This is a genomic window from Flavivirga aquatica (assembly GCF_001747085.1).
GTDB lineage: Bacteria > Bacteroidota > Bacteroidia > Flavobacteriales > Flavobacteriaceae > Algibacter_C > Algibacter_C aquatica.
Map to the genome: position 1 here is coordinate 1 of NZ_MDJD01000014.1, position 115,343 is coordinate 115,343.

Genomic DNA, 115,343 nt, shown 5'->3' on the forward strand with positions numbered 1-115,343 from the left:
TTGGACCAATTAAGTTCAATCCAATATTTCTGACTTTATTGATTATTTTCTTGGCTTTGAATAAAGAACTGCTGAACAAAATGTTTCCTGAAAAAGAATTGGCGGAAAATAATGCGGAAAACATAAAACTGATTAAACATTACGAGCAAAAATTCGAATCGAAAACCGAATCGGAATTGAAAAAAATTGCGGACGAAAAAAGCGGATACGTGAACGAGGCGAAAATAGCTTCGAAAAACATTTTACGGAATAAATACGTGCTGTAACACCGTGTATAATTAATGGCTAGTTCTCGCCTACTTACGAAAATCCTCGCGGATTTTCTATTCGGTTTTAATTTGCTAAATTAGGTGCGTAAACACGCCACTAATCATACACCATAACGTTGTGGTGCATTTGAGAAAACCGAAATTATGACAAGAGACGAAGCCCAAGATGCGTGGGAAAGAATAGTTGAAATTGGATTTTCTAATTATGAAAAATTGACTCGTGAACAGCGAGTTTGGTTTAACGTTGAACCTTTGACAACTGGCGGATTATGGGATCATTATATGAATTATGGTGCGGACAAAAACGCAGATACAATTGCGGATTTAGAATATCTGAATTTTAATTCGGTAGCGAATCAATTACGTGAATTCAATAAAACCTTTTTGCCAAATGGTATTCCCGAAGGACCAGACGCTCGACAAGAGGAATTTGACAAGTATGATGAAGACGAATTTGAAGATTACATTGAGGAAATGGACAATAAATTTTGGGAAGTATCAGACAAATTGGAAAACGCTCTAATGGAACATATAAATAACAGCGGAATTGGAAAATAAAACGCTGTGAATAAAGTAATAATCATTTTAATAACCTTTTTTGCAGTTAACTGTAGTCAAACCAAACAGAATAAAATGACTGAATCCAAAAGCAAATTTGACACAGAAAAATTGACAGAATTTGCGATTAGTAAAATAACGGAATTTGCTAAAGAACATCCAAATGAAACATTTTATGGATTCTCAATTGACGCAAGCCTGTTATGCTTGAATTCGGAAGAAGAATTTCAAAAAACATTAAAATACTACCGTGAAAAATTTGGCGGATATGAAACAGAAGAACAGATTACGGACTTAAGACAGAATACTGGAGACTGGGAATACCAAGGATTTGCGGAATTTGATAAAAATTCAGGATTTGATATGGAGGAATATAACGAACACTATCACGAAGATGAACAATTTCAACTGACTTCTGATTACGCAAAATCAATGGATTTAGTTGTTGAGAATTTGAAAAAAAGTGGAGTTTTTGATTTGTTAAAAAAGACCGATGATTTTTATGCAAACCAAGTTGAACATAATTATTAACTGAATAAAAAAACGACACCACAACAATGGCTATAAGTAATTGCTTGGTCTCGCCTACTTCTGAAAATCCTCGCGGATTTTCAGTTTGGTGTGTACTTGCAAAGTTAAGAGCTAAACCACGCAACTACTCATAGCCGAGACCGTTGTAAGTAATTGTACTAAATGAAAAAAATCACTCACTTTATATATTTGACTTTAATTGGATTACTTTTATTTGGGTTCATCATAAAAAAAACTGACTGCCCCAAAATTGAAATCGTAGAAGCTGAAGAAGATTCAGAAATAGTTGTTCATTGGACTTTAGGTGTAGATTATTCTAAATTAACAGAAATAAAAGATAATGACTTAAACAAGTTCGTTAAAAAGATTGAACAAATCGTATCTACTAACAACTGGAATGAATTCATTAATAATTGTGCTCCTGACCATTATGAAATCCAATTTGAGGAATTAGATTTTTCTAAAAGTAGATATATTTTAAATAACTTAATGGTCTACTCCACATATAAGAAAAATTTAAAAATAATAAACCAACTACCTGAAATCGATAGCCAAGATGAATTCTATTCATTAAATTCTATTAAAAAAATGAGTATAATCGGAATCAATGAAGATGATAAATATGAAGGAATAATTTCTCTTTGTGGTTATTTAGAACTTAAAGATAATAACATAAAAGCTGTTAATATTTGGGTTACTAAACGTAATGGAAAATATGAAATTACAGGTGCTGTTGGGTAAAAAACTACTTACAACACGGTGTATAAAACATAGCTAATAAATGCTTAACCTAAGGTTTCTGTATATTTAGAATGTCCGCCAAATTTTTAATTTAGCTTTAAAAAAGAGAAAAATTAAAAACAAAATATAAAAATTCGGCTCTGTGTTAATCCGAAAAACTAGTGTCTTTTTACACGCTACATTTCATACACAAGACCGTCAGACTGTCTAATAACTTATCCTATTTTCTTAGGTAAATATTTCGTTTTTTCGTATCTTAATGTTATGAAATTCATCCTAGGAAAAGACCGAAAACAGACCTGCCTTTTTCCTGTTTCTCTTGAAGATTCCATCGAACAAGAAAATAGCGTGAGGTCAATAGATCAATTTGTAGATTCACTTGACTTGAGCGAACTTGGTTTTCGTTCAGTTTTTACAGAAAATGGACCGCCTGCTTACAATCCATCTGTCTTACTAAAACTATACAATAGCATACTACTCATAATACAAGAATGGTAGCGCCTTTTACCTTATCGCTCAAGACCAACCCGTGAAAAGCAAGCCCCATAAGGCGGTTTGACTGATATGCCTAACATCCCAGTCGAGAGACCAATTCTCATTTTCTTTTTCTTTGTGTGAGTCCTTCTTGATTTTCTTTATCAAGCTCGTTCCTGAAAAAAAATGAGCCTCTCATCTCAATTACAGTTTGTTGCTCATAATCTATTTTACTAAATTGTTTCCCGAAGCAACGCAGGACACACTACGTTGCACAACACTATATATAGCAAATAGGGCAATTAGTGTTTAATCAAAAGGTCTGTGTCTATTTGCAAAGTCGCCAAATCTTTTGATTTGGTATTAAAAGAGAAAAATTAAAACAAAATAAAAAGATTTGGCTTGTGGTTAAACCGAAAATAATCGCTTATTTTCTGCCCAACTTGCCATATATTTAACGTTACCTACAATTATGAAACCTCATTTAATTATTATCGTAATAGCTTCTATTTTTAGCAGTTGCAACAAATTTGAGCATAAGCTTTATGATAAAATTGATATTGCGCAAAAAAATGCGATCGAAAAAAATTCACCTGTAATATTTGACTTAAATGATGTTACCGATTTCGAATGGATTAAAATGCTTCATATAACAGGAAATGAAAGTATGCCAATCCATAACTTCGAAATTGAACCAACACTAGGTAGACAAACTAAAGATTTAAAAACTTGGAAAAACAGGTTCTACTTTTTAAACTCAAAGAATGAGGTAATAGTAAAAGATATTGACTATCAACACTACCCTTCTTACAGTATTGAATTTTGCCTAAAAGACTCAATTAAAAATATTGGTTATCAATGGTTGAGTAAAGACGAATGTAAGTTTACATTAGTTCCGAATACCAAAAAAGCAGGAACAGGTATGGTTTTTTTATTCCCCGTATGCAATACTAAATTTGACAAGGATAATTTTGGCATATTTCGTAAACAAGACATTAAACTATCGATACCTAAAAATGTAGATTCTGACTTTAAAATATTTCTAAACTTTTTTAATAAAGATTCTACTTTTCAAATAAGTCGAGTAAAATTTCCATTAAAAATAAAAGACCTTAATGAGGATTTTGAACTCAGAGAAAGAACAATAAATAAAGAAGAGTATTATTTAAAAAAGTTTGATTTTAACGAAATCAATAAATTAGAGGTATTTAATGAGTATAAACAGAGAATCAGTATAAACGAAAATAATGTGCTGATTGAAATAAATGGAATTGAAAACGGAATCGCTTGTGAATTTTACTTCAAAAAAATAAACAACAAATGGAAATTAGTAAGTTGGATAGACCAATCAACATAAAAGTCGAGTAGGTAAAGGGGAATCTCACCCCTAAACCTCTCACAGAACCGTACGTGATAGTCTCCCATCATACGGCTCTTCTTAACAAGTCAAGTCAAGGTGTAAATCCATATTGCCAATGTACAAACATATTTGGGTACTGCTTAGCAGTTTCCTGTAACCATTTGTAAGCTGCAAACCAATGTTTACGCCTAAATCTCCGATATTTGTTGCGTACCCATTTTGCAAGTCGCTTATTCAGGAAACGGAACACATAATGTAATTCACTCATTCTAACTTTACCGTAATAATGAATCCAACCCCGTACTTTATCTGCTACAATGCCTGCCAAATCTAACAGGCGTAAGTGAACCATACGATGGAGTTTCATCTTAAACAAGGTTTGATTGATACGTTTCTGACTCGTACGACTAATAGATGGTGTAAAACCCAAATGAAAATTACCAAAGTAACCCTTTACCATTCGTGGCTTAAATGTAAATCCTAGAAAATCGAATGTTACATAATGAACCTTAAATGGGGGATGCTTCTTTTGGTTGCGTTTGCAATAAACGATATTGCTTTTACCCGATTTTATCTCCAATTTACATTGGAATAATCGAGCTTTTACCGCTTCCAAAGTCCGCAGGGCTTGTTTGAAATTATCGCAATGAATAATAATATCATCTGCATAACGCTCAAACTTTACTTCGGGATGGTGCGTTTCTATCCAACTATCAAAAACTATATGCAGGAAGATGTTTGCCAGTAATGGACTGATTACTCCTCCCTGTGGGGTGCCTTTGATTCGTGGATGTATTGTGCCATCTTTCTTCTGGACTGATGCTTCCAACCAACGTTTTACATACAAGTGAATGTGCTTCTTCTTGGTAAAATGACCTAATGCCTGAAGCATCAATGTGTGGTCTATATCATCAAAAAAACTCTTGATGTCCAAATCAATTGCCCAATCCATCTCCATACAGTTTTTCCTGCATTGTTTAATGGCATGATGCGATGATTTACCTGGACGATAACCAAAGGAATTTTTACTAAATTGTTTATCCACAATCTGTTCTAATTCCTCTCGAATTACCATTTGAGCCGTTCGGTCTTGCACCGTTGGAATACCTAGCTTCCTTATACGACCATCTGTTTTGGGTATCTCTACCTCGCGTACAGGTTTTGGAAAATAACTACCACTTGCCAATCTATTCCATACAGGATACAAATATTTAATAGGGCGTGATTGCACTTCTCTAATTGATAAATCATCAACTCCTGATCCGCCTTTGTTACTGCGTACCTTTTTAAAGGCTTCCATTACCTGTCGCTTTGATATCGGTTGCGACTTTTGTTTCTCCTTGAAAATCATCCTAAAAAAAAAATCTTAGTTGTAATACAAATTAAAACTGTTAAGTCAGCCCCTTCGCTCCATATCCATTACAAATACTTCTTCACTACTACGGGCTAATCCGCCACTAAATAATAGTATCGCTACTTTCTTCCTTGCCCTTCGGGGTTATGGAATTTTTGCACTATTATTTAGCTTCTCCTGTTCCGTAATTGAGCCATCTAGTAAACCTCCTGCCCTCTTTATGCCGATTGCCACTTGACCAATACATAGGTTACTCCCGTCAAGTTCTCTCTCGCAAGACCGCCCATCCCTCGATTTTGACAATACTAAAGTTGTTTACGACACTTCTACAAGGGTTAAATCTCTTCTCTTTCAGCTTCTTTACTCCCACCATAGCATACTACTCATAATACAAGAATGGTAGCGCCTTTTACCTTATCGCTCAAGACCAACCCGTGAAAAGCAAGCCCCATAAGGCCGTTTGACTGATATGCCTAACATCCCAGTCGAGAGACCAATTCTCATTTTCTTTTTCTTTGCGTGAGTCCTTCTTGATTTTCTTTATCAAGCTCGTTCCTGAAAAAAAATGAGCCTCTCATCTCAATTACAGTTTGTTGCTCATAATCTATTTTACTAAATTGTTTCCCGAAGCAACGCAGGACACACAACTATGCCCAACAAAGACGTGTATAATTAATGGCTGGTTCTCGCCTACTTACGAAAATCCTCGCGGATTTTCTATTCGGTTTTTATTTGCTAACTTTAGTGCTTAAAACACGCAACTAATCATACACAACATCGTTAGCTACAATACCCACTCTGCTGGAAAAAATCATACGGATTTCTAAAATCAAAAAAACATCTGACTGACCTTAAATACGGCAAATTAAACTCAAAAAAACTGACCTAAGCAAAACGCAACCAATACGCACAACGGATTTTAAAAACGATAAAAGCTTTCTAAAATTTAAGTCGGATTAAAAAGCAACAATCTCAAAACTGAATTTCAGTGCGGATAAAAAATAAAAGTACTGTAGCTAATAACTAAGCATATAGCGTGCCGATAGGCCAATGCTATATGTCTTGTTGACTGATCCGTTACTTAAATAAGGGGGAAAACGTTTTCTTGAAAGTATTTATTAAAGCAGAAATCACATAAGGAGTACTAAGAGCAACTTAGTTAAGACATTAAAACGTGTATTTTATAAACTATTTTTATTCACAATCTTCTTTAAGTCAGTATTTTAGTCTAATTATTTGAATTTAGTCCATAGTTATCCTGTATGAGCACATGGTCATAGCCTTAATTTTTATATTTCTGTATTTTACGTGTTGCTATTTTTTTGTAATCAAATGGCGGTCCACGACTATCAAAAGTTAGTAAGGTGATTAAAATCCCTTTTTTACAATGTCTACAACGTCGATGTAACGAGGTCTCTTGATGAGTTAATACAGCTGTCGTTTCTAGATCTTTATCTAATAATTGGAGTTGTAGTCTTGGTAATTTTTCCTTTTTCCAGCTGCTACTTAAAAATCCGTAATGCCGAATTCTTGTAAATCCTTTAGGTAGAATATGATTTTGAAAACGTTTAATAAAGTTCTGTGTAGATAAGGTTTGTGTTGTTTTCTCACCTTGATTACGGTAATTTTTTAAACTAAATGTTACGGTTCTATTAGTGGTATCTATGTTTAATATTCTATGATTACTAATCGCTATTTTATGTGTGTAGCGTCCTAAATATTCAATAACATGTTCAGGTTTACCAAAAGGAGCTTTGGCATAAACCACCCATTTCTTAGAAAATAATTTATCATACAATGCCTGCGGAATTCCAGGGAGTTGCTTTCTTAGTTTAGAGACAAAAAGGCCTCTGAACTTTTTACTTAAAGCCTTCACACTAAAAAGAAAATGGTCTTTGCCTTTTGCCTTTTTCCAATACCCTGATTTAGTAACACCTCCTTTGGACACAATGCAATGCAGGTGAGGATGTAGACTTAAATTTTGTCCCCAAGTATGTAAGACGGCAATCATACCCATTTTTGCTCCTAAGTGCTTGGGATTCTTAGCAAAACAGCAAAGCGTCTGCCAAACAGAATCAAATAAAATATTATAGAGCGTTTTTGCATCTGCAAGTGCTATGCTATTAAGATGATCTGGTAAGGTAAAAACTACATGAAAATAAGGAACAGGCAATAACTCTTGTCTTCTTGCAGCTATCCATTGCTGTTGTTTATGACCTTGACAGGTTGGGCAATGTCTATTTCTACATGAATTAAATTGAAGCTGTAGTTTTCCACAAGTTCTACACCAATCTAAATGTCCGCCAAGGGCTTGGGTTCTGCATTTTCTAATAGCATGTAGTGCCCTTAAATGCCAACTCGTATTGGCTAAGTCTTTTAGGTCTAATACTTCTAGATTTAGCACCTCTGCAACCGTATGTTTAGCAAGCATTATTTAGAAAACAAGGTATCTAAAGGACTGAACTTTATAGAGCTCCCAGTATGGGCAACATGCAGATAGATTATCGTGGTTTCTATATGTGCATGCCCTAAAAGTTCTTTTAAACTCATGATATTCAAACCTGCTTCTAGTAAATGGGTGGCATAACTATGACGTAAGGTATGGGCTGTAAACTTCTTTTGGGTATTTACTTTTGAGCGGCTTTCTTTTATAAGCCATTGGATGGCTCTAACCGTAATAGGCTGCGCGGTACCAGCTTTTGTAACTTGGTTGTTAAAAAGATAGCGTATTGGTTTTTCTGTTTCTAAGTAAAGCTTGAGACCTCTAATAAGATGCTTGCTTAAGGGGAGGTAACGGTCTGTTTTTCCTTTTTGCTTCTTTATAAATACTGTTTTTCGTTCAAAATCGACATCAGATTGTAATAAATTGCAGAGTTCATAGCTTCGGAGTCCGCAGCCATATAACAGTCCAAGGATCAAGCGATGTTTTAAGAATTTTGGTGCTTTTAATAACGCTAGGGTTTATTGCTTATTAAGTACTATGGGAAGATCTTTTTGTCTGCGAATTTGGGGGAGTTGGATCCGTTTTTGTTCCATGCCCATAACCTTGTATCCTGCACGTAAACCAAAAATAGTATGTTTAAAAAAACTTTCTGAGGGTGTTTTATGATGGTTTTGGCAATGAAAAAGGTAGTCGTTTATAGCTTCTATACCCAATAACTCTGGACTTGTATTACTATGAATGGATAAATGAGATAAGCAGCGTAAATAATTAGTTAACGTACTTGTTGATTTACCGTTTATGGAGAAACTTAGGGTGAGTTTCTCAACTAATATTGCGAATTTTGGAACACGAACTAAAGCCGTTTCTAGGATCGTCTTTTGTTTTTTTTTGATACATAATTTTTAAATTTTTATTTAGTACCTAAATTTAAACTATTTTTATATGCACTGGTTAGCTTCAGAGGCACGAGGATTAGTTCAACACGGTATAAAAATAATTGCTGTTTTAGGCTTAAACAAAGGTAGTTGCTCTTTTGCTACGTCTGATTTTCCTTCGGAAAATCCTCGCTCACAAACCCGCAACTATTCTTATACTAACCGTTGTAACACATTTTGACCCGTCCTGAATAAAGGCTACATAATTTCAAACATTATGTAGCCTTTATTCAGGACGGGTCAGAATTGAGAATAACGCAAGTGATATTCGACTTTCGACTTTGATGAGAATAATCAGAGAAAGATTAGGCGGAAGTCTGAAATTATCGATGGATATTTAAGACACTATCCTGTAAAATGTGTAAATAAAATTTATCGAGGGTTTGGCTTTTTTTTAAAGTTGAACCCTTTTTTCAAATATAGTTAAAAACTGATTTAAAATAATGCCCCAATTATGAATAGGCTAGTAGTTTCTCTGAGGGCTAAAAAAGTGGATTTCATAACCGCTTGATCTTAACCGACGATTTTTAAGCAATTTAAAAACGGCTCAGAACTTACAAGTTTTTTAGAACAGCTTAACAAGCGTGGTATCGAGAAGATACTTGAAGGCGAGTTAGATGCCCATTTAGATTATGAAAAGCATCAAAAAAGTAAAGCCAATAATTTACAAGTGGAGTTTTGACTACATCATCACTAAAAAAACAATGTTAAGAGCCAGTGCAAATGTTGGGTTTATATTATAGGGTATAATTTGAAAAGAATATGGAATATTATTAAAGAAAATAATACTATAATTTTTGAAAATTAAAAGACTTTTATTGATTTTATGGAGTCACTTTTTAAATCTTTACTCTTAATTATTCGATCTAAATCAAAAAAAACAATAACCAAGTAATATCTTACATAAAAAATTGTAATTTAGCACAAATATTTAAAATAGCAGTAAGTTATTAGGACAGACTGCTGTTGTGTGCAATTTGAGAAACTCATTACCTAGTATTGGGTATTTTAGATTGTCAGAAATTTTATTACTTATAAAAAACTATTAATCAATAATTTTATTAACAATGAAAAAACTAACCATTCTCTTTACACTTTTAATCTTTTTTGGATGTTCAAAGGATGATTCTAATACAAACGAAAACCCTAATAATCAATTAGACCCAGAAGTTGCCGAAAATGTTGTCACCATTTTAGACGATAACTCTAACCTCACAAGTTCTGCATCTGAATTAAACAATGGCATTTATAATATTGATTTCACAAGTGAAGTACCAGAAATAAATATTAACGACATAATTGTTGGAAATGAAAGAGAAGGATTTTTAAGAAAGGTTGTTTCAGTAAGTTCTAACGGGAATAGTTTGTCTATGCAAACTACACAAGCAACTATAGATGATTTGTTTAATAATGTTTCAATACAATTTAATACAAATATTTCGGAAAGTTCAAGAATGTCAAATCCTGTTAGTAAAAGAACACAAGTTAATTATTTGCGACAAGGCATAAGTTTTAATGAAAATGGTTTAGGCTATGATTTTTCAAATACTGTTTTGTATGATGATGGAAATGCAACGTTTACCATAACTAATGGTAATGCAATATTTGACCCTAATTTTAGTTTCAATGCAGACTACTCATCTCTTGGTGGTTTAGAGTTTTTAGAGTTCAAAGCTCATAATGCTAACCTAAAAATAAACTGCGATTTTAATGTAACTGTGGCTGATAGTTTAAACTTACCTGAATTTTCAGAAATATTGGTTGATTACGATAAATACTTAACTTTTCCTGTGGCGGGTGTTCCTGTTGTAGTAGTTATTAATACGCAATTAGTTGCAGAACTAAATGCTAGCATTGATACCAATGTGACTTGGATTTCTAGTTGGACAAATACATTTGGTGTTACTACAGGAGTTAAATATGAAAACGATAATTGGACTAGGAATTTTGATTTAACTTCTGATTTAGAAGTTAATTCTATGGATTTTGGAGGACAGGTTAATATTGCACAAAACCTTAGCATAACACCAAGAGTAAGTTTAAAATTTTATGGTGTTATTGGACCGTATTGCCAACCAGAACTAACAGAAGATTTTAATTTTAATGTTACTTTACCTTCTTTAGATTGGGATGCTGAATTAAAAGCAGGATTAAATTTAACAACAGGTGTTGATATCACAGTTTTTGGAAATACACTTGCTGACTTTTCATCAACAGACAGTTATGAAGAGTCTATTTGGAATGCACCAACTTCATTGACGATTGAATCGGGTAATAATCAAACTGCAAACCAAAGACAACTTCTAGATAAACCTTTAAAAGTAAAGGTTACAGATGCTTTAGATAATCCAATGCCCTTTGTACCTGTTTATTTTTCTGTATCAGCAGGTACTGGAAGTTTAAATAAGGAATCAGCTATTACTGATGAAAATGGCTTTGCTCAAGTTTTCTGGACACTTGGAGATAATACTGATTCTCAATCAGTCGAGTCTACTGTAAAAAAAGCTGATGGAACAAATATTAAAAGCACAGTAATATTTAATGCAAATTCGGAAGAAAATCAGACAGCTCTTATAGGAACTTGGTAAATCATTTATGATTTTAGTGGAAGTCAATTTCCACCTGCAAGTCCATTAAATGTTACATTTTTTAATGACTTTACTATGAATATTGAGAATTTAGGGTCAATAGATGGTTGTACTGATAATGGCACTTACTCTTTTGATGGCACAAATCCTTTCGTTTACATATACTTATCAATGAGATGAGACATTACCTTTAGGGGTAACAAAATGGCAGTTATGGGTTTTACAGGAACAATGAATTCTGAAAATAATTTTCTGGTAATTTAGATCTTTTTTACCACCAGAAGATACTATTAATTGTTACCGCTACAATAAGTAACTAAAAACTACACACAACACCGGTAACCGTTGCACAACCCTCTAAAAAAGCTCACTAAAACTTATATTTACTTGATTTTAAAAACTTTTATTTTTTGTGAATTTATAATTCCACCTATAATTAAGAGTTATTAAAATCAAGTATATGAGGTCTCATTTGGAATTTAGACTACTTTGAATGGCATTGAGAACTCCTGCAACACTTTTAGGACTGCTTTTTATAAATTTTAAGTATTTCTTTAAATTATAAAGCTGCATGCACTTATTGGCTTGTTTTAAACCCAAGGTATTCACTTTTCTCATCCCTAAAAATTGAGTGAGTGTACCAAAAAAACAGGCTCTACAGTACTTTGTCGCTTAGCTTTCATGTAACTTCCTTTTTTGCTGTTTACTCTAGCTATATTACGCTCGTACTTAGGACGATAATAGATGATATTAAACTTCTTCTCTTGTGCAGATTTCCCTAAACACTTACTACGTATTGGACAAGCCATACAAACCTTTTTTAAAGCCCGGTATTCCTTCTTTTTTGTATTGTTCTTCTTCTCATAAAATACCTTGGTAAAAGGGATTACTTTTCCCTGTGGGCAAATATAACAATCTTCACCACTCAATCCCAATGTTACCGACTCTCCATATTAAGTATCTAAGCAATAGCTAACACTGACAATTATAAGCCTTTTAGTTTACTATATTTTGGGTATTTTTAAAACGCATTTTCTTTGTTCCATTCGATGGATGAGAAAATTTCTTAGATTTGAATAAAGAAACTAAACATAACACGCAGTATAAATAATAACTCTTATGGGTTTCACTATTTACTGCTATCGTTAGCAAACATTAAATACAACTGATGAAACACCTAATTATAATATTTTTTTACATATAGCGTTTGTTTTTCACAAATAGAAAAAACCTACGAATCTCTTGAGGAAGCTTTAAAAACACCAAATAAAGTGTCTCTATTAAGGTTAAAAGGAATTGATAATCTTTCTGAAAAAATAAGTGAATTCAAAAATTTACGTAAGCTAGATTTAAATTTCAATAGCCTGACAGAACCTCCAAGATCAATTGGAAAATTAGACAATTTGACTTCAATACATCTAGCTTATAATAAATTAAAAATATTACCAGACTCTTTTGGAAATCTTAAAAACTTAAAGCTTCTTGTCATAAACGATAATAAATTAATAAAACTTCCAGATTCATTCGGGAATCTTAATGAATTAGAATCTTTACCGGAATCCATCGGAAATCTCAAAAACTTAACTCTTTTTTCTCTAACTAATAATAAGCTTATACAAATCCCTGAGACAATAGGATGACTTGATCGTTTGGAAAAGCTTCTTTTATTTAATAATCAACTAACCGAATTACCCTATTCTATAGGGAATCTAAAAAAATTAAAAGAGTTACATATAGGCAGAAATTCAATAGAAAGCCTTCCAGAGTCAATTGGAAAGTTAGAAAATTTAACCGATTTGAATATATATGACAATCCGCAACTAACTGAACTACCTAAATCTATAGTCAATCTAAAAAACTTAAAATATATCCATATTAATCGTAATCAATTAAAAAAATCCCAAATTGAGATTTTATTATCTAAACTACCAAATTGTGAAATCCTGTATTATGGAGAATAATGATTTGCTAATCCAAGTAGACGGGAGTTTCCCTTGCCTTTTGGAATACTTACTCCTAAGATTGGTGATAGTATGTAGCTATGGTCATGGATTCATTCCTGAGAGTATGGTCACTCGGTGTTCTCTGATATAATCACAGAGTTCCGTGGTTTTCATACCATCGATACCACTTGATCCTTTATTTTTAAGCACATCTCGTGCTGCTTTATCTAGGCTTCCTGAGGCTAATACTTTTGCAATCATAGGTATTAATAATTTGTAATCTCCTGTTGGTTTAAGAAAAGGCTTGCTTTGCATCCTAGTCGAATTCCAACCTAATTTAATGTTCGGTCCTTCCCTACTCGTGAGACCTCTATGCTTTTCAAAGCTCATTTCCCATAGGTAATATGACTTCTGCTGACTTCTCTACATAACCAACTCGTGGTTGTAAAGATCTCCCCAGGTAATGGCATCTTCTTTCTCTCAATAACTACCTATCTACATATTTACCTTTTTTCTTTCTCGTGGGGAGTTACAATGATGTGCTTGCTTACCCAAGTAAATATGCCTCTGTATACGGTTTCTGTTCGTCAGTACCGAGTTTTGTAGTCTCGCTTCCTTCAAATGTAACCTCACGGTTACCACCCTTGCGACTTACTAATGCTTCAAGACTTTACTCCTGCGTATAAGTGACTTGCACCCTATAGATTAATTTTTTACCTTTTAGTAAAAAAGATGTCCCATGCTGGACACACACAAGGAGTAAAAAACATAGGGCATCTCTGCAAACTCGAAAGGTCAATGAATAATACTAAGTCCACCAAATATAAAATTTGGCGTTTAAGACAAAAAAGATAAAAGTAAAATATTATATTTGGCTAAGTACCATTACGAAACGAAAGTGGTTTTTAACTATCCTACGCTTCTTACACTAGGCATTGTAAACAATTACTCCGAAATCAAATTCTATTCAAAAGATATGATTAAACAAAATTATTAGTAAAGGTGTAATAATTTTTAAATTCAACCACTAACCTTAAAAATGTTTTTTGAGCAACGATTTTTACACATCATCAATTTTACCTTATTCTGGAATAATTATAAAAATTTGCAGAGCTTACACTGATTCTCAAGAAGATTTTGAGGATTATTATCAGGAAGTCTGTCTGCAAATATGGAGAAGCAAAGATAAGTTTCGTGGCGATTCTAAATGGTCAACTTGGGTTTATAGATTATCGTTAAATATCTGTTTAACTCTAATGAAGAAAAAGAGAAAAACGCATCAATATTATAGTACTGATAATATTGTACAAAATGAATTTACTGACGACAAAACTATATTTTCAGACGAAAATTTAAATTTATTGTATGAGGCTATAAAACAACTATCTGAAGTTGACAGAGCTGTTATTTTACTCTATTTAGAAGAAAAACCAAATAAGATAATAGCGGAAATAATCGGAACTACACCTAATAATATTGGTGTAAGAATTAGCAGGATTAAAGAACGATTAAAAAAAATATTAAATGAAAAAATCAATTGAATCCATCTGGAAAAATGGCTTTTTAGACAAAGAAACTATACTATTACCAAAACTAAATAATCTCTCCAGCCAAAAATCTATTCATATTATAGACAAATTTAAAAGACGATTTAAAATTAACATAAATGCACTTATTGTATTTTCATTTATCATACTTGTAATTTCATTCATAGTTAAAATTCAAATTATGGGTATACTTATATTTATTCTTTTAAATATCGTTGCAATTATTAACAAAAAACTTCTTAAGAGCTTAAAAAAAATTGATAAGAACGTAAGTAGCTATTGGTACCTAAAATCTTTTGATACATGGATGCAAGCACAAATTGCTTTTAACATGAAAATGTCTCGATATATTTATCCTTATGTTACTATTGCTTTGAGTTCTGGATTTTGGTACTCTAGCTCTTTCCAAAAAGCTTTAGATGACTTATTTGGAGGTTATAACCCTTACATCATATATGGAATACCTATTTATTGGGTAATTGTAACACTATGTATTGTAATATTATCAACCATTTTTGGTGCTAGAATTTATAAATGGGATTTGAATTTAGTTTACGGGAGTACATTAAAAAAATTAGATGAATTAATTAAGGATATGGAAACTTTAAGAACTCAATAAATAAAAAAGTGTAATATTATTTCATTTTGAACACTAATCAAAAAAAAGATAAAATCATGAGCATTAAAGAAACTATAGAATTTTTTAAAAATTTATTAAAAGAGACAAGTACTAAAAATGAAATAAAGGTCTATCAAAGCTTTATTTCAATTCTACTTGATTTGGGAAATAAAGACTTAACAGAAGGACAAATATCAAGGATAGAGGAAAAAATTAAAACTATGAATCTGAAATCGAGTCCAAAAAATAAGAGAAAGTATTTTAACAAAAAACTTACCGTTTTTAAACAATTCCTAAAAGATGAGTTTTCATTAATTATAAAAGGCTATTATACTTCATTAGGAGTAAGTCTTGGTATGGTACTGGGAATGTGTTTTGGAGTAATAATTGGTGTCATTACTGGTGCATTTGGAAATTCAGTAAGATTAGCTTTATGGTCCGCATTAGGTATGATAATCGGCCTAACGATAGGATTAATAATTGGTCGTAACAAGGACATAGCATCCGAAAAACTAAATAGAATATTAAAATAGAAACAAATTAATAAAATAACTATTTGCAACATTAATAATCGTTGCAAAATCCTCTAAAAAACTCATAAAAACTGGTGTTTACGTGATTTTAAAGGCTTTTTTTTGTGAATTTATAACTACACCTATAATTAAGAGTTATTAAAATCAAGTATATGGGGTCTCATTTGGAGATTTATACTACTTTGGATGGCATTTAGAACTCCTACTACACTTTTAGGGTTGTTCTTTATAAATTATAAGCCTTTTGGTATACTATATTTTGGGTGTTTTTTAAAACACCGTTTCTTTGTTCCATTGGATGGATGAGAAAATTTCTTAGATTTGAACAAAGAAACTAAACATAATACGCACTATAAATAATATCTCCCTAAGGTAAGATACTATTTACATAACTATTGCTCTCTGTAAGAGAAAAAAGAATAAAGTCAAAAAATCTAGCTTCTAAATACACTTAATTTAAAACTAAAAATGATTTACCCAATAAAGAATAACGAAAGGATTATAACAGGCTTAAAGAATATTTGTATCATACTAAGCGGAAATATAACAATAGAAAAAGATGGCATTATTACATCTGTCCCTTCAAAAAGTTTTTTCTTTTTTGATACCCCTTTTGAGATTATTGCAGCATCACCTTATATTGAAGGATTTGTCACTAAACTTGATGTTAACTTTTTGAATACATTTTCTGATTTAGAGAAAATTTTAGAGAAAATTGACACTTATTTTGATTTTAAAAAAATCAAAAATTTAGAAAGCAAGAAAAATAAAATAAAATCCATTCTAGATTCAGAAAGTAATCTTCGTTTAAAAGAGAGTTATTTACATATTTTGTGGAGTGAATTACTTGATGATTATATATTTAGTCAGAAAGAACAATCAACTATTGAGCAATTTTCTGAACTGATAGAACAAAACATACAACAGAACTATTGCGCAGGAACCTATGCAGAAATGTTAGGAATTCCCCTAAAATCGTTAATTAAAGAGGTTAAAAAAAGTGAGAATAAAACTCCGTGTAATTTTATTACTGAAAAAGTAATTGAAAAAGCAAAGTATAAGTTACTACATACAACAGATACAAGTCAAATGATAGCTTACCACCTTGGTTTTGAAGACCCTTATTATTTTATTAAATATTTTAAAAAGAATACAGAACTTACACCAACACAATTCAGAAAACAGTTTAGCTATAAAAATTAAACGGGAATTTTTTCCATCTTTTTATTTTTTTTTCCATTTCTAAAACTAAAAATTTGATACAACTTTGCAGTATTAAAATAAATAATTAGAAATTTAAAAGATGAATTTATCACAAATACTTTCCGAGAAAAAAGCGGGAGCTGCACAAAATATTCCTGCTGAAAAATGGGCTATTATGGAAAATAGCACGAACATTTTAAAAGAAGCCAAACTGAGTTTAAATGCCGTAAAAACAGGTGATATATTGCCAGTTTTTAACCTACCTAATGCAAATAATACCAATATTAAACTTGAAGACTTTAATAATGAGTATTTAGTAATTTCTTTTTACAGAGGTGGTTGGTGTCCTTATTGTAATATAGAATTAAGAGCACTTCAAAACATACTTCCTGAATTAAAAAAACTAAATGCTGAATTAATTGCTATTTCTCCTGAAACACCTGATAATTCATTAACTACTACTGAAAAAAATGAACTATCATTTAATGTGTTAAGTGATATCGATAACAAGTATGCTAAGTCTTTGGGATTAGTTTTCCAAATGCCAGAAGACTTAAGAGCTTTGTATCATTCTTTCAATCTTAATGTAGATGCTCATAATGGTAATAAAGATTATGAATTACCGATGCCAGCCACCTATATTATCAATAGACAAAAGGAAATTATTTACAGCTTTGTACCAGAAGACTATACAGAAAGATTAGAACCAGAGGTTGTTTTAGAAATTATCAAAAAACAATCTATATCTGCATAATTATCTATTAATAATTAAAATGAAAAACTTAAAAAATAAAAAAGCAATAATTACAGGTGGTAGCAAAGGTATAGGTAAAGCCATTGCAATAGCCTTAGCCAAAGAAGGAATAGACATAGCTATAACGGGTAGAAATATAAAAAACCTAAAAGAAACTGTTTCTGAATTACAAACATATGGTGTAAATGCCATTTATGAAGTTTTTGACATAAGCAACTATGAAGATGTTAAAAAAGGGATGAATGCTATTATGAACAGTCTAGGTACTGTAAATATTTTAGTAAACAATGCAGGAATTGCTGCTTTTGGCTCATTTAATGAAATGGATATAAGTGAATGGTCGCAAATTATCCAAACAAACCTTATGGGAATGTATTATGCAATTAAAGAAATTTTACCACATCTCATATCTATAAATGAAGGTGACATCATTAATATATCTTCTACAGCGGGATTAAACGGTAATGCAAATACTTCAGCATATTCTGCATCTAAATTTGCCGTAATAGGCATGTCAGAGTCCTTAATGAAAGAAGTACGTAAAAACAATATTAGAGTTAGCACATTAACACCAAGTACAATCGTGTCTGATATGTCAATCGATCTGGGTATAGCAAATAAAGAATCTCACGATAGCGTATTACAACCAGAGGACTTTGCACAATTGATTGTAGCTGGGTTAAAACTTCCTAGAAGAGCCATGCTTAAAGATGCATCTTTATGGTCTACTAATCCTTAAATTAAAAAATAGTTTTATATCTATAAATTAAAAAATGAAAAACCATATCATATTTTCACTTGTATTCACTTTAATTTCTTGTAATACTACAATTAAAAAACAAGCCTTAAAGAATCTAGAGCAACCAATTGGAACGTTAGAAATAGTAGCAGAGATGGATATCAACCCAGGCAATGTTGCTGTTTCAAATGAAGGCAGAATATTTAGTAGTATTCATCCTATTAGAGCAAAAAAATTGCAACTTGTTGAAATCACTAGTAAAAATACATATGTTCCTTTTCCTAATAAGCAGATACAGTCTACAGCAGAAACCAAATCTGATGACAAATTAGACGCTCCTTTAGGAATATTATTCGACAATCAAAATCGTCTTTGGGTTGTTGACGCTGGTTTAAATATTGGTAAAACCAGGTTATTTGCATACAATATTGATACTAAAAAAGAATTATTCCATTTTGACATCCCTAAGGAATTAGCTCCAAATACAAGTTTTGTGCAAGATGTTGCTGTAGACGAGAAAAATGGCTTTGCATATTTAGCCGATTTTGGGAATCCAGGAATTATTGTTGTTGATATCAACAACAATAATTTTAGAAAAATCATAGATCTACCAAGCATGCAAGCTGAAGATATTGATATGGTAATAGACAATAAAGTTCAATACTTCATGGGAAACCCTGCAAGAATAGGTTTAAACCCAATAACACTTTCTGCAGATAGAGAAACTTTATACTTTGGCGCCATGAGTGGCACAAAATGGTATCATTTACCAACACAACCAATTCGTAGTGGAAAAGAAGATTCTGAAATAACTAAACTAATTTCTGTTCTAGGAAAAAAACCTATTTCTGATGGTGTTGCTACTGATGATGTTGCAAATCATTATTTCACCAATATTCAAAATAACAGTATTGATATCCTTTCAAAAACTGGAATATTAAGTACATTAAAAAAAGATAAACTTCTGGATTGGCCTGATAATGTTCGTATTTATAAGGATTGGCTATACATAGCAGTCAATCAATTACATAAATCGCCTGCATTTACTGGAGAAAAAGACATATCGGAGGCTCCTTTTCGAATTCTGAGATTAAAATATCGTTAAAACAGCCCGTAGAGAGTCGAGTGAGCCAGGGAAATTTCACTCTTAACTTTTCACTGAACCGTACGTGAATAACATCTTGATTCATACGGCTCTTATTATGTATCACTGTCTCCAGATCACAATACCATTAATAATTTTAGAAAGAATAATACAAAAACCATCAAAAAAGTGTGTTATGTAACGGTAAAAACAGTACGTAACTTCAACTTCGGGCTCATTGGTGTTAGTTTGATTGCAGAAGACAGCACTAAGTACTAGAGCACAGAATAGCAAGAAGAATAATTTTAATCAGAAGAAAACACAACATGACTTAGATTACATCGATAACAAGCTCAAGTAGTATAATAAGTTGCTTGAACAGAGTGAGAGTAAAAACTAAAAAGAGAACATTAAGGAAAATATTGATAAAAACCAAGGTTGAAGAAACCACTATGAAAAACTTAATAAAGAGCTAAAAGAATCTGGAGAACCACAGATATTACCTCAGATCCAGATAGCAAGCATTTTATAGTACGCAATAACATTACATAAGTTACTTACTGTGTGTAGTCACCGTAGATAAAAAAACAATATTCCTTTGACTATCTGGTTACCAATAAAAATGACTCCAAGGCAATGAGACAAATGCTCTTAAGAGCTAAAACTATTATAGGAACAAGCACTTTTACAGTACTCTACGATAAAGGATATCATATGGGTAGCGAATTTAAAAAACCGCTAATCAACTACTAGGTATAGAAACACTAGTTGCTGTTCTAGGCATAGGCAGGGCTTCACAGGCGCCCGATCTAAACTACAACTCAGAACTTTTTAAATATAATCAAGAAAACGACACTTATACTTGTCCGCAAAAAAACACTCTTAAAAGCAATAATAATAATAATAATAATAACACTCTTAAAAGCAATGGTAGTACATATAAAGGGCGTAACTATCGATTTAAACAATATAAAACAAACAAATGTAAATCCTGTCCATTTAGAGCATTATGTACAATCTCTAAAATAAATGGAAAAGTAATACAACGAAGCGAGTTCCAAAAATATATAGAAGATAATACAAAAAAGTTTTACATAACCCTCAAACTTATAAAAAAAGACAAACTATTGTTGAACATCCTTATGGTACTATTAAACGTCAGTGGAGCTTTAACCACCTCATCACTAAAAAACTAAGCAAAGAGCTAGTGCAGATATAGGCTTTATATTTATAGCATATAACTTGAAAAGAATACGGAATATTATTAAAAAAATAATATTTTTAAAAATTAAAAAGCTTTATTCATTTTATGGAGTCATTCTTAAAATTTTTACTCTTATATTATTCGATCAAAATCAAAAAATCATATCTAAGCACTACCTTACATAAAAAAACTGTAGTTTAGTACAAATATTAAAAATTGCAGTAGATTATTAGACAGACTGACGTTGTGTTTCATACAGAACAATGAATTGTACTGAAAACAATACTTTTATAAAAAAACATTTGAAATAAATTATGACCTTAAGGATAACAATAGTTTTCACACTTACATTATTATTTTCTAGTGTTTTCGCTCAAGAAAAAAATAATTATAAAACAGAAACTTCAATTCATTATTACGACACAAATATAATGAAGGGTGATAATTATATGCAACAGATGTGTGTAGTTGACTTTTATTATCCAACAGATATTAAGAATTTTCCAACAATAGTGTGGTTTCATGGAGGTGGTTTAACTGGCGGAAAGCGTGAAATACCAGAATACATTAAAAACAAAGGAGTTGCAATTGTTGGTGTTGAGTATAGGTTGTCACCAAATGTAAAAAGTTCAGATTGTATTAAGGATGCAGCAGCAGCAACAGCTTGGACATTTAAAAATATTGAAAAATATGGTGGTAACCCTTCCCTGATATTTGTTTCAGGAATGTCAGCAGGTGGATACCTCACTTATATGATAGGGTTAAATAAAAAATATTTAGGAGTTCATGGTATTGATGCAAATAAAATTGCTGGATTAATTCCATTTTCTGGACATACCATAACACATTTTACTGTACGTAAAGAAAGAGGAATTCCAAGAAAACAGCCAATTATAGATGAGATGGCTCCATTATTTTATGTAAGAGCAGATGCACCACCACTATTAATTCTTACAGGAGATAGAGAACTTGAGATGTTAGGTAGATATGAAGAGAATGCATATATGATGAGAATGATGAAGGTTACTGGTCATAAGCGTGTTCGAATTTATGAATTAAATGGCTCCAATCACGGACAAATGATGTACCCTGCTTTACCTCTTTTACTAAGAGAAGTAAAAACTTTAACTAAAGAAATTATGTTAGAATAAGTATTTAACACTGTTTGGATTTGATAGTTAGAAAATCAAGAAAACACAATCGAGTAAGTCAGGGGAATTTCACCACTAGCTTTTCACGAGACCATACGTGAACCTCTCTATTCATACGGCTCTTTTTGTGGAGTTTCGAGACAGTTGCAAGGCATTATCTAATATCTAAAATTTCGTAACTTACTATTATGGAATTACAAAAGCATCCCACTTTAACTGATAGTGTAGATACCGATGCTGCTTGATTAAAAAAGATGGGCAGTATAGGTTTGGCTATAAAAAACATCATGTTACAGATTAATGAAGGATTAGTTTTATGGGTACTCACCACAAAGGCAAGTACTAATGAAGTAGCTAGGAAAAGATATAGGGAGCATTAAAAAATGCATATCCAAAACCTTATGGAGGCTATGCCATATAGTTTATATCTAAGTCCATAGAGATTGCGCTCAATTGCAAAAATTAAGAGAAACTAAGCCTAAAAAACAGGTCTATAAACTCAAAAAACAATAAAGGCTGTTTAAAACAGTCTCTTTCATAATTCTGATAAGAGCAACATTGATTAATAGCTCTAGCTCTACAATATACTAAACAGTAAAATTATTCTATCCTGTTCCCTTGAGTAATAAATGAGATACCTTGCGTACCCTGCATTGAACTCATAACCCCTTCAAATAACGGTTCAGGGCAATCTTTAGGTGTTTTCCATTCAAATAAGAAGTTGGAACCTGTGCCTCCTTCAATATCTGACTGTGCTATTACTATATCAAGAGTTTCCATGGGAGAAACGTAGATTGGGAAATCAAAATAGGTTCTAATATTTGCCCCCTCAGTATTAAAATAATCTGTTTTTAATAGGTATATGGTATCTTTTTCACTCATATTCCGCATGCTAATCATACCGGTGAGGTTGTATTTTTGTTTTTGTGTAAAGCTGTATATCTGAGAATAAACAGAAAGATATGTTTTTCCATGAACCAGCTCTTCTAATTGAGTAATATCAATCTTTCTTTTGGACCAGTTCTCTTCTTGTATTTCAATTTCTGGCTTCTCTTTACATCCTAATAAAAGTATAACTAAAAGAATAAATATGTATTTCATAACTTATTATTATCATCAAGGGTTTGGCTGAGCTTTATTAATATGAAAATTCCATAAAACTTTCAAAGTGATTACTAAGGTAATAAAAGCAGAATGTATTTTAATACAAAATACAAATTTATAGCTCTAACAACTCTCTTATTTTGCCATTATAAACTTATCCATGTTCAATTATTTTTACATCAAAATCAGTTATCTTTAAACAAAAAAAATTTAATTATTTATTCAATTCTTATCTATGAACCTTATAAATTCAGAAGAAGACCCAGAATATATTAGTCTTCAAACAGAAATGGTGTGGTTACAACAACATATAAAAGAAACCAACCAGCGTGTTATCATTCTTTTTGAAGGTAGGGATACAGCTGGAAAAGGAGGAGCTATAATGCGTTTCATAAGATTTTTGAACCCTCGCCTTTTTAAAGTTGTGGCTCTATCCAAACCTACAGAAATTGAGTCTGAACAGTGGTATTTTCAGCGTTATATTGAACATTTACCAGGACCGGGTCAAATAGTACTGTTTGATAGAAGCTGGTACAACAGGGCAGTTGTTGAGCCTGTAATGGGCTTTTGCTCAAAAGAACAACATGAGTTATTCAACAAGCAGGTAATCCAATTAGAATCAATGCTAATTGAAGATGGAATACACATGTTTAAATTCTGGTTTTCTATAAATGCACAAGAGCAAAAAAAGAGGTTAGATGACCGCATACACAACCCATTAAAGCAATGGAAATTAAGCAGTGTTGATGCAGAAGCACAATCAAAGTGGGAACAATTTACAAAGTATAAAGAAAAAATGTTTCAAAATACTAGTACTCAAAATTCACCATGGATTATTATCAATGGAAATGAAAGGGAAATAGCTCGTAAAGAAGCCATGCGTTGTGTAATTGATAAATTAGATTATAATAAAAAAGGAGACACAGGCATAAGGCTATCTCCAAACAAGGATATTGCTAAATATCTTTTTTAAGATAATACTTCGTCAACTCTACTTATTATAATTTCCCAATTAAATAAAAATTCATAACAATGATTTCAATACTCTTGTTAAGCCCATCAAATCCAGTAATCTTAAAATTTGCCTTGATAGCTTTAATCATAATAACCATAGGTGTAGTATTGCGTTATTTCCAACAACCATATATCATTGCATATATTATTGCAGGTATTCTTTTGGGAAAGCATGGGTTTCATGTAATCACAGATGAAGTTCTAATTCATCAGATGGGAGAATATGGGTTAATTCTCCTGTTGTTTTTTATAGGAATGGAAATCAGTTTACCTAATCTCTTGAAAATATGGAAAATACCTGCCTTTGGAACATTACTCCAAGTGATTCTTAGTATTATTGTTGTAGCTATACTTGGGCTATTTTTTAACTGGCAATGGAATAGAATAATAATTATTGGATTTGTAATAAGCTTTAGTAGTTCAGCAGTAGTTATCAAAGTACTGCAAGATAATCTAGAAAATCAGACCAAACTAGGGCAAAGTGTTATTAGTATATTGATAATGCAGGATATAATTTTCATTCCCATTTTGCTAATCACGAACTATCTTGGAGGAAACAGTCCCTCAACTAAAGAAGTTGTTTTGCAATTGATAGGTGGGGCTTTAATAGTATTGTGCATACTTTGGGTGCTAAAGAAAAAGGAATTTACGCTACCGTACAGTTCACAAATAACAAAAGACCATGAGATACAGGTCTTTCTTGCTTTTATAGCTTGTTTTGGTTTCGCGGCATTAACAACTATTTTTGGTTTATCTGCTGCTCTTGGTGCTTTTGTAGGAGGTTTAGTTTTTCATGCAGCAAAATCTTCAAAATGGATTCATGAAAGCCTGCATTCTTTTCGTGTAATTTTTGTTGCATTATTTTTTATTTCTATTGGTATGATGATTGACATACAATTTCTGGTATCTAATTATAAAATAATCATTACACTTCTTTTAGCAGTATTAATTACTAATCATCTTATAAATGCTTCTATTATTCATTATTTTGGTCGTAATTGGAAAGACAGTTTATATGGGGGAGCACTATTAGCTCAAATAGGAGAATTAAGTTTTGTTGTTTCTTTAAGTGCCTACCAAATAAATGTTATTTCAGAGTTTAGTTATCAACTAACAGTTATAATTATTTCTTTGACCTTATTAATAAGTCCCTTCTGGATATTGGGAACAAAAAGATTTCTAAAATTGAATAAAAAATAAGTTTAATTTATACTAAATCGGCTGAAATTAAATTATTAAATTAGTGGTTATTAACCTATAAACTTTTTTACAATAAAACACATACTACTCATAGGGAATATTGATGGAAACTCTATTCCAATATTAAGATACACAGCCAGGTTATGTAAAGATTTAGGCTTACAATTTCATGTTTTAAAAATTGAAGAGAAGGACGACCCTATTTTTATTTCATCTCCCAATTACCACAATAGATTGGAACTAGGGCTAAGCTCGCAAATTATTCCAAATAAAAAAAAACTAGAGTCTTTTGTGTTAAAGAATACTAATGATATCATTGAATCTTCTTGGATTTCTACAAAAATAGTACGTGGAAAGATCAAACAAAGTTTAGATAATTTTATTAATGATCAGAAAATTGATTTAATCATAACTCGACAGACTATCTTTAAAAGATTTAGTACTTACCGTAATGATATTTTTAAACAAATATTGTTAAATATTTCTGACCTCCCTACACTGCTTATACCAGAAAACAATTCTTACGAACCTATTTGTAAATTTGCATATCTAACAGATTTTAAACAAGATGATTTCATCAATATAAAATGGTTGAAAAATAGTTTTCCAAATTCCTTAATAGAAGTGCTTCACTTTTCAAGAAATTTTAAAGAAACCCCAGAGCAAAACCGATGGATTAAATATTTAAACAATGAAATATCAGATACAAATATAAAATTCCGCCATAAGGATTTAACAATTGATGAATTTGTAGAACAAGAATCTTCTAATACTCAACCAGATTATAACTGTTTGGTTTTAACTACTCATAAAAGAAACTTTTGGCAAAAAATGACAGACCCTAGTACTACTTTAGGATTTCTAAATGAAGTAGAAACCCCTACTCTAGTATTTAAATATACTTCTAACAAACTAAATATTGTAAAGTAAATGAAAGAAAAACTACTTGATAATTTAGAGCATGTATTAACCTTTGTTGGTATATTATTGCTAACTTTTTTAATTTCCTTTTTGGTCAATAAATTTTTTAAGCGCCAAATAAGGAAATCTACTGAAGTAATGAATACAGACCCAACAAATTATCAATTTCTAAGACATTTAGTTATTGCTTTAATTTACATAGTTGGTACTAGTATAGCTATATATACCATGCCAAAACTAAGGCTTTTAGCAACCTCTCTTTTAGCAGGGGCAGGAGTCTTAGCTGTAGCTGTAGGTTTTGCTTCTCAACATGCACTTAGTAATATTATTAGTGGAATATTTATTGTCATATTCAAACCTTTTAGAATAAATGACCGACTTAATGTTGGAGGCAGAATGGGTATGGTAGAAGATATTAGTCTTAGGCATACTGTTATAAGAGATTTTGAAAATAGAAGAATCATAATTCCAAATTCAATTATAAGTCAAGAAATTATAACCAATTCTGATTATGGTGATGATAAAATATGTAAATGGATTGACATTGGTATTAGTTATGATTCAGATATTGAACTAGCAAAATCTATCATAAAAAGTGAAATTTTAAACCATCCTCTACATATTGATCCCAGAACTGAAGCTAAAAAAAATAATGGAGAAGAATTAGCTCCTGTGAAAGTAGTACAATTAGCTGAATCCTCTGTTATTTTAAGAGGTTGGGCTTGGGCTAAAGACTCAGCCGACTCCTTTAAAATGGGTTGTGATTTATTTGAAAGCATTAAATTAAGATTTGACAAAGAAGGTATAGAAATTCCATTTCCTCATAAAACAATCGTTCATAAAGAAAGAGTAACGACCAAAAAGTAAATCTGTATGAACAAACAAAAGAAAAAAATAGGTCTCGCCCCTGGTTCAATAGTGTTTACTGGAAACAGAAAAGTTGATAAAGTCGTTATCCATCATTTGGAATATGACTCCAATAATTTAACAGAAAGAGTAATAGACAGCCACTCAAAATCAACTTTAACTAAATCTGAAGATACCATAGTTGATTGGTATGATGTTAGGGGAATGCATGATACAGAATTAATAGGTCTCTTTGGAAATACATTTGATATTCACCCTTTAATATTAGAGGCTGTTGTTGACATTAATCAAAGGCCAAAGTTTGAAGAATACCCAAAAGGGAATTTTATTTTACTTCGCTCTTTAAAGTTTGATTCTGTAAAATTAGAGATTAAAAGAGAGCATGTCGCCATTTATTTTAACAAAGGATTCATAGCTACTTTTCAGGAAACAGAAAGTGATTTATTTGAATCTGTTAGAAAACGTATTAACTCTGATAGGTCTCGTATAAAAATGAGAGGTGCCGATTATCTTGCCTATGCTCTAATGGATGAAACTGTGGATAATTACTATATAGCTCTAGAAAGTATAGAGTCTCATATTGAAGAGTTAGAAGACAAGATGATGGAGAGTGTTGATAGTGGTAATAAAAATAAAATTCATCATTTGAAAAAAGAATTATTGGCTTTACGCAAGTCCATATTACCCCTTAGAGAAGCAATAACAAATTTTTATAAAACTGAAAGCCTTTTTGTTGAGGAAGGTAGTCGTGTTTTTATTAGGAATTTATATGAAAACACTATTCAAATAATGGATACTGTGGAATCATATAGAGATTTACTAAATGGTTTGCAAGACCTTTTCATTTCAGAGGTTAGTTATAAAATGAACAAAGTAATGCAGCTGCTTACCATCATCTCTGTTATATTTATCCCTTTGACATTTCTGGCTGGCATATACGGAATGAATTTTGAAAATATTCCTGAATTAAAGTATAAATACTCTTATTTCATTCTTTGGGGAGTAATGATTTTAATATTTATTGTTATGATTTATTATTTCAAGAAAAAGAAATGGTTATAACTTTCTTATGTCGAATGAAAAAAGTAAGCACAATTACCAATACACAACAACCTTATTTTAAACATATTAGAGTCAAATTACTAAAAAAAAAGATATACATATAGAGACATCATCGACTTTTGATATTATATAGAGCCTAAAAACAGACAAAAGAAATAATGACACCTATATTATTTGCAATGGTTTTAAAAAAACAATACATATACCAATATTACTAAATTGATTAACAATGGTCCTTAAAACTGTATTCCGATAATAGATAATTATGAAGAAATAAATCTTTTAACTAATGAGATAAATAACAAATTCAATATAGATATTTGAATAACTTCAGAAGAAAAACCCAAATTTGAATTTTATACATCTCGTTTAAAAATAGGGTAAAAGAATATTATGCCATTCTATAACAAGTTAAAAATTGTCCTTCTTTAGACAGTTTAAATATTGGCGGCTGATTCCCAATAAAAAAGTTCATTGACTTTTGATTTTGATTATCAATACATGGTCGATAAAATCATAAATTGAACTAACCTGTGATGAAGAAGGTATCGATATGCCTAATATATTTATTGAATTTGGAAGTTTACTGTTGGTGAAAGCAGTAAGGCCATTTTACGAAGTATTATATCAAAAACAACAAAACGACAGAGAAAAATGGAACATGATAAATTCATAATTCATTACTATACTTCCTGATACATGGTAATAAATAAATGTTTTGTAATGCTGCCAATATACGAAGGAATAGTTCTTATGTACGTGTGTTATTAGGTGGTTTAACTTGAGATAGTGATGATTACTAAATAGTGAACAACAAAAAGATTAACAAACTATCCATCTTTTTAATATCCAAGTATTAGATAAAAAATATAATCTAATAGTAAATGCTCTCCTTAAAAAGTGTAGATAGTACTTGGTTTAAATTGCATCCCTCTAAATCTATATCACTCAACAAATTATTGAAATTATAGATACCTAAGATTCATCAATTTGTTTATTTTACCAATCAAACGTTTTAATAATCAGACATAAATGTTTAAGAAATTTTTAAGAAATGAGAAATAGGGGTACAACGTAATTTTTGAGTCAACGTAAATAAATCAATGAGTAACATAATGAAAAAAATTATAGTTTTATTTACTTTTCTAAGTATAAACATGTATGGTCAGGATTTAACCTCCCCTATCCCAGTTGACCAAAGCATTAAAAAAGGAGTATTACCTAACGGACTTACGTATTATATAAAGAGTACAGATGTTGTTAAAGACGCGGCTAGCTATTATATTATTCAAAACGTGGGTTCTATTTTAGAAAATGATGACCAACAAGGATTAGCTCATTTTTTGGAACATATGGCTTTTAATGGAACGGAGAATTTTAAAGGCAAAGGTATTTTAAATACATTCCAGGAAAAAGGGCTAGTATTTGGAAGAGATATCAATGCATATACTAACTTTGATGAAACTGTTTATAACATTGATAATGTTCCAACAACTCCTGAACTCATAGATAAAGGTCTTTTGGTTCTTCATGATTGGTGTAATTATTTGTTATTGACCGATGAAGAAATAGATGCCGAAAGAGGTGTGATTAAAGAAGAATGGAGAACGCGTCAAAACGGACAAGTGCGTTTGTTTCAAACTTCGTTTCCTATTATATTCAATCATTCAAAATATTCTAAAAGATCACCTATTGGATTAATGGATATTGTAGAGAATTTTGAGTATAAGGCACTACGTGATTTCTATCATGATTGGTATAGAACTGACTTACAAGCAATAGCCATAGTAGGTGATGTTGATGTCAATAAAATTGAAGAAAAAATAAAAGCATTATTCTCCAAAATACCAGCTGTCGAGAACCCAAGAGAGCGTTTTATTGTAGAAATTCCAGAAAGTGAAGAAATGCTATATAGTTTAGGAATGGATAAAGAAATTTCTACGGCTAGTATAAGCTTTGGTATTCGCCATAAAAAATCATTAAAAAATGAAACCATATCAGATTTAAAAACAGCTTTGTTAGAATATATGTCCATTGGTATGTTATCAAATAGAATAAACGAGGAATCTCGTAAGCCAAATACTTTATTTTTAAATGCAAGGATTGGATATCAATCATATTCTAGAGTAAATAACATTTTTAATGTAACTATTTCCCCTAAGCCAAATCAACAAGAAGAAGCTTTTAGAGCTGTTTTAACCGAAATATTTAGAGCTGTAAAGTTTGGGTTTACACCCTCGGAAATTGAGAGAACCAAAAAGATTTATTCTAATAGTTATGAAACACAAATAGCTAAAAAGGGTGATAAAAAACATGGAGCTATTATTAACACTATTAAAGATAATTATCTATCTAATAAGACGATTGCTGATATAGAAAAAGAATATGAAATAGCAAAACAACTATTTGCTTCATTTACATCACAAGATTTTCATAATACTATAAAAAGATTATACTCAAAAAATAACAGATTCGTAAATGTTACAGGAGTTGAAGGAAAAAACAATCTTACTGAAGAAGCGGCTAAAAGTATTTTGAATACTATTGAAAATGATGATAACCTTGTAGCGTATACCGAGGCTTTTGATGGTAAAACACTAATTTCTGGTTTAACCATTAAAGAGGGGAGTATTGTTAAAACTGAAAAAAATACTGATTTAGGTTCAACAACTTATATTCTAAGCAATGGCATTAAAGTACATTACAAATTTGTTGATAAGCAGAAAAATACGGTAACGTTTAATGCTATTAGTTATGGAGGAAATTCGTTAGTGAGTGATGAAGACTTACCATCTGCTAACTTATTAGGTAACATCGTACAAATGTCTGGTTTAGGACATTATTCTGCAACAGAATTACCAAAAGTTTTAGCTGGTAAAACAGCTTCTATGTCTCCAAAATTGGGAGAAACTACAGAAAGTTTAAATGGATCTTCTACAACCAAAGATGTAGAAACCATGTTGCAATTAGCACATTTGTACTTTGAAAAACCACGCTTTGACGAAGAAGCATATCAAGTACTTCAAGGTGGTATCAATAATTATATCATTAGAAGAAGTAAAGATATTAGTGAGCAAATAAAGGATGGTATTACTACTACTTTATTTGGAAATGATAATTCTAGAAAGCGCATTTTTAATCAAGATTTTGCTAATGATATTTCTTTTGATAAAATGAAATCTGTGTATTTAAGCAGATTTGCTAATCCTGCAGATTTCGAATATTATATTATAGGAGATGTTAAAGCAAAACAATTAGAGCCATTATTATCTAAATATATTGCAAGCTTACCAACAACTTCAGATAAAGAAACATTTAAAGATGTTTCCCAGGAGTGGGTTAGTAATAAGATAGATAAAGATGTTTTTCTTAAAATGGAAGACCCTACAACCAATATAAATATAGCTTTCAAGGTTAAAAACAATTATTCTGTTAAAAATCAATTTGTAACCAGTGCTACAGGAGCTATTATGCAATTAAGGCTAACCGAAACGCTTAGAGAAGAAGAAGGTGGTGTATATAGCCCAAGTGCCAAAGCATATTTATATAAGGAACCAAAAACATTATCATACCTATCGGTAAAATTTGACTGCAACCCAGATTTGGCAGAAAAACTAATTAATATAGTACATAGCGAATTATCGAAACTAGCAAAAGGAGAAATAAATCAAGAAGATTTAAATAAAACGCTAAATAGCTATAAAAAATCTAGAGAACAGTCTAAAAGTAATAATAGTTATGATATGACACTGTTAACAACATTTTATAGAGACGGCTATAATATGAATGACCCAAAAAACTTTGAAGATATTGTAAATAGTATTACTACAAAAGATATTCAAGTTCTAGCAAAAAAGTTACAACAAAAAGGTAAAGCTTTTGAAATTGTTTTTAAACCTGCAAAAATTGAATAATAATTAAAAACGCCTTTTTTTTCTACATTTTGTTTTTGTGCAAAATAATTTGAGTTAGTCAGTCAATATTTTATTAAAAAAAGGCAGAAAAGGGTTATATAACAATAACCCTTTTTTAAAATAAAAATCTATTCTTACTTTTAGTAACTTCAACACACACGTTTGTACAAATATTAACCCCTGCAAAATGATCTGCTTCTACAAAAAACTTTCAGATACTGAATATGAATTAATTGCCTCTGCTACAATAAAAAACAACTGGCATCTTTATTCGCAATCAATTCCTGAAGGAGGTCATATCACTTTTGAGTAAAAAATTAAGACCTTATACTATTTACGGATTTAAACCACGCATAAAAGCTTCTAAATAATAATGATTACCTACAATTGATTTAATTATACACAAGACAAACGCTACATCAACTGAAACATTAATAATTAAAGATTGGTTTAAAATATAATCTTATACAAGAATTTAAAGCCCTTAAAATAAATTAATCATACTAAAATATTTTTTTTGACCTTATAAGGAGCAAAATTAATGGGTTTTTATCAAATGCTTTTCTAATTTTTTTATAAGCCAACCCCATTTGATTTTCCACTGTTTTAATAGAAATACCTAAGATTTGTGCAATCTCTTTATACTTATAACCTTGCATCTTATTCATTTTAAGTATTTTTTTACATTTTGGCGGCAAGGTCTCAATGGCAACATTCATTTTTTTAATTCTTAAATCAATTATACGATTGTCTTCCTTTATTCTTTCTCTAAGGGCATTCTCATAAATAGTATCTAAGAGTTTGTTAGCTTTTTTTTCATGTTTTCTACTATCTATAAAAAGGTTATACACCATTGAATACAAATAGCCTTTTGGATTTTTAATGTCATTAAGTTTAGCCCTTCCATTCCATAAATTCACAAATACCTGTTGCACAATATCTTCAGCTAACATTTTATCATTAGTATAGGTAATTATATAAGCAACAAGCCTTTCATAAAACAATTCGAACAAATACTTAAATGCCGTCTTATCCCCTTTCCTTAAAAAATTAATGGCATCTTTTTCATTCATAAAAACTAGAAGTTTCACAAAGGTTAAAAAAATATTATTTTTTTTTGGGGGTTTTTTTTAAAAAAAAAGTCATTTTATTAAAATATTAGAGAAAAAACATAAAATTACCTGCTTACTATATAGATTATGAAATATTTAATACCAAAAATTTTAAATCATACAATCACTGATAACGAGGTCAAGGAACTTCAAAAGTGGCTAGAAGATTCTCAAAATAAAATAACTCTAGAAAACTACATTAGAGATAACTATGATATAAATCTAAGTCAGTCTAAAACCAATATTAATGAAGCTTTTGAGCTTGTAATTGAAAGAATAGAAGCAGCTAATACTCCTATAAAAAGAATACCTATTTACAAAAGAAGCGTATATAAATATGCTGCAGCCATACTAATTTTTCTATGCTGTAGTATTTATTTTTTGACTACTAATAACCAAAAAAATATTGAAACCCCTTCAGTGGTTAAAACAAATATTATAGAGACAGGGACTAGCAGAGCTATACTTACCTTAGACAATGGAATAGATATAGCATTGGAAAGTGGAAAAAATTACATTAATGGTAATGCCACAAGTAATGGTGAATCACTTGTATATTTAAATGGTAATGATTCTAAAACAGAAATAACTTATAACTATATAACAATTCCAAGAGGAGGAGAATATTATGTACAATTGTCTGACGGCACTAAAGTGTGGTTAAATTCAGAATCTAAACTAAAATACCCAACCAATTTTGTTAAGGGAAAAGTAAGACAAGTTGAGCTGTTGCATGGAGAAGCCTATTTTGAAGTGTCTCCCAGTATAAAAAATAATGGCGACAAGTTTAGTGTTCTGCACAACTTGCAAGAAATTGAGGTACTAGGTACAAAGTTTAACATAAGAGCTTATAATGATGAGACTAACATTTTAACCACGCTTGTAGAAGGAAAAGTAAAAGTATCCACCAAAGTGAATTCTAAAATTTTAAAACCGAATGAACAATCAATTGTTCACTCAAAAACAAAAGATATTTCAATTTTAGAAGCAAATGTTAAACAAGAAATAGCTTGGGTTAAGGGTGATTTTATCTTTAACAAATTACCATTAAAAACCATCATGAAGACTTTAGAAAGATGGTATGATGTAAATGTAGTGTTTGAAAATAAAAAGTTAGAAAATGAAAAATTTATTGGAGAATTAAGTAAATACCAAAGTTTAGAAGAAATTTTAAATCTAATAAAACAAACCGAAATAATAAAAGATTATGAAATTACAGATAAAACGATAATAATAAATTAAGAAGGGCCAAAGGAAAAGCAACATCTCACCGCTAACTTTTCCAGTAAACCCTCTTTTGATAATTATTAATCAATTAACAATTAATTAACTAATACATGCAAATTTATGGAACTAAAATTAACTATTTGTTCTTTTTTATTAAGAAGAAAGAAAATTTTATCAATAATGATGAGAACATTTGTATTTCTATTTTGTACATCAATGCTAGGTTTATCTCCCAGCCACGTATTGTCGCAAAATTCAAAAATTACGATAGAAGAAGATAAGGTTGTATCTGCAGATGATGTTTTTAATATTATCAGTAACCAAACCGATTACCGGTTTATTTACCATGAAGATATGTTTAAAAACTACCCAATGGTAAACCTTAGTAAAGGTACTTTTAGAACAAAAACACTATTAAAAAAAACGTTATCTTTAGGTGGCTATCACTTTTCTTTGGTTGGAAAAGAAACTATTCAACTCTCTGATCCTAATAGATCGATGCGTTCTGAAGATCAGCAAATGATACAAGGAATAATAACCGATAAAGATGGTTTACCTCTTGCTGGAGCCAGTGTAACTATTAATAACAGTGATGGCGTTGTTATAAAAGGGGCATCTACAGACTTTGATGGAAAGTACCAAATTCAAGCGGGTACATTTGAGCTATTAATTATCTCTTACATAGGCTACAAAACAAAGAATGTTCCTGTAGAAGGTAGCACAACCATTAATATTGTACTAGAAGAAGACACAAATATTTTAGATGAAATAGTGCTTAATACTGGATATGAAAAAATATCGAAAGAAAGAGCTACTGGGTCTTTTGAAAATATAAATGAAAAGACACTAGGAATAAAAACTGCTCAAAATGTTTTTAGCAAAATAGAAGGTGAGGTAGCTGGTGTGCTTTTCGATGAGGCACCAGATGGAACACAAAGCGCAGTTGTTCGAGGTATAAGTACAATAAATTCTGATACCGAACCACTAATCGTAATAGATGGTTTTCCTGTAGAACAGGGCTTGCAAACTATTAATCCAAATGATGTGGAAAGTATTACCATTCTCAAAGATGCAGCCGCAGCTTCAATTTGGGGTATTAGAGCAGCTAATGGAGTTATAGTAGTTGTGACTAAGAAAGGTACTAAGAATACAAAAACAAATGTAACTTATTCTTCTAATTTCTCAATAACTTCTCAACTAGACCTTCATGAGCAGCGTTATGCTTCTACTTCAAGTTTTTTAGAGTTTGAAAAGCATATTGCAGACAACGCATGGGAAACCTTGCCCAATGCATTTAATTCCTCTAATATAAGTAAAGGGTTAAATACATACCTTCAACTAAATGCTGGTTTAATTTCTGAAGATGATGCTAATACTATTATTAATGGATTAAGAAATATTGATAGTAGACAACAATTTGAAGATTTGTTCATCTCTAATGAAACATGGATGCAACATAACTTAGGTCTTAGCGGTGGTGGACAAAGTAGTAGTTATCAAGTTTCTTTAGCCTATAACCAAAATAGAAATATAGGTTCGTTTAATAATGCTAACAGAGATCAAATTATCGCGAATATTAGAAATCAAATTGACCTTTCGCCTAAGCTTAGTTTTACAGGTGGTATTAATTATTCGCATACAAGAAATAAACCAAATGGATTAAATTTAAATGATGCTCAAAGCTTAGATCAATACCAAAATATAATTGATGAGAATGGAAATTACTTAGCACAACCTAGAGAGTTTTATGAAGAGTTTAAAGAAGATCGCAGTGTAGAAAATGGATATCCTTATAATTGGGACTATAATTTATTACAAGAATTAGAAAATAAAAATAATAGAGACACAAATTCGCAAATAAGACTACAAGGTGTACTTAATTATGCTATAACAGATTATTTAGCCATAGAAGGAAGATACCAGTATGAAAGAGGACATATAAAAACAAAAAATTTGTTTAACGAAAATACATTTATCGTTAGAAACCTTGTAAACACTTTTACTACAAGAAATGTTACTGGCGATATAGTAAGTGCTATTCCAGCTGGTAATATAGTTGATTTTAATAATGAAACAAGTCAATCTCAATCGGGAAGATTACAATTAAATTACAACCAGTCCTTTACAGATAACTTACATAATATTAACGCTATAGCTGGTTACGAGGCAAGGAAAGTACAATCTAATTCGCAAGGAAATAGATTATACGCTTATGACGACCAATCTTTAGATTTTGCTACAAATATAAATTATGCCGATTTATTTCCAACCGTACTCTTTTTTGGTCAAAGGAGCATACCAAATAATCAAAACATTACTGATGTAGAAAATAGATTTATCTCTTATTATGGAAATTTCTCTTACGACTATGATAAAAGATATGCTTTAACAGGAAGTATTCGTTTAGATGATGCTAACCTTTTTGGAGCAAGTGATGAGTATAAAAATACTCCATTATTCTCTGTTGGAGGTAAATGGTCTATACATAACGAAAACTTCTTTAACAGTAACGTTATAAATAACCTAGCATTAAGAGCTACTTATGGTAGTAACGGAAACGTTAATAACGAGACCAGTCCTAATGTACAATTAACAGTAGATAGTGATTTCAATACAGGTAACCCATTTGCCTATATATCTAATGTAAAAAATCCTGAGCTAAGACTTGAAAGAGTCTTCGTTACAAATGTAGGTTTAGATTTTGGGCTATTTGATAACCGTATTTCTGGAAGCATTGAATATTATGAAAGAAAAAGTCAAGAGTTACTATCTAACGTTATTTTTCCTTCAATACTTGGTTTTAATTCGGCATTAATTAACGCAGGTGAAATGGTAAATAAAGGTCTAGATATATCAATTAGAGGAGACGTAGTAAAAACTAAATCGTTTAATTACAGCACTACACTAAACTTAAGCTTTAATGAAAATGAAGTTACTAAAGTTGATATACCAGACGATAGACCTTTTACATATACTGTAAGTAGAACTCCATTAATAAATACGCCACTTCGTTATTTGTATAGTTATCAATACCAAGGGTTAAATAATGAAGGAGATCCTTTATTCTTAAACGAAAATGGAGATTTAGAGAATGATGTTATTGATAATGTTGACGCACTTAAATATGAGGGTACCACATTGCCAAAATTTTATGGTAGCTGGATTAATCAATTTACATACAAAGACTTTAGCTTAAGAGTACTAACAACTTTTAAATTTGGTCATGTGTTTAGAAACCCAGATTTCTTAGATTATTCTCAGTTACCATCTAGATTTGGTGGAAATCATTTTATCCATGATGAATTTGAGAACAGATGGCAAAACCCAGGGGATGAAACCAGCACAAATATCCCAAGAATTCCTACATCTAGAGCTGATGCCTCTCAAGATATGTATTTCAATTATTATAGATATGGCAGTCAAAATATTGATGATGCTTCTCATATTAGATTAAGAGAGGTAATTTTATCTTATCAGTTGAATCAAAAAATAGCAAACAAGATTGGGCTAAACGGGTTAAGCATAAATCTACAAGGTAGAAACCTAGGCCTAATTAATTTCAATAAGTGGGGTGTAGATCCTGAGGGTTTAATTGATACACAAAACGGACCTACATTTTTTACACAGAGACCTACGTTCACCATTGGAGTAAATGCTAACTTTTAAAAAAAATTAAAATGAAAAATTATTTATATATACTATGCCTTGCATTTTTAGTGTTCGCTTGTGATAGAGAAGAATACTTAGACCTACAACCAAAAGGTCAAATAATTCCTAGTAAAATAAGTGATTACAGACTTTTATTAGATCAAACATTGGATTTAGGAGGTGTTTCTTCTGGATTAATAGAAACATTTTCTAATACCGAAATGGCCAGTGATGATGTAATGATTACTGATAATCTATCTAATTCTTACTCAGAAGGGACTCCTGATACAAATATTTATACTTGGAATGATAATATTTTTACACCAGACCAAGAAGATGGCGATTGGCAATCGTTATATAGTCAAATATATACAGCCAATATTGTTCTAGAGGAAATTCTAAACGCCACAAATGGAACACTAGAAGAAAAACTAGCTTTAAAAGCAGAAGCACATGCGCATAGAGCGTTTTCGTATTTTATTTTGGTAAATTTATATGGTATTCATTACAACTCCACATCTGCTTCAACTGATTTAGGTGTACCATTAAGACTAGGAACAGAATTAGCAGGTATTGAATTTTCCCGAGCTACAATTGAAGAAGTTTATAATCTAATACTTGACGATTTAAATGAGGCTCTAGACAATTTACCAGATACTCCTGAATTGGTACATCGCCCATCCAAGGCTGGTACATACAGCTTATTAGCCAGGGTTTACCTTTATATGGGCAATTTCCAGAAAGCTTGGGAAGCTTCAAATAACGCATTACTGTTATCAAATACATTAGCAGATTATAATACATATCCTGATTGGTTCTTTCCTGATATTATGAACCCAGGTAATTTACCTCAAACAGATCCTGAGATTATTTGGCATAAGGCAAGTAATTCTACATATGCATTTAGAATAGCTTCTGATGATTATTTAAGTTTGCTAGAGCCAAACGATCAACGAAGAAGACGATTTGCGAACCCATTTCTTTTCGGACTTGGAGGATCAGAGAGTATTTATACTCTAGGTTCTGTGAGAAATTTTAAAGAGCTTGGTCCTTCTGTTCCAGAGATGCTCCTTACAAGAGCAGAGTGTAATGCAAGATTAGGCAATTTACCTGAAGCATTAAACGATGTAAATACATTGCTAAAAATGAGAATGGATACAGGTACTTTTATACCCATTACAGGTACAGATCAAGATGAAGTATTGAATTTGGTCAAAAAAGAACGAAGGTTAGAATTAATAATGAAGGGACACCGTTTCTTTGACTTAAAGAGATATAATGTATATGATACTCCTAAAGTAAATCTTACTCACGTATATAATGGAACAACATATACCTTAAATGCAAATAGCCCAAATTGGGCATTACCAATTGCTGCAAAATACATATTGCAAAACCCTGAGATTGGGGAAAATATTCGAGAATAGAAAACTCTTTTGAGCAAAAAAATAGAAAGCTAAATGTACATTTAGCTTTCTATAAATATTATAATTTATACATTCAAAATTTATGAAAAAGTTATTTTTTTTAGTACTTGGACTTGTAATGTCGGTAAGTGCTTGCAAAAAAAAAGAAGAAAGTAAACCTTTAAATACGTGCCAAATTGAAATCCATACAGATGGTAAAGAAAATGGAGTCTTGACCATTCTCCCATATCAACGCGTTCAAAATAAGGAAGAGCATAATAAGCTAACCATTAAAGATTCTATAAAAGAAAACATTACTAAAATTGAAATTGATACTGTACAAGCCTTAAGAAAAGTTATATTAAAAATTGGAAATAACAGCTATAATACTGAGTTGTTTACAGGTGTTGGAAAATTTAAGTTATCTATAAAAAATAATAGTCTTAAAGTTGAAGGTCCTGCTAGTCACAACGAGTTTATGGCAATAAAAGAAGAATTGAGAGTCCCAGAAATTGAAAAATTAAGATATAAAAAAGAGCGTTCTGCCGAAGAAAAAAACCTTATCGCAAACTTTCCTGATAAACTAATTAAGACCATTAAAAAATATCCCACTAATTCTGGTCTAGCGCAAATAGCCTATAGTCAATTTTGGAATGCCGATGCGAGTAAGTTGGATGAAGTAATCTCTAGTTTTAAGAATAGTTTAAAAAATAATTATTTCATACAACCTTTGGTTGAAAGAAGAAAAAACATAGATTTAGTAGCTGTTGGTAAAACAGCACCTCTATTTACACTTAAAACTCCTGAAGGGAAAAATATATCAATAACAGACTTCAGAGGAAAATATGTATTAATTGATTTTTGGGCGTATTGGTGTATTCCCTGTATTGCTGGTTTTCCAGAGCTAAAAGAAATTAGAGCATCTTATAGTGAAGAAAAACTAAAAATGATAAGTATTAGCACAGATAAAAATTATGATAAGTGGATTGAGGCCGTTGAGAAACACAAATTACCATGGGAACAGGTAATAGACGATGCTAGTTTAAAAGTAGACATTAGCACTAAATATTCAGTGATAGCTATTCCTCATTTAGTATTAATATCTCCAGAAGGTAAAATTATTTACAAGCATAAATACAAAGATAACTTAACAGAAGAACTTAAAAAATACTTAAATAAATGAAAAAAACATTAATTCTAGCTGTAAGTCTAGATACATGTTGGATAAGAAATAGTATTAATTTATAGAAGAAAAAAATATAATAACCCAAGGTAAGATGTAACAATGCTTTTAACATTTTATTAATAGTGGTAATTCTATGTTTAAAAGTCATACAACTAAATCAAATAATTATTATATGAAAAAAATATTTACATTATTGGCTATAGGCGTGTTAAACCTATCATTTTGTCAAGGTGTTTCCTTCGAAAAAACCTCATTTAAAGAAGCTCTACAAAAGGCAAAAAAAGAAAACAAAATATTATTCATGGATTGTTATACAACCTGGTGTGGACCTTGTAAATGGATGACCAAAGAAATTTTTCCGCTAAAAGAAGTTGGTGATTTTTTTAATGAAAATTTCATTAATATAAAAATTGATATGGAAAAAGGTGAAGGGATTGCCCTGAATAGTAAATATGAAATAACTGCCTATCCTTCTTTACTCTTTATAGATAGTGAAGGTAAAGAAATTCATAAACTTGTTGGAGGTAAATATGCTCCAGATTTAATTGAAGGTGCGAAGGCCGCCATAAACCCAAACACAAGAATAGATAGACTTAAAGAAGAATACAACAACGGAAACAAAAACTATGATTTCTTGGTGATTTATTTAAAAGCTTTAAAAGCAGAAAATAATACTAAAAACATGGCTATTGTGGCAAAAGAGATAATTGAGCAGTCGTCCATCGAAAAATTTATGACTAAAGATTTATTCTTTATAATAGACGCAGCCAATTTTTCTTATGGTACTGAGGAATTCAACTATTTGCTAAATAATAAAGAAAAAGTAAAGACTCTTACTAAAGAATATGATTATGGTATGGTTTATTTTAGACCAATTTCTGCTCATTTAAAGAAGTACGCAAAAGAATGCAAAAGCATAGAAGCTCTTCACCTAGAAATTGAAAATAGTAATGTCTTATTTGATATGAGCAAGTTTGGAAATATTAAGAAGAGCTTGAATTATGAATTTTATATTGCTAATAATCAATTACAAACATGGTACGACAATAAGTTAAAAGATGCAGAAGCTTTAAAAGGTGAAAAACAATACATATATATGTATAATGGCATTTGTGATGAAATTTTAAGAACACCAAAGTTAGCTACATCAAATGAAATTGTAGATGATTTTATTACAATTGCTCAAAATTTAGCTGCAAATAGAGAATACGGAATTATTATGGGTAATCTAATGCTAGCTAAACTTTATTTATACAAAAAGGATAAGAAAAAAGCACAGACAGGCTTTGATATTTTCTTCGAAGAAAACAAAAAAGCTGGAGGTAATAATGACTATCTTTTATTGAGAAATCTTAGAAAAGCAATAGAAAACCTATAATATAAAGTAGTGCTTTTGAAATAATAAAAGCTAAAATAGCATGTTTATAAGTTAAGGGCAAGCATAAAGCTTGCCCTTTTCTATACTCTGCTAGATAGCTAAAATTAAATTTATAAAAACTTGACCGTACAGATGCTTACTTTAAGATGATTCGTCTTAGATCTCTATTAATTATATGAGACCAAACCAGTTTAGCAAAACATAATACACAAAGAGTAGTCAGTGCCTAGTATACTTTAATCGTCAAGAATATATGCTGTCCAAAAAATTAAAAGCTCTAACTTAAGCAAATATTTCTCGTAATTTTCCTTTGGAAACATCCCAATTATTTACCAGAATGTTTCTTTTAAGGCTAATTTCCGAACGCTTTCCTTATACTGTTATTCTACTCAATAAACATTTAAAAAAATTTGAATTGCTACAAGATTTTCTTGAAAAGAAAATAACCGAAAATGTGCTGTTTGACTACATGTTTGACGTCTTTAATTAAATAATAATTTTTTGCAATGACGAAAGTCAAATCGTTTTTAAAGTTCTCTAAAAGTTTGAACAAAAAAGTGTTCACCTAATTGCATACCTATTTAATGATTTTAATTGCTTTTATTTGGAATCAAATAAAATGCACAAAAAAAACACTGATAATCAAACAATTAACAGTGTTTTAATTTTACCTAAATTAGGTTTGTCGGGATGACAGGATTTGAACCTGCGACCACACGCCCCCCAGCCGTGTACGCTAACCGGACTGCGCCACATCCCGAATTAACATTATTATTTTTAGCAAATAAAAATAATAACAATTATTAAATATAAAAGCTATTTTTAATAAAAAAGCCCAGTCCTAATAGAACCGAGCTCATTAATTGTTTATAGCTTTTTTAAGCTTCTTTAGCCGCTAAATAACGTTCAGCATCTAAAGCTGCCATACATCCAGTTCCTGCTGCTGTAACAGCTTGCCTATAAACATGATCTGCTGCATCACCAGATACAAATACACCATCTATATTTGTTTTAGATGTTCCAGGTACATTAATTATATATCCTGTTTCATCTAAATCTAAAAATCCTTTAAATAAATCTGTATTAGGTTTATGTCCAATAGCTGCAAAAAATCCAGTTACGGGAATTTCTTGTTTTTCATTTGTTTTATTATTAAAAACACGAACGCCTGTTACTACTTGTCCATCACCTAAAACTTCATCAGTTTCAGTATTAAAAAGTATTTCAATATTCTCAGTTTTTTGAACTCTAGCTGCCATGATTTTTGATGCTCTAAACTCATCACGTCTTACTAACATCGTTACTTTTTTACAAAGTTTAGAAAGGTAATGTGCTTCTTCACAAGCAGAATCCCCAGCTCCTACAATAACAACATCTTGATTTCTATAAAAGAAACCATCGCATACTGCACATGCAGAAACACCACCTCCTAGCTTTAAATATTTTTGCTCGGACTCTAATCCTAAATATTTGGCTGATGCTCCTGTAGATATTATTACAGTATCACAATGAATTTCTTTGGTATCATTAACCCATACTTTATGAATATCTCCAGAGAAATCTACCTTAGTAACCCATCCATCACGTACATCTGTTTCAAAACGTTCTGCTTGTTTTTGTAATTCTATCATCATTTCTGGTCCCGTGATACCATCTGGATAACCAGGAAAATTCTCAACTTCATTAGTTGTTGTTAATTGCCCTCCAGGTTGTGTTCCTTGATATAATACTGGATTCATATTTGCTCTGGCTGCATATATCGCTGCAGTATAGCCTGCAGGTCCAGAACCTATTATTAAACATTTTACTTTTTCTATTGTATCGGACATAATTTATTATCTTTTTATCAAAGCAAAAGTAGAATTTTTACTGTAAAACTTACATATAAGTTATCAACAGTTTTTATGAATTCATAAGCATAAGCTATAACTTTTTAAATATAAAGAGTAATCTTATTTACCTATTGAATTTACTGCAATAAAAAGCTGTTTTTTTCCTCTATATTTAAAAAATATAATTCTAAAAATAATCATAAAAAAACCTGCAAAGATAACTTAGCAGGTTTAATACTTTTAATCAAAACTGTCTACCAATTATTTTAGGAAGACTTGTAACTTTAGTTCTTATTGAACTTGTGTTTTTGCTCTATTATCTTCAATTTCTGCAGCTTCTTTTAGTGCATTATATAGCTTAGTATTTACTGCACTTGATTTTTGTTGCTCTACTCTATTTGCTGCTGCTTGGTAATTATCTAATTTTACAGCTGGTGTAATTTTAGTTACTTGTATCATATAAACACCATTAGCTCCATCTATCAGTTTAGAAGTTTCATTTTCACTTAATCCAAATGCAGCTCCAACAACTAGTGGCTCTCTTCCTGCTCCAGAAATAGTTGGACTCTTCATGTTAATTGCACTTGCAGCTCTTACAGTTGTATTTTCTGCTGCTGCTAAATCTTCTAATGTTGTTGCTGAAACTCTTTTTCTAATTATTTCTGCCTTCTTTTCCTTTCTAAGAATAGGAAGTACTTTAGCCGTAGCATCTTCAACAGACTGAAGCCCTGCTTCATGTTTTGCTACTAATTGTGCTATAACATAACCTCCAGGTATATTAAAACGTTTAACATCTCCTATTTCAGCGTCTTCTTCAAAAGCCCAACGTACTATTGGTCTTTGATTACCTACTCCAGGTATATTTTCATCTAAAACTTTTATACCGTTTACAGGTCTTACAACATAATTACTTTCTTTTGAAACAGCTTCAAAATCGCCTTTACCTGCATTAATTTCAAAGTTAGAAGCATCTCTAAACACTTTATCACTTGTAGCTTCCGATGGTTCAATTTTTCTTGCAATAGTTCCAACTTGAACAGCTTTCTTTTTGTCTTTTTGCCCCTCTATTTCAATAATATGAAACCCGAAAATTGTTTTTACAACTCCTAAGTCTCCTACTTGTCCTTCAAATTCAAAATCATTGAATTCAGGTACCATTGTATTGTATCCGTGCCAATCATAACGACCTTCTTTTTCAACACTTCCTTTATCTGAAGAAAATTCTTTTACTAACTCAGAGAATTTTGTACGATCAGATTTAATTACAGTTAAGATACTATCCGCTGTAATTTTTGCTTCTGCCTCTGTTTGCGTTACTTCTTGATCTGCACTTTGGGCTCCTTTGAATGGTAATAATATGTGTCTTACTTTTGCCGAATCAGGAATTTGCTTAACAGCAACTATTTTTGATATTTTGAAAAAACCATTATCCTTATAAGGTCCGTAAACGTCACCTTCATTTAAATTATAAATGGTATCTGCTGCTACTGCAGGTAAGCTAGACTTAAAAACAAAACGCTCATCAAATTTAACACTAGATGAAGCTATTAAATTAATATACTCTTCATTATTCTTAACTTTTGAAAAAGCTTCTATAGGATCTTTTCTTCCATTCTCATCAACTTGTCTTCCATTTATGTATCCTTGAAGTTCTGCTTTAATAGCATTTTCATCTTCTACAGATGCAACTTCTTTAAATTCTATAAATTTAATATCTCTAGAAGCATCAACTTTGTATTGATTTTTGTTTTCTTTAATATAGTTTGAAATATCAGATTTAGACACTTCAACTAAACTATCTGCTATAGATGAATATGATACTTGTACAAATTTAATATCAACTTTATTTCCTTCTAATTTATGCTCTAATTCTCCTTCAGATAAAGTACCCGTTAAACCAGCTTTTACTAAATTAAAATAATTTTGATTTAAAGCATTTGAAGCTACTTGTTTTTCATAATTCACCCAACTCTCAAAACCTGCAGGAGATGTTTCTTTTAAGTTTGCGATATATTCGTTTAGTTTATTTTCATCAAAAATTCCAGCTTCATTTAAAAACTCAGGACTTGTTGCTAAAGAGGTTTTCAATAAATCTCTCATCTGGTCTTTTTCTACAGAAATACCCAACTTTTCATATTGCGATTCCATAACAGCTTGTCTTACTTCTTGCTCCCAAACACTATTCATTACTTGTGTATTAGTAGCATTAGATCCTGCTTGTCTTTGAGCTGCCTCTACCTTTAATAAAAAGTCTTCACGAGTGATATCTTTACCATTAATAGTAGCAACAATATTTTGCGATTTTGAAGTAAGTGCATCACTATTTTTAAATAAGTCTGCTAATACAAAAGCAAATAATGCCAATGCTATAATTAATATCAAGAATAGTGAACGTTGCCTTATCTTATTTAAAACTGCCATTGTAAAATTAAATTTTTTAGTATCCCTTTATTGAGATTTACTTGTTATATTGTTTATTAAATGTAATCTATTTCATAGAAATATCGTGCGCGAAAATACCATTTTCTATTTAATAATAAAAGTAGAACTATGTATTTTAATCTTCTTCTAATACTTTCAGTTCGACCAAATCAATTTTAGTATTTGATACTTCTAAAATAGTAAACTGAAAGGTATCTATTTGCACAACATCATTTTGCATTGGAATCTCTTCTGTATAATTCACAATTAACCCTCCTAATGTTTCATAATTCTCATTCTCCGGAAGGTTTATTTTATAAGTTTCATTAATATAATCTACTTCCAATCGGGCTGAAAATCTATAAGTTATATCGCTCAATTTTTCCTCAGTCAAATCTACAGAATCATGCTCATCTTCAATCTCTCCAAATAACTCTTCAACGATATCTTCGACAGTCATAATTCCTGATGTTCCTCCATATTCATCTAACACTACTGCTATACTTTTTCTTTTTTTAGTAAGTACGTTAAGTACATCTTTAATAAGTACTGTTTCTGGAACAAATTCAACAGGAAGCATCATAGACTTTATGCTTTTAGGTTTTTTAAATAGCTCAAATGAGTGTACATAACCCAAAATATCATCAATACTTTCTTTGTATACTAATATTTTAGTACATCCTGTTTCTGTAAAACGTGTATTTAATAATTTTATTGAGTCATTAATTTCTACTGCTATAATTTCTGTACGAGGTACCATAACTTCTCGTGCTTTTACTTCAGAAAATTCTAAAGCATTTTGAAAAATTTGTATTTCTGTATCTACCTCATCGCTTTCTTCAACAGATTCCATTTGTTCACTTATATAGTTACCTAATTCGACTTTAGTAAATGCTAGTTGAATTTGATCTCCTTCAGTTTTAAAAAATATTTTGAGTACAAAATCTGAAATCCAAATTACAAAATTTGAAATATAAGTAAATAATATATAGAATATATACGCAGGAATTGCCAATGCTTTAATTAAGGTATTGGAATATATTTGAAAAAACACTTTGGGTAAAAACTCTGCAGTAATTAAAATTATAAATGTAGATATTGCCGTTTGGGATAGTAGGCTTAAATCTGTAAGCATATAATTTAAAAAACTGTTTGCCGTTGGTAATAGTGTTTGAAACCAATTCATCAACAAATCTCCCATAAAAAAACCATAAATAACCAAAGCTATATTATTACCTATAAGCATAGTTGTTATAAACTTTGATGGTTTAGATGTTAACTTTCTTAATGCTTTAGCTACAATACTATCTTGTTTTTTTTCAATTTCTATATGAATTTTATTTGAAGATATATAAGCGATCTCCATTCCTGAAAAAAAAGCTGAAAGCATTAAAGATGCAATTATAATAATTACATATATGCTCATCTTTTAATTCGAATTATTTTTATTCTGGAACTTTTTACTAAATTTTCTTCTAAAGAAAAACATGAAAATAGCTGTAGCAGCAAGCAATATTGAAGGATAAGCAATAATTCCTTCATTTGTATATCTAGCAATTGCATCGTATATAAACAAAGCTGCAAATACTAAATAAGCATATTGAAAAATCTTAGAATATTTCATCTTTTATATTTGTTGTTTTTGAAATACAACATACTAATTAATCTTTAGCCCCTCTTTTCTTAGGTTAAATTGAAGTAACGAATATTTCAAAAAATTATTTCCTAGTAGGTAAAGATACTTAAAATTGCTAAAGAAATATATTATAGAATCTCGTTTTATATAAATGTGAATTTAAAAGAAACCTTTTGAATTACTCTTCAAGTGTTATAATCCCTGTAACTTCTAATACTTCTGCATTTGTGAATTTAGAATTGGAATCAAAACCATTACCTTTTATAAGGTCTTGTTCTGTTTTGAATTCCACTGGTTTATTAGTATATAACCATTCTTTTTTTTGATCATAGAATAATTGATCTGTTTTTAACACTCTACCATCATGTGTTGTAATAACTACATTATCTTGTAAATCTATTAAATCTGTATTGCTATAAACTATACCATAATCTGCAACTACTGTACTTTTTTTATTTTCATCATCAAACACGTATAATGTTACACCATCTACAAATTCCATAAATGGAAAATCTCTGTTAGAATAATCAAGCCTTTTAGCACTTAACAAATTAGCTTTTACTCTACCAGAATCTGTATATTTTAAATTTATATTATAGTCTACTCCTATAGGTTCATTTTCAGATATACCTATTTTTTGAACCTGTTTAAAACTATCATTACATGAAAAAAACATAGTCACAGTAATTACTGTGACTATGTTTAATATATTATATACTCTTCTTTTTTTCATTAAATACTTGGCACTTTTACAGATGACCCTATCCAACAACCAATTGTTATGGTCTGTCCTGAATTACCTGAACTGAATATTTCAGATTTTTGTGGAGCTTTTGCCGTATAATTAGCAACCGATTGGGCTGCAGCTTTCTTTAATGTAGGATCTACACGTGCTGCTTTTCTTGCCTCACTCGCTGCCAACCAATATACTGCTCTCTTATTAAAGTTTGTATCACCACATTTGTTAGCACTTGCTGCATACATTGCTGCAATAGACAAGTGAGGTCTCCCACTTGATGGATTAAGTCTTAGGGCTTGCTTAAAGAAACCTCTTGCTTGACCATAACTTCCTCTAGCTTTTAATTTTAATCCAATTCTATTATTAAGCTTTGCTTTTTTAAAGTTATCTGTTTCTAAGCTAATTGCTTGTTTATAAAATTTAATAGCTTCGTTAGATTTTCCTTCTTTATCTTTTAAGATACCTAAATAGTATGCTGAATTAGCCGAAGGACTTAATTTATGATATGCATTTACTAACTTAAAGAATAAAGGATCTCCTGTACAATCTTTCTCAGACATTTTACCTGCTGCTCTTTGTAACCAAACTGCATTTTCTTTATTAGCTTCAAAATCTTTTTGGTATAAAGGAATTAAGTTTTCACAGTTTGCTCTATCACCTAATTTTTGATCTATACTTCCTGAGATTTGATCGTAAGCTTTTAAATAGCTTTCATAAAACTTCTTGTACTTACCTTCTTTTTTAGTTAAAGCTGTGCCTGCATCTTCTTTCTCAATAAGTTTATTAAGTTTTTCTGAGTAATTTTTTACTTCTTCTTCTACTTTTTCAACAACATCATCATATTTATTAAACAAATCTTTAGCTGGTTTTTTCTTAGCATCATACAAATCTACCATTAAAGAAAAGTATGTATATAAACTTTTAGGGTTTGTAAAAGTAGCTTTATCTAATTTATATGCAGCATCATAACATTCAAATAATTCTTCACTAGTTTTATTCAATATTTTTCTATTGTCATATATTAACTGACAAGATTTAGCGGCATATTCCCCTTTAGGAGTTTTAACAGCAAAGTTTACACCTCTTTGCTCCCATAACTTTAAAAGATCATTTATAAAAGGAACTTTATCTGCTCCTGAAGCTGCTTTTATTTTACCCTTTAAAATTTTCTCGCCATCTGAATATATTGCTATATTAAATTTTGGACATTTATTTCTTACTGCCATCCAAGGCTCATAAGCTGCCTCGTAATTTTTTGCTCTTGCATATTCGTGAAATATGGAAAGTTTAGTCATGCACTCTTCATCTTGTTGTGCAAAACCAAAATTCAATCCAACAAATAATAATGTAAATAATAATGTAATGTTCTTCTTCATGATAATAATTTTAAGCTGTTAATCATACTTTCTTTTCTGAAACCATCTATCGTTCAAAGATAGACTTAATTGGAAACTTAGAAAATTCTCTTGTATTAATTTACTCTTTGTTGTTCCTCTTTGGCCCATTTCGAAACCTAAATTAGCATTTGATAGCAATCTAGATTCTCCAACTGGTAATCCTACTCCAAAAGATATGCCAAACTCTTTTATTGATTCATTATTTATATTTAACCCTGTTTCTTCTGTTCTAAATCCTGCACGATAAACAATACGTTTCCAGTAGCCTTTAAACGAATTATAATTAGGAATATAAAAGCCTCCTAATGAAAAAGAATATGCGTTTTCATAAACAGTAGAACTATTACTATATAAAACATTAGAAAACTCTTTAGTATTTTGAAAACTAGTTTCTGCACCTATAAACCATTTCCTTGGTCTTCCTATACCTGCTCCAAAAGACAACTTAGATGGTAATGTTAAATCTGTTTCTTTCAAGCCTGAAAGTTCTAAATCGGCTTCAATTCTATTTCTTTCAAATTCTTCTCCAGAAGCTTGACTTATAGTTATCGCTGAAAATGATCTTTCATTTTTTGATGTTAAATTACTTTCTGGTGTATATGTTAGAGCGGTAACCAATTCTAACTTTTCATTTAATACCTTTTTATAAGACATCCCAAAATTTAAATTTATTCCACTTAAATCTGATCTATTATTTTCACGAGATTGGTTTAGAATAGGAGTACCATTATCATATACAAATTCAATAGCACTGTTTTGAATATTACCAAAATTATAGTGAGCATCTACACCAACTGTTAATCCATCAGCTATTTTATACCCTAATCCAAGAAACACTTTATTAAGTCCTCCTTCTCCTTGAAACCTATTTCCAAGGTTACCTTCTTCATTTAAAGATTCTTGTCTATAACCTACTGATGTATATGGCAATAAACCAAAACCAAAACCAAACCTTCCCATAGGAATAGATAATGCTATATAATCAAAAGTTGAAGATGAAGTATTGCCATTCCCTGAGTCACTTTTTAAATTTATACTTGAATAACTTCCAGCTATAGCAAACTTAACAGGTCTACTTTGGCCATTAAATGGGGATATTCCAACATTGTCTCCTGCATAAGAAGCTGGATTACGTAGGTTAACATGAATACTATCTGTATAAATACTCAAGCCCCCCATACTTCTGTTTTCTACTGTTCCCTTAAACTTAAGGCTTCCTATGCCATAAAAAGAATAAGGTGAAGCTGTTCCTTCTTGACCGTAACTGTGAATTGCAAATACTGCAATAAAAACTAATACAAGTTTTTTTATCATTCGTTTGAGTTAAATTGTAAAATATAGTTTAATCCTTCTAAAAGAAAATTAGAATTCGCAAATATGCTACTTTTTAATTGGTTAGACAAAATTTTAGTGTCTCCTCCTGTTAAAATAACTGTTAAATCTAAATATTTAAGTTTATACGTTTCTATAACACCATCTATTTCCTTCAAAACACCATAAACAACTCCAGAGTGTATTGATTCTTTTGTAGAGCCTCCAACAATACTTTTTGGAATTTCTAATTCTAATAACGGAAGATTTGCTGTTAAATTATTTAATGATTTATAACGCATACTTAATCCAAGTGAAATAGCGCCTCCTAAATATTCATTATTAGACGTTACAAAATCGTATGTTATACATGTTCCTGCATCAATAATTAAAGTATCATTATTAGGGAACTGTTGTACAGCAGCACAAACTAAAGCTATCCTATCTACTCCTAAAGTCTTAGGCGTTTTATAAGAGTTTTTAAAAGGCAAGCTAGTTTCATCACTTAAGACTAACAAGTCAAAATATTCTTTTATCTTATTAATTTCTGTTTGTTTTAGCTTACCTACAGATGAAATGATTGCTCTTTTTATAGAAGCATATTCTTTTTTTAAAAACTTTATATGTTCTATAATATTGTCAAGATCTACAACCTCTTTATGTTTAAGTTTATCCTCATGAAAAACGGCTAGTTTTACAAAAGAATTACCTACATCTATTATTAAATTCATGTTTTATTTGAAAAGTTCAAATTTACAAAATGATTACAACAAATATTCTCATCACTTATAATATTAATAACAAATAAGTTAGGTTTTATTATAAGAAAAAGTTCAAATTTTTTCATTTTTTCCTTGGCAGGAATGAAAATCGGTTATATATTTGCAACCGCTTAACGAGGTACCTTAGCTCAGTTGGTAGAGCAAAGGACTGAAAATCCTTGTGTCCCTGGTTCGATTCCTGGAGGTACCACAAAAGTTTTCAAAACCCTTAACAATTATTATTGTTAAGGGTTATTTTTTATAAAAATTTTAAGTTCATTTAAAATTTAAAAAACCACTTATTTTACTTTTTAATCAATCTCTTGTAAAATTTACTTTGACAGATGTCAAAATTGACATATATTCGCAACCGTTTAGCGAGGTACCTTAGCTCAGTTGGTAGAGCAAAGGACTGAAAATCCTTGTGTCCCTGGTTCGATTCCTGGAGGTACCACAAAAGTTTTCAAACCCCTTAACAATTATCATTGTTAAGGGTTATTTTTTTACAGCATTAAATTTATTGAAAATAAAAAAGATCGTCTAAACATATATTTTAGACGACCTTTAATAAAACTTCATTTTTCTAATTAATTCTAAAGGGTATATTATTTTAAATTATAAAAATTAAGTCTAATTTTTAATTAACTTTAGACTAGTAATTCCTTGTTCTGTTTTTACTTGCGCAAAATATAATCCTGCTTTTAATGAAGATGCGTCAATTTCTGCTTCGCTATCGTTATATTTTAATGACAATACATTTTTACCTAGTACGTCGTATACATTAACAGATTCTATATTTTGATTTTTAGTTCTAATTGTCCATTTATTTTGAGTTGGATTTGGGTATGCTTCAAAAGCTATTTGCTCAAAACTATTTGTACCTAAAGTCGTTCCTTGATTAGCTGAAAAATAAATATTATCGAAATACACTACTTTAGATACCAAATCTGATGTAGTCCCTAGCTTAAATTGAAGATAATTTGTTTTATCCCAGCCTTTCCCAACAAAAACAGACAATGGTATATCTACACTTGTCCAAGCTCCCGTAACTAATGTTCCATCTGAACCTCCTGGTGTTAACTCATAAAAAAACTCTCCTATACCTTCCCCTATAAGTATCATTCTAATTTCTGTAGCGTCTGAATCGGCAAAATAATCGAAATGTAACCAATTATATGAAGACACATCTGTTTTAGCATTAGTACCTTCTCCATAACCAGCTACAGAAAAATCCATTTTTATAACTTCATTAACTGCTCCAGATTGATCTAAATCTGGTTTTCCTGCAAAACTTCCAAATTGATAATCTGACGTCCAAACATTTGTAAAACCTCCCGTATCTCCATATATGCTTAAAACCTCTGCATTAGGTGTTGATGGTATTGGCGGTGTATTAGGTAGAGTAGCCGTAAAAGATACCGTATAAGTTTCTGTTGTTGATGCATCTGCCGAAGTAACCAAAACAGTTGCGTCTCCTGGTATTCCTACAGCTTGAGTGATTAAATTTATTGCACTTCCATTAGTTGTTGTTACAGAAGTAATTTGTGGAACTACAGTAGTACCAATAGGCACTTCATATACATAATCTATGGTTCCAGCCCCAAAAGCATTAATCGTTTCTCCATCTACTTTTAAATCACTTAAAGTAGCATCTTTTAATGGGTCTGCCGCTGTTTTCCAAAAATAAATATTATCTACATATATATCTATAGGTACTGCACTCCCAGGTCCATTAGCTGCAAATTTCATTTGTATAACATTATCCCAAGTCATACCTGTAAAACTCGCCTTAGGTATATCTACACTTGTCCAACCTCCCATAGCATGGTTAATTGTTACAAGCACTTCCCCTACACCTCCTCCATTTATTGGGCTTACTTGTATAATAGATCCCGAAGGATCTGCGTCTGTCCAGATGTCTACATGAAGAAACTCCATACTTGAAGCATTTTGAGCCTCTAACTCGGTTCCTTGGTAATTGAAATTAGGATAAGCCAAAACAAGGTTTCCTGAACCAGTATCGAATGCACTATTTATTTGCATATGTCCAGATTGTCCCCAATTAGGATCAAAATTAGTTACATTAACATTTGTATACGCTCCACTAAAAATAGAGATTACATCTCCAGCATCTCTTGATGGTGGTGCGGTTGGATCTGTAGTTGGTTGAGAATATCCAAAATACGCTATTAATAGAGCTAGTAATAAAGTAATTTTTTTCATCATTATTTAGTTTAAGAGTTATTTAGTTTTTCAATATTCTAAATTTAAATAATGATACTTGATAAGCATGTAAAACAAACCCCTACAAAAAGTATACAACACTAAAAGAAAACAAACTTTCTTAGCCCAACCGTTTTAACAGCCTGAAAACACTAATATTTCAAAGGATTAAACCAGAATAAAACACTAGTTGCTTTTACAAGAATATATACCATGTTGTGGTCATGTTGTGGTAATCTTTCATAATGTAGTAAACCGTGAATTCTTATAATTTGTATACTACACAAGAAAGTCTATTTTACAATATAAAAAACACATAAATACAATATAAATTACTGATTTTAAACAAGGCAAACTTATTTTATTTATAAATATTTATAGGTAAATTCATTGAAGTATTTGTCCTACTAACTATGTTATACACAATTACTAAACTTCTTAAAAAAAGAAATTGTTATAGGTATTTCTTTTGTAAATTCTACTTAAATTAACGCTTACATGAATAATAAAAGATTTAAATGTATAACTACCTATAGAGAAATATGCTATTAATTGGTTCTATAGTTTTAAATTCATATTATTATAATAGTGAAGAATAATTTATTATTGTTTGGGTTAATATGAATGATATGGCACCTTTATAAAAGATGGTTCTTAAAGAAAATATTAAAATGCTTATATACTGAAAAAGAAGTCTTTTATTGGCATTAACAGCAATATTATGTGATTGGAGGTTGTATTATTAATGAGTATTAAGATGTATTAGTGCTACTAAAAAAATTATGTATAGGAACAATAAATGACCAGTTAAAACATAGTTCAGGGTTTAGTACCTAATAATAATTAATCTCATCAATTAACTCAATCTTGATAAATCTATACACCTGATTCAGGTTTACATTGTGGTCTAAATATTTTTTTAATTACTTTTTTTATAATTAATAAAGAATGAATTGTTAGAAAACTTTAGTTTTTCATTTTTATCCCACAACCCCCAATATGCACCAACACTACCTTCATCTCCAACTTTCCATGACTCATCGAAAGATGAAAAATAAAAGATATCAATATTATCTTCTGCAGACCAGTGTTGTGTGTTGATAAAATATTTTATTGCATTTTCAAAAGAAGGAAGAGCGCCATGTAAACCTTCTCCTTGACTAGGCCACCCAGTTTCGGATATAATTATTTTTTTTCCGTTAGCGACTTTTATAACCTGATTAAACATATCTTTCATATAAAGCAAAGCATATTCTACACTACAGCCTTCCCAAAACGGATAACAATTTGCCAATATAAGGTCGCATGCTTCTGTTATTTTTGGACGTTGAACAAATTCATAATAGGCATCAACATAACCAATAGGAATAGTATGAGGAATCGCATCTTTAACCTGATATATAAAACTTAACAATTCTCTTTCATTTAAATCTCCTCGATACATCACCTCATTCCCTACAGCAGCAATATCGACATAACCTTCATGAGCTAACTTAATAAGTCCAGCAATCTCTTTTTGGTTTATTTCTGGATTATCTCCCAACCAAGCTCCTACTAAAGTTTTAATACCAAACTCTCTGGCTATACGCGGAATTGCTTCATTTCCATCTGCACAAGAAAAAGAACGAATCCATTTAGTATAAGGCTTTATAATTTTCATACGTTGCCTAATTTGTTTTTCGCTTATTATATCGCTAGGTTTTTGTCCTTCTTCATATGGACTAAAACATAACCCATGCATACCACCTTTTAAGACTCTTTTAAATACATTTTGTAAGCCTTTTGTAGTTTTATTATCAAGGTCTACCCCTGCTAATGCCATTACTTTATCTTTTCTAACTGACATATTTATTTTTTTTATTCATTAACTACATTTTACAATTCTCCTCTTCGTTTTACTAATTCTTCTTTTATTTCACGAGCTCTCTTTTCATCAAGACTATATGTCCACATTACCCAAATAGCCAATGCAGCTGTTATAGCTGGTATAACAATATCTGCTATTCGCAATTGAGTCATTGTTTTAGCAGTTTGAATTGCTTCATTTTGATCAAACCCTACTAATTTTAACACTAAACCACCTAGCACTAGCGCTAAAGCCTGTCCTAATTTTACCATCCACCAATAGATAGCTCCAAATGTGCCTTCTTTACGAGGCATACCATTTTCTAATTCATCTAAATCGCACACATCTGCAGTCATACTCATCATTAATGTAAATAAACCACCTAAACCAAATGCCATAAAAGGAATTGGCATAAAAATTAACCACGGGTTTTCTGGACTAAACCCCCACCATTTTAATAAATATCCTACTATAGATATAACAGTCGAAATAACAAATGCCTTTCGTTTGCCCCACTTATTTGCTATCCAAGAAACAACTGGAATAACAGCAAAAGCGGTAACCATAGCAGTCATTGTAGAGAACCATGCTGGCCAGTTTCCTGCCGCCGCGTAATCTCCATTAAACATATAAAATACGATTATAAAAAAACTAAAAGAAGCAACAAGTTGAAAGCCATTAAATACTAAAAATGTAGCGCCGCAAAGCTTCATAAAAGGCTTACTTTTAGAAACCTGCTTAATTCCTTGAAAAAGTTCTTTCATATTAGATGATAAGGTTTTTAATGTAATTTCTTTTCTATTTTCCATATTTGCCGAATCTATTCCTCGACAAAATATAGCAGGTAACAACCCCAAAAGAAGACAAATTGCTCCCACTATTATAGATAGATTACGCACACCTATAGCTTGGGTAGCAAACAAATTTTCATCTGCAATAAACACCCAAAACCAAGGTACAATCATCCATGCAATTTGACCTATTATTTGTGAAAATGCCATTAAACGTGTACGCTCATTATAATCGGATGTCATTTCATAACCCAAACCAATTAAAGGCGTAGCAAACATCGTATTACCAATTAAAAACAACATTGACAGCGTAAGAAAATACCAAAAATTATAAGTTTGCGAATTATCTGGATTTAGTTGCCATAGTACTGCAAATAAAACACCACTTAAAATTGCTCCTACAAAAATATAAGGTCGTCTTCTCCCCCATTTTGAGTTAGTATTGTCCGAAATAAACCCCATAATAGGATCTGTAATGGCATCAAATATTCTTGGAAGTCCTCCTAATAAACCTGCCAAGAATGGATCCATTCCAAAAGCAGTTAGTAAAAAAAACATAAAAATGCCGAGCGATCCAGGTAATAAGTTAAGTACTAAATGTCCTGCTCCAAAGGCTAATTTTTGCCCCATTGGTACTTTTTCTCTTGCCTTTGTTTTATGATTCGACATCTTATTTAAGTTTTAGTTTATTAATTAGTTTCTTATCTCATTTATTTTCTACAAGGGTAATAGTCTGTATTGCCTGAGCACTTATTTTAATATTAATTTTATTTTCTCCCAATGAAAGCTTTACGTGCTTCTCTTTTATATCTTCATTAAATACGATAACCACAATAGAATCGTCTATATTTTTTGCTGCGGTCACCATCAAATTATCATTCGAATTTTTAAACCCAATACGTTTTGCTCCTGGTCTTATATATTTACTAAAATGGGCTAGTGTATAATAGATGGGTGTAAAATAAACCTCATCTTTTTCTGGATCTACAATGATAGGAGCGACACACCAATTTTTAAACCAATTGGGACCTCCTTGTGTATCTAAAACCATATTCCAATCTACCCAACCATCTACCCAGTTATTTAGGCATCCTATTATATCTCTAGCATAACGATATACTGGAACATATTTTGGGTGTAAATATTTTTGGTCTTCTGAAGCCCAATCCCAACCCCAATCTGTTGCTTCTTTACTCCAATACCATGCATCATCTTTCCATTTTGGAATTTCGGAATCTACACAGGCTTCTGTTTGTATTAAATATTTATTTGGAGCTTTATTATGCGCATATTGTAAATCATCAGGAAAATAATCGTAGGTACTTTCATACCAATGTACTGCTGTTCCATCATAATATTTAGAGGATGCTTCGTCTTTATACATAACATCTACCCATTCTTTTAATCCTTCTCTATTTTGGTCGTACCCTAAAATTTTCACTTCTCCTTTTCCATCCGCTTCTAATTTTGGTCCTAAATGATGCTGCACAAAATCTGTCATTTCTTGTGGCGTAAAATGCATACTCTCCCAGTTATTTCCATTTCCATGTGGTTCATTTTCTACAGTAAGTCCCCAAATATTTATCCCTTCTTTTTTATAAGCATCTATATATTTTGAAAAAAACAATGCCCAAGTATCATAATATTCAGGAAGTAATTTTCCGCCTACCCAACTTTTATTATCTTTCATCCAAGGTGGCGCTGTCCATGGTGAAGCAAATATTTTAAAACCATCTTTTGATGTAAGCATAGCATCTTTAATCATGGGAATAAGATCATTACGATCTTCATCAATAGAAAAATTTTCTAAAGACATATCTCCTTCAACAGATGCATAAGAATAATTAGTTAATGAAAAATCGCATGAATTCATATGCGTTCTGGTAAGTGAATATCTTGCGCCTTCTTTTCCAAAATAAGCCTCTAAAATTTTATTACGATTTTCTTTACTCAACTCGTTTAACAAATAAGCTGAAGACTCTGTAAATGCACCTCCAAAACCTATAATAGTTTGAAACTCTTGATTAGGAAAAAGCTGTACATTTATACTATTGTTAGTTGCTTCAAATTTATCTAGTTTTTGAAGTTTATTACCGCTAGCTGAAGTTTCATAAACTTCAACCTTTAAATGCGCTTGCTTATCAATACAACTAAACATTATTAAAGCAAAAAGTGAGTACATAGAGTATTTTATTGTTTTCATATTTTAGAGCTTTAAAACACATTTTTTTTATCATTACAACTAATATTATTTATTAATTAGGAGCTACTATTTCTTCCATTATTGGTGGCACCAATACATCTTTCATCAACGCTTTTTTGTTACCGTTATATGTTTTTGTTATTTGTTTTCCATTCCTTGTTAATCCATCAAAAACACCTTTATCTACCTTATCCCATAAAGCATATTTTGCTTGACCTTTTAGGTTTATTAACCCAAAATGATTTTCTGATCCTAACTTATTTGCAGCATCTTTCCATTGCTCATCAAAAGCTTCAAAATAAAAACATGAGATCTTTTCTTTATTAGACCATTCTCTTATGAATTTATGATAAAGCCCTGCCTTATATTCATCTGCTGCTTTCGATCCATTAACACCATAATGTCCATTTGAAACTGTTGTCCAACCTGTTTCACCAATATGCACTGGTTTATTAACTCCTAAACTTTTCATATAATCGCATACGGCATTGTATTGTTCTATAGCAAATGTTTTGGCTCGAAACATAGCTGCTTCGATTTTTTCTTCGTCTGAAAGTATAATATCCTCTTCTGGAACTAACCAAAAGGCAGGATTATAGTGAGAGTTATGCATAGGATAAGTATGCATAGAGATATAATCTACTGCCTTTATGAGGTTAGCCAAATCTTCTGTATGATAACTTTTATCTCCGCCTCCCCAAGAGGAAAAATCGTCTGAACTGGTTATCCATAAATCTTTAGACAACTTGCCTTCTTTTTTTAAATTCTGCAAATGGTTTACCCACTTTAAAATAACATTAGGGCGTACAAAATAGCTCGTTGCCCAGTTTACCATAGCTTCATTACCTACAGCTATTATTTTTACTATATCTGGATATTGCTTAGCTAAAGCTACAGCTCTACCTATTTCGCCTGCATTGGCTTCACTTTCTTTTTCATGGTTTGGGGTTTGTCCTGTCCACGCATTTTTGCAATCTATCCAGGCTCCCAACATGATATACATTTCGAATTCTGAATTTTCCTTTTTTAATTGACTTATGGCTTTTAATAAATTAGAAGCTTGTTGTAATTGCACGTTATAGGTTCTTAAAATCTTAATACCCATTGCTGCTAAAATTCTCATATCTTCTTTTAACTCAGCAATAGTGGGTTGCACATCTCGTGACTTGTGGCGATAACCGCCATAAGAGATTGCCAAATAGTTTGGATTTCCTAAAATATCTGAGGCTGTAATATTTTTTTGTTTTGTCACTGGTACGGTTTCTTTTTTTGAATTATTTCCACATCCAAACATATAAGTGCACAGGAATAGGATAAATATTTTTTTAAAATTAGTTTTCATTAAAACAAGTTTTTTTTAATTGAAACTTCTATACGGTCTACAATCCCTGTGCGTTCAAAAATATGTCTTGTCATATTAGTATTAAGACTTAAACTTTCGAACTCTAAAACAGACTCATCATCTAAAACAACTTTTAAACTTTCTTTTTCAGATAACTTATAAATTATAGGTATTTGACAATAGGTAAAGCATAAAGAACCTTTACTCAACTCAATTTCTTTTTCTTGCTTTTTAATACTCCTATATTTAAACGTTTTTTGCGTTTTAATAAATTCATTTTCTCGTAATAAACGGGGGTTAAAACATAGTTCTCCTGCATTTACAAAAACACCTAATTCTCCAAGCCTGCATAACACATCTTCTTTAACTTGTCCTGTCATACCTGGTTGCTGTGCTCCTTTTGTTGCTGGTGTATGCGAATATGGATCGGTTGGAAAAGCGCCATATAACTCCGGAGATTTATTAACTCCTATTCCTGCTTGTATTTCGTAATAATGCTCCAATAATTTACCTATTACAACATCGCTTTGATTGGTATTGATAGCTAATAAGCAATTTTCCTGAACTGCCAACAATAGTTTTGATACCATATGCCAATAAATAGACCCTAAACCTTCATATCCATAAAAGGTTCCTGATCGTCCTGTAAATGCTTTATGATTGAATACGTCTTCAAACATTTCAAGTACCAATTTAGTGTCTTGATCTACTAAATTTTTATATTTTTTTGGAAGTTTTGCCAATGCTTCTTTTAAGCTATTTGCATTGTTGAAATTACCATTAAAATGGAATTGACCTAAAATATCTTTTTCTATAATTTGGGTATTACCATCATTAGTTAATTGGGTAAATAATTGTGATTTTGTTACATATTCATTTGGAATATTATTTTTCTCATCAAAACATGGTAATTCTTTATCTGGGTATAAAATATAACTGTATTGATCTGGCCTAAATAAAGCACTACTTTTTAAGCTATCTAATAAATTTAGGGCTTCTTGAGGTGATAAATATCCTGAACTTAAAACTGCTACCTGACCTTCTAACATTTCGGGTAGATATGAAATTGATACTTCTTTATCGTTTTCAATAGTCATTAAATTATAGGCATGATATAAATTATCTTCACGCTTATTTGCTTTAATTGTATGTTCTAAATACAGCTTAACTAGCTTAAAGAAACCTAAAAGGTCTTGCTTGTTAATTTTTGATTTTTTATTTGTAAATCCATTTTCATAAATACAAGATCTATAATCACTTCCTGCTTTACCTAAACCGTCTAGAACTATTTTTCTATCTTCATTAGATATTACTCCATTAAGAATATGTTTGTTTACTTCAAGTACACTGGTTAATGTTGAAAAAAACAATTCTAATGCTTCGGATACCTCAACTTCATCTATTTTAGACTTGAATACTATTTTTTCGAAAAAATTTAAAAACCGTTGCAGATAAAATAACGTTACCATGGACACGCCATTTCCTACTAAAGCGTTATTTGCATCATTCCATTCTGGTCGTTGTGTATTAAGCCATATACCTGCTTCTGGAATAAAATTTGAAAGTTTAGCAAGTACGGTTACTAGTAATTTTTCTATTAAATTTACTTTGTAAATATTAGCGTTTTTATCTTCTAATAAGGCACCATCTGCTCCTATTTGATTCTTTTTTTCGTTAATTTTATCGTTTAATTCATAGTCAAAATCAATAGTATCTTTTGGATTAGTTAAAATCTCTTCATAGCTTTTAATTTTATATGGTACGTTAGCATATACAAATATATCTTGTATAAACTGCTTTTCTATGGCTCCGGGATAATGATCTTCTGTAAATTCTAAAAACTTAAGTAAGTAAATAATTTGATGATCGCCCCAGTACCCGATATAAGACCAAGGGTCATTTTCTTCAATAATTTCCCAATCGAATCCATCTTTGGTTACACGATATGGATTATAACCATCGAAAGTTGATGCATTAAGAAACTTATAAATCATACTTTCTATAAATTCTGGATATGCATGTGCTAAGGCTTCCCAATTCTGAAAAATGTCTCGCCAATTCCCTTCATAATCTAATATTTTGGAACCATCTATTTCACTTCTTGTGTTTATAGAAAATTTATTCCATGGTCTACTTGGATCGCCATGTCTTCGGCTAAATTTTAACGGTAGATATTCTAAACAAAGACGTTTAAAATCTTCGTTATAATTGTTTCTTGCTAAGTTTTTAATTTGATTCTGAGTGAAGGTACTAGGCAAATCATTTAGTAAATCTTCTTTAGATTTAAAAACATTTGCATTAGCCTTTTTTATGTACTTTATAAAATCATTCTTCTCGATATTATAGTTATTATCGAAAATACCACCTCTCATAATATTAAATAAGGTATTTGAAAAATGTCTGATATTAATTAAAGTATCTGCCGTGAGCTGTAAACCATCTGAAGCTGTTGCAAGGGCTATTAAGTTTTTAGTACCTATATTAATATCTTCTTGTACATACTTAAGATCTAATTCGCTTTTAATTCGTTTTGAAATAATCTTAATTTGTGAAATTGTCTGATTAACATTTGCTACAAAACACCATGTTTTAGCCTCTTCAGGTTGTAAATTTAAGGTTGTACTAACAAAGTATGCTCCTTTCTCTGCTTTTACATCTTCTTCTTGTTGTACTGTTTTACCTGCTCTAAAATTATCTAGTTGTAATGAAGACAATAAGTAAATTGGATTTTCTAAGCCTAAAGACCAAACTATGCTTGCTTTAAGTGCTTCGCTTGGTTCTGCCTTATCTACAATTATAGCACTTAGAGTATAAATGCCTAATCCTGATGTTTTTTGTAATTCGCATCTTTTATAAGCATCTACTAGATTACTTCTGGAGTTTTGTAAATCGGCTCCAACACCGTATGGCACAATATTTTGTAACCCATCTAATAAGGTTACTTCAATTTTTGAGTTTGAATTGTTTATAAATTTAGATTTTTTAACAAATCCAAATTCATTACTAGAGTTCCATTGATACCTATAGGTTACCCCTAAATCTTCATTAATTTCTTCGAAAACAACCTTGTTTCCATAGCTGTTTTTATAGAGATTCTGCTGAATTTTATAAAGCCCCATTTGTCTAATAGAAAAGGGTTCCCATAAATATGTTTTTCCATGTAACTTAATTTGAAAAATAGACTTGCTCCCCGTAATTTCAGCTGACTCTGTTATTTTATCATCTGTATAATATGGAAATAACGATGAATCGGCATTCTTTCTGCCAGCAGTAAGTCCGCCATTACTAGAAATAAACATCCAATGATTAGAGTCTGAAACTATACTCATAAAAAATGGTCTCATAGCATGGCTATTAGAAATTTTATAATAAGTTTCGTTCTCGAAATTTATAAGTGTTCCTTTAATGATTTCTTCATTATTAGAACATGTTTTTTCTTTTAAATGTATGGTATTCGTGCCCATTAATTATAGTGTTTAATATTTTAAAATAACAAATAGCAGCCTTCTTGTGTTACTAAATAACACGACCCATTAGTTATTAAATATGTATTATAGATTTGAGGAAAAAATTAATTCTATATTACCTCTTAAATGCTAGCTTCTTCATTATGTTATTGATATACTCTAACATAATCTACTAACATTGTTTGTGGAAAAACAGTTTCTGCATTAGGAGAACCAACAAAATTACCACCTACTGCAACATTCATTATAATATAAAAAGGATGATCGTAAACCCATTCTCCAGGTACGTCTTCTGGAGTTATTTGGTTATACAAAACATCGTCTACATAAAAATTTATATAGCCTACACCCCATTCGATACCAAATATGTGAAAACCGGTATCAAATCGATCATTTGTTAAAGTGTAGCTTTTTGTAATGGATTCGCCTGCTGAATACCCTGGCCCATGTAGAGTTCCATTATTTACAGTAGGTTCTTGTCCTCGAAACTCCATAATATCTATTTCACCACATTGTGGCCAAACAACATCATCACAATTATTTCCTAAAAGCCAAAATGCTGGCCAAATACCTTGTCCCCAAGGCAATTGAATTCTTGCTTCAAATCGCCCATAGGCTTGCTCGAACTTTCCTTTGGTTAGTATTCTTGCAGAGGTATATCCAGATCCTTCAAAGGATTCTTGAGTGGCTGTGATATGCAACATACCGCCTTCTACTTTTACATTTTCTGAACGATCTGTATAGTATTGGAGCTCGTTATTTCCCCAACCTGCACCTGTATTGGCATCTCCTGTACCAATATCAAACCCCCAAATAGCAGGGTTTGGAGCTCCATCTGTATCAAAGTTATCTTGCATTACAAGATTATTTATTGTGATTACAGTTTGAGTTTCGTCTGTATCGCAAGCAAAAAAGCCCATAAACAGTATTGTTATAAGTAAGCTTGCTTTAATTTTATTTATGAAATTCATATCCTTATTTTTTAATGTTTTGAATACATTCTTTTTTAATTACGGAAGTACATATTATCTACAAAGACATCTGTAGCTTCAAAAGGCTGTGCAACAAGAATATATTGCGCAATATGTCCTGTTGAAGTTAACCCTGTAAAATCACTTAATGGTATATCCCAACTTACCCACTCTCCTACAACAGGATTAGCAAAATCAAGTTGATATTCGGAATCGTCTCCGCCTCCAAAAGCACCATCTGCTCCAAAGTCCACTAGCTTAATTGAAAATGAAGTATAGGTTGAAGACCATGTATCTAAATGAATATATGTCATACCTGAAGCATCTATTGTACTTGATGTTGTTTCAATACCTACAAACTCGAGACTACCATATTTTTTCACGGGATTACCATCTACTGTTACATCTTCTAAAACGGTAGCTGCTGCAGACCATGGTGTTCTCCATGTATCCACCATAACATCTGTATAAGCATCACTAAACAGAGAAATAACATTAGCTTGAGAAGCTGTAGGTGTTGGTGCTGCTATGGTAGGCGAACTAGGTACTTTGTAGAAATACATATTATCTACTAAAATATCTGTAATAGCTCCTGGCAAATCTGGATTAGTTCCATCTGTAATAAAGAACAGTTGTGCTAAATTACTTGTACTAGCTAATCCTGAAAAATCAGCTAAAGGAATATCTAAGCCTATCCATTCTCCACTCACTAAGGTTGGACTGCTAAATGTTACCGATCCACTAGAATCGTCACCACCTCCATCAAAAGCTCCATTAGGTCCAAAATCACCTAATTGAATTCTAATAAAGTCTCCAAATTGAAGTTCGTTTTCTATTTGAACATCAATATGTAAGTGTGTCATTTCTGAAGCATTCACCGTTGGGTTTTTAAACTCACTTGCCACAAAATTTAGTTCTGTATATTTTATAATATTATCTCCATTAATAGTAATATCATTTTGCCCCATAGTGGTTTGAAACGGTGCAAAAAAGCCGTTATAAAAATCTACTGGTACATTGGTATATGCATCACTAAAAATTGAGATAACATTAGCTGCATCTCTCGTTGGTATTGGTGCTGCTACAAAATCACCCAAAGATTCGATGGTTAAAGATCCATCTGCATCATCGTTTCCTAAAGCTGCCGTTATAATAGTTGTACCTGCCCCTATTATTGATACTTTTCCTAACGCATCTACAACAGCTACATTAGGATTAGAAGAGCTAAATGTAAAGTATGCTGGCGCTGGAATTACAGTTTTATTAATACCTGAAGCCAAATTAAAGGTTTGAGTAAGTCCTCCTATTATAATATTTGCTCCTATAAAACTCTGTTGAACATCATCTACACCTCCTAAAATAGCTGGTCTTGGCTGAGCTATTGTACCTAGTTTTTCGTATTTTAATTCATCTATCCAAAAAGTATAACCTTTACCATCTTCTGGTCCTTCGGCATACCAAAACAATCCTTTTTCTTGTTTTAATTTTGAAGGGTCTGGTATTGGAATTATATATTTAGTCCAATTGGTAGTTAATTGGAGGTTTTGCATGGTTACAGTATATTTATTTTCACCAAAATCGTTTCCTAAACCTATTTCATTAATAGTACCTGCTTGCGATCCTTTTGCCCAAAATGTTAATGCGTCGTAACCAGATAAATTACGTCCTGAATTATCTGGAAAAATAGCTCCAGCATAAGCGCCTTCTGGGTCTCCAAAATTTGGAACATCAAACCTCATTGAGGCTGAACCCTCATATTTCACATCATTGTCTACTGTAAACGCTGAAAACTTTGAATCTCCAAATGGAAAGTATTCAAGCCCACCACTAAAACCATCAATAAAAACTTCTGCTGTTATTGGGAAACCTGCTAATTCTGCATCTTCAGATAAATCTCTATCACAACTAACAACAGTCATAAAAATCAATCCTAAAAAGAATGCAATCGTTGAATAAATAAATTTTATATTTTTCATTTTTATATTTTTTTATTTTCCAATGTTAATATGTACATAAGTTCTAATTTCCCATTCATTACCATCATCAAATCCAACAGGACTAATAGTTGGTGCTGTTGCAAATTCAGTAGTAGTTTGATTTGGAAGATAACGTGGTGAATACTGATCAAGCGAACGCCATGTCCCACGTATTCCTATTTTAGTGTTTGGTAAAATAAACCAATTAGGTTTCCCTAGAGTTGTTGATAAGTCTAACATTAATTGAACGGGGTATGTTAAATTGAAATCACGATGATAATCGAAAGGTCCCCAATCATTTATTTTAAATGAATGTACTAGTTTTAGCTTGTTGTAAATAACTCTAATATCTCCTCCAACACGTTTTATCAATCTATCGTCACTTCCGTTTGCTTGTCCATTACCTGCATATAAATTTGCAATTAAACCTAAATCTGGACTCACTTTCGAAACAATTAGTGTATTTACTTCCCACAAATCTTCTGCTGGAGCTGCATTTGGAAAAGCGAAGGATGTTCTATTACTTAAAAATCCTATGGCTGCATCTTGAGCTGTTGGATGATGACGAAAAACAAAACCTAGATTAAAGGCAAACTTTGCGTCTTCGGCTCTATCGTTATCCCATTCGTACATCCATGTTCCTGGTGTAGGATCGTAAGTAAGTAAAAGTTCTCCTGCTGTTGTTTCTCTATTGCCTCTTACAGCAAAGGGATCGTCTTGAACATTTCTTAATCTTCCTGGTGATTGAACATCGTTAGGCATAGCATCTACCAATGGTTTTTGCCATAAAAAATTAGGAGCTATTTGAAATTTACCTATACTATAAGTAAATCCAGTAAGGAAATTACTTTGATTTCCACTGCCACTATCTTTAAGTTTCCATCCTGTAAAGGTTTTTGTTTGGTCTGCGCCTCCATTTGCAACTAGACCCAATACAGCAGATTGCGCATACCAATTAAATCGTCCTTTTGAGTAAGTAATTTTAGCTTTACCTCCCCAATTATCCTTGGATTTAATTTTATCTTCGAAAATAGTGTAGCTTCCAGGCTCTCCCTCTGCATATTGAAACACTCTACCGTTTAAAGGTTCTCCTGCCCAAATACCACCTACTTCAATTCCTAGGTTACCGTATTTTCTTTTAGCATGAAGTGTTACTCTACGTGTTTTTGGTATTGGTACTGCAAATGTACTTATGGCTTCACCTGCATCGTCTATATCTTCATGATATATACCTGTTACATCAAATTTTCCTATTTTTCTACTATATTTTAATAGTATTGCAGGATTTGCTCCCCACCATAATTGAGGTCCAAAGGCGGCCTTTAATCCTTTTAGGCTTTTTTTACCATCTATTTCTACACCTAGAACTTCTCCATTATAGATATCTAAATTGGATCCATAATTGGCTTCTGGATATAAGCCAAAGAAATCGCCTTCGTAGCCCCAATGGTAATGACCTGTACGGTAAAACCCTCTTAAATCAAAATCTTTAGCGTTCCACTCAAATTCTGCATTATATACTTGTACTCCGTTTAAGTTTGTTAAATCTAAATTACCTTCATCTGTATTAACAGATACTATTCGGCCTCTGTTTTCATAAAATATTTCATCAATTGGATTATCTGCTACATTACCCAAAATATTCACATTAACATTGGCTCTCATGTTGGGTGCTGGGTTACCTTCAACCCCTACAAAATAGGACTCCATGTGATCGAAACCAAGTTCGTCTGGAAAAACTCTTTCATCGGAATTTGCATTTTTTGGAGTAGTAATTAGGCTTCCTCCTGTATTATATGTGGTAAACTCTGCTCTTAAATTACTAAGTCTTATTTTACCCGAACTTCCTTCTCCTAATGCTGCTTTATCACCTCGAGCTCTAAGTACTGCATCCATTAAATTGACATTATTAAAGGCAGTATTAATGTATTCTAATGATGCTCCTTCTGCATATGGATCTATATTATGAGCTTCTTTTAATGCGTAATATGCTGCTCTTGGATATAAACTATAAAGTCCTCTTTCGTTAGTTGGTCCTTTAGCACAAATTCCAAACCACTCCTCATTCATATTATTTTCTCCTGGCTCTAAATCAATATAATAACCTCCATTTGACCATGATGCATTATTATCATGAACATCGAGATTTTTAGTTTGTCCATATTTCCACCAACCATCACTAAATTGAAATGTAAAACCTCCAATAGAATTTCCTGCTTTTCCTAATCCTGATGCATTTTGATAAATTTCTTTCCAGTTTTCTACCATAAAAAATGCTTGCATTTTTTGATCTTCGGAATTAGTAATGGCATTAAATGCATCTGAGCCAAACTCTGTAAACATAATTGGTTTTCCTAATTCGTTTTTTACTCTCTCAAAGGCATCACCAAATGATTTTCCACGATACATGTTTACACCATAGATATCTACATCTTTACATTCTTCTGCTACAATTTCTGCAAATAGTAAATCTCCATTACAGATTGCTACTGGGTGTGATGCATCAATTGACTTCATTTTAATAGCAGCATCGTTCATAAGCTTATACATGGGTCTTCCTCGCTTTTCTCCTACTTCTCTTTTTTTATCTTCTTCATCGGGGAAATCTTCTGTTTCTGCTCCTGCCCAAAACAGTCCATAATTGTTTTCGTTACCTAATAAGAATAATAATACTCCTGGTGTATTTTTATATGTCTCTGCCATGTTAGTTACCTCTGTAATTAACAGTTCTTGAGTTGGTTGACTTCTATAATCTGTTACAGCCTCCCAAGCTCCATTTATAGTTAATCCATATCTACCAAAGGAATGATTAAGCATGGTGTAAATACCATAATTTTCGTAGATGTATTGAATCCATTTTGGCTGAACACCTGTGTACTGTCTTATAACATTTACTCCCATGTTTTTTAATAATCCCATTTCGGCATCTAATGCAGCTTTAATGACATCGTCTGATTGTTTCCATAAACTATATGAATAATTGGTTCCTATTGGAAAATAATCCCAATTCATACCATTTATCATTAGTTTTTCTCCATTAACAATCAAGGCCATACCTTCATTGTTTTTTTCAACAGACACTTTATTTACTTGTGTAAAAGCTACTGCTGTAAATAAGAAAAGTACTAATCTTATAAAATTATTTTTCATCGTATTATTTAATTTAAGTTAGTCATCTAAAACACACAATAAACACGTTAGATACTTGATATTTATTAGTTTGAATTGAGTAGTCTTTCGTGTTTTATAAATTTATATTGTTTGATTATTAAATTGGCAAAAAGTACCTCAACAAAAATCATACACTATTAAAATATGTATGAATTACAAGGAAAACCTCTGTATTACTAAGGTTTAACGAGCTAAATATTTATTCATTTATTAAGCTATGAAAGACATAATTTATGCTTAATGTTGTGGTACTGTATAGGTGAAAAAGTACTTTGTTGTATAAGCTAAACTTCCAAAATATAGTCTGTAAGGCTAGATTCGTGTGATAAGCTCATTTTTTTTCTCAATCTGTAACGCTTAACTTCTACACTTCTAGGAGATATATTTAATAAAGGTGCTATTTCTTTTGATGAAAGGTTTAACCTTAAATACGCGCATAAACGCAAATCGTTTGAGGTTAAGGTTGGATGCAAAGATTTTATCTTTTTTAAAAAGTCTTTATCTACATTATTAAATGCCTCTTGAAACAAATTCCAATCATCTGTATTATTAAGGTTTCTATCAATAATTTTAATAACATGCTTTAAGTTATTTGAATCATCAACCTTTTGTAACTCCTTTTTTATACTATTTAAAAATTCATTCTTTTTTATAAGGCTCATAGTAGATATGCCTAACTCTCTATTCTTGTTTTCAACATCTTGTCTTAACTTCTCATTATTAAATCTCATGAACTCTTCTTTGTTCTCAAGTTCTTTTAATTCAAGCTCTTTTGTTGCTTTAAGTATTAACCTTTCTCTCTGCTTTCGATAATATCTCTTATAAATATTATGCATTAGTAATGAAAACAATAAAACTCCTAAAATATAAAGGGCTATGGCTAAGTTAGAAAGAAACCAAGGTCTATCAATTTTAAACGAAAAAGAAGCTGTATTTAAAGTAACCTGATCTCCAACTCTCCCTTTTACACTAAATATGTATTCGCCATATGGAAGATTTTCAAACAGAACATTAGCATTTGTTGTCCAATCACTCCATGAATTATATATCCCTTCAAGTTTATATTGGTATTCTGTTTTTTGAGTTTTTAGATATTCTGATATACTATATGAAAATTGAACATTATGTTCTTTGTTTTTAAATTCTGGTTTGGAAGTTAGATTTACAAAACTTACTGAATCTGTATCTTTTAACTGACTTACAGTTATTCGATTAATACTAATTTTATAATTGCAATTAACTATTTTATTTAAATCTAAAATGATATATCCAGCAGTTGTTCCTAATAAAAACTGCTCATCTCTAATATGAGTTATATTTTCGTAACCTATTATATCTTTTCTTTCTTCAACTGGAAATATAATTCTGTTTACTTTCTTCTCTCCACTTAATTTAGATGAGGTTAAATAATTTAAACCTCTTGACGAAAAACTCCAAAGTTTATTGGTTTTTATATCTGATACTAGTTTTGCGGAAGAAAATTCTTTATCTATAATTAAATTACTTAATAATGAATCTTTTTTGAAAGTTTTAGTTTGGGTTTTATATTTAAAAACGCCTTCTCTATTAGTATATAATATATTGTTATCATGATTTACTAAGCTTGAATATATTCCTTTTTCTACTAAAGAGTCTATAGCAAACTTCTCTACTTTGGTTAATGATTCATTTACTTTTAATTGATATAAACCTTTATATTCATGATTCACAAAAATGCTTTTTGGAGATGCTACCTCAAAATATCTACTAGAAATATTAAAACCCTCAAGTTTATTTCTAAATTGCCATTTGTTATTTTTATTTTCTAAAATATTTAATCCATTATAATTTCCTTGTATTAATAAATTAGCATGATCTTTAATGGGTTTTATTTTCCAAGTTCCTTGAATATTAGCAACTTCTTTAATTTTTTTATTTTCTACAATGTATGTTCCTTTATTATGCCCACAAAAAAGCGCATTATTTATAACTTCTAAAAACCACACTTGTCCTTGGGTACCTTCTATAAATTTATACTCTATATTGCTATCGAGTTCTTTATAAAACAATCCTTGGTTTGTTCCTAAATATAATATGTTGTTATGTATTTTTGATGTATATACACTTCCTATTGTACCATTCTTATCTTTATAAACTCGATAAGGAGAGTTTATATTTAAGCTATTAATACCATTATCTAAACCAAGCCATATATTACCGTCTTTATCTTCAAATAAAGCTAAAATGGTATTATTACTCAATCCATTAGTTTGATTTATATGATATATTATTTCACCTGCGGAAGACAATAAAAACACACCGTCTGAGATAGTTCCTATAACAAAACTATTATCATCTAATTGAATGCCACTAAATACACTTATTTTTTTGAATGTTTCGTTGTCAGGAATATTCCACGGACTTAAAACACCACCAGACAACCTATAAAATCCTTTATCTTGGGTAAGCAACAATAAAGTCCCTTTGTTTTCGAAAACATTAACGATAATGTTATTTTTTATAATGCTATCGTTAGATATTAAAACATCTAAACCATTCTCTATTTTATACAAACCATTATTTAAATTCTGAAAATAGAAGTTTTCTTCTACCTCAAATAATTTAGAAATATTTGTTTTAGAATTAATAACACTATAGGATTCTGTAACTTTATTATAAATATGTATTCTATCAAGCGATTGAAATAGAATCCAATTTTCCAAAGATGAAATATTCCAAAACTCCTCATCTTCAAAAAATAAAACATTTATTTTTTTAGATAAAGATGTATAATTCAGTACTCCAAAACTATTTCTTTCCCAAAAGCCAAATTCATGATAACTTCCTGTATAAATAAAATTATCGACAACTTTTACAGCTCTAATTATTGTGTTATTAGGTGAAGGATATATACTCCATTTAGCGCCATTAAACTCAAGTAATCCTTTATTATTAGCTACGTATATATGTTTATCTTCTGCTTGACTAATAGACCAATTTTGAGATTCACCTCCATAATCTTTTGGAGAGTAAACATTAATAGGTGGTATTTCTTGTGCTTTTGAAGCTAAAAAAAAAGCTAGTGTTAAAAAAAGAAATAAATGATTAGTATTTTTCAAATGGCTAATAATTTAATATTACTAATTCAACTAAAGTTAAGAATTTAACTACAATATATGTAATTATATTTAAATTCTTAACAATCAAGATTATTATGTATATCTAGTATACTTAAAATAAGGGCATAGATTAAATAGTCACATAAATTTGCTGAATCACAACAAACATATTATATAAGAGGTTATTAAATATAGCATAAAAAAATCCCAAAATGCTATAGCTTATGAGATTTTTGTTTCTATAATGCATTAGTTAGTGTGTAAACGGACTAAGGTTTTAATTTACAAAAAACATTTTTAAATTTTAATACTTAAAGAAAAAGTATAGTGTTTTTTCTTTACAGAACATCACTAACCAAAAACAAAATAATAATACTTTCTTGCACAAAACTTCAATATTCTCAACTATTGTTATTGATTGTTTAATAGTATTTATGAAAAGTTTCTCTTTTTGGAGTATTATTATATATACTGATATTATTTTAGATATTGCTTTGTTTTACTCAGAAGTTAAAGACTATATAGAATATATTGTTTAATTATTTTGGAAAATATCACAAACCTAAACAAGAAACGCACATATTTATGTTTTAGATATGAAGTCGTCAACTACAATAGCCGAAACTTTAGGTCATAAAAAATACTTCGAACTATTACAAATTTATTATGCAGGTATAAACAATGCTATTTTAGAAACTTCAGGCGAGTATATCAATATGTTGGTGATGAAATAGTAATAGCTTGGAAAGAGAAAAATGGGGTTTATAAAAATAATTGTATCTATCGTTTCAGGAAGATTTCTAAAACTATAAATGCAAAAAAAGATATTGAGTTAGTTATTTAATTAAATTATGATGTAAATCGTTAATTACATCAATTACAGTCTCTCCATAACCTTAATAATTGTGTAACTATTTGTGTCGTTTTAAAAATGCTATGTAAACTTTATTAAATATCCCAACTTTGTTTTGTTTCATACAAAAGAATCATGTATAAAAGTTATATTTAAGTTTGATCCTTCAAAAATCCTCTTAACCATTCTCCAGAAGATTTAACAATACGTTTTTGTGTAGCAAAATCAATATATACTAATCCAAATCTTGGACGATAACCTTCTGCCCATTCAAAATTATCTGTAAAAGTCCATGCAAAATACCCATCAACATTTAAACCTTCAAGTTTAGCTTTATGTACTTGTTTTAAATAAGCTTGTAAATAATCGAGTCTTTCTTGATCGTGAACACTTCCATTTTCTACAACATCTGTAAAAGCAGCACCGTTTTCTGTAATGATAATTTTTTTTATACCAGAGTAGCTATTAAATCTTTTAATCATTTCATAAATGCTTGATGGATAAACCTCCCAATCCATCAAGGTTGTTTTAACGTTTCGTTTAGATGCTTTTATAATTTTAGCGCTTATATAAGGCACATAACAGCTATGTTTCACGACTTCTCTTGTATAGTTTTGAATACCAATAAAATCGAAATCAAAGAGAGGTAATTGATCATCACCTGAGATAAAATAGTTTTCTATACGTTTTAAAACTGGTACGTCATCTGTCGGATAACCTAAACCCAATGCAGGTTCAATAAAAAGTCGATTAAGTAAAGCATCTGCTTTTTTAGCTGCCAAAATATCTTTAGTAGAATTGCTATAAGGTGTTATTTGAGAACATGAAAATGTGGTACCAATAATGCTATCTGGTATAAAATGGCGCAAAACACGTCCGCCCAATGCTTGACAAAGCACTGCATGATGTACTGCTGGTAAAAAATTTTTCAATCTTTTTTTTCCTGGTGCGTGTACTCCTAAAAAATAACCTGCTCCTGTAAAAACCATAGGTTCATTTAAAACCATCCAATGTTTTACGCGGTCACCAAATTGCTGCGCGCAAAGTTTTACATAATTTTCAAACCAATCTAAAATAGTTCTATTAGTCCAACCTCCTTGCTGCTCTAAGGCTAATGGTAAATCCCAGTGATAAAGTGTAACCCATGGTGTAATATCACATTCTATACAAAAATCAATCACTTGATTATAGAAATCAATACCTTTAGGATTAATTGCTCCTAAACCATCAGGGATAAGTCGAGACCATGATAATGAAAACCTGAAATTTTTAATATTCATGGATTTCATTAATAGAATATCTTCTTTAAATTTATTATAAAAATCGCAGGCTATTTCACCATGTTGGTTTTTATAAATAGTCCTTTTTTTAAGAGTAAAAGCATCCCAAATAGAAGGTCCTTTACCATCATCATCATGAGCACCTTCGGTTTGATAGGCTGCTGTTGAAACACCCCAAACAAAATGGTCTCCAAAATCTTCAAGTTTTAAATTAAAAGAAGTAGGCAAATCTATATTCATAACAACATTATTAAACAGTACACTCCTTAAGCAATTGATTAATAATGTTTTCTGTAATATCTGGATAATCAACAATTACTTTGGTATCAGTTTCTATCCAATCCATCAATTTGCTAAAATGTTTCTTCTTTAAAGATTTTATAACAGGTACGCCCATATCTTTTAAAGAAGCAGCGTTACATTGCTGTTCATATTGTCCTTTCATAGGAATTACTAATAATTTTTTATTCATAAAAAGCGACTCTGCAGGAGTTTCAAAACCAGCACCACATAAAACACCTTTGCTATTTGCCATACTATTTACAAAAGCGTCGTTGGTAATAGGTTGAACAATAATATTTTTATTAATAATAGTCTTTTTATTGTGTTTTGAAAAAACTTCCCATTTTACCTCTTTTGCCTTGGATAACATTTTTATAATTTTATCGTCACTATAAGACGGTAAATATACTGTGTAATGATCCATGTTCTTGCAAGCAGCATTTCTAATATCTTGTCTAATTACAGGTGTAAAAATATTGTCTTGGTATGGCTTAAAATGAAACCCGTATTGCTTGGTTGTTGGTGCATATTTTTTAAGAATAAATTCCCCTAAAGAATCATTTTTTAATGGCTTAGGTGCATTAGGTGCTAATACTGCTGCTTGATGACTTAAACTTACACAGGCTTTGTTTTTTAGTCTACAAGCCCATGCCGAAACAGGTTCAAAATCATTAATAATTAAATCATAATTATCAATAGGAAGGCTATTTATTTCTTTTTGAAGGCGTAAAGTATTCGCCTTTAAATATGTTTTCCACATATTAACCCCGCCTTTTTTTCCAAAAATAAAACTAAGCCCCTTGAAATGATAAGTTATCGGGTGAGGAATATCAATATCTGCCTGAGTACCACTCATTAAAATATCTAATTCTATATTTTTTCGTTGCAGTATAGGAATAATATCTCTAGCTCTACTTAAGTGCCCATTTCCAGTACCTTGAATAGCGTAAAGTAATTTCATAGTTTGTTATTTATGAATTAGATAAAGGGTAAAAATTATTTTTTAAAAGGTTTGAATTCGAAATGTATTTCATGCATCAAATTTTGAAAAAGTTCTTTGTTTTCTGGTATTCTAGTATCTTCATCTTCTAAATCATCCTTTAAGTTTTTTTCAATACGATTATCTGTTTCATAATTATAAAGCGTCAATTGATTTTGATTGTATTCTAAGGCTGTTAAATTTTCAATCCAGTCTCCAGAGTTTAAATACATAACCGATCCATTTGAGGTTTCTATATTCTTAATCACCGTGAAATACCCAAGCTTTTTTGCCATTTAGATTTAAGAGTACCTTGTTTTCAATACTAAAGGATCCTAGTTTAAATCCTACAAATTTTCTAAACATTTCATCGTGATTACCCGTGATGTAATGTACTTTTACTCCTTTGGAAATCCATGTCATAATTAACTTAATCACTTTCATGTGCGATTTTGGCCAATACCGTTTACTAAATTGCAAAATATTTATTATATCACCATTCAATATAACAGTTTCAGGTTTAATAGACTTTAGGTATTTTAATAATTCTTTAGCACGACAACCATAAGTACCTAAATGCAAATCGGAAATCACGACAATGTTAACAGGTCTTTTTTTCATCTATTTATGGATAGTAGTTTTTAAGTTTTAGATAGGTAATTAAAAAATTTACTACCATATTAGGTAGGCAAATCAAGGTTGCTTCCATACATTAAAATTGAAGTTCCCAAATATTATAATTATAAATTGGTATTCTCGTAACCTTAATTTTAAGATTAAGTTAACAGACTGTTATTAAACAAGTAAGAATAATATATTACTATATATTTTTATAATTTAAGTCTTTTTTAAAATAAAAATGTAATTACTTTAGAGGGTTTCCAATTTGGCAATCGTTATATTGTTATAGATAGATAAACGACATTAAAACAAAATAAAAAATACATAAATGCTATATTTGTCCGACTAGAAAATTCATTTCTAATTCCAATACACCTAAAAATAAAATGAATTTAAATAATTTACCTGTAAATAGTTCTATTTGTGAAGAACATAATTATAACTATGCTTTCAAAAAATATTCTAAAGATATATTTAACTTTCTCGTTTTCAATTATGGTGATACGCAGCTAGCTGAAGATGCTGTTCAAGAATCTTTTATAACTCTTTGGAGAAATTGTAGTAAAGTATCTATCGAAAAAGTTAAATCTTATTTATATACTGTAGCAAAAAATAAAATTATTGATCTTTTTAGAAGTTCTAATAATGCTCAAAAGTATATTAATAATCAAACTAGCACTGTAGAAAAACAAACTCCTTTATTTATATTAGAAGAAAAAGAATTTCATGTAGAGTTAAATAAAGTACTGGCTAAAATGCCCGAAAATTATAGAGTTGTATTTTTATTAAATAGGATTGATAAGAAAAAATATAGAGAAATTGGAGAAATGCTCGATATTTCTGTGAAATCTGTTGAAAAACGAATGTCTAATGCTCTAAAGTTTTTACAAAATGAATTACAAATTAATAAAAACCGATTTTAGAAGAGGGTTTTTATCACTTAAATCGTTACAGATATAAGACACGCAATATGGAAAATACAAAAAATAATAATATTGACAAGTATTTAAGTTTTGAATTGTCTTCGGAAGAAGAAAAAAAGTTTAAAAACTCTCTTGAATATAAAAAGCATCAAGAGGTTTTAGAGCTATTCGAAAATACTAAGGCTATTCCTTTTAATGAAGATTTAATATTAGAAAAAATAAATACTAATAAATCTAAAGTATCTAAAAACAATACAAAGGTAATTCCTTTGTATAAAAAATGGTTACCAGCATCAATTGCAGCATCAATTCTACTACTGATTTCTGTATCAATATTCTATTTCAATTCAATAAATCAAATAGAATATGCTACAATTTCAGGACAATCTATTCAGTTTTCATTACCTGATGCATCGACCGTATGGTTAAATGCAAAATCTGAAATATCTCACAATAAAGATTGGAACAAATCCAGAGATATAGAATTGAATGGAGAAGCCTATTTTGAGGTTGCAAAAGGAAAAACATTTACAGTAAAAACACCACAAGGTATAGTAGCCGTTTTAGGTACAAAGTTTAATGTAAAACAACGTGATAATTTTTTTGAAGTACATTGTTATGAAGGCACTGTTTCTGTAATACATAAAGGAAAAAAAACCATTTTAAAAGCTAACGATTTTTTTAATTCCAAACTATTAAATAAACGTAAAAAAAGCATTACAAAACCAAATTGGATTGAAAATAAATCTATATTTCGTAACACACCCATTGATGAGGTTATTACGGATATTAGTATACAATACAATGTTGAAGTTGTTTTAGAAAAAGGCATAAATAAAAAGCAGTTAGAATATACGGGTAGTTATGACTATTCAGACCCATTGGAAACTGTAATAACAGTGCTTTGTAAATCTTTAAACTTAAATTATAGTATTGAAGATAAACATATTTATTTGAGACCAAAAAAATGACAGTAAGCAAACACTCGCTTTATACTTTTCTTATTGTATTATTTTCCATTTCAAGCTTTTCTCAAAAACGTAAAACACATCTTGAATCTTACTTAAAACGAATTGAAACAAATTTTAAAGTAACATTTAATTATGAGTCTGGATTATTAAAAAACAAGTTTATTCAAGACAATTCTTTTGATGAAACAGCTTCTTTAAAAATGCACATTTCTTATTTAGAAAAAAAATTTAATTTAAATTTCACAATGGTGACTGATACAAAAATAGTAATAAGTAAGTTTAAGTTAGATGATTTAGTGTTTTTGGATTTTGACGATGAAACTCCAATATATAACTTATTAGTTAATGATACCTTATCTAAAAAAGCTTGGATTACTAATGATAAGGGAGAATTACATTTTAATAATCTCCCCCCTAAAACAATAACCACCTCACATTTAAACTACAATCAACTAACTATAAATATAGATTCATTAACAAATAATAAAATATACCTCCAAAAAACAATTCAAAATTTAGATGAATTATTTATTTATTCATTTTTCACAAATGGAACATACAAAAGCAAAGGCGGTCACTTTTATATAAAATCTAAAGAAGTAGATGCTTTGGCTGGTTTGACTTCTCATGATGTTATTAAAAACCTAGAAAATTTACCACAAGTTGTTAGTAATAGCGAATCTATTTCAGATTTAATAATTAAAGGAGGTACTCAAGATCAAAACTTATTTGTATGGAATAATATTAAAGTATATCAAAACCATCACTTTTTCGGACTTATCTCTGCCTTTAATGAAAATCTGATTTCTACTATTAGGCTATATGATAATGCAACACCAGCAGAGTACGGCAACAATACAAGTGGTGTTATTAGCCTAGATCATGATAATACCTTGTCTAAAAAAGTTAAAGCAGGTATTGGTGTTAACTTTTTAAGTGCAGATGCTTATGCAAAAATACCTATTACAAAAAAATCTGGGTTACAGTTTTCTACAAGAAAGTCGTTTACAGAATTTTGGGAATCCCCCACATATTTAAAATATTCAAAAAAAGTACTTCAATCTTCTCTTGTAAAAACACCAAGTATTGCAGAAAACAATAATGTTATGAGCGAAGATGAATTTAAGTTTCATGATGTTCAATTACAATATAGTTATCAACCAAATAAGTCTAATATATTAAATGTTAACGGTATATACTTGAAAAATAATTTATCTTATATAGAAACAAATGCCCTAAATACCAATTCTAAAAAAAGCCAATTAATGCAAGAAAATAGTGCGTTTGGTATAAACTGGGAGCATGTTTTTTCAAATAATGATAAAATACAAACGATACTCAACTACTCAAAATACACACTAGATGGCGGTAATTTTTTATTATCAAGAGACATCTCTAGTTTTGAAAATAATAGTATAGAAAATTATGAATCTGTTTTTAAATATAAGTCGAGCCATAGAAAATCTGGATTCAGTTATTCATCAGGTTTGGCCTATGAGTATTTAATTATTGAAAATAATACCACTAATTTCAACTTACTTTATAGCTCTAATTTAAAACAACGTAGTGTTATTTATAGTTTCTTTGGAGGTATAAATTATTATGAAAACAAAATACATACTGGTTTAGATTTACGAAACACATATTACGAGTTTTTAAAATCCTTTCAAATAGAACCACGCTTTCATTTTACATTCACAGCTCTACCAAAGTTTGATATTCAAATTAGAGGGGAAAGAAAAACTCAAAATATTTCTCAAGTAATCGATTTAGAAAACAATTTTTTAGGTATTGAAAAAAGGAGATGGAATATGGCTAATAATACTATTGCTCCATTGCAAAAAAGTAATCAGTTAGAATTATCTTTTGCTTTAAAAAACAAAAAAAACATGTTTAACACTAGTTTTTATCACAAAAGTGTAGACGGTATAACAACTAACAATCAAGGATTTCAAAATTTAAATCAATTTGGCAATCACTTTGGTAAATATGTTATCCATGGTATCACATGTCATTATAACTATAAAAGTAAAAACTTAAATACCTGGATAAGTTATAACTATAGCATTAATAAATATAAATTTAAAGACCTTTATCCTCAAGTATTTTATAATAACAATGATATAAGAAATAGCATTATTACTGGTGTTAATTTAAAACATAAAGCTTTTAACTTTTCAGTTGGAATGGAATATAATTCTGGTAAACCATTCACCTCTGTAAATAAAGAAACACCAATAAAAGAAGGGGTTTTTAATATCATAAATTATAATACCCCTAATAATGAACGCTTATCAAATTACCTACGATTTGATGCTACACTTAGTTACAATTTTAATCTTTCAAAGTATGGCAACTATAAACTAACACTAGGTATGATAAATATTGGGGACAAAAAAAATATACTTAGCAGATATTATACATTAACAGAAGATAGAACAGCAGTAGAGGTTTTAGACAAATATGGGCTAGAATTTACCCCAAATCTATCTATTAATATTGATTTTTAAAAAAAAAAAGAAAATTCAGACGGTATTTATTCCTTCAACCGTTTTAATTACAGTCTAACATATAAAATGTATTATGAGAAAAATTTCAAAAATAGTATATCTATCACTTATAGTTACAATTATTTTACAATCTTGTTCATCAGATGAATCTGGTTCTGGAACTGACATTATTTCTGAAAAACAAAAAATTTCTACAGAGCTAGCCGACAAAATTTTAGCTACTGCTTCTTCAATTAACGATTTTAACCTCATTAATTTTGAATGTGAATCCACATTCGTAACTGGGTATTTTCTTAATTACCAAGGCGATTATTTTAAAGATGAAAATGACTATCTAATACCTACATCAAAATCAGATTGGGATACAGCATACACAAATTTCAAAAACCTTGCTTTTGATACTACTAATGTGCTATTTACAGATGAAGACTTTGTAATAGAATCTGTTTTAATCTTTGATAATTTAGCAAGAATAACGATCTTCGTAAAAGAAGAGATTAAAGACTACTTTAAAAATTGTGAATTAAACGGAAAATTAACTTTCTTTCCTCCTAGCCTTGGTATAGTCACGCTACCAGAAATAAATTTTAACTGTAGTGGTGATATCACTTTTCACCTCGCAAATGATGATGGTGAAGTTGTTTATGCATTTCAAAGTGTAAAAACATCATTGAGTGAAGGTATGAGTACAATAGAAAATCGATTATCATCATTCAATCAAATAAACCAGACATCATATACTACAGATAATCTTTTTATAACTTCAGTAGAATTCACATCACCTGCTAATACAACAGCCCTTGCTAATGGAAGAGAACAGATGATAAATTATTTTGAAGATTGTAAACTAGATAAAGATGTAAATAACAATGACTGTTTAAACTTTATATACCCCTTAAAAATTGATCGTTTTAATATCCAATCTGAAGAAATAGTAACTACAACTATTGAAAATGATGAAGATTTAATAAATATTTTCAATTCTAATGTTGGAGAATTAAGTATCGATTACCCTATAAATTTATTAGGAGGAGATAATACAACACTTACTGTAGAGACTAACGAAGAACTTTTAGAAACATTAAATCAATCTGCTATTTACTGCGGTCACCAGCAGTAGTTTTTATTTTTGGTAAAAAAATCCTCTATAATGTATAAATACATCTTAGGGGATTTTTTATTTTATACCAAATATCGCATATGCATAGCTATAATAAACAACTTTATTAATGATAACTAATTTCCTTTAACTATTTAAAAAACTAATTTTAGAGCCCTACCATAGTACTTCAATAAAACTTAGTGATTTGTTAAATAGTTAATGTTTTTCAACTCTAAAAATTCCCTAAGCTTCAATGTAAAAAACTATCTTCGCGCCATGTGGATGTATTTGGGGCTTTTAGCAGCGTTATTTTTAGGATTACATAATATATGTAAAAACATGCAGTACAAGGAAATGAGGTGTTTCCTGTACTTTTAGGCACTATCACCTCTGGGTTTCTATTACTTGTTCCTTTTTCTATAGGATCATTATATTTTCCTGAATACACCAAAGAAATAGGTTTTTATATTACACCCATTTCGTGGAAAATTCATGGATTTGTCTTTATAAAATCAATGATTATGGCAGCCTCTTGGACTCTAGCATACCAAGCATTAAAGTATTTACCCATAACCATTGTAACCCCTATTCGTTCTGCAGGTCCATTTTTTACTTTTATTGGTGCTATTCTCATTTATCAAGAAAAGCCAACCTTTTTGCAGTGGACAGGTTTTTTTCTTATTCTTTTCTCTGTATTTTTATACTCTAAAATAGGAAAGAAGGAAGGTATTAACTTTAAAAAAAACAAATGGATATTCGCTATTATTTGTGCTACATTTTTGGGAGCCTCTAGTGGTTTATATGATAAATTTTTAATTCAAAACTTGCAATTGAATCCTCAAACCTTACAATTTTGGTTTTCTTGGTATACCATCTTAATTTTATTAATTATACTATCAATAACATGGTTTCCTAATGCTGAAAAACGAAAAGAGTTTAAATGGCGTTGGTCAATTCCTGCTGTTGGCCTTTTACTACTAACAGCCGATTATTTCTACTTTAAAGCCCTACAAGCCCCTGAAGCATTAATCATGCTATTATCCGCTATAAAACGAAGCCAAATATTAATTGCTGTTATTATAGGGGGGATTGTTTTTAAAGAAAAGAATAAACGCAAAAAACTAATTCCTCTATTGGGTATAATGATAGGTGTATTTTTTATATTATATTCTTAATTAAAATAGAAAGATTAATTAAAACCATAATAACTAAAAAAGCCTTTTAAGTTTTAGTATTAAAAAATACCTAATTCAATTTTATACTAATTCCCCTATATTTTTAAACCAATTAAATAAAAACTTAGAATATTAGATATCTATGACGCAAGTCTTAAGGTGTTTTTCTGTATAAAGTTACCATTTAAGGAAACCTTGCTTTTTAAAATTTTTATATTTTACCCTAACAACAAATTCTAAAGAATTCTTTTAGCAATATACTAATACTTTTTCTTTAGCTAAAGAATCTTATTGAAATAAAAAAACGTCTAAAATTGCTTTTAGACGTTTTAATTAAGATTATTATTTTAATCTTTCTCACCAAGTTTCTTTATAAAAACTAAGTGTTTACTTATTCTTATGGATTATAAGTTAACGATACAAAATAACTTTGACCTAATTTCCCTGATCCAATAACTTGGATGTACTCTTCACCAAATAAGTTATTAGCTCCAACTTTAATTAATGACTTAATAGCAGGAATACCATAGCTAAATTGAGCATCTAATACTAATTCACTAGTAATAGTATCACTTGCAAAAGGAGATACCCACTCATATTCTGAGTTCCATCTAACTTTAGTGTTAAATCCAAAGTTACCAAATAATTTTTCTGATCCAAAAGTTAACTTAGCATAATGTTCTGGTGTATTAAACTGAGGTACGAAATCTGAATCAACTTCTTCATTATAGTCAAATAATTTAGTGTAATTATATGCTCCATTAATATGAAATTTTCTTAAACTAACTTCAATACCAACACCTGCACCTGCTGTTTCAACAGGAACATTTGCATTTGTATATACTTGGTGAGTTAAAAATCTTTGACCAAGAAGAGCTGCTCCAATACCTCCTAGCTCAGGAGTTACATTAGTCTCTATAAAATATGGTGTTATTACTTTCTTAGTATAAATAAAATCTGTGTATTTATTGTAATATCCATTAAAATCAAACGAGAATTTACCAACTTTCGCTCTATATCCTAATTCTATTGATTCTACTTTTTCTGATTTTACAGCTTCAATTTTTTCAATTTCAAGTAAATCAATTGCAGCTTGAGGATTATTATTTGCATCAAAAACATCAAGGAAATTTTGTACAGAACCTAAAGTAAATGAACTGTTGTAGATATAATCTCCAGTAATGTTAACAGTTTTTTGATCTGTTCCAAAAACATTACGGTCTCTATAAAGAATTTCATTAGAATAATTCTCTAAATTATCTTTAGCTGAACCTACTAATGTAATAAACCCATAATTTGCACCATTGTATAAATCTTGTGAAGTTGGATTTCTAAAACCTGTTTGAAATGAAGCTCTTAAATTTTGTCTTCTTTCTTTCCCTATAGTATAATTGACTGATAATCTAGGTGAAAAACTTCCATCTAAATCAGTTAATTTATCATATCGAATAGAACCAGATAATTTTAAACGCTCGTCAAATAATTTCTTTTGAATCTGTCCATATGCACCAAAAGTATTATAATTAATATCACGATCTGCATCATTAAAAACGGTTCCTTCAGAATCTAAAACATAATTTTTATATGTCCCACCTAGTTGTATCTCAGCAAATTTTATTATATCTTGAAAGTTGTAATTGACATCACTTTGAATAGTATGAGATTTATCTATTAATTTAGAACCTGTAGTTAAATCTGTATCTGATATAACGTCATTAAAAGCTGTTTCAAATTCCTCTGTTCCAAAATCGAAACGTGGCACTCCTCCAGAACTAGTAGGAAGATTACCAGTAAAACCTTCAACAGTACTATAATTTGCAAACTCACGCGCCATAAGCAATAATTGCTCATCTTCAAAAGTAGGGTTGTTTCTTCTTAAAAAAGCAAGTGATGCATTAAAATCATTATACCAATTAGGGTTATTTTTAGCAGCTTTATTAACATTAATAGCTGTTCTAATCATATCATAAGAATCACCCGCATCATTAGCAGTATAATAAGATCTAAAAGTTAAATTTTTAGTCGTAAATGCTAAACTTGTTTGAAGTACTAATAAATCTTTTAAAGCTATTCTAGAATCAGAACTTGTTAATGCAGTCGTTGCTAAAGCCATTTTTTGTTTAAGTATAATTTCAGCATCTTCTGTTGGTTTAAAATGAAAAGAAAAATCACCATTAAAATTTTCAAGTTTCCCATCATTTAATTCAATATCTGTATAACCTGTACGACTTACAACTCCACCAGCAGCATTACTATTTCTAGCAATTTCATCTCCATAAATATTTACACCATTAAAGAATTGAGTAGTAGATAACCCTTCTCTAGTTACAGAACTGTTATCTGTGTAATCATTAGCCATCCAATCTGTTCCTTGAAAATAACTTAAATTAAGCTTCAATGCTACTTTTTCACTAAGTTTAGCAGCTATACGTGCTCCTAGATCATTAAAATCATTATTTCCAGCTAATTCTTGATTTGTATAGCCATGTTTATAATACGCAGAAACTCCTGATTTTTTAAAAGGACTAATGCTATTCATAAACATAATTCCATTAAAAGCATTCGCCCCATAAAGAGCAGACGAAGCTCCTGGAAGAATCTCAACACTTTCTATATCTAATTGATTTACTCCTAACAAATTACCCATAGAAGCATTAAAAACAGGAATTGTAGACTCTGCTCCATCAGCCAATTGTAAAAAACGTGTATTTACCGATTGACCAAAACCACGTGTATTTAAAGATTTATTGATAAAGTTAGTAGTATTTAATTGAGTTTCTTTAACATTTACTAATTCATCATAAAAATTAGCACTTGCTCCATTTTTAATTTTCTTCTCCGAAAACGTCTCAATAGTTACTGGCGTTTCTATTTTTTTCTCTACACTTCTAGATGCAGAAACTACTTCTTGTGTTAAATCTGTTACTTTCTCTTTTATCATTTGTACTAACAAATTCTTACCATCTGTAGGTGTAAATAGAGTCTTTGAAAGTGTGATAAACTCATAATAAGTAAATTTCATTTCAACAGGGTATGACCCATTATATTCTATAGAAAATTCTCCTGTAAAATCAGATGAAGCCATTCTTGCATTATTAACATGAATGTCAACCCCATATAAAGGAGTTCCATCTTTACTAATTGTCTTACCCTTTATTGTCGTTTGCGCAAATGTCATTAGACCAAAAAGCAAAGACAAGATTGTTAATTGTATTTTCATAATTAATTTATTTTTTAATAAAAAAAATTTAAAAGTTTTCTTTGTTTAAATTCCAATCAAAGCTTGAATAGCTTATTTTAGTTGTAGTTGATATTTTTTTTGTTTCTGAGTATTTATTTATAAAAGAAATTAACTCATAATCTCCAATAAACTCTGAGGAATGCCATTCAAACAAAGGTGATAATGTAGCTTCGTCTGCAGTTTTTGAAAAGTAGTTTTTACTGGTATCATTCACAAAATTCTTAGCAGAATTCTCTAATTCTGAATCGATAGATTCAGCAATATATGGAGCTCTATTTAATTTTGGTGACGATACACATGTGTTATTCAATGCAAAATACATTCTTGGGTCTCCCATTTCTTTTATAATAACTGTTTCAAGATATTCTAAAGAAACCATTATTCCATTAACATTTATAAATTCAACTTTAAAAGGCTCATCTATATATTTAATAGATTTTAGTGGATAATAACCAGATAGTAATTTTAAAACATTAATGTTATAAACATTAATCCAATAAGCCTTTAACTCGTTTAAAGACCAAGAACTATTAGGAGTAACTTTAGAAAACCCATCCACAATAATTTGAAGGTCTTCTTTGTTTCTTACTAATTTTTCATAATTAACAAATCCCTCTATCGAGACATGCTTTTTTAAAAAATCTCTCAAATTTGAATTGTCTATGGATTGAGAGTATCCAAACCAACTAAAAAATAAAAATAGAAGGCAAATTTGTTTAACAGGTTTTTGATTCATAATAAATAATTTGGTTTTTTATTTGATTTCTTTATTTCTCTAATACACTAAACTCAATTTGTATATCTTATAATTAATATTGAAACTAGCTTAATGTTAATTTTTTAACAATCTTAATTTTTTGCCAAAATTAGATATTCGTTTCTAGTGTGGCAATTAATTTGAAAGTTCTACGAAATATTCATTTATCCTGCTCAAAAAATAATAAGTACAGAAAAATAAGCGCAAAAAATTTTATATATAGACTAAATTGTACAACTTATTTCATATAATCTAACTTTCGATAATTCATAAAATGTAAGTTAAATCATACTTTATTGAAGAGAATTTAAAAGATGTATGCTTAATAAAACTTAAACAATCTTAAATGTTAAAATTCACTTCTTTATCAATTTTAAGAAAGATTCGTAAAATATTTAAATATTAGAACAAATGAATTAAGTAACAGATGGTTAATTCATCCCTATAAAAAGCTTAAAATTCAAAATATTGACTTGAAAGAAATTAACATAAAGAGTTTCTGTCCCTAATTAATAACTAAAGCTTCGCTTTTTATAATTAGCCTAGTACTAGAGAGTATAAATCATAAGGTTTAATATCTTTAATCGTATAGAATTACAAAAAGGTTTGGTCATTTTTTAGTTCATATCAAATACTCTTTCTCAATCAAGTATAAAACTTACGGAGAATGTTATTTTTGGGCAAAAAAAGATTAGATTCTGAATATAGAATTAGCTCATTACTTATTGAAGAAATATTAGAATAATTAATATTATAAGTCATAACAGCGATCTCTATCCAGGCTGCCTATACTAAACTAGCGCACTGGTATAAAGATGTATAACAAACTCGATTCAAGGCATTCAACACCAACGCTAATACGATAACTATAAACTACAGATCAATCTTAAACTATTTCATCAATAGAACTACAAATGCTTCCGCAGAATCTTTCAATGCCAAAATAAAAGCCTTTAGAGCTCAATTCAGAGGAGTCAAAACTGTATAATTCTTTCTAATTAGACTTACCAGAATATTTGCCTAAACACAACAATTGGGCTTTATCCAAAATTTGTATAATTATTTTAAAACAATGACAAAAAAAAATCCTCAACAAAGAAATGTTGAGGATTAATTAAACACTGAGTTAATATCAGTATCAAAAAAGGCAACGACCTACTCTCCCACAAATGCAGTACCATCGGCGCTAATGGGCTTAACTTCTCTGTTCGGAATGGTAAGAGGTGAGCCCCATCGCTATAACCACCTTAAGTTATAGCTATGGTAATAAGTGATTAACTTATCACTACAGCGTTCATCTTTACGATGAACAAATATCTTAACATATTGAAAAACACCCGTAGGTGACATACTTAAAAATTTTATAATATAACTTTTTGTAAACTTTTAAAAAAACAGGCGTACAATAAGCCTATGGGTTATTAGTACTACTCGGCTATGACATTACTGCCTTTACACCTATAGCCTATCAACGTGGTAATCTCCCACGACCCTTTAAAGAAATCTCATCTTGTGGTGGGTTTCGCGCTTATATGCTTTCAGCGCTTATCCCTTCCCAACGTAGCTACTCTGCAATGCTGCTGGCGCAACAACAGATACACCAGAGGTTAGTCCAACTCGGTCCTCTCGTACTAGAGTCAGATCCACTCAAATTTCTAACGCCCACTGTAGATAGAGACCGAACTGTCTCACGACGTTCTGAACCCAGCTCGCGTGCCACTTTAATGGGCGAACAGCCCAACCCTTGGGACCTTCTCCAGCCCCAGGATGTGACGAGCCGACATCGAGGTGCCAAACCCCCCCGTCGATATGAGCTCTTGGGGGAGATCAGCCTGTTATCCCCGGCGTACCTTTTATCCTTTGAGCGATGGCCCTTCCATGCGGAACCACCGGATCACTATGCTCTACTTTCGTACCTGATCGACTTGTAGGTCTCTCAGTCAAGCTCCCTTATGCCATTGCACTCTACGCACGATTACCAACCGTGCTGAGGGAACCTTTAGAAGCCTCCGTTACTCTTTTGGAGGCGACCACCCCAGTCAAACTACCCACCAAGCACTGTCCCTTCATTTGAAGGTTAGACTCTAGATAAGCAAAGGGTGGTATTTCAACAATGACTCCACAACGCCTAGCGACGCCACTTCAAAGTCTCCCACCTATCCTACACATTACTTATCCAAAACCAATACTAAGCTATAGTAAAGGTGCACGGGGTCTTTTCGTCCCACAGCGGGTAATCGGCATCTTCACCGATACTACAATTTCACCGAGCTCATGGCTGAGACAGTGTCCAGATCGTTGCACCATTCGTGCAGGTCGGAACTTACCCGACAAGGAATTTCGCTACCTTAGGACCGTTATAGTTACGGCCGCCGTTTACTGGGGCTTCATTTCAGATCTTCGCTAAAAGCTAAACCCTCCACTTAACCTTCCAGCACCGGGCAGGTGTCAGGCCATATACGTCATCTTTCAATTTAGCATAGCCCTGTGTTTTTGATAAACAGTCGCCTGGACCTTTTCACTGCGGCCACCCCAAAGGGTGGCGACTCTTCTCCCGAAGTTACGAGTCTATTTTGCCTAATTCCTTAGCCATGAATCTCTCGAGCACCTTAGAATTCTCATCCCAACTACCTGTGTCGGTTTAGGGTACGGGCTGCTTCACTCGCTTTTCTTGGAAGTCGCTTCTCTGGATTATCACCTTGACCGAAGTCGCAGTGTACTATCGGGGTATTACTACTCCCTTCAACGTACTATTCCGTCAGTACGCACCAAATTTACGCCTCCGTCACTTTTAGTGTGAGCAGGTACAGGAATATTAACCTGTTGGCCATCCACTACCCCTTTCGGGTTCGCGTTAGGTCCCGACTAACCCTCAGCTGATTAGCATAGCTGAGGAAACCTTAGTCTTTCGGTGTGCGGGTTTCTCGCCCGCATTATCGTTACTTATGCCTACATTTTCTTTTGTAGATTCTCCAGAATACCTCACAGTAATCCTTCGACGACACTACAATGCTCCCCTACCACAATTAATTGTCCATAGCTTCGGTAATATGTTTATGCCCGATTATTATCCATGCCGAACCGCTCGACTAGTGAGCTGTTACGCACTCTTTAAATGAATGGCTGCTTCCAAGCCAACATCCTAGCTGTCAAAGCAGTTCAACCGCGTTATTTCAACTTAACATATATTTGGGGACCTTAGCTGATGGTCTGGGTTCTTTCCCTCTCGGACATGGACCTTAGCACCCATGCCCTCACTGCTGATAAACATTTTATAGCATTCGGAGTTTGTCAGGAATTGGTAGGCGGTGAAGCCCCCGCATCCAATCAGTAGCTCTACCTCTATAAAACTATTAATCAACGCTGCACCTAAATGCATTTCGGGGAGTACGAGCTATTTCCGAGTTTGATTGGCCTTTCACCCCTACCCACAGGTCATCGGAACACTTTTCAACGTATATCCGTTCGGTCCTCCACTGTATGTTACTACAGCTTCAACCTGCCCATGGGTAGATCACACGGTTTCGCGTCTACCACTACTAACTAAGCGCCCTATTCAGACTCGCTTTCGCTACGGATCCGTGACTTAATCACTTAACCTTGCTAGCAACGGTAACTCGTAGGCTCATTATGCAAAAGGCACGCCGTCACAGATCTAGTCCGCTCCGACCGCTTGTAAGCGTATGGTTTCAGGTTCTATTTCACTCCCTTATTCAGGGTTCTTTTCACCTTTCCCTCACGGTACTAGTTCACTATCGGTCTCTCAGGAGTATTTAGCCTTATCGGATGGTCCCGACTGTTTCATACAGGATTACTCGTGTCCCGCACTACTCAGGATTACACTAGATTCACACGCTTTACTTATACGGGACTATCACCCTATATTGTTACTTTTTCCAAAGTATTCTAATTCATTGTGCTTCAAATATCGTGGTCCTACAACCCCACTATTGCCGTAACAATAATGGTTTGGGCTAATCCGCGTTCGCTCGCCACTACTAACGGAATCACTTTTGTTTTCTTCTCCTCCGGGTACTTAGATGTTTCAGTTCTCCGGGTTTGCTCCTATTACTAGGTGACATATCTTCAATATGCCGGGTTGCCCCATTCGGATATCTGCGGATCTAATCATGTGTGCTGATCCCCGCAGCTTTTCGCAGCTTATCACGTCCTTCTTCGCCTCTGAGAGCCTAGGCATTCCCCATACGCCCTTATTTAGCTTATTGTACTTTTTGCTTTTTTAATGAGTTACTATAATTTATATAAAAATCTTATATAAACTATCTGTGATTAATTAGAAATCGCTCGTGATTCTAATTAATCCTTTATATTATTTATTATTAGATCAATCTAATCTTAAATTTTTATGTATCTTTTTTCAATATGTCAATGAACTTCTTTCCTTATATGGAATCGTGGAGAATATCGGAGTCGAACCGATGACCTCCTGCGTGCAAGGCAGGCGCTCTAGCCAGCTGAGCTAATCCCCCATTGTAATTCTTCGTTTAGAATCCTTAATGTGAATTTAGAATTCTCAGTTCTAGAATTTCCTCTTTTTTTTAGTAGTCTCAGGCAGACTCGAACTGCCGACCTCTACATTATCAGTGTAGCGCTCTAACCAGCTGAGCTATGAGACTCTACTATTTTATATTCTTAAATTAACAGCTGCGAGAATAAACTATTTATCATTATAGTTATAATACTTCTTAATCGTCTTTCTCTAGAAAGGAGGTGTTCCAGCCGCACCTTCCGGTACGGCTACCTTGTTACGACTTAGCCCTAGTTACCGATTTTACCCTAGGCCGCTCCTCTCGGTGACGGACTTCAGGCACTCCCAGCTTCCATGGCTTGACGGGCGGTGTGTACAAGGCCCGGGAACGTATTCACCGCATCATGGCTGATATGCGATTACTAGCGATTCCAGCTTCACGGAGTCGAGTTGCAGACTCCGATCCGAACTGTGATAGGGTTTATAGATTCGCTCCTTGTCGCCAAGTGGCTGCTCTCTGTCCCTACCATTGTAGCACGTGTGTAGCCCAGGACGTAAGGGCCGTGATGATTTGACGTCATCCCCACCTTCCTCACAGTTTGCACTGGCAGTCTTGTTAGAGTTCCCATCTTGAAATGCTGGCAACTAACAACAGGGGTTGCGCTCGTTATAGGACTTAACCTGACACCTCACGGCACGAGCTGACGACAACCATGCAGCACCTTGTAAATTGTCCGAAGAAAGGTCTATCTCTAAACATGTCAATCTACATTTAAGCCCTGGTAAGGTTCCTCGCGTATCATCGAATTAAACCACATGCTCCACCGCTTGTGCGGGCCCCCGTCAATTCCTTTGAGTTTCATTCTTGCGAACGTACTCCCCAGGTGGGATACTTATCACTTTCGCTTAGCCACTCAGTCGAAACCGAACAGCTAGTATCCATCGTTTACGGCGTGGACTACCGGGGTATCTAATCCCGTTCGCTCCCCACGCTTTCGTCCATCAGTGTCAGTATATTATTAGTAATCTGCCTTCGCAATTGGTATTCTATGTAATATCTATGCATTTCACCGCTACACTACATATTCTAACTACTTCATAATAACTCAAGATAAACAGTATCAAGGGCAATTCTACAGTTGAGCTGCAGACTTTCACCCCTGACTTAATTATCCACCTACGGACCCTTTAAACCCAATGATTCCGGATAACGCTTGGATCCTCCGTATTACCGCGGCTGCTGGCACGGAGTTAGCCGATCCTTATTCTTACAGTACCGTCAAATCTCTACACGTAGAGCAGTTTCTTCCTGTATAAAAGCAGTTTACAACCCATAGGGCAGTCATCCTGCACGCGGCATGGCTGGATCAGAGTTCCCTCCATTGTCCAATATTCCTCACTGCTGCCTCCCGTAGGAGTCTGGTCCGTGTCTCAGTACCAGTGTGGGGGATCCCCCTCTCAGGGCCCCTATCTATCGTTGCCATGGTGTGCCGTTACCACTCCATCTAGCTAATAGAACGCATACTCATCTTATACCGTAACCTTTAATGTCTAATTGATGCCAATTAAACATACTATGAGGTATTAATCCAAATTTCTCTGGGCTATCCCTCAGTATAAGGTAGATTGTATACGCGTTACGCACCCGTGCGCCGGTCGTCATCTGTAGCAAGCTACAATGTTACCCCTCGACTTGCATGTGTTAAGCCTGCCGCTAGCGTTCATCCTGAGCCAGGATCAAACTCTTCATCGTTATTTTTTTAATATCTTAACAATTAATCAGAATCTCTAGTACTCAAAATGGTTTATTCTCTTTGTCTAATCTTAACCGTTTCCAATTAAAATCTTACGCTGTCAATTCAATATGTTTATGAACTTGTTTTCTTGCTTTTCTTATCGCGTTTCCTTGATAAGCGGGTGCAAATATAAAACCCTTTTTTATTCTCACAAAACTTTTTTAACCTTTTTTTAAAGTTTTTTTTTAACTTCTAAAACCGATTAGTAAAACTTCTTATGAACGTATGCCTTCAACAACTAATGCCGTTTTTAGCGGATGCAAACCTACAACCCTTTTTTGTTTATTCAACACCTTTTTTAACCTTTTTTTAATGATTTAATCATAACTCTTTTTAAATACATATACCTCAAGTATTTAAACGTGAAAATAAATAATACCCTAGTACAATATTTATCAGACTTTGGCGTTTCATCAGCTTTTAAGTCTCAATGCATCATCATATAATAGACTTAACTACTTCACATCTTTCAATTAAAAAACACCTTAGTTAAGAGTATAGAAACTATATATACTCCAAAAAATCTATTTATAATTAACGCCTATTCTATATATTATAGAAAGAAATTCCAAACTATGCCAAAGCGAACGGTAAAATCTCTATAAGGGTTGTTTGGAGCAGCGTAATAATCGTAACCTGTGAAGGACGAATTAAAATGTTCTGCTTTTAAAAAGATACGAGTTTGACGGATTTTTGCATTTATAAAGAAATCTAGACGAGGAAACTCTCCAAATTCTCTTTCTGTTTGTGTATAGAATTCTGCCAATAGGGGACTATAAGCATTCATATAATACTTTGTGAAGTAATTCAACGTTACTCCCGTTTGCAAATACATGGCTTTTTTAAATAAATAATTAGAATAATACAGTGTATTACGGGTTGTAAATTCTGGCACATTTAATATATTATTTTCATCTTCTGTCTTTTGATATAATATTGTATTATTTAAAGCCAAATTACCAACCTTTATCTCCTTATTTAATTTTACTCTTAAATAGTTTATCGTATTATTACTTTGAAATGGACTTACTTGATTACTAACTTCATCTTTTTTGAAATAGACATAATCATTAATTGTTGAATAATCTACTTCTATATTAGCTATTTTTTTCGATTTTAATTGAAAAGCTAACTGTTGAGTTTCTATATTATTAAAATTATTTTTCCAATTATAATTTATATAATCACTTTGATATAATAATGTATTATAATTTGGCATTTTAGAACTATGATTGATAGATGCTATTGCCGAAATATCTTCATTAAGTTTAAAGGAAGCGTGACCTTTTAAAAAATTACCATCAAAATCTCCTGCTATATTTACCCCAAATTCTCCTTCTAATTCAAATCCTTTATAATGCTTATGATATTTACCTCCTGCTGAAAAAATATCCCCTTTTAACCTATTAACTATAGTTTCTCCATTTAAAACTACTAACTTATCATAACCATAATTGTAATTATTATTACTTACATTGAATTGTAAATCTCCCATAATACTATTACTATAGTTTAATTGTAATTGATTATAGAAGTTTTCCAGTGTTGCTCGGTCTTTTACATCTGACTTAAATGCTTCTCCAAAAAAATCAATATCAACACCAGATTGACTAAATTCGAAGTATTTATCTTCAAAGGATATTATATGACCAAGGCTAAGTCTATTTTTAGATAATGAATCCCTTTTCTTTACAATTTTATATGTATGGTCTAAATGGAAACGTTTACCTCTTAGTATATTCTCTGCATTTTCAAAATTAACTTCAAAAACGGAGCGATCTAAAAACTCTTCTTCTCCTGTTTCGAAAGATTCAACACCTTCATCTTTAAGCCCTCCATTTTCCTCATTTAACAAATCTTGGGTTACTATATGACCTCTAACACTATAACGATTATTTTTTGTTTGGTAATTAGATGTAAATCTAAAATTACCTGTACTCGTTAATATATGTTGATACTTACCTAAGGAGCGCAATCCTTTATAGGCTATTGAAAAATTAAATTGCGGTGACGTATTTACTGTAAAAAAAGAATCTGCTAATTGTCCTTGTTCAAAGGCTGTTTTAAAAAACAGCTCAGTTAACGGTGTTGGCACACGATAATAGTTTATATTTTCTATTTCCATGTAGTTAAAATGCCTTGCTCTAGCACCAAATATTGGCATTAAACTAGTGTTTTTGAAATTATAGGTTAAACTATTATAGGTTTGCCCTAGATTTGAAAATGGCATTAACCCAAAATTGTCTTTTCGTAAGTAATTAAACTTGTATTCTTTTTGGATGGTTAAAGTGGTATCGACATATGTGGTATCATTCTTATGCGAAATGATTAAATAGTCTTGTATTTTAGCTTTTTTATTTTTTTTGCTTTTGGGGTCTAAACGGTCTAGTAATCTTTTTTTTGGGGATGGTTTTAAGGTGTCTTGTTCACTGTTAGATACTTCTCTTTGCCCTCTAGATTTAGTTAAATCTTGACCAAAGGTTATGCTACTAAAAAAAACGACAAAAATTACTAAAACTAATTTACTCATATATTAATATTAAAACCATGCAAAGGTAAATACAAAATCAATCCTGTCCTAAATAAATTTACTGCATAATAAATCTACCCATTTTACAAGTCTAAGACTAAATTTAATTAAAATTTCAAAAAAGAACTCCTTGTATATATTTATTTGGAGGAGGTTGCTTTTTTAGAAACGGATTGTCGAGCCATTTGTGCAGGTCAACTTTTACAAAAAGGTTAAGTCTTATAAATGCTACTACCATTACTTATATCACGTACAGATTGGCTATTAGCAAATTGACAAAACAACATTGAAACCAAGTGAGACCAGCTAGTAAAACCTTTTTGATGTTTATCACTTTGGTGAGAATTAACTAGTTTTTTGAATCTTGATTTATCTAGTTTACTGATTATTTGAGAAAACAAAGTTATATTTAGCATCGGAGAAAGGTTTTTTTGTGTTCCACCACAAAGGTAACTTTGAGGAACAAATTTCCCTTTCTCTTTTTTTAAACGTTTAGGACGCTATTTATACAAAATATGATAACGTTTAAAAAAGGGAAAATTATTTATTATTTGCATTTATTTCTAGTAAAAAAGTTTAGACACAAAAAACCTGTTTGATTGGATTTAATCAAACAGGTTTTTTTAACCTAATATATTATAGTAAATCTAAAGAGTCAATATAATCTTGAAAGTATTCAGGTGCATCTATTATATCCCATCAAGAGATTCATCAGTAAGACCGCTACTAAATGGATAAGCTTCTTTTTTTAATTGACTATTAGCATATATTGTAACCCCTAACTTTTTACGATGTACAGAAAACGAATCTCCAGAACTCATGCTCCCTACTAGTTTTGCTAAAGTTGTTTTAACACAAGATTCTGACCTGCAAATCTTAACGTTTTCCATTTCAGGAAGACAACCTACATTTCTAGGGTCAAAAAAACTTGAGTCATTAGACCTAACCTTCTCTAAGTTACTTACAACTATAGATCCTTCAATATTTTGGGCTTTAAAATTAACTCCTTTAAATAAATCGTCTTCAAGTTTTAAATCTGCATTCAACTCATCCACTTCAGATAAAAAGGCACCAAAATTAGTATTGGTCTCTGTTAAATTAATTTCTTCCCCTTCTTGAAATGGATCTACATAATTGAATTTAAAAGAATCCCCAATAATAATCCAATTTTCAATTTCTTTATTGTTGTTACTCGTTACAAAATCTTCCTTTTCTATTGATGAATCCTTACTACAAGATTCATAAATAAAAACGACACTAATTAACAACAACAATTTGAGTAATTTCATCATAATATATTTTCTTTATACTACAAACATATAAAAAAAACCTTCTTATTAGCGATTTTAAATCTACATTTAATAAATAAAAAAGTCTTTAAGTTGCATACCATACAACTTAAAGACTTTACAGAAATATTTAAATTTTGTCACGTATTTTGTTAAAAATCATACCATTGTACTAACATAGATGTATCATCTACTGGTATTAAGCCTATTGTATTTTGGGAAGCATTTAAAGGTTCCATCTTTTGAATATAAAAGCCACTATCTCTAAAAATAAAATCTGTGATTGGTGCAAAAGAAGGTGCTAATCCAAAATCTAAATTATTAGGGGATGTTTCATTAAAAGTAAATTTAACTATATTATTACCAACTATACCTTGTTCTAAAGTGTATGTACAATCGAAACGAGCTCTGGCATCTCCTCCACTAACTGGTATATATATATCTAAGAATGGTGTTGCTGTATTAATATTTCTAATGTAAACACGAGAAATGGAAAAACCAATATTAGTAGCAAAATCACTTCTCCACCCTTCAAAAAAGCTAACAAATGCTGTAGATGACCTATCTCTACTTAGAAAACCTTCATTTGTTCTTAAAATTCTTATATTACCTCCTTCATTTCCAAAATCGTAAGGATTTAAAAGCAATCCAGGAATATCATCATATAAAATTCTTAATTTTTCGGTTTCATTTTGAAATTCATTTTCTAATTCATTATATGTAAAACTTGTTAATATTGTACCATTGACATCTACAGGAGTAGGAAAATTAAATCCTGTATTTGTAACTATTAGTCTAACAACTTCTGATTGTAAACTTCCATTTTTAATATATGTTATTGTTGCAAACCTAGTATTAGGGTTGAAATCAAATGTTGCAATTGCTTTATCATTTAACAAAATATTTCTAAATACCGATTCTGTAGGGCCGCCTGTTAAAGCATCTAAAGACTTGTAAAGAGTCTCTAAATCTACCTCTGACTCTAAAGCTCTCCTTAACGTAAAAACAGTTACATCGTCACCAAAATCTAGCTTACTCTCTAAAATAATTTCATCTTCTGTAGCAGACAAAATATTAAACACAAACTCACCTTTATTATTATTATTGTTTATTTCGAAAATACTATGAAATACCGTATGAGACTCAAACACTAACTCAATTTTTAATGTTTTATCTAGTCTATAGGTTATATTTTTATTTTCTGCACCTCCTCTATAGCCTGATTTTACAGAAACATCACCATTCTCATCAAAATTCATAAGCACAGTAAATAGCCCTGTATCTTCATTAGGCGAATAATAACCTATCCAACCATTATCTGGAGCTGCTAAAAGATCTAAATACTCTTCTTTTAGAACTTCTGTTCGTTCGTTAATTGATTGATCGAAAAGAGGTTCTACTTCGTTATCTGTACAGCTTGCTGCTAATATTAAAAGAATGAGTAAATTAATTTTTCCAATAAGATTAAATATCTTCTTCATTGTTATATTTTTAAATTAGTTAATTGTTAAACAATTATAATTAATCAGGTATTACTCCTGTATTAATTAAATTATTCAATCTTGATTGCAATACATCTCTCACCTCTAATAAATCTATATTAAAATTATTTTTATAGAATTCTACAACTAAGTTTACTTTTTGATTAATAAGTTGGCGCCCTTCATTAAGCTCTTGACAATTAACAATTTCTCCAACCGTTGTATATGTTGTACAATCTTCTTGAGTTATAAAATCTTTTTCAAATGTTGCTTGATCGACAACTAAAAGATGGGAAATAATTTCACAAAAATCTTCAAATTCGTTTAAGGTTCCGTAATTTCGTACCATACCCAATTTTATAGCATCATCTCTAGAAACACCATTACTCCAACCGTTACCTAAATATGATTCTGAAATTGTATTAAAACCTACAGGTATTCCATAATTTTGATGTACGATATGAGAAAATTCATGATGAACAGTAGCTAAAACACCGCTACCTGGATTTGCTAACCAATTTGCGTCTTGAAAATCTAAATCATTCATATTTAAAAGCGTAACTCTTGCTCCTCCTTCAGCAAACCCTAAAAGCCTTGTACCATCGTCTCTAAATATAAAAGAACCAATATAAACAAGTTCTGCTGGAAATAAATCTGCTATAAATTTTTTAGCATCGACTCCCGCTTCTTCATAAGGTTGAATCCATAGGTGATCTACTAATTTAGTTGCTGGTATAACAAAATCTGATTTAATTGGTGTTGCACGCTGGGTTGGTCTTATAAAGTTGTCATTCCATTTCCAACGAGTTGCCGTACCAAAACGCTCAAAGAAACTATTTCCATCATTATTATATAAATACTGATCATTAACACTTGACACATCTTGATTAGCTGGTGCATCAAACTTAGTATTCGAATCATCTGTATTACATTGATAAAACAATGCAACCGATAATATTAATAGTATTATTTTTATTGTAATTTTCATATTTATTTTATTTAAATCTATTATCTAGGGTTAGCTTCAATACCATTAGTGAGTGCTTTTTCAGGTAATTGAATTGCTTTTCTTAAATCTTCTGAACCTAGAACAAATTCATTGCCATTAACATCTACGTGCGTCACTTCTATTCCTAAACGCTTAACATCAAACCATCTTAACCCTTCATGTAAAAATTCTTTTCTTCTCTCTAAAATAATAAAATTAAACATGGCTTCTTGATTTGATCCTCCAAAGCCATTAACAATCTCAGGGATTGTCAATTGTCCTCCGTTATCATATCTTAAAGTAGCAAATACATTATAATCATTTAAAGCATCTTCTAACCTATTTAATCTTATATAAGATTCCATTCTATTAAAAATAACTTCCTCTCCACGTAATTGAGTCATAATAATATAGCCAGTACCTGTAGTTGCTGTTGTAAATTCAAAAAGCTCATTATATTTAGGCTGCTGTAAGGCTTCTGTTCCGAAAGTATAAAACAAATCTCTCTGATCTGCACTACCCTGAATATTGGCTCTTATCACGTTATTAATAATGGCTGTATTAGTTCTATATCCTCTATTATATCTATCAGAAAAACTTTCTTTTCTAACTACAAATATATTATGTGGATCGTCAATATTGTTGTATTGATCTGCTATCTGGGTAGAAGATGTCCCTGTAAAAACGACATCCATATCTCTAACATATGTTGTATTAATAACACCATTACCTAATAATTTATTAGAGTAATCTATACATTTTTGATATTCTCCTTTAAATAGATAAAACCTTGAAGCAAAAGCGTTAGCTGCATTTTTTGTAAAATGATATTTACCTGTACCAGTATAATAAGCATCTGAAATTAAAGGTAAAGCTTCTAATAAATCTTTTTCTATTTTCTCATAAGTTTCCTCTAAAGTTCCTCTATCATATACTACTTTTAAACTTGTTTCAGGATCTGTTATGTAAGGAACCCCTAATCCTCCTTTATTATTATCATTATAATGTTGACAAAACACATTTGCTAGCATAAAATGATGATAAGCTCTGCTCATTAAGGCTTCACCTTTTAATGCATTTCTAAAACTAACATCTCCCTCTTTAATTTCATTTAAACCTTGTAAGGCTTGATTTGCATGAGCTATCGCTTGATAATTTTGTTCCCAAAAATAAGTTGGGGTGTCTTGTGATTCACTTGATACTACTGGTACAAATTGATAGTTTTCAGTCATCCAATCAAGCTGATTATTGTCAATAATAGCAGTAACATTATCTGTTTTCCATTCTACAAAATTATAGGTTCCCTCTGAATAAGCAGAAACTAATAATTCTGACACATCATTAAGCGTTGTAACGGTTTGCCTATTATCTGGAACTTCATCTAAATAATCATCACAACTAAAAAATGAAATTAATCCTATTAGTATAATTAAATTCTTTTTCATAATATTTTAAAAATTAAAATTAAGCGTAAATGTGTAGCTTCTTGTTAATGGTAAAGACACCCCTCCTGATTGAAAAAACTCTGGATCAATACCATTAAGTCTATCATCTGAGTATATAAGCCACAAATTATTAGCAGATAAACTAGCTGTTGCAGATTTTAACCAAGCTCTATCAATTAAACTTTTTGGTAATCTATATGATAGCTTAATATTTCTTAACCTAACATAATCTCCATCTGCCACTCTAACATCACTTTTATTATACAAATCGTAAGGATTTAATCCTGCATTATCCAATCCTTCACTAACAATTTCAGATAAAATAGCTGGAATATTGGTGACATTCTCATCTCCTGGTAAAGACCATCTGTTTATTAGATCTCCAGGGAGTGAGCTATAATCATCATATTCTTCTTGAAAAGCATCATCTAAACGAATTTTATTTCCACCTCTATATGCTAAACTCACATTTAAACTTAAATTTTTATAAGAGAAATTACTATTAAAACCTCCAAAAAAAGTAGGTTCTGTAGGTCCTTCATATTTTAAAAACTTAGTAATATCATCTCTTTCTTGAAAATCAAGATCTTGAATAATTGCTCCGTCCTCTCCAAAGAAAGTTGGTATACCGTTTGAATCTAGACCCGCAAATGGGACAGAAAACAATGCTCCTGTAGGAAAGCCAACAATATTAGCTCCATTTCTACTCACAGCATCTCCTATACGGTCTTGGGATTCCCATTTCTTAATTTCACTTTCTGAATAACTAAAATTAAAATTAGATGTCCATCTAAAGTTACTGGTTTCAATATTTACGGTTCTTAAAGTAACTTCATAACCTTCACGATCTAAATCACCTATGTTTCCAAGTTTAGTTCCTTCTCCACCAACACCATTTGTTTCAACAAAACCAACAAGATCTTCCGATTTTCTTTGATAATATTCTAATTCTAATCCTAAACGATTGTTAAAGAAAGCTGTTTCTAAACCAATATTCCATTCATATAATTTCTCAAATGTTAATTCTCCATTTTCTAATTGATCAATTAACAAAGATACTTCTCTTTCTCCTAGTTGCGGTCGCAAAGGTTCATCTCCAAAAACAATTAGACCTGCACTTGCATCAAATGGATTACTACCTGAAAGCCCATAAGTAGACTTAAGTTTTAGTAAATTTAACCAATCTACATTTTCCAAAAATGATTCGTTATGCATATTCCATGCACCACTAATGTTCCATGTTGGTAAATAACGTGCTGTTTTTGATTGACCTGTTCTATTATCTCCTGTATAGGTATAAGTTCCGTTTACTATATATTTCTGATCGTAAGAATATGCCAAGTTAGAAAATACTCCCCAACCTCTTTGCCTTGTTTCTTCAACATCAAAATATTCTTCTCCTCTGCTATCTAAAAACCTTATAAAATTTGGGTCACTTAAAATTAAGCCTCCTTTGTCAAATAAGTATCCCCAACCATCATTTTTTTCTTGCACTCTGTCACTAGACCTTACCTCTTGAGCTAATAAAGCACTTACAGTATGAGAATCTCCAAATGTGCGAGAATAATCAAATTGATTCCTCATATAATAACTCGTTAGAGAATTATTAGTTGTTTTTCTAAACCCTCCATTAGGTAAAACTGAATATGGTTGTAATTCTGGAGCATCTGGATCATTAAATAAAAATATATTACTCTCTCTTATTAATGGACCATCAGCTCTATAGGCTGCTGCATTATTGGAGTTTTCATGTACTGTTTGTATTGCATCACTTTTATACCATCTTCCATTTAATACTGTAGTGAAATTTAGATCATTTGTTACTTTAACATTAAAGTTTGTTTGAAATGATAAATCAATTAAACCTAAATCAACAAAGTTATTTTCTACTTCATGAAGTATATTAAAAGGTGCATAACTTCGTCTAAAGAATTGACGGTTCCCTTGTTCATCATAAGGTGTTATACTACGACTTGTATATAATGCATAATTAAAAGGGTTAATATCAAAATTTCTTTCAAACACCCCCGTGAGTGCATTAAGTTCTCTATCTTCTGACGCTGCAATTCTTTGATCTCTAACATTTCCTGTTAATTTAAAACCTATAGAAAGTTTATCTGACAGGTCAAAATCTGCATTTAAATTGGCTGTATAGTTTTTCACATTATCTGCAACGGTTTGCCCTTCATCTACTATAGAACTAATAGATGCTCTATATCTAGATGTATCAGTCCCTGATGAAATACTAAAACTATTGGTTCTAATAAAAGAATCTTTAAATAAAACATCAAACCAATCTGTATTCGCATTTGCATAACGCTGTAAATATGCATAATTAGGAGATCCTCCTGGACCCCAATTAATCTCATTATTTGAGATTTTATTGAACATATCTGAAAACACTCCATGGTTTGAAGCTGTATTAGCTCCAGCGATATCTATCCAACCTTTTTCATATAATTCTTGATAAACAGATAATTCATTTCCAGAGTTTAAATAGTTAAATTGACTATAATTAGGTTTAGCTCTTGCAGTTAAACTACTAGAAAAATTAACTAGAGGTTTTCCTGTTTTTCCACGTTTAGTTGTAATAACAATAACCCCATTTAAAGCTCTTGCTCCATACAAAGCTGTTGCTGAAGCATCTTTTAAAACCTGAAACGTTTCTACATCGTCAGGATTAATACCTGCTGTCGATGAACTAAGTATAGTATCTAAATTTCCTGATGAAATATCCTCATTAGATAGCTCTATAGCGTCTTCTAAAATAACACCATCAATTACCCATAGTGGTTTATTAGCACCATTTATAGAAGCATTACCTCTAATCCTAATGGCTGGAGCTGTACCAAATGTACCTGATACATTTTGTATTTCCACACCTGCCACTTGTCCTTGTAATGCCCTACTAACATCTGCAATACCATCTAACTTAACGTCTTCTAGCTTAACTGTAGCCGCAGAACCTGTAAACAATTTCCTATCAATTTTTTGATACCCCGTTACGACAACTGCATCTAAACTTTCCAAGTCTTCTTCCATTGTAACATCAATCGTTGTAGAATCTCCTATGGTTATCATTTGGGTTTTCATCCCAATGAAAGTCATTTTTAATATCTCTCCCTTTTTTGCTGAAATGGAATACTTTCCATCAAAATCTGAAACAACTCCTTTATTAGTTCCGTCTACTACTATAGTAACACCACTTATAGGTATAGCATCAGAATCACTTATAATCCCTGTTATTTTACTTTCTTGAGCAGTAGACATTTGAATTGAAAACATAATTAGAAATGTTAACAACCCGGTCAATTTTAATTTCATAAAAATATATTTGAGTTAGTCAAACACAAACATCTTAATATTATCTTAAAAAAACAAAGAAACAATTAAAAAAAACCAAAAAGCTTAAGTAATTAGCTTTTTTTTTAATGAAAATTATTCAAAAAAAACAACTTTTAATTAAAAATTAAACAAATATAAATAGATTTAAATACATATTTAATAATTACCATTTAACAATTCTTACGAAATCGGTCATAATTATTATAAATACGTAATAATTTCTTTATATTTTACATATTTATATATAATTTCGCTTTATGTTATTAAATAATCATTCAAATTGTGTTTTAGAATGTGGTACAGATGAAGCTGGGCGCGGCTGTTTAGCAGGTCCTGTTACTGCAGCTGCAGTAATACTTTCTGAAGGTTTTAAAAACGCCATACTAAACGACTCTAAACAACTTAGTGAGAAGAAAAGAAGTTTTTTAAGACCTATTATTGAACAAGATGCTTTAACGATAGGTGTTGCTCATGTTTTTCAAGAGGAAATTGACAACATTAATATTTTAAATGCCTCTATATTAGCTATGCACAAATCTATTAATCAATTATCTCCACAGCCTGAATTTATTATCGTTGATGGTAACAAATTTAAGCCTTACAACAATATTCCTTTTGAAACAATTATTAAAGGTGATGGCAAATACTTAAGTATTGCTGCTGCATCAGTATTAGCTAAAACTCATAGAGATTTGTACATGGATATCATTCATAAAGAATATCCTATGTATAACTGGAAAAAAAACAAAGGTTATCCTACAAAAGAACACAGAGAAGCTATTAGAAAATATGGGATAACCAAATATCACCGAAAATCGTTTAAATTATTACCTGAACAATTAAAGTTAAAGATATAAATAATGGTTTTATTCACTAAATAAAATGAAATATGTAGGTTTGTAAAAATTAATTCATTTTATGAGATTTATTTGCTTTTTCTTACTATGCGTTTTAACTTACAGTTGTTCCAATAACAAAGCTAAATCGCCTAAACTTATTAATTTTATTCCTGATAACACGTCTGTTATTTTAAAAACAGCTAATCTTGAGGGTTTAAAAAGCAGCTTAAATAACAGTGATTTTTTACAAAAAATATCTGAAGTTAATTCATATTCAAGTATAAAAAACAAACTGGTTCCTTTTACTCGCTTAAATTCCAAAAATGACATTTTAATTTGCTTTTCTAAAAACTCAAAGGACAGTCTTGACTGCTCTTTAATCACTAAATATCACAAAGAACTATTGAGAACTGACTCACTCTCTAATTATACTGAAGAAACTCTTACTTTAAAAAATAAAACAATAACAAAATCCACAATTAATAACAGCCATTTTTACAGTACCATAATTGATAGTATTTTTATAGTATCATCATCAAAAAATGTTATTGAAAATTCTTTTAGTAATATTGTTTCAGATACAGAATTAGAAAAAATATATAACACCACCAACAATGACAAAACATTGTCCGTTATCTTAAAACCTAACAACACTTTTTTAAAATCATTTTTTATTGAGGATTCTCTTTCTCTTAAATCATTTACTAATTATATAGTTACAGATGTTGACATAAGCCAAAATAATATTTTTATAAATGGAATTACTAAAGCAACAGATTCTACAAAAAGCTTAATTAATATTTTTAAAAATACTATTCCGCAAGAAAATCAAGTTCAAAACATAACACCATCTAATAGTGATGGATTTATGAGTTTTACTTCTAATGATTTTAAAACCATAGAAACCAACTTAATTAAATACAATAGTCAAGATTCTATCACTATCACATCTCCACTTTTTAATGATATCACTGAAATTGGAGTTATTTATGAAGATAAAAACAGAGCTATTGTATTAAACTCTATTGATCTTATTGCTACAAAAGATGCACTTGCTGGTGAGCAAAATGTTATTGATACTTATAGGGAAATTAAAATTTATGACTACAGTCAACCTTCATTATTTTCTAAAACATTCTACCCTTTAATATCTTTTGATAAAGCAAATAAATATTGTTTAATAGACAACTTTTTTGTGTTTGCTAATACCATAGAATTGCTCCAAAATATTATTGCTAGTTATCAAAATAAAACGACATTAGATAATAAGACTTACTTTGAAGACATAAAAGAGAACTTAAATGATGCGTCTTCATTAATGTTAATTACAGATTATAAAACTTTAAATTCTATTTTAAACAAAAATTCTCAAGAAGATTATAATTACAAATTAAAAGGTTATACTGCATCTGCCATTCAATTTATTTATGATACTAATTTTGCTCATGTAAATGGTATTATCAAAAAGAACAAAACTAAAGTTTCCCAAAATTCTGTTTCAGAAATACTTAACATAAAACTTGACACAGACTTATTAAACGGACCTCAACTTGTAACCAATCATATAACTAAAGAAAAAGAAATTGTTGTACAAGATGTTAACAATAACCTCTATTTAATTTCCAATGAAGGAAAAATTATTTGGAAAAAACAAGTAGAAGGTGCTGTTATAGGCGCTATTAAACAAATTGATATTTATAAAAACGGAAGACTTCAACTTGCTTTTACCACTCCAAACAACATTTATATTATTGATAGAAAAGGAAATAATGTATCTCCGTTTCCTAAACAGTTTAATAGTGAGATTACACAACCTTTAGCTGTTTTTGATTACGATAAAAATAAAAAATATCGTCTCTTAGTAACGCAAGGTAAAAACGTTTTAATGTTTGATACAAAAGGGGCTGTAGTAACTGGTTTTAAATTTAAATCTGCGGATAATAATATAATTTGCCAACCAAAACATTTTAGAATAGGTAGTAAGGATTATATCTCTTTTAAAACAAAAAATAAACTTTATATCCTCGATAGAGTAGGCAAAACTAGAGTTAAACCAAAAACATCAAACACCTATTCAAATCAACCAATATTTTTATATAACAACACCTTTACAACAACAACTTTAAATGGAAGCTTAGTTTCTGTTGACAGTAAAGGAAATGTTTCTACAAAAAACTTAAATCTTTCTAAAAAACATAATATTACAGCTACAAATAAGACTTTAATAGCTCAAAGCGAAAACAAACTATCTATTAAAAGTAAAACTATAGAGCTAGATTATGGTAATTATTCGAACACACAACTCTTTTATATCAATAATAAAATTTACGTTTCAATAACAGATTTACAGTCCCATAAAATATACCTCTACGATAGTCAAGCAAAATCACTTAAAAATAATTTCCCTGTTTTCGGAAACTCTGCAATAGATCTAGATAATATAGACAAAGACAAGAATATCGAATTTGTTACTAAAGGAGAAAACAATTCTATTATTATCTATCAAATTAATTAAAAGCCCATTCTATAAATTATAGAATGAGGCTTTTACAATAAACTAACTTAACACAAACTTATTTTTATTAATACGCGCTTTCACCACATTGCCTAGCAGGATTATTCCCTCTATAAGCACTTCCGTTAACAATTAACTTTCTAGAATTCACTTTATTACTTGCTGGTGTATTTTTAGGAACTGATGCTGAAACAGATGAAACATCAATTGTTGCATAGTTTGCATAATTTCCAATAGCACTTATTGAAGGACCTTTTTTAGCACCTATTCTTTCTTTATCAAAATCTGGTTCACTAGCTTTAAAATAAGGCAGTAAACACATTGGTATTGATTTTCTACCTGAAAAATGAACTGTAGTAACTAATGCGTATTGAGCACTTACATTTTTAATTGAAGTACCTGAAGCAAAAGTACCAGTCGTTCCAGAGGTTCCTTCTCGTATTTCTACTGCAAATTGTGACCCAAAAGAAAACGCTCCATCAACTACTACTTTTCCATTTTGAATGCTATGAGGTTTTAAATATACTGCTGCTTTTCCTTTTATATTTGTAACATTTTTAATTTGAATATTATCAACTCCAACTCTAATATTTGGGTTAAATCTGTTATCTGTTTCTATTCTTGCAGTAACGCCTCCACTACATGTTAAATTACTAAACAACATATTGGCTCCTGCATTAGCTTGTACCAATCCATAACCATAAGATGCGTTTATTTGTTGAACATTATCAATAGTTACATTTGTAGCACGACCTGATTTAGTAATATTTCCTTTTTTAAAGCCAAAAGCTATTCCTGAAAACCTTGTTTGATCATCTTGTATTACTATATTTTGAATAAACAAATTAAACACTCTTCCTATTGAAAAAGCTCTACTTCCACCTTTCATTCTTTCACTTTCTCTTATATATTTAATTTTAGGCCTGTTTTTCCCCTTACCTTCTCCAACGATAGAAACATTAACTAAATTTTCTCCTCTGCCAATGCCAAAAACTACTTTAACAACATTTTTTTTACTAGTATCTGTTTGATTTGCTCTTAAAACTACTCCTTGTTTTAAAACAATATGCACATTAGATTTTAAATTTATTTTATCGACTACATAAGTTCCTGCATTAAGTATTACTCTTCCTCCTTTTTTACCATTGGTAATTGAATTACTTGCAATAATTATAGCGCCATTTATTTTACTAGTTACATTATTACCAGGTTTTACTACATATGCAGGTAAATTATTAATCTCAGTTTGATTTGGACCTTGATATCCAACTCCAGAAATTTTAAATACTCCAGAATTAAGGTTTCCTTGAATTTTACTGGTATTTGAAGCATCACTTTCTACTTCATCAATTAAAAACTCCTCATTTATCTCAAATAATTCTTTACTACTACATGAAAATATCATATACACTATTAATAAATATGCTAGTACTGGAAACAATAAATTTTTAATCATAAACATTTTATTATTAGTTAATTACAAATACTCGTTAACTGTATAAAGGAAATCCAAATAAAAAAATAAAATGTATTTCTAAGTAATTAAATTGTAGTTTTAAATTTATAAACACTTATATAGACGTATAATCATGGGAGATATTATACAAGAAGAAACCTTTTAAATATTTACAATGAATTTATTCTTAAATCTCTATAATAATTGGAGTTAAAACTTAAAAGGCTGATTTATTTATTCTTACTTTTTCAGTGTTCATTTATAAAAAAGTAGAATTACTGGATTATAAAATAATAATATTTTTTTTCTTATATGAATATTATTAAAGGCTATTCTATTAAAATGTTAAATCAATACATTAATTCAAAATAAGCTTTCTCTAAATAGAAACTAATTTTTATATTTATATCATTTATTATCAAACGTTTATATTGAAAACAAAATCTCAGAAGATTATTTATAGATTTCTAATAAAAACAAAACATTACTTTTAATAGTACTGTTTTATAAAATATAACGATAACCAAATCGAGAAAGTCCTCTAATCTTGAACGTCAAAGCAAAAGCTTTGACGTTCTTTTTTACTGTTATTTAAACTTAATTTAATACTATTGCAGTCTTAATAAAAACAGACATGATTTCAAGAAAAAACGCAAGTATTTCAAAATTTATAATTCATAAAGTTGGAAACAAACATAACGACACTAAAAATGCCTTTTCCGAAAAAGAAGTTATTTTTGATGAAGATAGTTACGAACTCATGCTTCCTTTTTTATTAAGACCTTTTGGTAATCTTGTTCAAAGTTATCGTTTTAGCCATCATTCTAATGTTGAGTTAAATGAAATTAATACGTATAGCAAACAAATTTTCAACGATGATGAAGCCTTTGTTGAAACCTCAAAAAATATTGTAAAACACCTGTATGAACAATCAAACTCATCTCAAATAAAAACAGGTGATGTTTTAATTGCTCTTTTTGAAGGTATTGAATATAAGGAAATGACCACCAATGCTGTTGGAATTTTTAAAATTGAAAGCAAAACTAATTTCTTTCAAACCTATTTAGAAAACAACAGTTATGATGTTTTAGTACAAAATGGTATCTCTTCTAAAAAGGTAGATAAAGGTTGTCTTATTTTAAACCAAACAGACATGGAAGGTAGTATTGTTTTAACTGTAGATAATAATAGTTATGATGCCCAATATTGGTTAGACAAATTCTTAAATATTAAATATGCAGATGACATGAATAACCACACGCATAATTACCTTAATATGTGTAGTGAGTTTTCTACCGAAATACTAAAAACCAGTTATGGTGAACAAGAACGTAATATCTTTTTAGCAAAAACGATAGATTATTTTAAAGAAAATGAAATTGTAAATATTGAACGCTTTAAAGAAGAAATATTTGAAGAAGAAAAACATATTCGAATGTTTGAAGATTATAAGAAAGAATATGAAGATGAACAAAATGTACTTATTAGAAATCAATTTGATTTAGCTGAAGCTGTTGTAAACAAAGACAAAAAGAAAATTAAAACAGACATTAAACTAGACACCAATATACAGATAAAACTAGATATTGATGCTCCAGATGCTGCAACAGAATATTTAGAACGTGGTTTTGATGACGAAAAGAAAATGCACTATTATAAAGTATTTTTTAATGCTGAGGCTTAAATTTATTTAATAGCACAGTAATTACGCATAAAAATGAAATTACTATACAACATATAAGAAGACTACTAAAAACACAGTAACCTTCTTACATCTTGCTTAATTATTTTCATACCCTTTTACAATTTCCAAAGTCTTTTTCAATCGTTTTACAAACTCATATATTTCAGTTTCATTATAAGCTGCAAAACCTATTCTTATAGCATTATGATTTATCTCTCCCATATCATAACGTTGCCATTCTGGAATAACTAACTTTTGTTTTTTCGCAATTTTAGAAACAGTACTCCAAGAGTATTTTTTATTTAATGTTGCCCAGATAGCCATACCTCCTCTAGGTATTTCAAAAGATAAATAGCCTTCTAATTCATTTCGTAAAAGTTTACAAAACAGATCTCTTCTATTTTTATAAATCTTAACTACCTTTTTTAAATGCCTATCTAAACTCCCCGATTTTATAAAATTAGCAAAAGTTAATTCTAATACTGCATCTCCTTGTCTATCTATAAAACGGCGCATTTTTGCACACTCATCAACAAAATTTTTAGGAGCAATTAAATAACCCACTCTATAAACTGGTGCTACAGCCTTACAAACAGAACCTACATAAATAACATTACCATTTTTATCATGGCTCGCTAATGGTAAAATAGGTGCATGACTATAATGAAAATCGTAATCATAGTCATCTTCAATAATAGCCAAATTATATATTTTAGCTAAATTTAAAATATGTATTCTACGTTCTGCAGACATGGTTACAGTTGTTGGGTGATGATGATGCGGTGTTGTATAAATAGCTTTTACAGGATATTTTTCACAAAGTTTTTCTATAGCATTAGTGTCTAATCCATTTTCATCAACAGCAACCCTTAAAAGTTTTCCTCCAGAAAACTCAAAGGTTGTATCTGAAGAACTATAATTAGTTTCTCCAATAATTATATATTCATTATTTGAAATTAATAATTGAGCAGCCAAATACATCCCCATTTGGCTTCCTCTGGTAATAACAATATTGTCTTTTGTAATATTCAACCCTCGTGTTTCATTTAAATAAGTCACCAAACTTTCTCTTAATGATCCATTTCCATAAGTCGTACCATACCCTAAATGATTTATAATACTCTTTTTACTAGACAATTTTCTATAAATCATTGCTATTTCATTTACTGGAGCTAATCTCCCATCTGAAACACCATCATTAATATATATAAAATCCTCCTCATAACTTTGAGGGAACGCTCTATCCAAAATAGGGTCTATAGTAAAAGAAAAACCTGTACTAATTTCTTTTTTACTTCTTGAAGCATCTCCTAACTTTTGTTTTTGTATAACAGGAATGTTTTTATTTACAAAAGTTCCTTTTTGAGGCACACTTTCTACCCATCCTTGCAAAATCAATTCTTCATAACAAGCTACTACCGTTTTTCTATGTAAACCAATTAATTCTGATAAAGTTCTACTCCCTGGTAGTTTTGTATTTGGTAAAAGCCTTCCTTTTTTAATCAATACTATAAATTGATTTGTTAATTGTATATATAAAGCTTGTTTACTTGATCTATCTATTTGTATAATGGTTTTATAAGGAATCATAACTGGACTATTAAAATAATAAAAACTGGACGATATTTATACTCCACAAAACTATTAATTTTATGCTTATAAAAATAATAGTCATGAAAACACACGAAATATCGGAGTTAAACAAAGTAAAAAGAGGTGCAAATAGAGCCACTTATAATGTTGAAGAAATAAACAATATTCTTGATGTTGGTTTTATTGGATACGTAGGTTATACTTTTAATAAAAAAGCCATAACCATACCAATGGCTTATGGCAGAATAGGGGACAAAATATATTTACACGGGTCTAAAAAAAATAGAATGCTCTTGGCTTTATTAGAAAATAAAGAAGCTAGCATGACAGTCATGCATTTAGATGGTCTAGTTTTAGCTCGTTCTGGATTACATCATTCTGTAAATTATAGATCGGCTACAATATTTGGGAATGTTACTCAAATTGATGATCCCATAAAAAAGGAAAATATTTTAAAATGTGTTGTAGATCAAATGATTTCAAGAAGATGGGAAGACATTAGACCTATAAATGAAAAAGAACTTAACGGAACTTTAGTTGTTGAAATGACCATAAAAACGGCTTCTGCTAAAATTAGAGCAGAAGGGGTTATAGATGAAAAAAGCGATCTTAATCTACCTATTTGGGCTGGCGTGGTTCCTATTAAACAAATTGCCAAATTCCCTGTTAGTGATGCTTTATTGGATGAAAATATAAATATACCTCAACATGTTTTAGATTATTACAATCTCAATAAATAACTATAAATCCAACTTAAAACACCCTTGACAACAAATTAACAAGGGTGTTTTATTAGGAATATAAACTTAATTTTTATCAGAAAAATACATCTACTTAATTAAACTTCCTATGTAAAACATTTAAACTATATTAGATACAAGTTCTCAAAAACTACCTTCAAGAAACAATTTATACCTCTTTAGTTCTTCATCAATATTTGCATTTTTCTCAACATCATGAAACTGTAATGACTCCATTAAATTCAGTCCTAAGTACCTATTCATCCCATGAAATCCAGATAAAACACCTTCATCTGCTCCTTGTTCATTAAAAAATTCGTTGGGTATAATAAATGCACCTTTTGGAGCATTCCAACTTGTTGTTAGTATGTAATGCTTTCCTTTTAGCAACCCTCCAGTTCCATAATTAATTTCGGGGTTTTCATGACTTCTTCCATCACTAACCCAAAGTCCATTTCCATAACCTGCTGTTAGTACTTCATCTAAATATTTTTTAAATTTATAAGGCACCGAAAACCACCAAATAGGTGTATGATAAATAATAACATCTGCCCAAACAAATTTTGAAACTTCTTCTTCAATATTGTACTCTTTATTTATTTCGGTTTCTTTTACCTTGTAATTACTTGACTTATCAAAAAAAGATTTACTTATATTATATAAGGATTTATTAAACTCTCCTTTAGCGATTGCAAAAGCATGCCAACCATTTATTATTAAAATATTTTTCATCATTATTATTTTTAACTTTCGGCAAATATATACTGAACATATACATCATTAAAATAATACAAATTATACCTTTGTATTATAAAAATGATAGGAATGATAAATTTAGAATGGTATAGAACTTTTAAAGCAGTGTATGAAGAAGGCAATTTAACCAAAGCTTCTAAAAGGCTTTTCTCTTCACAACCAGGAGTGAGTTTACACCTTAATTCTTTAGAAGCTTATGTTGGTTATAAGCTTTTTGAAAGAACATCTCGAAAAATGGTTCCTACGGAAAGAGCTATAGTACTTTATGATTATATTTTAGATGCATTACAAAAATTAGAAAAATCTGAACATCATTTTAAAAAAACGGGTTTAGGGAATAGAAAAACAGTAAGTATAGGCATGTGTTCTGAAATATTTCAAACTTTTTTCGAACCTAATATGAATCGTTTTGATTTTGATATTATAGCACATTTTGGAGAATACCCTCA

79 protein-coding genes, 5 tRNA genes, 3 rRNA genes and 5 pseudogenes (1 of these 92 running past the window's edge) are annotated in these 115,343 nt (G+C 30.8%); 45 read left to right on the forward strand and 47 right to left on the reverse strand.

The annotated features are described in order from the left end of the window. The 6 genes from A8C32_RS20890 to A8C32_RS04060 form a co-directional block, all read left to right on the forward strand. The coding region (locus tag A8C32_RS20890) for a hypothetical protein (protein ID WP_205635368.1) at positions 1-266 on the forward strand (266 nt) is incomplete at its 5' end. A gap of 147 nt (positions 267-413) precedes the next feature. Further along, positions 414-827, forward strand: coding sequence for a DMP19 family protein (locus tag A8C32_RS04040; RefSeq protein WP_069829182.1), 414 nt, complete (start codon positions 414-416; stop codon positions 825-827). 75 nt (positions 828-902) lie between these two features. Beyond that, positions 903-1,358, forward strand: coding sequence for a DUF4303 domain-containing protein (locus tag A8C32_RS04045; protein WP_069829183.1), 456 nt, complete (start codon positions 903-905; stop codon positions 1,356-1,358). 189 nt (positions 1,359-1,547) lie between these two features. Next, the gene (locus A8C32_RS04050; protein WP_069829184.1) at positions 1,548-2,099 is read left to right on the forward strand and encodes a hypothetical protein; all 552 of its coding nucleotides are present in this window, start codon (positions 1,548-1,550) and stop codon (positions 2,097-2,099) included. 264 nt (positions 2,100-2,363) lie between these two features. Further along, the gene (locus tag A8C32_RS04055) at positions 2,364-2,597 is read left to right on the forward strand and encodes a transposase (protein WP_069829185.1); all 234 of its coding nucleotides are present in this window, start codon (positions 2,364-2,366) and stop codon (positions 2,595-2,597) included. A 448-nt stretch (positions 2,598-3,045) separates the two neighbouring features. After that, positions 3,046-3,930 carry a DUF4348 domain-containing protein gene (locus tag A8C32_RS04060; RefSeq protein ID WP_069829186.1) on the forward strand — a complete coding sequence of 295 codons (885 nt, stop codon included), beginning with the start codon at positions 3,046-3,048 and terminating at the stop codon, positions 3,928-3,930. A gap of 94 nt (positions 3,931-4,024) precedes the next feature. On the opposite strand, the gene ltrA is transcribed toward A8C32_RS04060, so the two are convergent. The 3 genes and pseudogenes from ltrA to A8C32_RS21000 all read right to left on the reverse strand — a co-directional run. Next, on the reverse strand, positions 4,025-5,233 hold the full coding sequence (ltrA, locus tag A8C32_RS04065; RefSeq protein ID WP_165605784.1) for a group II intron reverse transcriptase/maturase: 1,209 nt from the start codon (positions 5,231-5,233) through the stop codon (positions 4,025-4,027). A gap of 1,336 nt (positions 5,234-6,569) precedes the next feature. Then, entirely contained in the window at positions 6,570-7,718 is a 1,149-nt protein-coding gene (locus A8C32_RS04070) for an IS91 family transposase (RefSeq protein WP_069829188.1), read from the reverse strand. After that, positions 7,718-8,215 (reverse strand): annotated as a pseudogene (locus tag A8C32_RS21000) (phage lytic cycle repressor MrpR family protein); the annotation flags it as partial. The gene A8C32_RS04070 and the pseudogene A8C32_RS21000, both read right to left, overlap by 1 nt. Positions 8,216-9,172: 957 nt before the next feature. On the opposite strand from A8C32_RS21000, the pseudogene A8C32_RS21005 reads away from it, so the two are divergent. Next, positions 9,173-9,335 (forward strand): annotated as a pseudogene (locus A8C32_RS21005) (IS256 family transposase); the annotation flags it as partial. 397 nt (positions 9,336-9,732) lie between these two features. After that, positions 9,733-11,253 (forward strand): Ig-like domain-containing protein, encoded by a 1,521-nt coding sequence (locus A8C32_RS04080; protein ID WP_069829189.1) that lies wholly within the window; start codon positions 9,733-9,735, stop codon positions 11,251-11,253. 620 nt (positions 11,254-11,873) lie between these two features. Here A8C32_RS04080 and A8C32_RS04085 read toward each other — a convergent pair. Further along, the gene (locus A8C32_RS04085) at positions 11,874-12,188 is read right to left on the reverse strand and encodes a transposase (protein ID WP_069829190.1); all 315 of its coding nucleotides are present in this window, start codon (positions 12,186-12,188) and stop codon (positions 11,874-11,876) included. A 336-nt stretch (positions 12,189-12,524) separates the two neighbouring features. On the opposite strand from A8C32_RS04085, the gene A8C32_RS04090 reads away from it, so the two are divergent. After that, positions 12,525-12,893, forward strand: coding sequence for a leucine-rich repeat domain-containing protein (locus A8C32_RS04090; RefSeq protein WP_069829191.1), 369 nt, complete (start codon positions 12,525-12,527; stop codon positions 12,891-12,893). A 9-nt stretch (positions 12,894-12,902) separates the two neighbouring features. Continuing rightward, a complete protein-coding gene (locus A8C32_RS04095; protein ID WP_069829192.1) occupies positions 12,903-13,214 on the forward strand; it encodes a leucine-rich repeat domain-containing protein in 312 nt (103 codons plus the stop codon). Between the two features lie 84 nt (positions 13,215-13,298). On the opposite strand, the gene A8C32_RS04100 is transcribed toward A8C32_RS04095, so the two are convergent. Then, a complete protein-coding gene (locus tag A8C32_RS04100) occupies positions 13,299-13,511 on the reverse strand; it encodes a hypothetical protein (protein WP_123803315.1) in 213 nt (70 codons plus the stop codon). A 731-nt stretch (positions 13,512-14,242) separates the two neighbouring features. Here A8C32_RS04100 and A8C32_RS04105 point away from each other — a divergent pair. The 9 genes from A8C32_RS04105 (at position 14,243) to A8C32_RS21245 (ending at position 22,410) form a co-directional block, all read left to right on the forward strand. Beyond that, positions 14,243-14,737, forward strand: coding sequence for an RNA polymerase sigma factor (locus A8C32_RS04105; RefSeq protein WP_069829194.1), 495 nt, complete (start codon positions 14,243-14,245; stop codon positions 14,735-14,737). After that, on the forward strand, positions 14,721-15,362 hold the full coding sequence (locus A8C32_RS04110; protein ID WP_069829195.1) for a hypothetical protein: 642 nt from the start codon (positions 14,721-14,723) through the stop codon (positions 15,360-15,362). The genes A8C32_RS04105 and A8C32_RS04110 overlap by 17 nt, the downstream gene beginning before the upstream one ends. Before the next feature lie 56 nt (positions 15,363-15,418). Next, positions 15,419-15,895, forward strand: coding sequence for a hypothetical protein (locus A8C32_RS04115; protein ID WP_069829196.1), 477 nt, complete (start codon positions 15,419-15,421; stop codon positions 15,893-15,895). Positions 15,896-16,363: 468 nt separating this feature from the next. Further along, a complete protein-coding gene (locus A8C32_RS04120; RefSeq protein WP_069829197.1) occupies positions 16,364-17,098 on the forward strand; it encodes a helix-turn-helix domain-containing protein in 735 nt (244 codons plus the stop codon). Positions 17,099-17,198: 100 nt separating this feature from the next. Continuing rightward, positions 17,199-17,852, forward strand: coding sequence for a peroxiredoxin-like family protein (locus tag A8C32_RS04125; protein ID WP_069829198.1), 654 nt, complete (start codon positions 17,199-17,201; stop codon positions 17,850-17,852). Between the two features lie 19 nt (positions 17,853-17,871). Further along, positions 17,872-18,591, forward strand: a complete 720-nt coding sequence (locus A8C32_RS04130; protein ID WP_069829199.1) for a 3-ketoacyl-ACP reductase — start codon at positions 17,872-17,874, stop codon at positions 18,589-18,591. A gap of 34 nt (positions 18,592-18,625) precedes the next feature. Continuing rightward, a complete protein-coding gene (locus A8C32_RS04135) occupies positions 18,626-19,696 on the forward strand; it encodes an L-dopachrome tautomerase-related protein (protein ID WP_069829200.1) in 1,071 nt (356 codons plus the stop codon). A 1,497-nt stretch (positions 19,697-21,193) separates the two neighbouring features. After that, on the forward strand, positions 21,194-22,030 hold the full coding sequence (locus A8C32_RS04140; RefSeq protein WP_069829201.1) for an alpha/beta hydrolase: 837 nt from the start codon (positions 21,194-21,196) through the stop codon (positions 22,028-22,030). Between the two features lie 254 nt (positions 22,031-22,284). Further along, positions 22,285-22,410 (forward strand): hypothetical protein, encoded by a 126-nt coding sequence (locus A8C32_RS21245; RefSeq protein WP_276205017.1) that lies wholly within the window; start codon positions 22,285-22,287, stop codon positions 22,408-22,410. A gap of 220 nt (positions 22,411-22,630) precedes the next feature. Here A8C32_RS21245 and A8C32_RS04145 read toward each other — a convergent pair whose 3' ends face one another. Further along, positions 22,631-23,131 carry a DUF3124 domain-containing protein gene (locus tag A8C32_RS04145; RefSeq protein WP_069829202.1) on the reverse strand — a complete coding sequence of 167 codons (501 nt, stop codon included), beginning with the start codon at positions 23,129-23,131 and terminating at the stop codon, positions 22,631-22,633. A gap of 238 nt (positions 23,132-23,369) precedes the next feature. On the opposite strand from A8C32_RS04145, the gene ppk2 reads away from it, so the two are divergent. The 7 genes and pseudogenes from ppk2 to A8C32_RS04175 all read left to right on the forward strand — a co-directional run bounded on the left by ppk2 (position 23,370) and on the right by A8C32_RS04175 (position 32,112). After that, positions 23,370-24,107 carry a polyphosphate kinase 2 gene (ppk2, locus tag A8C32_RS04150; protein WP_069829203.1) on the forward strand — a complete coding sequence of 246 codons (738 nt, stop codon included), beginning with the start codon at positions 23,370-23,372 and terminating at the stop codon, positions 24,105-24,107. A 59-nt stretch (positions 24,108-24,166) separates the two neighbouring features. Then, entirely contained in the window at positions 24,167-25,348 is a 1,182-nt protein-coding gene (locus A8C32_RS04155) for a cation:proton antiporter (RefSeq protein ID WP_069829204.1), read from the forward strand. Positions 25,349-25,582: 234 nt separating this feature from the next. Then, complete coding sequence (locus A8C32_RS04160) at positions 25,583-26,278, forward strand: hypothetical protein (protein ID WP_069829205.1); 696 nt, start codon at positions 25,583-25,585, stop codon at positions 26,276-26,278. Continuing rightward, complete coding sequence (locus A8C32_RS04165; RefSeq protein ID WP_069829206.1) at positions 26,279-27,136, forward strand: mechanosensitive ion channel family protein; 858 nt, start codon at positions 26,279-26,281, stop codon at positions 27,134-27,136. 6 nt (positions 27,137-27,142) lie between these two features. After that, positions 27,143-28,198 carry a magnesium/cobalt transporter CorA gene (corA, locus tag A8C32_RS04170; RefSeq protein ID WP_069829207.1) on the forward strand — a complete coding sequence of 352 codons (1,056 nt, stop codon included), beginning with the start codon at positions 27,143-27,145 and terminating at the stop codon, positions 28,196-28,198. Positions 28,199-28,239: 41 nt separating this feature from the next. Then, positions 28,240-28,980: pseudogene (locus A8C32_RS21010) on the forward strand (type III PLP-dependent enzyme domain-containing protein); the annotation flags it as partial. 333 nt (positions 28,981-29,313) lie between these two features. Beyond that, positions 29,314-32,112 carry a M16 family metallopeptidase gene (locus A8C32_RS04175; RefSeq protein WP_069829208.1) on the forward strand — a complete coding sequence of 933 codons (2,799 nt, stop codon included), beginning with the start codon at positions 29,314-29,316 and terminating at the stop codon, positions 32,110-32,112. Positions 32,113-32,615: 503 nt separating this feature from the next. Here the strand turns inward: A8C32_RS04175 and A8C32_RS04180 are convergent. Further along, complete coding sequence (locus tag A8C32_RS04180; RefSeq protein WP_069829209.1) at positions 32,616-33,185, reverse strand: RNA polymerase sigma factor; 570 nt, start codon at positions 33,183-33,185, stop codon at positions 32,616-32,618. A gap of 126 nt (positions 33,186-33,311) precedes the next feature. Here A8C32_RS04180 and A8C32_RS04185 point away from each other — a divergent pair, with 126 nt between their 5' ends. The 5 genes from A8C32_RS04185 to A8C32_RS04205 all read left to right on the forward strand — a co-directional run bounded on the left by A8C32_RS04185 (position 33,312) and on the right by A8C32_RS04205 (position 42,069). After that, the gene (locus A8C32_RS04185) at positions 33,312-34,466 is read left to right on the forward strand and encodes a FecR family protein (protein ID WP_069829210.1); all 1,155 of its coding nucleotides are present in this window, start codon (positions 33,312-33,314) and stop codon (positions 34,464-34,466) included. 165 nt (positions 34,467-34,631) lie between these two features. Beyond that, positions 34,632-38,117 (forward strand): SusC/RagA family TonB-linked outer membrane protein, encoded by a 3,486-nt coding sequence (locus A8C32_RS04190; protein WP_165605785.1) that lies wholly within the window; start codon positions 34,632-34,634, stop codon positions 38,115-38,117. An 11-nt stretch (positions 38,118-38,128) separates the two neighbouring features. Then, entirely contained in the window at positions 38,129-39,526 is a 1,398-nt protein-coding gene (locus A8C32_RS04195; protein WP_069829212.1) for a RagB/SusD family nutrient uptake outer membrane protein, read from the forward strand. A gap of 82 nt (positions 39,527-39,608) precedes the next feature. Continuing rightward, positions 39,609-40,688 (forward strand): TlpA family protein disulfide reductase, encoded by a 1,080-nt coding sequence (locus tag A8C32_RS04200; protein ID WP_069829213.1) that lies wholly within the window; start codon positions 39,609-39,611, stop codon positions 40,686-40,688. 175 nt (positions 40,689-40,863) lie between these two features. Next, positions 40,864-42,069: a thioredoxin family protein gene (locus A8C32_RS04205; RefSeq protein ID WP_165605786.1), complete on the forward strand. Its 1,206-nt coding sequence runs from the start codon at positions 40,864-40,866 to the stop codon at positions 42,067-42,069. Positions 42,070-42,754: 685 nt separating this feature from the next. On the opposite strand, the gene A8C32_RS04210 is transcribed toward A8C32_RS04205, so the two are convergent. The 9 genes from A8C32_RS04210 to A8C32_RS04250 all read right to left on the reverse strand — a co-directional run bounded on the left by A8C32_RS04210 (position 42,755) and on the right by A8C32_RS04250 (position 52,136). Next, a tRNA-Pro gene (locus A8C32_RS04210) sits at positions 42,755-42,829 on the reverse strand. A 118-nt stretch (positions 42,830-42,947) separates the two neighbouring features. Continuing rightward, positions 42,948-43,898 (reverse strand): thioredoxin-disulfide reductase, encoded by a 951-nt coding sequence (trxB, locus tag A8C32_RS04215; protein WP_069829215.1) that lies wholly within the window; start codon positions 43,896-43,898, stop codon positions 42,948-42,950. 294 nt (positions 43,899-44,192) lie between these two features. Beyond that, positions 44,193-46,322 (reverse strand): peptidylprolyl isomerase, encoded by a 2,130-nt coding sequence (locus tag A8C32_RS04220; RefSeq protein ID WP_069829216.1) that lies wholly within the window; start codon positions 46,320-46,322, stop codon positions 44,193-44,195. Positions 46,323-46,458: 136 nt separating this feature from the next. Then, positions 46,459-47,748 carry a hemolysin family protein gene (locus A8C32_RS04225; RefSeq protein ID WP_069829217.1) on the reverse strand — a complete coding sequence of 430 codons (1,290 nt, stop codon included), beginning with the start codon at positions 47,746-47,748 and terminating at the stop codon, positions 46,459-46,461. Between the two features lie 3 nt (positions 47,749-47,751). Beyond that, complete coding sequence (locus A8C32_RS04230) at positions 47,752-47,946, reverse strand: hypothetical protein (protein ID WP_069829218.1); 195 nt, start codon at positions 47,944-47,946, stop codon at positions 47,752-47,754. A gap of 190 nt (positions 47,947-48,136) precedes the next feature. After that, on the reverse strand, positions 48,137-48,691 hold the full coding sequence (gene lptC, locus A8C32_RS04235; RefSeq protein ID WP_069829219.1) for an LPS export ABC transporter periplasmic protein LptC: 555 nt from the start codon (positions 48,689-48,691) through the stop codon (positions 48,137-48,139). Beyond that, the gene (locus tag A8C32_RS04240; protein WP_069829220.1) at positions 48,691-50,073 is read right to left on the reverse strand and encodes a hypothetical protein; all 1,383 of its coding nucleotides are present in this window, start codon (positions 50,071-50,073) and stop codon (positions 48,691-48,693) included. The genes lptC and A8C32_RS04240 overlap by 1 nt, the downstream gene beginning before the upstream one ends. Positions 50,074-50,091: 18 nt before the next feature. Next, positions 50,092-51,408: a BamG family beta-barrel-assembly machinery protein gene (bamG, locus tag A8C32_RS04245; protein WP_069829221.1), complete on the reverse strand. Its 1,317-nt coding sequence runs from the start codon at positions 51,406-51,408 to the stop codon at positions 50,092-50,094. Further along, complete coding sequence (locus A8C32_RS04250; protein ID WP_069829222.1) at positions 51,405-52,136, reverse strand: type III pantothenate kinase; 732 nt, start codon at positions 52,134-52,136, stop codon at positions 51,405-51,407. The genes bamG and A8C32_RS04250 overlap by 4 nt, the downstream gene beginning before the upstream one ends. A 168-nt stretch (positions 52,137-52,304) precedes the next feature. On the opposite strand from A8C32_RS04250, the gene A8C32_RS04255 reads away from it, so the two are divergent. Next, a tRNA-Phe gene (locus A8C32_RS04255) sits at positions 52,305-52,377 on the forward strand. A gap of 170 nt (positions 52,378-52,547) precedes the next feature. Then, positions 52,548-52,620: transfer RNA gene (locus A8C32_RS04260), tRNA-Phe, on the forward strand. Between the two features lie 176 nt (positions 52,621-52,796). Here the strand turns inward: A8C32_RS04260 and A8C32_RS04265 are convergent. The 10 genes from A8C32_RS04265 to A8C32_RS04310 form a co-directional block, all read right to left on the reverse strand. Continuing rightward, on the reverse strand, positions 52,797-54,389 hold the full coding sequence (locus tag A8C32_RS04265; RefSeq protein WP_069829363.1) for a T9SS type A sorting domain-containing protein: 1,593 nt from the start codon (positions 54,387-54,389) through the stop codon (positions 52,797-52,799). 919 nt (positions 54,390-55,308) lie between these two features. Beyond that, positions 55,309-56,235, reverse strand: a complete 927-nt coding sequence (locus A8C32_RS04270) for a glycoside hydrolase family 17 protein (RefSeq protein ID WP_069829223.1) — start codon at positions 56,233-56,235, stop codon at positions 55,309-55,311. A 29-nt stretch (positions 56,236-56,264) separates the two neighbouring features. Continuing rightward, entirely contained in the window at positions 56,265-57,695 is a 1,431-nt protein-coding gene (locus A8C32_RS04275) for an MFS transporter (protein ID WP_069829224.1), read from the reverse strand. A gap of 37 nt (positions 57,696-57,732) precedes the next feature. Next, positions 57,733-59,229 (reverse strand): glycoside hydrolase family 30 protein, encoded by a 1,497-nt coding sequence (locus A8C32_RS04280; RefSeq protein WP_083253245.1) that lies wholly within the window; start codon positions 59,227-59,229, stop codon positions 57,733-57,735. A 52-nt stretch (positions 59,230-59,281) separates the two neighbouring features. Beyond that, positions 59,282-60,571 carry a glycoside hydrolase family 17 protein gene (locus tag A8C32_RS04285; protein WP_083253246.1) on the reverse strand — a complete coding sequence of 430 codons (1,290 nt, stop codon included), beginning with the start codon at positions 60,569-60,571 and terminating at the stop codon, positions 59,282-59,284. Further along, complete coding sequence (locus A8C32_RS04290) at positions 60,571-64,035, reverse strand: hypothetical protein (protein WP_069829226.1); 3,465 nt, start codon at positions 64,033-64,035, stop codon at positions 60,571-60,573. Before A8C32_RS04290 ends, A8C32_RS04285 begins: the two co-directional genes overlap by 1 nt. Positions 64,036-64,184: 149 nt before the next feature. Beyond that, positions 64,185-65,009, reverse strand: coding sequence for a glycoside hydrolase family 16 protein (locus tag A8C32_RS04295; protein WP_069829227.1), 825 nt, complete (start codon positions 65,007-65,009; stop codon positions 64,185-64,187). Positions 65,010-65,044: 35 nt separating this feature from the next. Continuing rightward, a complete protein-coding gene (locus A8C32_RS04300) occupies positions 65,045-66,985 on the reverse strand; it encodes an immunoglobulin-like domain-containing protein (protein WP_205635369.1) in 1,941 nt (646 codons plus the stop codon). 12 nt (positions 66,986-66,997) lie between these two features. Then, complete coding sequence (locus A8C32_RS04305) at positions 66,998-70,135, reverse strand: glycoside hydrolase family 2 TIM barrel-domain containing protein (protein WP_069829229.1); 3,138 nt, start codon at positions 70,133-70,135, stop codon at positions 66,998-67,000. Between the two features lie 305 nt (positions 70,136-70,440). Beyond that, positions 70,441-73,254: a triple tyrosine motif-containing protein gene (locus A8C32_RS04310; RefSeq protein ID WP_069829230.1), complete on the reverse strand. Its 2,814-nt coding sequence runs from the start codon at positions 73,252-73,254 to the stop codon at positions 70,441-70,443. Between the two features lie 596 nt (positions 73,255-73,850). Here A8C32_RS04310 and A8C32_RS20520 point away from each other — a divergent pair. Continuing rightward, positions 73,851-73,988 carry a hypothetical protein gene (locus A8C32_RS20520; RefSeq protein ID WP_165605787.1) on the forward strand — a complete coding sequence of 46 codons (138 nt, stop codon included), beginning with the start codon at positions 73,851-73,853 and terminating at the stop codon, positions 73,986-73,988. A 271-nt stretch (positions 73,989-74,259) separates the two neighbouring features. On the opposite strand, the gene A8C32_RS04315 is transcribed toward A8C32_RS20520, so the two are convergent. The 4 genes from A8C32_RS04315 to A8C32_RS21325 are packed head-to-tail and all read right to left on the reverse strand — an operon-like array spanning position 74,260 to position 77,269. Then, positions 74,260-75,627, reverse strand: coding sequence for a GH1 family beta-glucosidase (locus A8C32_RS04315; protein ID WP_069829231.1), 1,368 nt, complete (start codon positions 75,625-75,627; stop codon positions 74,260-74,262). Between the two features lie 10 nt (positions 75,628-75,637). After that, complete coding sequence (locus A8C32_RS04320) at positions 75,638-76,630, reverse strand: glycosyltransferase family protein (protein WP_069829232.1); 993 nt, start codon at positions 76,628-76,630, stop codon at positions 75,638-75,640. 35 nt (positions 76,631-76,665) lie between these two features. After that, positions 76,666-76,944, reverse strand: a complete 279-nt coding sequence (locus tag A8C32_RS21320; protein WP_349267225.1) for a hypothetical protein — start codon at positions 76,942-76,944, stop codon at positions 76,666-76,668. Further along, a complete protein-coding gene (locus A8C32_RS21325) occupies positions 76,910-77,269 on the reverse strand; it encodes a UDP-2,3-diacylglucosamine diphosphatase (protein ID WP_349267226.1) in 360 nt (119 codons plus the stop codon). Before A8C32_RS21325 ends, A8C32_RS21320 begins: the two co-directional genes overlap by 35 nt. 386 nt (positions 77,270-77,655) lie before the next feature. Here A8C32_RS21325 and A8C32_RS04330 point away from each other — a divergent pair, with 386 nt between their 5' ends. The 5 genes and pseudogenes from A8C32_RS04330 (at position 77,656) to A8C32_RS04350 (ending at position 83,950) form a co-directional block, all read left to right on the forward strand. After that, positions 77,656-78,192, forward strand: coding sequence for an RNA polymerase sigma factor (locus tag A8C32_RS04330; protein ID WP_069829233.1), 537 nt, complete (start codon positions 77,656-77,658; stop codon positions 78,190-78,192). A 47-nt stretch (positions 78,193-78,239) separates the two neighbouring features. Beyond that, entirely contained in the window at positions 78,240-79,163 is a 924-nt protein-coding gene (locus tag A8C32_RS04335) for a FecR family protein (protein ID WP_069829234.1), read from the forward strand. After that, positions 79,160-81,673, forward strand: a complete 2,514-nt coding sequence (locus A8C32_RS04340; RefSeq protein ID WP_069829235.1) for a TonB-dependent receptor plug domain-containing protein — start codon at positions 79,160-79,162, stop codon at positions 81,671-81,673. Before A8C32_RS04335 ends, A8C32_RS04340 begins: the two co-directional genes overlap by 4 nt. Before the next feature lie 73 nt (positions 81,674-81,746). Then, positions 81,747-82,793 carry a hypothetical protein gene (locus A8C32_RS04345; protein ID WP_069829236.1) on the forward strand — a complete coding sequence of 349 codons (1,047 nt, stop codon included), beginning with the start codon at positions 81,747-81,749 and terminating at the stop codon, positions 82,791-82,793. Between the two features lie 258 nt (positions 82,794-83,051). Beyond that, positions 83,052-83,950, forward strand: a pseudogene (locus A8C32_RS04350) (EamA family transporter). A gap of 397 nt (positions 83,951-84,347) precedes the next feature. Here A8C32_RS04350 and A8C32_RS04355 read toward each other — a convergent pair. Both A8C32_RS04355 and A8C32_RS04360 read right to left on the reverse strand, forming a co-directional pair. Next, entirely contained in the window at positions 84,348-87,170 is a 2,823-nt protein-coding gene (locus tag A8C32_RS04355; RefSeq protein ID WP_069829237.1) for a TonB-dependent receptor domain-containing protein, read from the reverse strand. Positions 87,171-87,198: 28 nt separating this feature from the next. Continuing rightward, complete coding sequence (locus A8C32_RS04360) at positions 87,199-87,927, reverse strand: DUF547 domain-containing protein (protein WP_083253247.1); 729 nt, start codon at positions 87,925-87,927, stop codon at positions 87,199-87,201. 859 nt (positions 87,928-88,786) lie between these two features. Here A8C32_RS04360 and A8C32_RS21015 point away from each other — a divergent pair. Further along, positions 88,787-88,936 (forward strand): annotated as a pseudogene (locus A8C32_RS21015) (transposase); the annotation flags it as partial. A gap of 154 nt (positions 88,937-89,090) precedes the next feature. Here A8C32_RS21015 and rrf read toward each other — a convergent pair. The 12 genes from rrf to A8C32_RS04415 all read right to left on the reverse strand — a co-directional run bounded on the left by rrf (position 89,091) and on the right by A8C32_RS04415 (position 105,251). Continuing rightward, positions 89,091-89,198 (reverse strand): 5S ribosomal RNA (rrf, locus tag A8C32_RS04365). Between the two features lie 151 nt (positions 89,199-89,349). Then, positions 89,350-92,174: ribosomal RNA gene (locus A8C32_RS04370) — 23S ribosomal RNA — on the reverse strand. A gap of 190 nt (positions 92,175-92,364) precedes the next feature. Further along, positions 92,365-92,438, reverse strand: a tRNA-Ala gene (locus tag A8C32_RS04375). Positions 92,439-92,511: 73 nt separating this feature from the next. Next, positions 92,512-92,585: transfer RNA gene (locus A8C32_RS04380), tRNA-Ile, on the reverse strand. An 87-nt stretch (positions 92,586-92,672) separates the two neighbouring features. After that, positions 92,673-94,190, reverse strand: a 16S ribosomal RNA gene (locus tag A8C32_RS04385). The 16S, 23S and 5S rRNA genes sit together here with 2 tRNA genes alongside, the layout of an rRNA operon. Before the next feature lie 596 nt (positions 94,191-94,786). Next, positions 94,787-96,763: a putative porin gene (locus tag A8C32_RS04390; protein ID WP_069829238.1), complete on the reverse strand. Its 1,977-nt coding sequence runs from the start codon at positions 96,761-96,763 to the stop codon at positions 94,787-94,789. A gap of 212 nt (positions 96,764-96,975) precedes the next feature. Then, the gene (locus A8C32_RS19785) at positions 96,976-97,179 is read right to left on the reverse strand and encodes a DUF4372 domain-containing protein (RefSeq protein WP_240491688.1); all 204 of its coding nucleotides are present in this window, start codon (positions 97,177-97,179) and stop codon (positions 96,976-96,978) included. Positions 97,180-97,452: 273 nt separating this feature from the next. Further along, a complete protein-coding gene (locus A8C32_RS04395) occupies positions 97,453-98,055 on the reverse strand; it encodes a hypothetical protein (protein WP_123803317.1) in 603 nt (200 codons plus the stop codon). A 149-nt stretch (positions 98,056-98,204) separates the two neighbouring features. After that, positions 98,205-99,533: a DUF4302 domain-containing protein gene (locus tag A8C32_RS04400; protein WP_069829240.1), complete on the reverse strand. Its 1,329-nt coding sequence runs from the start codon at positions 99,531-99,533 to the stop codon at positions 98,205-98,207. Between the two features lie 40 nt (positions 99,534-99,573). Then, entirely contained in the window at positions 99,574-100,521 is a 948-nt protein-coding gene (locus tag A8C32_RS04405) for a substrate import-associated zinc metallohydrolase lipoprotein (protein WP_069829241.1), read from the reverse strand. A 20-nt stretch (positions 100,522-100,541) separates the two neighbouring features. Next, on the reverse strand, positions 100,542-101,966 hold the full coding sequence (locus A8C32_RS04410; RefSeq protein WP_069829242.1) for a RagB/SusD family nutrient uptake outer membrane protein: 1,425 nt from the start codon (positions 101,964-101,966) through the stop codon (positions 100,542-100,544). Between the two features lie 6 nt (positions 101,967-101,972). Continuing rightward, a complete protein-coding gene (locus tag A8C32_RS04415) occupies positions 101,973-105,251 on the reverse strand; it encodes a SusC/RagA family TonB-linked outer membrane protein (RefSeq protein WP_165605789.1) in 3,279 nt (1,092 codons plus the stop codon). 317 nt (positions 105,252-105,568) lie between these two features. On the opposite strand from A8C32_RS04415, the gene rnhB reads away from it, so the two are divergent. After that, positions 105,569-106,168, forward strand: a complete 600-nt coding sequence (gene rnhB, locus A8C32_RS04420) for a ribonuclease HII (RefSeq protein ID WP_069829244.1) — start codon at positions 105,569-105,571, stop codon at positions 106,166-106,168. A 61-nt stretch (positions 106,169-106,229) separates the two neighbouring features. Next, a complete protein-coding gene (locus A8C32_RS04425; RefSeq protein ID WP_069829245.1) occupies positions 106,230-108,665 on the forward strand; it encodes a ribonuclease HII in 2,436 nt (811 codons plus the stop codon). 67 nt (positions 108,666-108,732) lie between these two features. On the opposite strand, the gene A8C32_RS04430 is transcribed toward A8C32_RS04425, so the two are convergent. Beyond that, positions 108,733-110,121: a glycoside hydrolase family protein gene (locus A8C32_RS04430; protein WP_069829246.1), complete on the reverse strand. Its 1,389-nt coding sequence runs from the start codon at positions 110,119-110,121 to the stop codon at positions 108,733-108,735. A gap of 634 nt (positions 110,122-110,755) precedes the next feature. On the opposite strand from A8C32_RS04430, the gene A8C32_RS04435 reads away from it, so the two are divergent. After that, complete coding sequence (locus A8C32_RS04435; protein WP_069829247.1) at positions 110,756-111,805, forward strand: nucleoid-associated protein; 1,050 nt, start codon at positions 110,756-110,758, stop codon at positions 111,803-111,805. A gap of 96 nt (positions 111,806-111,901) precedes the next feature. Here the strand turns inward: A8C32_RS04435 and A8C32_RS04440 are convergent, their stop codons facing one another. Continuing rightward, positions 111,902-113,395 (reverse strand): aminotransferase-like domain-containing protein, encoded by a 1,494-nt coding sequence (locus A8C32_RS04440; protein WP_069829248.1) that lies wholly within the window; start codon positions 113,393-113,395, stop codon positions 111,902-111,904. An 83-nt stretch (positions 113,396-113,478) separates the two neighbouring features. Between A8C32_RS04440 and A8C32_RS04445 the strand changes: the two genes are divergently transcribed. Continuing rightward, complete coding sequence (locus A8C32_RS04445) at positions 113,479-114,138, forward strand: pyridoxamine 5'-phosphate oxidase family protein (RefSeq protein WP_069829249.1); 660 nt, start codon at positions 113,479-113,481, stop codon at positions 114,136-114,138. A gap of 144 nt (positions 114,139-114,282) precedes the next feature. Here A8C32_RS04445 and A8C32_RS04450 read toward each other — a convergent pair whose 3' ends face one another. Beyond that, complete coding sequence (locus tag A8C32_RS04450; RefSeq protein WP_069829250.1) at positions 114,283-114,870, reverse strand: NAD(P)H-dependent oxidoreductase; 588 nt, start codon at positions 114,868-114,870, stop codon at positions 114,283-114,285. Between the two features lie 93 nt (positions 114,871-114,963). Here A8C32_RS04450 and A8C32_RS04455 point away from each other — a divergent pair, with 93 nt between their 5' ends. Further along, on the forward strand, positions 114,964-115,343 hold the 5' end (the start) of the coding sequence (locus A8C32_RS04455; protein WP_069829366.1) for a LysR family transcriptional regulator. The gene runs 532 nt beyond the window's last position; the window shows 380 of its 912 coding nt (coding positions 1-380); its start codon is at positions 114,964-114,966; its stop codon lies off the right edge, out of view.

What these genes read in the sequence shown, in the direction of transcription:
- A8C32_RS04040 (WP_069829182.1), top strand. Translation starts at nt 414, where the DNA reads ATGACAAGAGACGAAGCCCAAGATGCGTGGGAAAGAATAGTTGAAATT.
- A8C32_RS04045 (WP_069829183.1), top strand. Translation starts at nt 903, where the DNA reads ATGACTGAATCCAAAAGCAAATTTGACACAGAAAAATTGACAGAATTT.
- A8C32_RS04055 (WP_069829185.1), top strand. Translation starts at nt 2,364, where the DNA reads ATGAAATTCATCCTAGGAAAAGACCGAAAACAGACCTGCCTTTTTCCT.
- A8C32_RS04060 (WP_069829186.1), top strand. Translation starts at nt 3,046, where the DNA reads ATGAAACCTCATTTAATTATTATCGTAATAGCTTCTATTTTTAGCAGT.
- ltrA (WP_165605784.1), bottom strand. Translation starts at nt 5,233, where the DNA reads ATGGAAGCCTTTAAAAAGGTACGCAGTAACAAAGGCGGATCAGGAGTT.
- A8C32_RS04070 (WP_069829188.1), bottom strand. Translation starts at nt 7,718, where the DNA reads ATGCTTGCTAAACATACGGTTGCAGAGGTGCTAAATCTAGAAGTATTA.
- A8C32_RS04080 (WP_069829189.1), top strand. Translation starts at nt 9,733, where the DNA reads ATGAAAAAACTAACCATTCTCTTTACACTTTTAATCTTTTTTGGATGT.
- A8C32_RS04100 (WP_123803315.1), bottom strand. Translation starts at nt 13,511, where the DNA reads ATGCAAAGCAAGCCTTTTCTTAAACCAACAGGAGATTACAAATTATTA.
- A8C32_RS04110 (WP_069829195.1), top strand. Translation starts at nt 14,721, where the DNA reads ATGAAAAAATCAATTGAATCCATCTGGAAAAATGGCTTTTTAGACAAA.
- A8C32_RS04115 (WP_069829196.1), top strand. Translation starts at nt 15,419, where the DNA reads ATGAGCATTAAAGAAACTATAGAATTTTTTAAAAATTTATTAAAAGAG.
- A8C32_RS04120 (WP_069829197.1), top strand. Translation starts at nt 16,364, where the DNA reads ATGATTTACCCAATAAAGAATAACGAAAGGATTATAACAGGCTTAAAG.
- A8C32_RS04125 (WP_069829198.1), top strand. Translation starts at nt 17,199, where the DNA reads ATGAATTTATCACAAATACTTTCCGAGAAAAAAGCGGGAGCTGCACAA.
- A8C32_RS04130 (WP_069829199.1), top strand. Translation starts at nt 17,872, where the DNA reads ATGAAAAACTTAAAAAATAAAAAAGCAATAATTACAGGTGGTAGCAAA.
- A8C32_RS04135 (WP_069829200.1), top strand. Translation starts at nt 18,626, where the DNA reads ATGAAAAACCATATCATATTTTCACTTGTATTCACTTTAATTTCTTGT.
- A8C32_RS04140 (WP_069829201.1), top strand. Translation starts at nt 21,194, where the DNA reads ATGACCTTAAGGATAACAATAGTTTTCACACTTACATTATTATTTTCT.
- A8C32_RS21245 (WP_276205017.1), top strand. Translation starts at nt 22,285, where the DNA reads ATGGGCAGTATAGGTTTGGCTATAAAAAACATCATGTTACAGATTAAT.
- A8C32_RS04145 (WP_069829202.1), bottom strand. Translation starts at nt 23,131, where the DNA reads ATGAAATACATATTTATTCTTTTAGTTATACTTTTATTAGGATGTAAA.
- ppk2 (WP_069829203.1), top strand. Translation starts at nt 23,370, where the DNA reads ATGAACCTTATAAATTCAGAAGAAGACCCAGAATATATTAGTCTTCAA.
- A8C32_RS04155 (WP_069829204.1), top strand. Translation starts at nt 24,167, where the DNA reads ATGATTTCAATACTCTTGTTAAGCCCATCAAATCCAGTAATCTTAAAA.
- A8C32_RS04165 (WP_069829206.1), top strand. Translation starts at nt 26,279, where the DNA reads ATGAAAGAAAAACTACTTGATAATTTAGAGCATGTATTAACCTTTGTT.
- corA (WP_069829207.1), top strand. Translation starts at nt 27,143, where the DNA reads ATGAACAAACAAAAGAAAAAAATAGGTCTCGCCCCTGGTTCAATAGTG.
- A8C32_RS04175 (WP_069829208.1), top strand. Translation starts at nt 29,314, where the DNA reads ATGAAAAAAATTATAGTTTTATTTACTTTTCTAAGTATAAACATGTAT.
- A8C32_RS04180 (WP_069829209.1), bottom strand. Translation starts at nt 33,185, where the DNA reads ATGAATGAAAAAGATGCCATTAATTTTTTAAGGAAAGGGGATAAGACG.
- A8C32_RS04185 (WP_069829210.1), top strand. Translation starts at nt 33,312, where the DNA reads ATGAAATATTTAATACCAAAAATTTTAAATCATACAATCACTGATAAC.
- A8C32_RS04190 (WP_165605785.1), top strand. Translation starts at nt 34,632, where the DNA reads ATGATGAGAACATTTGTATTTCTATTTTGTACATCAATGCTAGGTTTA.
- A8C32_RS04195 (WP_069829212.1), top strand. Translation starts at nt 38,129, where the DNA reads ATGAAAAATTATTTATATATACTATGCCTTGCATTTTTAGTGTTCGCT.
- A8C32_RS04200 (WP_069829213.1), top strand. Translation starts at nt 39,609, where the DNA reads ATGAAAAAGTTATTTTTTTTAGTACTTGGACTTGTAATGTCGGTAAGT.
- A8C32_RS04205 (WP_165605786.1), top strand. Translation starts at nt 40,864, where the DNA reads ATGAAAAAAATATTTACATTATTGGCTATAGGCGTGTTAAACCTATCA.
- trxB (WP_069829215.1), bottom strand. Translation starts at nt 43,898, where the DNA reads ATGTCCGATACAATAGAAAAAGTAAAATGTTTAATAATAGGTTCTGGA.
- A8C32_RS04220 (WP_069829216.1), bottom strand. Translation starts at nt 46,322, where the DNA reads ATGGCAGTTTTAAATAAGATAAGGCAACGTTCACTATTCTTGATATTA.
- A8C32_RS04225 (WP_069829217.1), bottom strand. Translation starts at nt 47,748, where the DNA reads ATGAGCATATATGTAATTATTATAATTGCATCTTTAATGCTTTCAGCT.
- A8C32_RS04230 (WP_069829218.1), bottom strand. Translation starts at nt 47,946, where the DNA reads ATGAAATATTCTAAGATTTTTCAATATGCTTATTTAGTATTTGCAGCT.
- lptC (WP_069829219.1), bottom strand. Translation starts at nt 48,691, where the DNA reads ATGAAAAAAAGAAGAGTATATAATATATTAAACATAGTCACAGTAATT.
- A8C32_RS04240 (WP_069829220.1), bottom strand. Translation starts at nt 50,073, where the DNA reads ATGAAGAAGAACATTACATTATTATTTACATTATTATTTGTTGGATTG.
- bamG (WP_069829221.1), bottom strand. Translation starts at nt 51,408, where the DNA reads ATGATAAAAAAACTTGTATTAGTTTTTATTGCAGTATTTGCAATTCAC.
- A8C32_RS04250 (WP_069829222.1), bottom strand. Translation starts at nt 52,136, where the DNA reads ATGAATTTAATAATAGATGTAGGTAATTCTTTTGTAAAACTAGCCGTT.
- A8C32_RS04265 (WP_069829363.1), bottom strand. Translation starts at nt 54,389, where the DNA reads ATGAAAAAAATTACTTTATTACTAGCTCTATTAATAGCGTATTTTGGA.
- A8C32_RS04270 (WP_069829223.1), bottom strand. Translation starts at nt 56,235, where the DNA reads ATGTCAGTTAGAAAAGATAAAGTAATGGCATTAGCAGGGGTAGACCTT.
- A8C32_RS04275 (WP_069829224.1), bottom strand. Translation starts at nt 57,695, where the DNA reads ATGTCGAATCATAAAACAAAGGCAAGAGAAAAAGTACCAATGGGGCAA.
- A8C32_RS04280 (WP_083253245.1), bottom strand. Translation starts at nt 59,229, where the DNA reads ATGAAAACAATAAAATACTCTATGTACTCACTTTTTGCTTTAATAATG.
- A8C32_RS04285 (WP_083253246.1), bottom strand. Translation starts at nt 60,571, where the DNA reads ATGAAAACTAATTTTAAAAAAATATTTATCCTATTCCTGTGCACTTAT.
- A8C32_RS04290 (WP_069829226.1), bottom strand. Translation starts at nt 64,035, where the DNA reads ATGGGCACGAATACCATACATTTAAAAGAAAAAACATGTTCTAATAAT.
- A8C32_RS04295 (WP_069829227.1), bottom strand. Translation starts at nt 65,009, where the DNA reads ATGAATTTCATAAATAAAATTAAAGCAAGCTTACTTATAACAATACTG.
- A8C32_RS04300 (WP_205635369.1), bottom strand. Translation starts at nt 66,985, where the DNA reads ATGAAAAATATAAAATTTATTTATTCAACGATTGCATTCTTTTTAGGA.
- A8C32_RS04305 (WP_069829229.1), bottom strand. Translation starts at nt 70,135, where the DNA reads ATGAAAAATAATTTTATAAGATTAGTACTTTTCTTATTTACAGCAGTA.
- A8C32_RS20520 (WP_165605787.1), top strand. Translation starts at nt 73,851, where the DNA reads ATGAAGTCGTCAACTACAATAGCCGAAACTTTAGGTCATAAAAAATAC.
- A8C32_RS04315 (WP_069829231.1), bottom strand. Translation starts at nt 75,627, where the DNA reads ATGAATATAGATTTGCCTACTTCTTTTAATTTAAAACTTGAAGATTTT.
- A8C32_RS04320 (WP_069829232.1), bottom strand. Translation starts at nt 76,630, where the DNA reads ATGAAATTACTTTACGCTATTCAAGGTACTGGAAATGGGCACTTAAGT.
- A8C32_RS21320 (WP_349267225.1), bottom strand. Translation starts at nt 76,944, where the DNA reads ATGGCAAAAAAGCTTGGGTATTTCACGGTGATTAAGAATATAGAAACC.
- A8C32_RS21325 (WP_349267226.1), bottom strand. Translation starts at nt 77,269, where the DNA reads ATGAAAAAAAGACCTGTTAACATTGTCGTGATTTCCGATTTGCATTTA.
- A8C32_RS04330 (WP_069829233.1), top strand. Translation starts at nt 77,656, where the DNA reads ATGAATTTAAATAATTTACCTGTAAATAGTTCTATTTGTGAAGAACAT.
- A8C32_RS04335 (WP_069829234.1), top strand. Translation starts at nt 78,240, where the DNA reads ATGGAAAATACAAAAAATAATAATATTGACAAGTATTTAAGTTTTGAA.
- A8C32_RS04340 (WP_069829235.1), top strand. Translation starts at nt 79,160, where the DNA reads ATGACAGTAAGCAAACACTCGCTTTATACTTTTCTTATTGTATTATTT.
- A8C32_RS04345 (WP_069829236.1), top strand. Translation starts at nt 81,747, where the DNA reads ATGAGAAAAATTTCAAAAATAGTATATCTATCACTTATAGTTACAATT.
- A8C32_RS04355 (WP_069829237.1), bottom strand. Translation starts at nt 87,170, where the DNA reads ATGAAAATACAATTAACAATCTTGTCTTTGCTTTTTGGTCTAATGACA.
- A8C32_RS04360 (WP_083253247.1), bottom strand. Translation starts at nt 87,927, where the DNA reads ATGAATCAAAAACCTGTTAAACAAATTTGCCTTCTATTTTTATTTTTT.
- A8C32_RS04390 (WP_069829238.1), bottom strand. Translation starts at nt 96,763, where the DNA reads ATGAGTAAATTAGTTTTAGTAATTTTTGTCGTTTTTTTTAGTAGCATA.
- A8C32_RS19785 (WP_240491688.1), bottom strand. Translation starts at nt 97,179, where the DNA reads ATGCTAAATATAACTTTGTTTTCTCAAATAATCAGTAAACTAGATAAA.
- A8C32_RS04395 (WP_123803317.1), bottom strand. Translation starts at nt 98,055, where the DNA reads ATGATGAAATTACTCAAATTGTTGTTGTTAATTAGTGTCGTTTTTATT.
- A8C32_RS04400 (WP_069829240.1), bottom strand. Translation starts at nt 99,533, where the DNA reads ATGAAGAAGATATTTAATCTTATTGGAAAAATTAATTTACTCATTCTT.
- A8C32_RS04405 (WP_069829241.1), bottom strand. Translation starts at nt 100,521, where the DNA reads ATGAAAATTACAATAAAAATAATACTATTAATATTATCGGTTGCATTG.
- A8C32_RS04410 (WP_069829242.1), bottom strand. Translation starts at nt 101,966, where the DNA reads ATGAAAAAGAATTTAATTATACTAATAGGATTAATTTCATTTTTTAGT.
- A8C32_RS04415 (WP_165605789.1), bottom strand. Translation starts at nt 105,251, where the DNA reads ATGTTTTCAATTCAAATGTCTACTGCTCAAGAAAGTAAAATAACAGGG.
- rnhB (WP_069829244.1), top strand. Translation starts at nt 105,569, where the DNA reads ATGTTATTAAATAATCATTCAAATTGTGTTTTAGAATGTGGTACAGAT.
- A8C32_RS04425 (WP_069829245.1), top strand. Translation starts at nt 106,230, where the DNA reads ATGAGATTTATTTGCTTTTTCTTACTATGCGTTTTAACTTACAGTTGT.
- A8C32_RS04430 (WP_069829246.1), bottom strand. Translation starts at nt 110,121, where the DNA reads ATGATTAAAAATTTATTGTTTCCAGTACTAGCATATTTATTAATAGTG.
- A8C32_RS04435 (WP_069829247.1), top strand. Translation starts at nt 110,756, where the DNA reads ATGATTTCAAGAAAAAACGCAAGTATTTCAAAATTTATAATTCATAAA.
- A8C32_RS04440 (WP_069829248.1), bottom strand. Translation starts at nt 113,395, where the DNA reads ATGATTCCTTATAAAACCATTATACAAATAGATAGATCAAGTAAACAA.
- A8C32_RS04445 (WP_069829249.1), top strand. Translation starts at nt 113,479, where the DNA reads ATGAAAACACACGAAATATCGGAGTTAAACAAAGTAAAAAGAGGTGCA.
- A8C32_RS04450 (WP_069829250.1), bottom strand. Translation starts at nt 114,870, where the DNA reads ATGAAAAATATTTTAATAATAAATGGTTGGCATGCTTTTGCAATCGCT.